Below are 115343 nucleotides of genomic sequence, written 5' to 3' on the forward strand. Positions count from 1 at the left end.
ATCCGTTATCCAACCCGTGAGTACAACTTCTTTCTCTCGCCTTTTGAGGTTTTAAAACACTGCCTAGTAACGTGGTGGCTGTGGCAGCGGGATGGGCTCACACGGTGGCGCTGAAGGCCGATGGCACCGTGGTGGCCTGGGGGTACAATTATTACGGTCAGACGAATGTGCCTGCTGGCCTCGGTGGCGTGGGGGACATCGCGGCTGGAGGGTTGCATACAGTGGCGCTGAAAGGCGATGGCACCGTCGTGGCTTGGGGATACAATACCTACGGCCAAGCGACGGTGCCCTCTGGACTCACTGGCGTGGTAGCTGTGGCGGCAGGATGGGCAGAAACATTAGCGATTAAGGTCGATGGCACTGTGGTAGCCTGGGGCGAGTACTCAGATGTGCCCACTGGACTCAGTGGCGTTTCAGCCATTGCGGCGGGAACCGATTATAAAGCCGCCATTGTCCCTTTGCGCCCATTGGCAGAGCTGGGAACCTCAAGCGCCATCACTTCGGTAAGCGCGATCCTACATGGTAGCATCCAGCCTTACGGGAAGACCACGAGTGCCGCTTTTCAATATAGCACGGATGGTAGCTTCAGCAGCAGCGCATCTATTCCACTCACTCCCGCCGATGGCACAACGCCCCAGAGTTTCAGCGTACCCTTGACTGGTCTGCAGCCCGCCACCACCTATTTCTATCGCATCAGCGCCACCAGCACGAACGGCACGACCATTACGTCGGTTAGGACGTTCATGACTGATCCCACCAATTCGGAGATCACAATCAGCGGGCTGGGGATCGAGATACCTAAAGGCGACACCAGTCCATGGGGAGGAGATGGGACCGAATATGGGCATCTAGGAACGCCTGGCCCCTTCACCGACACCACCTATTCGATCGCGAACGCAGGCCCGGACACGCTGGTGCTCACTGACACGCCCCGGGTGCGTCTCACAGGTCCAAATGCGGCGGATTTCACCGTGACCAGCCAGCCAGCGGCCAGTGTGGCTGCTGGGCAGAGCACGAGCTTCACGGTGCGCTTTCAACCTTTCTCCACCGGGCTGAAGACGGCCACGGTGAGCATCCTGAACAGTGATCCTGACGAGTCGGCTTACACCTTTGCCATCCAGGGCTCCTGCGGCACCGGTGTCATGGATGCACGCTTCAGCGTGGATGGTGTGCAATCCTCTGTTTTCACCACCAGCGGCACACCGAGAAACACGCAGGGGCGGGATGTGGTGGTGCAGCCGGATGGGAAGATCGTGGTGGTGGGCTTTGGGCACAATGGCACGAGCAATGACACGGTGCTGGCCCGGTTCCTGCCGGATGGCACGCCGGATGCCACGTTTGGAACGAACGGGCAGGCGCGCACAGATTTTGGTGCGAATGATGGTTGCTACTCGGTGGGGATTCAGGCGGATGGCAAGATCGTGGTGGGCGGTGAGGCCGACGTGGGGAGCCACTACGATTTCGCGCTCGCCAGATATCTTCCCAACGGCACACTTGACCCCAGCTTTGATGAGGATGGCAAGGTGACCACGGACTGGTTTGCGGGCAATGACTCCGCAGCAGAGTTGCTGATTCAACCGGATGGTAAGATCATCGCCGTCGGCACTGCCGGGACGCCGACAGGCTCTCACTTTGCTTTGGCCCGCTATAATGCGGATGGCAGCATGGACACGAGGTTTGGCACAGGAGGCAAAGTGAACACCGCCATCGGCAGTCTGGGGGCGAATGCGTATGCCGCCGTGCTTCAACTGAATGGCAACATTGTGGTGGGTGGGAGATCGGCACTCCCGGGTGGCGAGTCATTTGCTTTGGCACGCTACACATCCAGCGGTGTGCTTGACAGCAGCTTTGGCGCGAACGGCATCACCACAACAACGCTGGCGAGCGGTGAAGATCGGATTCTCGGCCTGGCCCTGCAGCCGGATGGCCGGATTCTGGCGGTGGGTCGCTCGTTCACCGCAGGAATCAGCTACGACTTTGGCATTGCCCGCTACCTGTCGAATGGATCCCTCGACACGAGCTTCGACGGCGACGGCATGCGAACGGTGGGCTTTGGCCCGTATTCCGACTGGGCGGAGGCGGTGGAAGTGCAGCCGGATGGGAAAATCGTGTTGTCAGGTTTCTACTCGGAAGCCAGTCGGCAAGGCATGGGCATCCTGCGCCTGAACAGCAACGGCAGTTACGATCAAACCTACGGACCAGATGGCATCGTGAAGATTACCCCCGGCCCGACCAACGACCGCCTTCATGGCTCGGCGCTGGATGCGAATGGCAATTTCGTCGGCGCTGGCTTCACGACGGACTCTGGCGGCACCTCGAATCTGGCAGTCGTGCGCGTGCTGGGTGCTTCTGCTCCCGCACTGCCCCTGGTCACCGCTAGCGTGGCTCCGGCTGGTGCGGGGCTGCTCATCAGTGGTCAGGTGCAGCCAGCGGGTGCCAGCACCACGCTCACCGTGGACTACGGCACCACGAACGCTCTCGGCAGCACCGCGACCATCGGGACCTTCACCGGTGGTGGCACGCAGAGCTTTGAAACGACGCTCTACCCCGGCAGCCTCGCAGTCGGCGCGAATTACTACTACCGGGTCACCGCGGCGAGTGTGAATGGCACGACAACCACGGACATTCAAAGCTTCATGGCCCCGCCGCCAGACATCCAGGTGGAGCAGCCGGTGGGTTCGCTGCTGGTAGATGGCGCTTCCAGTGTGAACTTCGGCACCGCCCCGCTGGGCACGCCGGTGACACGGACCTTCCGTGTTACGAACACAGGCAGCTCCACACTGAATGTCACCGCGCTGACCCTGCCCGAGGGGTATGAGCACGTCGGCCCCTTTGCTGCTTATGTCTTGGAACCGAATGCCACGCACAGCTTCGACGTGCGGTTTCTAGCGAACACGGTGCCCGGCACCTTCACAGGACCGATGACTATTGAAAGTAATGATCCAGATGCGGAGGGAAGCTTTGCATTGGGGCTGACGGGGCGGGCAGCGTTGGTTTATCCCGGAGCCATGGCGATCAAGCAGACGATTCCATCGGCCACCAATGGGGTCTATACACTCGATCCGGATGGGCCGGGCGGAGCAGACCCTTTTGATGCTTACTGCGATATGACGACCAACGGCGGAGGTTGGACACTGCTACTGAAGGCTAATGGATCGCAGACGACCTTCCAATACTCGTCGGCGCTATGGACCAACACCACCACCCTCAATGATGGCAGTCCGGGGTTGGATAACACCGAATTCAAATCCCAAGGGTTCTCGACGATTCCCTTCAATGCCCTCATGGTGGGATTAGGGACAAAGCGTTTGCAACTTAATCTGCCCGGCCTCAGCAAAACTTCCCTCCGCGACATGTTCTCCGGTGGCACCCTTGTTGCCAGTAACAGCCGCACAGACTGGCTGGCCCTGACGCCCAGTCCTGGAAACTTCACCTTGATGAGTGCCACCCAGTTCGGCGGTGTGAATGTGACTGCATCCGGCGGGGGGTATCTGAATGTCAGAGTTGGCATGCTGATGAACAACGTGGCGGACATGGTCACTCCTGATGCCTATGTCGGCGTCGGGGCATCTTCTTGGCAAGGTGATCTCACTACGACGGCCGGCGCGTCAAACTACGTCTCTCCTGTGGTCCACTACCCTGATACAAGCTACCTCTTTGTACGGGACACCACGCCCGGAGCCGTGCCGTCCTACGCTGCCGAAGTAGCCAACTCCCCTGCATCTTCGATCACCTCCGATACGGCCATCGTCAACGGTGCCGTGAACCCGAAAGGCATTACCACCAACGTGTGGTTCGAGTATGGCACGACCACGACATACGGCAGCAGCACCAGCAGCCAGGCCGTGGGCTCCGGCACCAGCGCCGTGCCCGTGAGCGCAAACCTCATCGGGCTCTCCCCCGGAACGCTCTACCACTACCGGCTCGTGGCCCAAAACGGTGTCACTACCACCTACGGCGCAGACATGACTTTCACCATGGTTAGCACCAACGCCAACCTCTCCGGGTTGGTCCTGAGCCAGGGGGCCTTGAGTCCGGCATTCAGCAGCGGCACGACCCAGTATGCCGCTCGTGTCCCCGCCAGCACGCTTGACATGACGCTGACCGCGACCGTGGCCGATCCCAACGCCACCTTCACCCTCAACGGCAATGCCGCAGTGTCCAACGTGCCGTCCCCGATCTGGGTTTCCGTCCCAGGGGAGAACATCTTCACCGTGCAGGTCGTGGCACAGGACGGTGTGACGACGAAAAACTATGTCGTGACGGTCACGAAGACAGATCCCATCTTTTCCGGTGGGGATGATTTCAATGACAGCACTCGCGATGCGGCGAAGTGGGCACCTGCGGACATCGCCAGCGGGAATGGCTCCCTGGTCGAGGCCAACGGGCGGCTCGAATACCGGGTGGCGACGCCGGACCTCGTCGAAGGTTTTGACGAGGTCAGACGTGAATGGGTGCTGAATAGCGCTGTCTTTCCCATCCAGGCATTCGATGTCATCGTGGATGTGCATAACAGCGTGGAGCCTGACGCGGACCACAACGCCTGCATCGGCATCACCGTGACCAACCTGGCCAATGCGGAGGACTACCTCACCCTGGAGCTCTTCCGCAGCGGGCCGGAGGGCGACGGTGAGGGGATACTGGCCATCCTAAGTTCGGCTGCCGCACAGGGAGAGGTGCTGCCCCTGACGCAACCCACCGATCACCCGGCGCTCACCGATGCCTGTCTGCGGCTGACCTACGATCCCGGGCCGGGCGTCTTCACCGCCAGCTATGATCCCACCGGACGGAGTGACGGCCTCCAATGGCAGGAGTACGGCACCTTTGGCATCAGCGGCCTGCCCATGACGGCTACACGCCAAACCTCCTGGTCCATGCCCCCCGGGGGCGGGTTCAAGGTCAGCGTGACCGCCTTCTCCGAGGGCCTGAGCATCACCAGTGGACAGGTGCATGCGGATAACTTTCAGACTGGCACTGGCGCTGCGGGGTGGCGTCTGACCACCTTTGGCATCGCAGAGGCCACGGGTGCCGCCGCCGATGACGCGGATCCCGATGGTGACGGCATGGTGAACTTCCTGGAATACGCGGTCGGCCACCACGGAGGCGTGGCTGGCGTGCTGCACACACCGCTTTCCAAGGGCTCGGGGGGAATGCTGGAGTATTTCTATCCCCGGAGCTTCCGGGCGGTGAGTGACGGCATCGTCTTTGATGTGGAATGGAGCGACAGCCTGCTGCCAGGCTCCTGGAGCACGGAGGGTGTGGTCAGCGAATGGCTGTCCACAGCAGGCGGTGCCATGCAGATGCGTGCCCTTGTTCCCTCAGGCACCGGTGGCAGGCGTTTTGTCCGGCTTCGTATCAGCCCGCCGCCGCCCCCGTGAGGGATGGGACACATGAGTTGCGATGGGCAAGACGCGTGCCTGGCCTGATGCAGGCGCATCAAAGCTCCGGTGACCAGACGAAAGGGGCCGAGCCGGGGCGTCACCGGATGATCAGCTTCACCGCGCCCTGACCTTGTCGGTCATCGGCGGAGGACACCAGAACCTGGGCCAGGTGATGGCCGGTGCGCCACGGAGCACCGGTGATCGGCTTCACCTGGAGGAGATAAGCCCCCGTGCCGACATTGCGAAAGGACGTGATGTTGTTACTGAAGGGCGCCTGCTGTCCGGGCACTTCGAAATACTCCATGATCGTGAAGTGATCCTTGGTCAGGTCTGTCACCGGCCAGCCAGCGCTGCTCACCAGCACCAGGATGTTGGCCGGATGGGTGTTTCCATTGGCCGCAGCCCCCGCTGAGGCCTGGCAGGCGAGTGTCAGCGCGGAATTGCCAGGAGCGCTGGCCTTGGGCGCGGCGCCCGGCATGGCTGGCGCTGCCGGTTTGGGCGGGGGAGCTTCATACACAGGCTTCATGACCGGAGTAGGCTCCGCTTTCTTCACGGGAACCGGAGCAGGAGCGGGTTTGGGGGCGGGGGCGGACTTCGCTGGAGCGGCTTTTTTCGGCGGCGAGGCTTTTTTGGCAGGAACCGGCTTTTTGGCTGGCGCTGGCTTCTTTGGGGAAGGCTGCGGCTTTTTCGCTGCGGGCTTTTTGGCAGGTGCCTTTTTGGGAGCAGGTTTCTTGGCCATGGCGTTGGGTCAGAATTGTTTCAATTTCCCTGAGGCTAGCAATAGTTCGGGTGCTCTGTCCAGATTCCTCTTGGTGGAGAGGCCCTCGACCGCGGCGGCCGCTTACTACGGAGAAAGTGTTGAAGTGCCGTCAAAACGGAGGAAAACCGCCCGCGCGGAGATCGATGCCACTGTCCGATGGTTTGCGAGTATCTCTAGCTTCTTTGAATACTCGCATGAACACCATGTGAATAATTTGAATCATGTGCAAAAATTCTGAAAATCGCCGATTGCCAAAACAAGCAACCGTAGATTATAAGGATTGGTTAGAATTTTAGTCTGGCGTGACATTTCACACCCCAATCAGTGCGAATGGCCGCCGAAGGTCTTCAGTTTATCATGAACGCGCACGCCGAAACCGGACTTTTCCTGCCGCGTCTCCTTCGTCCTCAAGGTCGGAAGGGGGGCTCGTCTGCGCGTTCGTGGCTCTCTGTGGTTTCCAGACTGATTGCATTTCCTCAAGTAGGAAGCTGGCCCTGGTTCGGGTCCACGGATGGCATGGATGACCTCATGCCGTGGGGGCGTGGCACTTTGGTGACACGTCCAGGAGCCGGGGGAGGGGGGGATGTGCCGGAATCCGGCCAGCCCGGCCACAGCACGCGCAATCTGCCATTCTATCACGCTCCTGTTTTGCTCCAGGAAGTTCTCGATTTGCTCCAGCCCGCCCCGGGCAAGCTGATCTTTGACGGAACACTCGGGGGCGGCGGTCATTCCGAGGCATTGCTGCAGCACGGTGCTCGCGTGGTGGCCATGGACCAGGACGCGAATGCCCTGAGGCATGCGACGGACCGTTTGAAGCCCTACGCGGCACAGTTTTGCGCCCTGCGCGGCAATTTTCGTCATTTTCCGCAGATCGTTGAAGAAACCGGCGTCTCGGGCTTCGACGGCATGTTGGTGGACATCGGTGTGTCGAGCCATCAACTCGATGAAGCCGTCCGCGGCTTCTCTTTCGCCAAGGATGCGCCGCTGGACATGCGCATGGACACCGACGCTCCACGCACGGCGGCAGACATCGTCAATCAGGAGGATGAGGCGGAACTCACCCGCATCTTCAATGAGTATGGTGAGGAACCCAACGCCCGCCGGATCGCCCGTGCGATCATCAAGGCGCGTGCCTCCCGTCGCATCGAATCCACGCTGCACCTGGCCGAGATCGTCGCCACCGCCTCGCCAAAACGCTCCAAGCGCCATCCGGCCACACTGGTGTTCCAGGCCCTGCGCATCGCGGTGAATGATGAACTCGCCGCGTTGCGCGATTTCCTCGCCGCCGCTCCCCGCTGGTTGAAACCCGGCGGCAGGCTCGCCGTGATCTCCTTCCACTCGCTGGAGGACCGCATCGTCAAACAAACGCTGCAGCACCTTTCCACGCCCTTCCTTGACCGCCCGGAATGGCCGGAGCCGCGCAAGAATCCCGACTGCGTGCTGAAACTCATCACCCGCAAACCGGTCGAAGCCGGCCCGCATGAGATCGAATTGAACCCGCGTGCCCGCAGCGCCCGGCTGCGCGTCGCCGAACGCCTTTCCGCATGAAGCCACGCCAGCGCAACCGCTACCGCAACAGCCTGGGCCTGCCCGCGATCACGGGCATTCTCATTGTCGTGGCCTCGCTTGCCTTCGTGGGCCTCGGCATCGTCGTCAGCAAGAACCGTGTCCGCGCCATCGGCGACGAGCAGCGCAAGGTCGAATCCGAGATGCGCCTGCTGAACGCCGAGATTCTCGCCTTGAACAACAAGATCGAAACGCTGCTCACACGCGATCGCGTCCAGCCGCGCCTCACCGCCGCTGGAACGCTGCTGCGGCCGATCACCAAGCACAGCCTGCTCGTTCTCAAAACGCTGCCGGCTCAGCCTGCGGCGGCAGCAGCGGCCGTTTCCTCGCCTTCCATCGCTCAAACCAACGCCAATCATCCGTGAGCCAGCCTCTCCCGAGCCAGATCCAGCTCCGTCGCGACCGTCCTGTGTGCCGGCGCATGTTTGTGCTGCTCTTTGTGCTGCTGGCGGGCTTTTCGCTCGTCACCTGGAGGCTCGCGGTCATCCACATCAAGGAATCGCCGCGTCTTTCCAGCCTCGCCGCGAAGAAATACCAGCGTCACATCGTCCTGCCGGCGCATCGCGGCGCCATCAAGGACTTCAATGGCGAATACCTCGCCCATGACGAGGACGTCAGCGAGCTCTACACCGACCGCACCCATCTGCGCGAGATCATCACCGTCCGTCATCATCTCGCTGCCGTGCGTGGGATGAAAGCACTGGACCTGCGTGGACAGCTCGACGAGGCGCAGACCATCGCCGCGTATCACGACCACGTCGCCAGGGTGCTCGCGGGCATCCTGCCTCAGCCGGAGGCTGAGATCCGCTCCCAGGTCGCCTCCGACAAGCCGGAGATCGTGCTGGCAAAGCAGATCGACGAGGAAACCGCGAAACAGTGGGCCGTGCTGTTCAAGGCCGAGCACATTTTTGGCATTCACATGCGCCCGACGGTCGCCCGCCGTTTCCCGGCGAAGGACCGCCTTTCGCTCGTGTTGGGGGACACCGACACCAGCAACAAAGGACGCTGGGGCGTCGAAAAGCTCATGGACGCAAGGCTCGCAGGTGTCGCGGGTGAGCAGTTCATCGAGCGCGACAAGTCCGGCAACGAGCTGCCGGCCTATCGAGGCAGCGTCGTCGAACCGCAAAACGGCAGCGATGTGCATCTCACCATCGACATGCAGCTTCAGGACAACGTCGAGGCCATCTGTGAGCGTGCGTGGAAGGCCAACAACGCCCGCCGCGTCGTCATCGTCGTCACCGAACCCGCCACCGGCACCGTCCTGGCGATGGCCGCGCGTCCGCATCGTGACGTCAGCAATCCGGACCTCAGCACCTGGACCAATCACGTGATTGCGGAGCCGTATGAGCCCGGGTCGATCTTCAAGGTCGTCACCCTTGCCGCGGCGCTCGACAATCACAAGGTCACCCCCGGCGAGCGCATCGACTGCGGCCAGATGTTTTATGAGGATCCCGTCCGCAAAGTGAAGCTCAGCGACGACGAACCGCTCGGCATGCAGACCGTCAAAGGCGTGCTCGTCCATTCCTCCAACATCGGCATGTACAAGATCAGCAAGCGTGTCGGCCAGGACCTGATGCTCGATTACACCTCGCGTTTTGGTTTCGGTGCCGTCACCGGCATCGGACTGATGGGAGAAAAGGCCGGCTACGTGAACACCGGCCGCTGGAGCAACACCACCTACTCCCGCATGCCCATCGGCTATGAGGTCTCCGTCACGCCGCTCCAGATGTGCATGGCCTACGGTGCCATCGCCAATGGTGGCGTGCTGATGAAGCCGCGCCTCATCGACCGCGTCGTCAAACCCAATGGCGAGGCCGAAGTCATCCCGCCACAGCCGGTCTGGCAGGCCTGCACCGCGAAGACAGCGGCCTCCCTGCGTGACTTCCTCGAAGGAGTCGTGCTGGAAGGCACCGGGAGCCGTGCGGCCGTCCCGGATGTGCGCGTCGGCGGCAAGACCGGCACCACACGTCGTTATGACCCCGAAAAGAAACGCTACATCGATGGCGCCTACCTCACCTCGTTCGTCGGCATGGCTCCGATCGACAACCCCCAGCTCGTCTGCCTCGTGATGCTCGACGATCCCCAGGCTGAAAGCTCGAAAATGATCCGCGGCGGCCGCGTCGCCGCCCCCATCTTCGCCGAAGTCGTGCGTGAGACGCTGGATCACCTCGCCATCCGCAACCAGCGCCCCATCAAAGTCGCCGCGAAAGGAGGTGCACAATGAAACTGCGTGACATCATCCCGCACCTGGAACGGCCGGCCGTTTCGGGAAGCCTCGACACGGAGGTGACCGGCTTCACCTACGATTCGCGCAAAGCCGGTCCTGGCATCGTTTTCGTCGCCATGCGTGGCTCGAATGCGGACGGCCACAGCTTCATTCCGAAGGCCATCGAACTCGGCGCCGCCGCCATCATCGCCGAACAGGCTCCGGCGGAGGATTGTGCCACGCCGTGGGTTCACGTGCGCCATTCGCGCATCGCCCTGGCCCAGGCGGCCGCGGCTTTGAACGGCCATCCGGCCAAGGTGCTCACCATCGCCGGTGTCACGGGCACGAACGGGAAGACCACCACGGCCTTCCTCATGCATCACCTTTTCAACGCCGCCCAGTTGCGCAGCGGCCTGCTCGGCACCGTGTTCTACGATCTCGGTGGCGAGCAGCACATGCCCGCCACGCACACCACGCCCGAATCGCTCGAGATCCAGGGCCTGCTGGGCCAGATGCGGGACAATGGCTGCCGCGCCTGCGCCATGGAGGTTTCCTCTCATGCGCTCGATCAGGATCGCGTGTTCGGCCTGCCTTTCGCCGCTGCGATCTTCACCAACCTCACGCAGGACCATCTCGATTATCACGGCACGATGGAGAAATACTTCGAGGCCAAGGTGCGGCTGTTTGAAATGTCCGCCGCCCTGCCGCGCTCGTCGCTCATCATCAATGGGGACGACTCCTGGGGCCGCAAGCTGGTGGACCGCTTCCAAAACACCGGCCGCGTCACGCGTTTCGGCTTCGGCGTGCACAATGAGTTCCGCGCCATCAACGTGCGGTACGACTTCACCGGCACCACCTTCGAACTGGAGGCCCGGGGCCGCAGTTTCCTCGTCCGCACGCCTCTGATCGGCGACTTCAATGTGTACAACACGCTCGGCGCGCTCGCAGCCGCTCACGGCGTCGGTTTGAACCTGCGTGAAGCCATCCGTCATATGCAAAACGCCCCGCAGGTGCCCGGACGGCTCGAACGCGTGTCGGAAAACACCCGTTTCCATGTCTTCGTCGATTACGCCCACACGCCGGACGGCATCGTGAACGCCTTGAAGACCGTCCGTGCGCTGCGTCCACGCCGCATCATCACCGTTTTCGGCTGCGGGGGCGACCGCGACCGCATGAAGCGGCCGAAGATGGCTGCTGCGGCCGAGGAAGGCAGCGACATTTGCGTGCTCACGTCCGACAATCCGCGCACCGAGGACCCGGAACAGATCCTGAACGACGCCAAGGCCGGCTTTGCCCGTCCGAAGGGCCATGCCATCATCCCCGACCGTCGCGAGGCCATCCGCGTCGCCTTCGAAGGCGCCCGTGAGGGCGACATCGTCGTCATCGCCGGCAAAGGCCACGAAGATTACCAGGACATCAAGGGCAAGAAGCATCCCTTCGACGACCGCAAGGTCGCCCGCCAGCTCCTGCACGACCTCAAAGCTGCCCGCGCCCAGGAGCGCGAGGAGAAAGCCGCCGAGCGCGAAGCCCAGCGCGGCGGTTTTGGACGCCCACCCCGATTCGACCGCTGATGATCGCCGCTCCAATGACGAATGCCGAATGCCGAATGCCGAATGCCCTCGGCATCTGGCCTGCATTTGTCATTCGTCATTCGTCATTCGTTATTTTTTCATGAAGCCGACCCCGATCCAGACTCTCGCCCAATTCGCCGCAGGCACGCTGCGGGGCGACGGATCGCGCCTGGTCACGAAGGTGAACACCGATTCGCGCAAAATCGCTGATGGCGACGTGTTCGTGGCGCTGGTCGGGGAAAAGTTCGACGCGCATGACTTCATCCCGCAGGTCGCTGCCGCCGGAGCCGCCGTTGTTGTTGTCAGCAAGGTGAACTCCGCCTGGGGCACCCTGCCTTGCGCGGTGATCGAAGTGGGTGACACGCTGGTCGCGCTGCAAAGCATGGCCCGTGGTTATCGCCAGCAGCACAACCCGCTGATCATCGGCCTGACCGGCAGCAACGGCAAAACCTCCACCAAAGACCTCACCGCCATCGTGATGGCGAAGAAGCTCCAGACCCGGGCCACCTTTGGCAATTTGAACAACCACATCGGTGTTCCGCTCACGTTGCTGTCGCTCCGCGATGGCGATGAATGCTGCGTCACCGAGATGGGCATGAATCATCCCGGCGAGATCAAGGTGCTCACCGACATCGCCATTCCCGACGCCGGAATCGTCACGAACGTCGGCATGGCGCACATCGAACACATGGGCACGCAGGATGCGATTGCGTGGGAAAAGGCCACGCTGCCAGCCCAGGTGAAGCGCGGCGGTGTCGTGGTGCTCAATGCCAACGACAAGTACAGCGCTGTGATCGCCCGCCATTGCCAGGGCAGTGTCTCGACGGCCGGAGTCGGCTGTGGGGACGTGGCGGCATCGAATCTGCGCGCTGATGCCACCGGAACCAGTTTCTCGCTCGACTTCAGCGGTGAGAAGATTGAGGCGCGCCTGCCGATTTTGGGCGAACACATGGTTGGAAACGCCGCCTTGGCTGCCTGCATGGGCTGGAGGCAGGGAATTTCACCGGCGGACATCGCCGATGCGCTGAATCAGGCCAAGCTGACCGGCGGTCGGGTCGAACCGAAAGTCGTCAAAGGCGTTCGTTTCATCGATGACTCCTACAACGCGAATCCGGACAGCATGATCGCTGGCTTGCGCACGCTGAGCACGCTGGGAGAGCCTCAAAGCCGCCGCGTGGCTGTGCTGGGCCGCATGGGCGAGCTGGGGCCGATCGCCGAGGCCGAACATCGCCGCGTGGGCGAATTCGCCGGCTCGCTGAAGCTCGACGCCGTCTTCAGCGTCGGCGGCAACGAGGCCGCATGGATCACCGAGGCCTCGAAGGCTTCCTCCTCCGAGCATTTTCCAGATCATGCCGCCTGCGCCGCCCGGCTGCGCGAGTGGCTGCGTGAGGGGGATGTCGTGCTGCTGAAGGGCAGCCGCTCCGCGCGCATGGAGCAGGTTCTCACGCACTTTTCCGCATCATGATGTATTGGCTCTACGAACTCAGGGAATGGATGACCGCTCACGGCTGGATGAGCGATGACGCAGCCCTGTACAAAATCCTCAATCTCTTCAAGTACCACACCTTCCGTGCGGGTGGAGCCGCGATCACCGCCTTCCTGCTCTCTCTTTTTTATGGCGAGCGCCTGATCCGCAAGCTGATCTCCCTCAAGATCGGCCAGCCGATCCGCACGGCCGAGGAAGTGCACAAGCTCTACGAACTGCATGGCAAGAAAGCCGGCACGCCGACCATGGGCGGCATCTTGATCCTCGGCGCGATCGTGGTTTCCACGCTCGTCTGGGCCAAGTGGGACAACATCATGGTCTGGATCGTCTTGCTCACGACGATCGGCCTCGGTGCGCTAGGGTTCCGTGACGATTACCTGAAGATCAGCAAGAAGAACTCCAAGGGCGTGAGCGCACGCACCAAGCTCATCTGGCAGACCTCCGTGGCCGTGGTGGCCGGGTTCCTTTTCGCCTACGCGGTCCCCGGCGACAACGGCCTCACGTTGCGGGCGCTTTACATCCCGTTCGTGAAGGACGCGGTGATCACCGACATGCACGTCTTCGCGGTCGCCTTGTTCGCGCTCATCATCGTCGGCGCGTCGAACGCCGTGAATCTCACGGACGGGCTCGACGGGCTCGCCACCGGCTGCTCGATCACGACCGCCATCGCGTATGCCGCGTTCGGCTACATCTGCGGCAATGCGCGTTATTCTGACTACCTCGGCGTCGCGCACAACAGCCTCGCGAACGAGCTTCCCATCATCGCCATGGCGCTGGCGGGCGCCTGCCTTGGCTTTTTGTGGTTCAATGCGCATCCGGCCCGGATGTTCATGGGGGACACTGGATCGCTGGCCCTCGGCGGATGCATCGCGACGCTCGCCATCGGCTGCAAGCAGGAGATCGTGCTGGCCCTTGTCGGCGGCGTGTTCGTGATGGAGGCCTGCAGCGTCATTCTTCAGGTCTGGAGCTTCAAGAAACGCGGCAAGCGCATTTTCCGCATGGCTCCGATTCATCATCACTTCGAGCTCGGCGGCTGGCATGAGAACCAGGTCATCGTGCGCTTCTGGGTGCTCTCCCTGCTCTTCGCCATGCTCGGCCTCGCCACGCTCAAGATTCGTTAAGTCATGAAATTCGCCTCCCAGCACTTCGCCATTCTCGGTGCCGGCCGCAGCGGCCTCGGCGCCGCCCGGCTGGCGCGTCTGCATGGTGCGGAGGTGACGATCTTCGATGAAGGCGACAAGGCGAAGCCGGTGGAGGATTTCCCGTGCGTGCTGGGCCAGCCGGCGCGCGATCTCGTGGTCAAGCCGGGTGATTTTGATCTCGTCATCATCAGTCCGGGTTTGGATGAGCACTGGCCGCTGCCGAAGAAATTCACCGACGCAGGTGTCCCGCTCGTTGGCGAGACTGAATTCGCCTTCAACCTGACGGACATGCCCATGGCGGCCATCACCGGCACCAATGGCAAGAGCACCTGCACGGAGCTGATCGCGGCGCTGTTCAACGGCTGCGGCATGAAGTCGATCCCCTGCGGCAATCACGGCATGTCCTTGAGCGAAGTCGTCGCCAGCGGCGTGCGCCACGACGTGCTGGCGCTCGAAATCAGCAGCTTCCAGCTCGAAACGATCAAAAACTTCCGCGCCAAGGCCAGTCTGTGGCTCAACTTCGCCCCGGATCACCTCGACCGCTATCCCGGCATGCCGGAATACTTCGCCGCGAAGGCCCGCATCTTCGAAAACGTCACCGCTGACGATGTCGCCATCGTGCGCGCCGGTGAAAACGTCTCCAGCGGCCAGGCGCAGCGTTGGACCTTCAGCGCTTACGGTGCGGAAGCCGACTACACCTATGCTGGCGGCAAGTTTTACCTCCACGGCGGCGAGATCGGCAGCGCCGCCGGTTTGAAGCTGCGCGGCAAGCACAACATGGAGAACGTGCTCGCGGCATTGATGACGGGGCGCGTGTTCGGTCTGGAGTTTTCCGCGATGCTGAAGGCGATGGAAAGCTATGAGCCGCCGCGTCATCGCTGCGAACTGGTGCGGACGCTGCGGGATCGCGAGTATATCAATGATTCCAAGGCCACGAACCTGCACGCGCTGGAGGCCTGCCTGCGCTCGCAGGAGCGTCCGATCGTCCTGATTGCCGGTGGCAAGGACAAGCAGCTCGATTACACGCCTCTGAGGGCCGAATTGAAGGGCCAAGTGCGTGCGATGGTCTTCATCGGTGAGATTGCGCAGCAACTGGAGCAGACCTTCGGCGATCTGCTGCCCTGCAAGCGTGGCAAGGACATGGCGGAGGCTGTTTCCATCGCCACCGAGCTCGCCCAGGCCGGCGATGCGATCATCCTGAGCCCCGGCACCTCCTCTTTCGACATGTACACCGGTTATGCCCAGCGCGGCGATGTGTTCCGCGACGCCGTCAATTCCCTGAACTGATTTTGAAATACAAACTCCCGCCACCCTCACGTCCCATGAAAATGAAGACGACACCCAAGACCAAGGACAAGAAGCTGCTGCTCAATCTCATCGATGGAGAGCGGCATCGTCATCGCGTGGCGCTCGTCACGGAAGAGGGCGAATGGAACCAGCATGAGCCGAACTCCGGCATGGCGCGCATGTTTGTCGTCATGTTGCTGGTTCACGTCGTGCTGATCGGCGGCATCATCATCTACGATTTCATGGGTGAGGATGAGTCTCCGCAGCAGACCGTGACACAGGCCGCCCGTGCCATGACGACCAGCTCCGGCCTGCCGCAGACGGCGCCTGAGATCGTTACCGCGCAGGCGCAAGCCGCGGCGGACACGGTGCAATTCGACAGCTACGAGATGCGGTCGGGCGATTCGCTCAAGAGCATCGCCACGAAGTTCGGCACGACGGAGGAGGAGATCACGCGGCTGAACATGATCGACAAAGGACTGCAAATCGGCCCTGGAACGATGTTGCGCGTGCCGAAACAACCGGTGTTGAGCGCCATCCCGGTGGACCGGCAGACCTTGAAGCCGCAACTGCCCGAACCTGATGCGACGAAGCCGTTGGCGGTGCAGGATCAGCCGCCCACGGTGACGAAGGAACCGAGTGAGGCGGTGAAACCGTCCGAAGCTCCCGCCAGCCTTTCGGCCGCGCTGACTCCGATGTCCCTGCTGACACCCGGCGAGACGCCGCCGGCCACCAGTGCGATCGCCTCGGCCGACATCCCGGCCACCACGGCCGCTCCGAAGGAGGACATCGCCGCCCTGCCGGCACCGACGAGACCTGGTGTTGCTTCCCTGCTGCAATCGGAGGCGCCCGAACACTCCGGGTCGAAGGAAACGCCGAAACGTGCGGAGCCCAAAGCCCTGCCCAAGCCCGCACCGGTGCTGCCGCCGACCCAGATGCTCAAAAAAATCGCCGACACGCCGCCTGCGCCGGTGAAGAAGAGCGAGCCGGCACGGAAGCCGGTGGAAACGCCTTCCAAGTCCGTCGCGAAGGCGACACCGGTGCGCATGCACGCCTTGCAGTCGGGCGAGACGCTCTATCGCTTGTCATCGAAGTATGGCGTCTCCGTGACTGCGATTCAGAAGGCCAACAACATCAAGAATCCCAATGCCATGCGTGAAGGCATGAAGCTGGTGATCCCGGCGAAATAGCAAGGAGCGTAGAGCGAAGGGCAAAGAGACAGGCTCAGGTCCACATCGCTCCAAACCATTTGTGAATCGTCCAACTTCAGACTCTTCGCTCTTTGCCCTTAGCCCTACGCTTTCATGGCCAGACACTCCATCTTCCTGCTCATCCTGGCGGCGGTCTCATTGATCGCTCTCGGCATCACGATGCTGGCGAGCACCACGTTCGAAGTCGCTGGCGAAGGCGCGGAGGATTATGTGACGCTCTGGCGGCAGCTCGTCTGGCTGGGCGTTTCCGTTGCCGGCTGCATGGTGGCGGCATTGATCGACTACAATGTCTGGATGCGCTGGCGCTGGCACATCCTGATCACCGCGGCGGTGCTGCTGGCGCTCTGCTACGCGCCGCTGATCGGCGTGAAGATCAATGGCTCGCGCCGCTGGATCGGCATGCAGGGCTTTGGCATCTCTAGCTTCCGCGTGCAGCCCTCCGAATTCGGCAAGATCGCCCTGATCATCGTGCTGGCGGGCTGGTTTGCCACGCATGAGACGCTCACCCGGACGTTCTGGCGTGGATTCGCCCTGCCGGGTCTGATTTTGATGGGAGTGGTGGGGCTGATCGGCTGCGAGTTCGATCTCGGCAGCGCCCTGCTCACGGCGACTGTGGGCATGGGGGTGATGTTTGTGGCCGGAACGAAGATCCGCTATCTCGTGCTGATCATTCTGGCCTGCGGAGCGGGTTTGTGGGCGGGCGTGAAATACCTGCCGAACCGCTTTGACCGCATCATGGTCACCTTTGACCTCGAAAAGCACAAGGAGGGCCTCGGTTTGCAGCAGTGGGTGTCCAAGCTGGCCTTCGGCTCCGGCGGCGTCGATGGCCGGGGCTTGGGCGAAGGGCGCATGAAGCTGTCCTACCTGCCCGAAGCACACACTGACTTCATTTTCCCGATGGTGGGGGAGGAACTGGGCCTGCGCGGCACGGCGGCCGTCGTCCTGGCCTTCGCGGTGCTGGTGATGAGCGGCTTCATGGTCTCCGCCTATGCGCCCAATCGTTTTGGCAAGCTGCTCGGCGCAGGTCTCACGTTTCTGCTGGGGATGGAAGCACTCTTGAACATGGGGGTGACGACCGCGTTGCTGCCGAACAAGGGCCTCCCGCTGCCCTTCGTGAGCTACGGTGGTTCCAGCCTGGTGGCTGCGATGGTCGCGGTGGGCATCCTGATCAACATCCATCGCCAGGGCGTGCATCTGACCTGGGATCAACTTCCCGTGATCCGCCGGAAGCGCCGCTGGACGCCGCAGTTGTAGGCGGTCTTAGCCCTTGATCATGGACGCTTCGTGGCTTTCCTCAGCTTTGCCGGGGTCGTCCTCCGCCAGGGTCAACGGGACCCGCGAAGTGCTTCCGGTTCAACCCTTTCAGCCTTTTGAATCTCAGTGAAACAGAAAAATCCGAAGTCCGTCCACGTGCTCATTGCGTGTGGCGGCACCGGGGGGCATTTGTTCCCCGGCATCGCCGTGGGTGAGGTGCTCGCCTCACGCGGCCATGACGTCACGCTGCTCATCAGCGAAAAGAAAATCGATTCCCTGGCCGCCTCCGGCCACAAGGAGCTGCGCTTCGAGAAAATGCCGTTCCTGGCCATGCCGAAGCCGTGGTCGCCGAAGATGATCGGCTTTTTGAAAGGACTGTGGCAGGGCACGAAACGCTGCCGCCAGATCATCCGGGATCATGATGTCAAAGTGGTGCTCGGCATGGGCGGCTTCACGTCGTTCGCGCCGCTTTATGCGGGCCGCAAGGAAGGCTGCCGCACCTTGATTCACGAAAGCAATGCGATCCCCGGCAAGGCGAACCGCCTGAACGCCCGCTTCAGCGACATCGTGCTGTGCGGGCTCGAAGCCTGCAAAGAGCACTTCCCGAAACACGGCGATGTGCGTGTCGTCGGCACGCCGATCCGCAGCAGCATGAAGCAGCAGAACGGCGACGACCCGAGGGCGTTTTTCAAGCTGGACAAGGACAGGCGTACGCTGCTCGTCATGGGCGGCAGCCAGGGAGCTCGTGGCGTGAACCGCGCGGTGGGCATGGCGCTCGAGCAATTCGAGAGCATGGGCATCCAGGTGCTGCACATCGCCGGACCGACCGATTACGAGGAGGTGCGTGATGTTTATGCGAAGATCCCGATGCTGAAGCAGCATGTGGCCGCGTTCTGCCATCGCATGGATCTGGCGTATCGCGCAGCGGATGTCGCCGTCGCACGTTCAGGGGCCTCGTCGATGTCGGAGCTGGCTTACTTCGGCGTGCCGAGCCTGCTGGTGCCTTATCCGTATGCCGCTGAGGATCATCAGACGCGGAACGCGGAGATTTTCGACCAGGTGGGTGCTGGTCGCATGATCAAGGAGAGCGATTTGAACGCCGACTCGCTCGCCGACGCCGTGCGGAGCATCGTGAATGACACGCGGAAGGCTGGCGACATGAAGAAGGCGGCGCAGAAGCTCGCGGTGAAGAATTCCGCCGAGAAAATCGCCGACCTGATCGTCAAGGAGGCTGACAAGGCCCAGACCGCGTAAATCCAGCCGATCTTGCCATTTCCTGTGCTTCTGGCCGGACCGGAAGCATCCTTGTTTGAAACACCGGGCGGAACCGCTATGTATCCAGCCCCTCAAACCCCAACCTCACCTCCTATGAATCTCACACGCACGGCTTACGGCACCTGGAGTGGCGGCCGCTTCATGCACTACGGCGAACAACTCTCCGAAGAGCACTACATGCAGCTCATGCGCGATTCGTTTGCCAAGGGTGTGCGCACCTTCGTCACCGCGGATGTGTATGGCGTGGGTCGTGCCGATGCCCTGCTGGGCGAGGCGCTGAAAGGCATCCCGCGTGAGGAATACTGCCTCGTCGGCATCGTGGGCCACGACATTTACGAAGGCATCCGCCAGGGCTCCCGCGGCTACCCGCGCTTCACCGATCCCACGCTGCGCGGGCCGGAGAAGTATTACGACTACCTCAAGATGGCGACGGAAAAGAGCCTCGAACGTTGCCAGACCAGCAAGTTTGATCTCCTGATGCTTCACAACCCGGACAGCATCAGCTACACGAGCGAAAAAGTGTGGGATGCCTTCACCAATATCCGCGATGAAGGCCTCACCGACCGTCTCGGCATTGCTCCCGGACCGGCGAACGGCTTCACGCTCGACATGATCGAGTGCTTCGAGCGCTACGGCGACCGCATGGACTGGGCGATGATCATTTTGAATCCCTTCGAGCCCTGGCCCGGTCAGCACGTGCTCGCCGCGGCGGAGAAGAACAAGGTCGATATCCTCGCCCGCGTCGTCGATTACGGCGGTCTCTTCCACGATGACGTGAAGCCCGGCCACAAATTCCGCGATGGCGATCATCGCACGCACCGCCCCGGCGAGTGGATCGAGCACGGCGTGGAGCGTCTCGAAAAAGTGCGCCCCATCGCGCAGAAGCACGGTTTGAGCATGCTACAGCTCGCCTGCTTGTGGACTTTGGGGAACACAGCCGTGAAAAGTGTCGTCCCCACGCTCATCCAGGAGCACGGCGAAGGTGCGCGCAGCATTGAGAGCAAGCTCGACGACCTCGCCGCACTGCCGGAGCAATGCCTGAGCAAGGAAGAGATCGAAACCATCCGTCAAATCGGCGACAACACCGGCTGCATGGCCCTCAAAGGCGCCAGCCAGCGTCATCCGGGTGACATGGAACCGCGTGCCGACGAATGGGCGATGCGCGATGATCTCATGGCTCTCGCAGGCCGTTTCGGCGTGCAGTGGGCGTGGTGAACTCCTGATTGACGCATCCTGCGGGCGAAACCAGATTCATCCAAACATCCGTTACTCGTTTTGAACCATGACGAAGCTCCTTCCGCCCTCGAATCGCGTCTTGAAAGCCAGGCGCGTGCTTTCCACTCTGCCGCGGAAGACCTTCAACGGCGAACAGGCGGCGGAACAAGTGCGACAGCACCTCGCGGAGGCGAAACGGCACATCTTGCAGAGTGGGCACGGGAACGAGGCGTCCTGACTGACGGGCGGGAATTTGAAATCTGCGCGCTTGTCTCCAACAGCACCAGTGAACATGAGGTGCGGTATCACAAAGACCAAAACCGTGCATGGAAGCGCACATGGGCGGGTTTTTACGGCCAGGTGCCTTGCCCCGATAACGGCCGCCTTGGACGACGAAACGCCACGCCCTCCGAGTACCTGCGGCGCATGGCGCTGCAGATCCGTGTGTTCGCCAGCGACATCCGGTTGGAGGGAGTCTGTGTGTCGGAAAAGCCCAGCATGATCATCGGGCAGCCCGCAGGCGAGCCTTCCTTTATCATCTCCCAAGACTGGCTGGACAGGGTCCGGGACACGACTCCCTCGGACATCGCCGCTTTTCTCAACGACGAAGGCTTTGAACCTGTGACACGCTCGTATTTCGGCTGGTATCGCGACGCGGATGGCACGGTGATCGTTGATGCCAAGGCGGACAATTTCATCACCACCGAGGCGGATATCATCGCGCTCGACCTGCAAATGGCCCAGTTTTCGCGTGAAGAAGCCCTTGCAGCGGGTTTGACATCTCCGCCAGACATGGACGAAGACTCCAGCCTATTCTCTTCATGATCGAATCCGATTTCATCATCGTCGGAACCGGCGCGGGTGGCCTTAGCGCGGCGTTACATGCCTCGGAGCATGGGAACGTGGTGATGATCACGAAAAGAGGCGCGCTCGATTCGAATTCGAACTGGGCGCAGGGCGGCATCGCCTGCGTCACGGCGGAGAACGACTCCATCGAGAAACACGTGAGCGACACGCTGATTGCCGGCGCCGGTTTGTGCAAGGAGAGCGCGGTGCGCACGATCGTGAGCGAGGGGCCGGCCCGCATTGCCGAACTGGTGAAGTGGGGCGTTCATTTTGACCAGCGTGAGTCCGAGAGCGGCCATCTGGAGTTCGATCTGACCAAGGAAGGCGGCCACACCGCCCGTCGTGTGCTGCATGCCGCCGATGCCACCGGGCGCGAGATCACGGAAAAGCTGCTCGCGGCCGTTCGCGCGAAGCCAAACATCACGATTTACGAGAATCATTACGCCATCGACCTCATCACGACGGCGAAACTGGGCCTCGTGTCCGAGGATCGCGTGCTCGGGCTCTACGTGCTCGATGAAACCACGGGTGAGGTGCACACCTTCCGCTCGGATCGTGTCATCCTGGCCACCGGCGGCTGCGGACGCGTTTATTTGTACACGACGAACCCACGGGTGGCGACGGGCGATGGCGTGGCGATGGCCTGGCGGGCCGGAGCGACGATCTCGGACATGGAGTTCATCCAGTTCCATCCGACCTGTCTCTACCATCCGCAGAAGCGCTCGTTTTTGATCACCGAGGCCATGCGTGGTGAAGGAGCGCGTCTGATCGGCAAGGACGGCGAGGAGTTCATGCAGAGTTACGACCCGCGTGGGTCGCTCGCCCCGCGTGACATCGTGGCGCGTGCCATCGACCACGAGATCAAGCGCACCGGCGGTCCCTGCGTGTACCTCGACATCAGCCACAAGCCGGCAGACTTCATCGCACACCACTTCCCGAACATCCAGAAGGCCTGCCTTGAAGTCGGGATCGACATCACGAAAGAGCCGATCCCCGTCGTTCCCGCTGCGCATTATCAGTGCGGTGGTGTTTTGACCGATGTGAACGGCGCCACCAACATCCGCGGCTTGTGCGCGGTGGGTGAAGTCGGCTGCACCGGATTGCATGGTGCGAACCGTCTGGCGAGCAACTCGCTGCTCGAATGCTGTGTCACCGCGTATCGGGCCGTGAATCACCTCCTCAAAAAGATTCCGCCGGGCAAAAAAGCCGAGCAGAGCTACGAACTGCGGCCCTGGCAGGTCAGCGGCGTCGTGGAAAATGACGAACTCGTCGTCATCTACCACAACTGGGATGAGATCCGCCGCCTGATGTGGGACTACGTCTCGATCGTGCGCACCAACAAGCGCCTCCAACGCGCCGCCGCCCGTCTGCGGAACCTCAAACGCGAGGTACAGGAGTTTTACTGGAACAACCGCGTGACGAGCGAGATCCTAGAACTGCGCAACCTCGTTGAAACCGCCTCCCTCATCGTCGAATGCGCCATCCGCCGCCACGAAAGCCGCGGGCTGCATTTCACGCTCGACTACCCGCAGCCGGACGACTCCAGGAGTCCGCAGGACACCACCCTGAGACGCTACTGAAGCCACCGTCGAGGGCGGCTTCGCGGTCGTTTTGAACGGTTGTGCCTCGGCTGTGTCCAGCATCCTCCCCGCAAGGTGGACTGCGAATTACCCATTGCGGGTTCTGCCCTTTACCTGTTACAATTCCCAAAACTTTGCCAACCCCATGCCTGTCGGACATCTTTACTGCCTGATCAGTGTCGCCTCGCTGGCTGCCGCCATGCCGGCTGTCGGCCAGGGGGCGGGTTCGGTCTCCGCTGCGGGTGCTGTGGCCGCGCTGAAGAAGACCGGTGCCAGTCCGGCCGCAAAAACCATCCAGGTCCGGCCGCCGTCTCCCAGCAAGCCCGAGACGACCCGGAACATCAGCATCGCCGTTCCAAGTTTCAGCACGGGAGGGATCCCCAACCTCGGCTACGCGAGGTATCCGTGGAAGCTGGACATCGTGGCCACCGTGTTCTGGGTGGGCGAGGAGCCGACGGAAAACAACCCCACGCCGAACGACAAAAGCTCGTGGGACACCAAGTGGATGGAGAGTTTCGGCGGCTACGACGACCCCGATCCAACCAAGCGCACGGAAGCCTTCACGCCGATCGGTTTCACGCCGAAACAAAACCCGTTCTATGTGGCGCTGCCGTACAACGACTGCATCGACTACAACTCGCACAAGCCTGAGGCGTCAAAAATCATCCCCTGGTTCAAGACCCGCTTCACCCGTTCCGGCCGTACGGTGCTCAAAGGCCAGTGGGTGGCGATCCGTCACGGCAACCGCGTCTGCTACGCCCAGTGGGAGGATTGCGGCCCGTTCGTCACCGACGACCATGAGTACGTCTTTGGCAACTCACGGCCGAAAAACACCAGCAACAACGGCGCGGGCATCGACATCTCCCCCGCCATCCGCGATTACCTGGGCCTGAAAAGCATGTCACGCTGCGACTGGCGCTTTGTGGATGTCAGCGAGGTTCCCGCCGGTCCTTGGCGCACCTTCGGCACGAACAACCACTTCGTTCATCAGCAGAAGGTCGAGAAGGAGCGCGAGCACTCGGCGATCTCCTCCCGTCTGGAGGAACTCCGCCGCATGCGTGACGAGTACTTCCGCCAGAACGGCACTGGCGCTGTGCGTTGACGCTCAGCGGGGTGGAGTTTGAAAGTCCAGCCGCCCGCGCTGGAAGACATGTGGCAGCGTCGCGCCGACGGGTGATGCGAGTTGCGCCGTCGGGCGGGCTTCGATGCTGCGTCCGGCACCCGCTTTGGGCTGGTTCAGGCAGTCCTGCACATAAACGACCGCTTTCAGCGGGGATTTGACCGGCAGCTTCTCCTCCGGCTCTCCGAAGGTGCATTTTTCAAAGACGCAGTTCCGCGTGGCCAGCGCGAAGCTCTCCGGCACGCGGCAGTTGATGAAGCGGCAGTTCTGGATGCTGAGCCAGTCCTTCGTCACCTCCATGCCCGCGTCCTCCTTGAAGACGATGGGGACCAAATCCGCATCGTGCATCGTGCAGCCGTCCAGTTTCATGCCCACGTCACCGATCTTCCAGTTCTGCATGAAGCCACCGGTGATAACGCAGTTGGCGAAATTCCAGCGGCTGCTGAAGTAGGCGGTGAACCAACCCCCTTCTTTGGCAAACGCGCAGTCCTGGAAGAGGCTGTTTTTCGCCTCGAAACTGCCGCCAAGGTCCGCAGTGACCTTCACATCGCGAAAGTGTCCGCCGTCGGTCTTCCACGAGCCTTCGCGCATGTGGAATCGCACATTCTCGATGCGCATGCCGGGCAGGCTGGTCACATCGCACCGCTGCTCGTCGTAATTGGCCTTCGGGTCCTTCTTGCCGGGCGCTCCGATGTCGATCCGGCGCAGCGGACGGTAGGTGCCGGCCGGCAGGGTGAGTTTGCCGGCCCACTCCAGCTTGTGCAGCAGCGGCTCCTTCAGCTCCGGCACGCTCGACACCTCATTTTCGAGCGTTTGAAGGTCCACTTCCTTCAATTGGATGGATTTGATCGTCACGACGTCGTCGAGCCCGAAGATCTCCAGCGGTTTGTTCAGCTTGGAATAGTCGCCGAAGTGCAGGTAGCGTCGTTCGCCGTTCACGTTGAGGCTCTGCATGTGGGGCATGACCCGCCACGTGATGGTGACGAAGGTGTCCTCGGGAATGCGGCCCTTGCCGGCGGCGTGACGTCCACCTGCAAAGTCTGCGTCCATCCGCAGTTCGTCCTGATTGCGCTCCCAGTTGAAGATCACCTGCTTCGCCGTGTAGGCCAGCCGTAGATTGTTCTTCTGCGTCTTGGCCGTGATCGTGAGCACCAGCGGCGGCTGGAAGCTTTCTGCAGTCGTGAAGCGCTCGCCACGGTTGAGCACGAGTTCCTTGCCTCCGGGCAGCAGTTCCCGGGCTTCGTCGAGCACCGTGAGCTTTTGCCGCGCCAGGTTGCGGATGCGTTGCGCAGCCAGACTGGCGTCGTCGCTCTTCCCCGCCTGGGTCCATTCCGCTTCGGTGGCTTTGAGCAACTCTTCGTATTTCAGGAACAGATTGATCACCCCATTGTGGCGGGCGAGTTCGATGGGACGAAGGCTGGTGCGATAGGTGGAACGCAGATTTTTCAGCGACACGGGCAGATCCGCCGCGTCGTCGGGCGGCAGCGGACTTTGAGCAGCCACACGGTCTTTCTCGGCCCGCAGGACGAGGCTCTCGGACTCCTGAGAGGCAGCGGCCAGCGCACGGTCGAGCGCTGCCGCATACTTGGAGTTCAGATCGGCCAGGGCGCTTCGATGAACGGCAAGGACATCGCGCTCCAACGCGGCGTGGAAGCTCGCATCCAGCTCACGCAGACGCTTCGCTCCTTCACTTTCCACGACAGGCTCCGGCATCGGTGCGGGTGTGGTGGGTGCCGTTTGCGTCTTCCCATCCCACTCGATGATGAACGAGCGGCCGGCGGTTTCGAATCCGCTGCCCCAGCCGAGCACCGGGTCGGTGCCGAGCGTCATCTTGAGCACGAAGGTCTTCTCGGGCTCCTGGTCCTTCGGGCCGGAAGCCCAGCGGGTGTATTCAAACGGCTCCCCGGTGATCCAGCGCCACACACCTTTCTCACGAATCGCTCCAATCGTGACCATGCGGGCGGACACCTCCTGCACATACACCGGCATCACACGCTCCAGCCACTCCTGCTCTTCCTGGCTGGTGACGGTAAGCAGGTGGGCACCCAGACTTTCCGCGTGTTTGACCGCAGTGCTGAAGCTCATGCGCTGCTCCACCACCTGATAATGATGTCCGTTGTGGCTCAGCACAGGAAAGTTCGTCAAAGGACTGCCTTTGGGGGCATCGGGAGCGGATTCCACCACGACGGGCATGGGCGGCGGAGGAGTTGGCGGCGGAGAAGGGATCGTCGCCGTTGCGACCGGCTTCGCATCGTTCGAATCCGTCGGCGCGGGCTTGTTTTCGACCGTCGTGACGTCGGACGACGGTTTTTTCGAATCGCCGCTCCGCAGGAAAAAGAATGCCGCGCCGCCCAACACCACGACCGCCGTCATGATGAGGCCCCATGGGGCGCCTTGCTGCGGCGGCGGGGTGAACGGCTGCGGACGCGGGCGCGGCGGCATGCCTGCCTGGCGTTGCGGCTGGGTCCGGGCCTTCGCCACCGGCACGGTGAGGATCTGGTCGAGATCACGCCGGATTTCGCGGGCGCTCTGGTAGCGTTTCGCCACGTCCTGCTCCATGGCCTTGCGCACGATGGCATCGAAGCGCGTGTCGCAGCCCGTCTTCTCGCTCGGCAGCTTGAAAAAGCCGCGCGGGATCTCCCCGGTCAGCATGTTGTAGAGCATCACGCCCACCGCGTAGAGATCAGCACGGCCGTCCACCATCATGTTGGTGATCAAGGCCTCCGGCGCCACGTAATCCGGCGTCCCCATCGTCATCCCACCCTGCGTGAGGCCGCTGGTCTGCGCAGGATCGTGCATCCGTGCCAGGCCGAAGTCGGCCACCTTCACCGCCCCCTCCATGTTGATGAGAACGTTGGCCGGTTTGATGTCCCGGTGGATGACACCGTGCTCGTGCGCGTATGCCAGGGCGTCGCACACATGCGCCGTGACCGCCAGGGCGTGGTCCGGCGTCAGGCGGCCCTGCGCCTGGATCATCTTCGCCACATCCGTGCCGTCGATGTGCTCCATCACAAAGTAAAGCAGGCCGTCGGCGGTCGCGCCGAAGTCATACACGGACACGATCCCCGTGTGGTTCATCTTCGCCATCGTGCGTGCCTCGTTGGTGAAGCGCTCCACGAACTCCGCCTCGTCCTCCGCCGCCTGTGGAGGCAGCACCTTGATGGCCACCAGCCGGTCCAGCGAAGTCTGCCGCGCTTGGTAAACCGCACCCATCCCGCCACACCCCAGCATGGTCCATTCGTCGTACTGCGGCAGCATCGCGTGCAGGTGCTCCGGAGCCGGCGGCACCCAGCGCACCACGCCTCCGGAGGAAGAAGTCTCTTCGCGTTGAGGATTCTCATTCATGACCGGTGAAAAAATGGGGTTCGCTGCAGAACGTATCTGCCGCACGCCCTCTTGGGAATCCTAAAAAACTCAAACCAGGCCGCGTCGCTCCAGCGACTCCTCCATCGCACGGTCGATCAGCATCACCGCGAGGGATTGGGTGGCGTCGTCGAGGAGTTGAGTGGCGGCTTTGAGGGCCTTGGCGTCGTGTTCGGCGGATTCGAGCAGGGATCGCACCAAGGCGGCGGCATTCAGCACGGTTTGTTTCTCCTCGGCGCTGACGACATCGCCAAGCTGGCCAAGCGCGGCATCCACGGCGGGCAGCAGTTCCTCGGCTTTCAGCTTCGCCTCGGTCCAGATGCGCTCGTTCATGTCCTCGAAGGCGAAATCGACGCTCTCGGCGATCATCTGCTCCACGCGTTCATCAGCGACATCGACGGCGGTGCCGCGGATTTCGAGCGTGGTGTCCGTGTTCGTGGCCGTGTCACGGGCCAGCACGTGGAGAATGCCGTCCGCGTCGAGGCTGAACTGCACGCCCACCCGGGCGCTGCCTTTCGGGCCGGCGGGGAAGGGGACTTCAATGCGTCCCAGCTCCCAGTTGTCCTTCGCCAGCTCACGTTCGCCTTGGAGAATGCGGATCAGCATCGAATCCTGGTTGGCGACGGCATTCGTGAACATTTCGCCCGCTTTGGCGGGAATCGTCGTGTTGCGTGGGATGATGATGTTCATCAAACCGCCGAACGTTTCGATCCCGAGCGAGAGCGGCGTGACATCGAGCAGCAAAACCTGGCGCAAGCTGCCGCTGAGGATGCCGGCTTGGATCGTGGCACCCAAGGCAATCGCCTCGTCTGGATTTTGTGAGGTGTTCGGCTCACGACCGAAGATCTCGCGCACGTATTCGCGCACCAGCGGCATGCGGGTGCTGCCACCGACGAGGATGATTTCATCGAGCTGCTCCGGCTTCACGCCGGCGTCGCTCAGGGCGCGCAGACAGTGCAAACGGGTGCGCTCGATCCACGGCCGGGCTAGTTTGTCGAGTTCGCCCCGGCTGATTTCGAGACTGCCGGCGAGTGGAATGTCGATGCGCGTCGTTTCGTCGCTGGAGAGGCGTTTTTTGGCCAGTTCAGCCGCCTCGATGAGTCGGATGTCGTTGGCGGGCAGGTTTAACCGCTCGGCGACGAATTGAGCGAGCAAGCGATCGAGATCATCGCCGCCGAGTTGCGTGTCACCCGCGGTGGAAAGCACCTGGAAGACGCCGTCGCGCATTTCGAGCACGCTGATGTCGAAAGTGCCGCCGCCGAGGTCATAGACAGCGATCTTTTGATGCTCGGAAAGCTTGTCGAGGCCGTAGGCGAGCGCCGCGGCGGTCGGTTCGCTCAAGATGCGAACGACTTCGAGTCCGGCGAGTTCGCCCGCGCGTTTGGTGGCGTTGCGTTGAGCGTCGTTGAAGTAAGCCGGCACGGTGATGGCGGCCTGCGTCACGCCTTGTTCCAGCGCTTGTTCGGCGATGGCCTTCAAGTGCTTCAAGATCTCCGCCGAAACTTCGACAGGCGTCGTCTTCAAATCGCTGAGCACGTAAGGCGGCACCCATCCGCCTTCGCCCGGACGACGGCCGATGAGGCGTTTCACGGAGGTGATGGTGCGTGCGGGGTGCAGCGCCCGTTGCCGTAATGCAGCGGCGCCGACGGTGATCTTGCCATCCTCACCAAACACGACGGCACTCGGTGTGCTGCGATCACCGTTCTCATCGGCCAGCAGGATCGGAAAGCCGCTGTCCACGACGCCGACGAGGGAGTTCGTGGTGCCGAGGTCGATGCCGAGGATCGGTTTCGAGTTCAAAGTGTTTTGAGTTTCAAGTTCGAGGGTTGCTAAACACGGGGCGGCATTCAAAATCAAATCATGGAATCGCTCACCAGCCAGCTTCTCTCCCACGTGCATCTTAACGACGGCCAGATCGCGCAGGCGGCGGCCGGCCTGGTCGATCTTGCGGTCGAGTCGGTGGCGAAGGCGGATTTTCTGCGGGCGCTGGCCCGGAAAGGCGAGACGCCGGCGGAAATCGCGTCGTTTGTGCGGGAGTTTTTGAAGCTGGCCGTCGATCCGTGCCTGGATCGCGCCAAGCTGCCCGGCCCGATGCTCGATGTGGTGGGCACAGGCGGGGACAAGCTGCATCTCTTCAATGTGTCGAGCACGGCGATGTTCATCCTGGCTGCCGGCGGCGTGTGTGTGACGAAACATGGCAACCGCGGCATCACTTCGAAAGCAGGCGGCGCGGATGTGTTGGAGGCGCTGGGCATCAAGATTGACCTTCCGGTGGCCACCGTGGTGCGTGGCATCGAACAAATCGGCCTCGGGTTCTTTTTTGCGCCGCTCTACCATCCGGCCTTCAAGGCGGTGGCCGAGGCGCGGAAGATGCTCGCCGCGGAGGGCCAGCGCTCGATTTTCAACGTGCTGGGACCGCTGCTGAATCCAGGGCGGCCGGATTACCAGCTCATCGGTGTGTTCGATCCGAAGCTGACGCGGGCGTTTGGCGAGATCCTGGTGCAGCTCGGTCGCAAGGGCGCGTGGGTCGTCCACGGCAGCGCCGGAGGCGGCCAGGGCATGGATGAACTCTCCACGCTCGACATGAATGACGTTTGCGAACTCAAGGATGGCGTCTTGAACGAGATGAAGATCGACCCGAGGGCGCTCGGCTTCGGCAAAGCATCGCTGCAGGACCTCGTCGGCGGTGATGCGGGTGAGAACGCGATCATTCTCGAAGGTGTGCTCGCTGGCACGATCAAGGGGGCGAAGCGTGACATCGCCGTGCTGAACGCGGCGGCGGGCTTTGTGATCACCGGCAAGGCGGCGGATCTTCCCGCTGGCAGAGCCCTTGCCGAGGAGTTGCTGAATCGCGGAGCGGCCCATGCGAAGCTGCGGGCGATGCAGGATTTGTGCTGAGCTGCTGGCGTGATTTCCCGCGAGACAGCGCGGCGGGAGGTGTTACGATGCGCGCAAGTTTTTCCGCCGTGCCACTGCCCGCGACCGCCAACGAAGTCCTCGAAACCGTCCAGAAGGTGCCCTCCAGCACGTGGGTGACGTGGGCCACCATCGGCTTCATGTGCTTCGCGGCCGGCATTGCTTTCGTGAAAGGCGTGATGCAGCAGATCATGCGGGTGCTGACGCTGGCCGTGTCCGTGGGCGCGGCTTATTACGTGTTCCGTCATCGCGCCCAGTTCTTTGGAAACACCAATGTCAGCACGGATCACCTGCTGCTGCTGTGCGTCGCGGCCGGGCTGCTGACGTTCTTTCTCTGCAAAGGCGTGCTGTATCTCGTCGCCGGCTTTGGTTTGCTGCGGCTGACAGGCGGCATCGCTGGCTGGAAGGGCATGATGATGAGCTTCCTGCCCTCGGGAGCGTTGCTGTGGATCGCGTCCTTGGTGCTGCGGCTGATGGGCAACCTGGAGGGCATGGAAAGCGCCGCCGACATGGTGAAGAAGGGCGGTGCTTTGGAAAGTCAGGCCAAGTCGATCTGGCACAGCCTCAGCCAACGCATGGACGGGACACCTTTCGGGAAGCTGTCGGCGAAATTCGACCCCTACGACATCAAGGCCACGGCAAACCTGGCCCGGTTGCTCATTCTCTGGCCGGAAGGCAGCATGTGGCAGCGGCTCGCCGCACAAAGTCCCGCCACCGCACAGGCCCTGAACCATCCGCGGCTGGTCGAACTCGGGTATGACAAGGACGTGCAGAATGCCATCGACCGCCAGGACTTCGCGGGCCTGATGCAGATGCGCAAAGTCGAGGACGTGGCGCAGCATCCCGACCTGGCTCCGCTGCTCAGCAGGCTGGAACTCGAGCAGGCGATGGATTCCGTCGTCTATCAGCGCCCGCAGCCGGTGACGCTGCGGTGAAACGGCGGCCTGTGCATCATCACACGATGTCCAGCCCGCTCATCTCGCCCGTGCTCGTCGCGAAGGTCTCATCCTGCATGCCGAGACGATGCAGGGCGCTCAGGTAGAGGTTCGGCAGCGGGTAGTTGTTCTTCTGGTCGAACGCCAGGTGACGCCCATGCCTGAAGCCACCGCCGGCGAAGAGCAGCGGCATGTTCTTGTTGTCGTGGCTGCTCGCATTGCCCAGGTTCGAGGTCAGGACGACCATCGTCTCGTCGAGAAGCTTGTCCGCCTTCAGCTTGCGGATGAAGGAGCCCCACGTGTTCACCACGCCCTGCTCCACCAGGGAGAGCTGCGTCAGCTTCTCCTCGTCCATCCCGTGATGGCTGAGCGTGTGATAGCTCTCATCCACGCCTTCGATGCCGTTCACGTTGTTTCCGGTCACATGCAGTGTGACGAAGCGCGTGCTGTCCGTCGCCAACGCCATGTGGACGATGTCGAGGAAGATGCGGTCCACCTCCACCTCGTTGTCACGCGGGATCTTGGTGGGGGCGGCGAGACTCACTTTGGGCTTCGGCTTGTGCGTCCAGGCCTCGTTCGCGGCGAGGCGTTGCTCCAGTTCGCGCACGCTGGTGAACCAGGCGTCCAGCTTGTCACGATCGCCGGAGCCGACCTCGCGCATGAGCGATTTCGCCTCCGCGCCCACCACATCCATCACGCTGCGGCCACGGCGGATCAGTTCCGCCTGGCGCTCCTGCTCGGCGGGCGTGTCATTCACAAACAGGCGCGTGAACAGGCGCATCGCGTTGTTTTCCGCCGGGATCATCGAGCCGTTCTCCGTGTAGCTCGGGCTGCTCTGGCTGTTTGTATTCAGCACCAGCGAGGGAAAGCGCGTCTCATGCCCCAGATGCTTCGCCATGTATTGGTCGAGTGAGATGGTGTTCCTCGATGTGGCTCCGCGTGAATTCGGGCAGGCTGAAAAGATGCTCCCTTCGGCCGAATGGCCGCCCGAAACCCCGGGATGCGACGAACCGGACACGATGGTGAAGTCGTTCCGGATGTCCTGCAGCGACGTCAGGTAACGCGATGGCTTGTAATCCGTGCCGGCTCCTTCCGGAACCAGGTTCGGATTGTGCAAACCGAGCGCCAGGCTCATGCCGACAAAGCGTTTCGCCTGCCTCGTCTCCCGGGCAGCCGCAAAGGCAGGCGTCATCGCATCGAGCAACGGCAGGCCGAGCGTGATGCCGGCCCCCCGCAGCATGGCGCGGCGGGAAAGGTGTTTTTGAAAGGTAAAGGTGCTCATGGGGGGATAATGCGCCAACGATGGTGATTCATCTGTCTTTCGGCTTTCGCTGCGTATCGCTTTCTCACGCTGAGTGGTTCGTGTTCGCAAGCTGGTAGCGTTGACGAGTTCGTGCTGAAAGGTTTTGCGAGTATGACTGAATGGTTTGCGCCCAATCTGGCTCGAACTGGCCGAGCATTCGAGGTCGATCTTTCGGTTTGGCTTCGAGATAGTCCAGCCAGGTGCCCAGCATTCTAAAAACATCAGATTCAAACGTCGCGGGCGTAAATATGCCTGCCCCCTCCGAAAAGAGGTCACGCAGCAAGTTCAGTGGAAGCCCGGCATCGACTATTCTGAAAAAGATAAAGAATTGCTCTTTCAGCCCGTCGGTTCCTAGAGCGATGAGAATGCGTTTTCCGAGTTGGAAGGCTCCTGCTTCGCCTTTGTCATTCCAAGCATCCCAGATTGCCTCGGCAAACTCCTCAACGGTGACATCCCAATCAAACAAATTCGTGCCTTTGTGAGTAGTTGCATAGTCCCACGCGGATTCGAATGATGAAAGGCGGCAGAGATGGCGTGCAATCTGTCCGTGATTATACGCCAGGCGCTCTGTTAGTGGCTGGCCTTCCCAGGCTTGAAGAGCCTGCTTTTGGTATTTCATCGCCTCAGCAGTCTTGCCTGTGGCCGCAAGGCACCAAGCCATCTGCTCCAGGCTGTCCACGGTCGAAATCGGGTGATTATCGCCAAACGCGAGCGATGCCTCGAACGCCTTCACCGCATCATCAAACTGCTCGGATTCTTTGAGGAGGATGCCTTTCAAGCGACAAGCTCGACAGGCGTCTTTGCGGTCCATCTTCTTCAGAACCTCTTCAATCGGCGCTAGGATGCGCAGAGCAGGTTGTTGCGCGTTCTGCCCCCTGCTGAGCTGAAGCAAAAAGTGCTCTGCCAGCATCCAGGATTTCGCTGTTGTTTCTCGAATGCCTGCATTTGCCCACAGGCAAACTGCTCGGGCGGCCCATTCGGCGGCTTGTTGGATGGTTGGGCCCGCCAATCCATCTAGATGCTGGAACGCAAAATCAGATGCTTCCGTCAATGAAGAGGCGAGGGGATATGCTGAATCGAGTTCGACCAATGCATGAACCCATTCCGAATTTGTGAAGACAGATTGCAAAGCTTCCGCTGACTGGGAAAACCGGGAAAGAGTTCTTTTCCTGTCATCGGCAGAGTGCTGCTTCAGTAGGCTAGCGTGGAAATGATACTTTATGACTGAAGAAACTGGCATTCCAGCTAGTAGCTGGAGCGGCCGTCGCTCGCTTTCTACAGTAATAGCAGCATCTGCCAGATGCTTCGCCTGCTCACATGCCGTCCGAAGTTCCTCATCGGTTTTGAATCTGTCGAAAACCTGCGCGTAAAATGTGGGCATGTCCTGGCCTGTGAATAGCACTTCATCCATCCAAAGCCATTCTCGGCCCAGCCGAACCAAGCTTTCCGCGTCTCGCATGCTCTCAGGCAGCAGCTTCACATCCACGCCGCGTTCGGAGCAGGCGAGTTTAGCCATGAACTCGGCCTCGGCGGGTTTGGCGCTGCCGAGGTAGCCTTCAGCGAAGTGCCACTTGTGGCGGAACTCGATGCTGGTGGCGAGCAGGTCGGCGAGGATGGCTAGTTGGCAGGGCTGGTCAGGATCGACGTAGCGCATGCGGTAGAACTGGACGAAAAGCCGGTCGGTGACTCGGTAGGAGTGCTCCTTGTTGCCAGGGCGGCGCTCATTGACGACGTAGCCGTAGTCCACGAGCCAGCGGAAGGCACGTGAGATGTCATTTTGCCGGGCGTGAACACGGGCGGCGAGTTCGACCTGCGAAGCGGGCTCGCCACCGCGGATGAGAGCGTCAAAGACCTTGCGCGTGTTCGCCGGGAGGCGCTCGATGAGCGAGCGGTAGTAGTCGGACATGCGGTCGAGCGTGGCGGTGAGGTCAGCACTGGCGCTGACGGGGTCCTGCTCGTCGAGAATGGCGGAGGCAAGCACGGCTGCCACGCGGGCGCTGCCACCGGTGAAGCGGCTGTAGGCATCAATGCGGGCGAGCTGGCGCTGCGTGGGCACTTTCCCAATCAACTCGGCACGACGGGTCAGGTAGTGACGGTGGTCCAGCTCGTTCCAGCGCGGCATGGGATGGTGCTCAAACTGCCGGAAGAGCCTTTTTTCATAGGCCTCGTCAAACTCTCCTTCAACCGCCGTGGCGAGGAGCATGATGCGCGGCTCGTTTTCCATGAGCGAACGCAGGCGTGAGGCGCGGACGGGCGAGTCAAAGGCCTGCTGGAGCAGCATGTCGAAGTTTTCGACCCCGATGACGAGCAGCGTGCCGGTGAAAGCCTCGAGCAGGGACTTCAAGGCAGTCTCCCAGGCGGCGGCCTCGTCTTTTTCACTCGTCTGCCAGGCGGGCGAGCTGCCTTTGCTACGCGGTTTGCCGGGGAGCAGCCTCTCCACCTCGCGCAGCCACTCGTGCGGGGCATAGACATTGGGCAGTTCTTCCGGCAGCAGGACAAACGCGGCGCTTTCGGTCATGACCTTAGGCCACATGGCCTGCACGAGGCAGAGGAAGAAGGACTTCCCCGCGCCACGCGGCCCGGTGACGAGCCAGTGGCGGCCTGCCGCTGGCTCCCGGTGCCGCTGGCGGACAAGAAGATAAAAATCATGCAGCAACTCCTCCCGTCCGGTGCTGAGCCGCAGAACGGTTTCCGAGCTCATTTGACGCGGATTGAACCACGGGATGTCCTTGGCGGCGGTCATGGATGGTGGGAGGTTTTTTTCCAAATTCAGCTCACGCCGCGCTCGGCCCGCCACCACTGCCGAAGGAGGTTCAGGCTGAAGAGCCAGCGAAAGTCGGCTCCTTCGAGAATGAAGTTGTCGTATTGCAGCATCTGCACGACCCGGCGGTAGCCTTCGGGCAGCTTTTTGCCGTTCAACCTCGCTCCAGCGGCTGTTTTGGCCCGCGCGATGGTGTCGAGCACTTGCTCGGCGATGGGGAGTTCTTCGCGAGAGTAGTGCTTCGAGAGCCTCTCACGGAATTGCTGGAGGAAGGAGCGGTTGATGGCAGGAAGCACGTCATCGTGCATCAGCGCCTCAAGCGAATCCTGTGGGCGCATTTGCGAGAGGTATTGCGTGGTAATGTTCAAGAACTCGGGAACGAAGTCAGGCAGGATCTGGAGCGTCGATTCGATGTGAGCGGGCTTTGAGGCTGTTTTTCCTTGGAGACGGCTGGCGAGGTATTCCTGCGCTTCCTCTTTGGAAAATGGCCGGATCGGCAGGCGAAAGAGCCCTCCGAGCACGGTATCTGGAATGCCGTGCAGAGTAAGCAGGTTTTCCATGCTGATGGAGCCTGCGATGATCATGCGAAGACCGGCATCGCGGAGCTTGCGCAGGCTGGCGAGCGCTACCGTCAGCTCCACATCTGGCACTCCGGCCCGGATGAGATTTTCGAGGAGGAAAGGTAGCTCGTCGATGCAGAGAACAGGCAGCTTTTCCGCCGGATGCTTTGACAAAACCTGGCCCAGCGCCTCCACGAGCGGCTGCCAGTAGCGCGGCAGGGATTCGGGTGCCTGAAACTCGATCACGGGACCATCCGGGATGCCCACCTTGCCCACATGCTCGCGAAGCCACCCCATGAGCTTGTCCGGGACGCTGCCGAGCGTTTTGAGCAAATCTGTGGTCTCTGCTAGCAGGGATTTGGGCATCTCCCGTAGCAGATCGCGGTAGAAGTCATGCAAGCTCGTGTAGTCCTGAACATTGAGGAATCCGATCTGACCTCCCGCATCGGCATGCCGCACCAGCGCCTCTTTGGCCACCCAGCTCTTGCCAGTGCGACGGATGCCGGTCAGGAGCACGCTTTGGCGGCTCTGCCAGCAGTCGCGAATGAGTGCGAGTTCCTTGTCACGAAAGCGAAAGGATGGGTTGCGGAGCTGGTTGGAAGAGATGGGCATGGCGGAAGTTTTGTAAATTCATATGAATTGCAAATCATATTTATGGCGGGCTGGCTTTGGAAGGGCCTGCCAATGCGAGTCACCCAGTGCCAAGAAGTGGCTACTTCCTTCGAAACACCTCGCTCAACACCACCTCGCGCATGATCGAACGCAGACCGTGGTCGGATGTTGCGGTGTCCGTGACGATCTGGTCGAGCGCGGCGGCATCGCTGAAACGCGGGGCGGCACCGGTTGCATAAGTGACGAAATGCGCGGCAAAGCCACGGGCCAGCTGCGCCTTGCGTGCGCTGTAGAGGCCCTTCCAGACAACGAGGTCGTCGAACGGCGTGCCATCGGGCGTTTTGCCCGATGGATCGACTTTCGCGCCTTTGCCCATGCCGTAGCTGGCGCGCCAGCCGCCGACGGGATCGTAGTTTTCCAGCGCAAAACCCGGCGGGTCGATGGTTTGATGGCAGCTCGCACAGCTTTCGTTGTTGCGATGCTTGTCGAGCTGGTCGCGGATCGACGTCGCCCCGCGAATGTCCGGCTCGATGGCAGGCACACCGGGCGGTGGCGGCGGAATCGCCTCGCCGAGGATGCGTTCGTTGATGAACACCCCGCGCACCACAGGCGAGGTCGTCGTGCCATCCGCCGTGACCTTCAGCACGGCGCCCTGCGTCAGCAGTCCTCCCCGTCGGCTGTCTTTCGGCAGCGACACCTTTTGCAAGCCGGAGCCAGACTCCAGACCCAGCGATTGCAGGGCACTCTCCACATCGACACGAGCTGTCGTTTTGTCCTGTGGCTGCGGTTTGGCCCCCTTCCGCTTCTTGTCCTTTTCCGTTGGTTTCACAGCGTCCGCACGGGCGAAGTAATGCCGCGCCAGACGACCATTCAGGAACGTGAAGCTGGAATCGACGAAGTGGCTGATGCCCAGGTCGCTCCGGATCATTTCGGCGAAGTAAGTCCGTGTCTCTTGCAGCATCGACTGCTGCAGCACGGTGTCGAACGTGCGGAACTGACGTGGGTCAGGGGTCGTGAAGTCGATCTCCTTCAATTTCAGCCACTGATCGGTGAAGCTCGCGATGAAACGCTCCGCTTTTTTGTCTGCCAGCATGCGTTCCACCTGCTTCGTCAGCACCGCCGGCTTGTTCAGCTCGCCCCGGTCCGCCAGCTTCATGAGCTGCCCGTCCGGCATGCTCACCCACAATGCGTAACTCAGCCGCGTGGCGATGGCGTGATCATCGAGCGCGCCAGGAGCTTCGATGAACGTCAGAAAACGCGGTGAGCACAGCATCGCACGATAGCTGGCCCGCAAAGCCTCAGTGAACGAATCCCCCTCGGAGAGCGACTTGCGTCCGATGTCGCGATAGGGAGCCAGATGCTCCTTTGTTTCGGGCCGACGGAACGCACGCCGTGCGAATTCGCCCACCAAACGGTCAAGATCCTCCGCTGTGCCCTTCTTTGGATCGACATCGCCGAAAAGATGACGGCGCACCGTCGCACCATCGGCATAAGGGTGGATGCGCTCCATCAAAATGCCCCGATGCGCGATGCCGCGATAGCCTTCCTTCTCAAGATCGCGGCCGATGAAGCTGACGTTGCCGCCCTTGGCCCCCGTGGGCGCCACCTTGTTCTCCCCATCGTTCGGACGCAGTTCCAGGCGGTGCGTTTCCTGAATCCACGCCTCGAAAACCATGTCCCGCGGCTGCGCGGTCGCCTCGACCAGGCCGATCATGTAGAGCATCGGCGCGTTCGACTCGCACTCACCGGAGCGCAGCGTGCCCCACGCCGCGCCATCGGGTCCGGGATTGATCGCCTGCACGTCCTTCAGCGTGATCCGATACCACCCGCCATCAGGAACACGCGTGGCATTCATGCGCCCGAAGAACTGGAGCCCGATCGGCCATGAGATGCTGCGTCCGCCGCGAAAATCCGGCCCGCGGTAATTGCCGCGGCCGTTTTGTGTCGTGTCCTTGGCAGTGGTGAAGCGTGAGAAAGGCTTGTCGCCCTCCAGGGCGCGCGAGAAGGCGTCGTCCAGCGCCAGATCCGCCACATCCAGGTAGCGGGCCAGTTGATGATGCGAAAGCTGCTGGCCGTCGGAAACCGTCTCAAAGCCATGCGAGGCGCGATCCTCCGGCAGCAGGTCCTTCAGCGGGATGTCGATGCCGAGCAGATCGTGAATCGTGTGCTCATACTCCGTGCGTGTCAGCCTGCGGCTCCGCACGCGGCCATTGGCCGCGATGTCGTCGGCATCCGCCTTGACCAGCGGCGTCTTCAGGGCAGCGAGAAAGCCGTCTTTCTCCGCCTTTTCCGGCTGCGGCTTCTTCTTCGGCGGCATCTCGCCATCGCGCACGCGTTCGAAGACGTGCTGCCAGGTTTTAAGCGAGGCGGCGTCGAGCTTGTCAAAGTGCAAGGCGGTCAAATCGAGGCCGCCCTTCTTCACGTCCGCGTCGTGGCATTCGACGCAGTGCTGATCGAGAAAAGAGGCGAACTTCGGTGGTGTCCCGGCGTGGAGGCATCCGGTGAAAATGGTCAGGATGGCGGACAAGGTCGTGCGCATTCGATGAGGGGTCATGCTTTCCACAAATCTTCACCGTAATTCCATCCTTCGCGAACAGGCTCTTTGATCCAGGAGTCGAATTCGGGGGCGTCTTTGACTTTCATGGCCGCGGCGTCCCATTCGATGGTTTTGCCGCTGCGGATGGCCAGCACGCCGACGTTCACGAGTTCGGTCAAAGGGCACGCGTAATCGAAATGGGAGCCGGCGTGCGGGATATCACCCCGGATGGCAGCAAAAAGCTCGCCAATCGGCTCCCCCGCAACCGAGCGCGGCAGCGGTTTGCGACGCAGCACATCGATGATCGGCGTCATGCGTTCGCGAGGCCAGAGCTGCGGGCTTTGCACACGCATGCCTTCTGAGAAGAGCGTTTCCTTGCTGCCCTTCATGATCATGCCGTTGTCAGGCAGGCCTTTTTCCATGCCCGGCAGCGCCTCGGGCAGCAGGCCGCCCTCATACCAATGAATCTCCACCGGCGGCATCTCGCCACGTGCGGCGAAGTGGAAGATGATGTGCGATTTCGGCGCGGTGTAAGCCTTCAAATTGCCCGGCGTCTGCTCCACCACCTCCACCTTCTCCGGCATGCCGAGCTGCAACGCCCAGAATGGCGCATCAAGGCAGTGGCAGCCGATGTCGCCGAGCCCGCCGCAGCCATAGTTCCACCAGCCGCGCCAGAATTGCGGCAGGTATTGCGCGCTGTATTCCGCGTCGGCCACGGGGCCCTGCCATTGCTTCCAATCGAGACCTTCCGGCACGGGCTCACTTTTGGGAATCTCCGTCGGAAACGTCTGTGCAAACCCCACCTTGCCCGAAGGACGGTCGGTCCAGCAATGCACCTCCTTCACCTCGCCGAGCACACCGGCCTCGAACCACTCCTTCACCAGGCGGATGCCTTCCCAGCAGTGGCCCTGGTTGCCCATCACCGTCTGCACGCCGTGCTTCTTCGCGGCCTTCTGCAGCGTGCGCACCTGCCAGATGTTGTGCGCGAGCGGCTTTTGCACAAAAACGTGCTTCTTCGCCTCCATCGCAGCCATCGCCGCCGCGAAGTGCGTGTGGTCCGGCGTCGAGATGAGCACGGCGTCGATCTCAGAGCCCTTCTTGTCCAGCATCTCGCGGAAGTCGGTGAACTTCGGGATCTTGGGATGCTTCTCCGCGATCACGCCCGCGCTGCGTGTCCCGAGTTTCCGCCAGTCCACATCACAAAAGGCGACGATCTCCTCGTCACGCGCCCCGCTGACCGCACCATTGCCCATCTGCCCGATGCCGACGCAGGCCACGCGGATTTTCTGCTTCGAGTCTTGCGCCCGCAAAACGTTCGGCGCGGCGATGGCGCCCAGGGCGGCGGTTTGGAGGAAATGACGGCGGGTGGACATGGGAAGGCAAAACGCGGCATCGCGTCCCACATTACGTTGAAATGCTCGTTGCTGCCTCACGGCTTCTGGCGACTGCTTCCTGATGCCCCGCAAAAGTCGCATCAACGAGCCTGACATTCCCATTTGTGCTCGGGCGTGATGTCCTCGTAAAGTTTCTCCCGTGACTTCCTTTCGTTCGCCAAAGCATGCTGCCCCTGTTCGATCAACTCGGGCAGGTCGGGGGCTTCCAGCATGGCGTGGAGTGCGGCGGCGCTGATTCGATCATCGTGCACCACCCTTGGGAAACCGTTAAGAGGGCGCAAAACGCGTTGGCACCATTGTCCCGCGCCTGCTCAATGGCCTGCATGCTTTCTTCGGTCCCCAACGAGATGATCCTCGGCTCCGCGGCATGGTGGTCACGCTTTGACCGGCTTTGCTCAAGCCGTCCAGGCTTTCATTCGGACCGGAAGCTCATCTGCTCCGCAGGCACATCCAGCCGGATGCGGGTGCCGTAGCCGAGTCCTTCTGTCCACGGCAGCAGCAGTTCGAGCACGTCCGGCGTCTGGAAATGCGTGGGTTTCGTGTCGGGATGCGGGAAGTAGATCCAGCCGCTCACGGGCGGCGCGTCTTCGCGATGCACCGCGACGTCAAAGAACGAAAATCCTCCGCCGGGTCCTCCGGATGCCATTTCAACTGCCGGAACGTGTGCCGTGCCCTGCCGATCCGATAGCTGAAGGGCGCGATGCTCACGTTCAGCGTGCCTGGATAAAATGCGCCCAGATCCAGCCCCAGCGCCGCGAAATGCGGGAGCTGCATGCGAACGGTGCCGCCGGGATACTTGGGGTTTTCATTCAGACCGGACGCGACGCGGTGGCCTGGGACGATGACGGCGGGGATCATGGGCTGAGTTGGTTGTCCCATGGACGAGGCTTCATCGTTTTGCGAGTGGAGTTCTGATGCCGACCCTGGCGCGGGTTCCGGCTGGGGGTCAGGGGAAAAGAGGGGTGGTCTGGTGCGAGTTTCGCCGCAGGCACCCTCTGGAAGATCACTGAGCGCGTGGACCGGGGCGGGGGAGGAGGTCTGTGGCTGTATTTTCCACGAAAGGCAGGACATTTGGGAATTCAGGCACGGCGAGGGAGCAGGGGTGGATTCGCTGCAAGGCCTTGAGGCTGAATGGATTACCGCGCATCAAGGCATAATTCTGAGATTGCGTGAACTAAGTCACTACTTAGAGCTTGGCTTTGGAGCGGGACTTGCTACAGATGGCCGCCGGTAATTTCTGCTTTTCTGCCCATGTCCCGCATCCGCCTCTTTTCCCGCATGCTTCAACCGCGGTGCTTCCACCTCACGGGACAGCTTTGCGCCCGGGTTTCCTCCTGGCCGCAGAAAGCAGGTTTCCTGCGCCTTTTGATTCCCTCTGTTTGGTCCTGCTGCCTCAATCCTGCTCCTGCCATGAACACTCGTTCCTCCCTCCTGCGCTCAACCCGCGCTCTGCTTAACGCCTTGGTTGCTCGAAGCCGGCTGCTGGTCGTGCTAACTCCAGTTTTGCTGGGAACCCTTTATGCCGGCACAGCCGTTCAGTTCACGGCACCGGGCACTGTCAGGACCAATTTTACCGGGACAGTTGGGTTCACCTTCACGCCGTCTTCGTCAATTACTGTGACACATGTGGGCTTCTGGGACAACGGTGACGACGGATTGGCGGTGAGCCATCAAGTCGGCATTTGGCAAAACACTGGATTAACGCTCCTGGCATCTGAGTCAGTTCCCTCAGGCACCACCGCGCCGCTGACGGGTGGGTTCAGATATGTCGAACTTTCCTCACCTTTGGTGCTGTCTGCGGGGGTGCTCTATCGTATCGGGGCGAGCGTGGAAAGTTCTGATGGCTTTTGTCAGGATCCCACGGGGTTCACATCGGACTCTAAGGTCGGATATGCCAACAGTGCCTATGAAACAGCGCCTTTTGGCTTTCCCGGCAGCAACGCCAATCCCACCATCGGTTTTTTTGGGGTCAACTTTGTATTCGTTGCTTCCCCGACAGTGACAGGCATCACCCCAAACTCCGGTAGCACGGTGGGTGGCACGAGTGTGACAATTAGCGGCACGGAGTTGACTGGTGCGACGGCCGTGAAGTTCGGTGGCACGGATGCCCAGGCATTCACGGTTGACAGCGCCACGCAGATCACGGCTACGACACCTGCCCATGGTGTCGGAGCAGTCAGTGTTCAAGTGACGACGCCCGGCGGCACCAATGCGGCGAACACCCTGTTCACCTACGTGAACTTTGCTCCGACTGACATCGCTCTTTCGTCCTCCAGCATCGCTGAGAACAACGCGCTTGGAGCCACGGTGGGCATGCTGAGCGCCACGGATGCCGATGCTGGCCAGACGCACACCTTCAGCCTCGTGACCGGCACGGGAGACACGGACAACAGCAGTTTCGACATCACCGGCAGCACCCTGACCCTCAATGGCAGCGCCAATTATGAATCCAAGAACAGCTACAGCATCCGGGTGCAGGCCAATGATGGCAATGGCGGAACGTTTCAGAAACAGTTCACGGTAACTGTGACCGACTTGAACGAGGCGCCGGTGATCACCAGCAACGGTGGCGGGGCGGCGGACAGCGTCACTGTGGCTGAGAACACGACTGCAGTGACCACCGTGGTGGCCACGGACCCTGAGGTGCCGGCCACGCAGACGCTGACGTATTCCAAATCGGGAACGGATGCCGCATTCTTCACGATCAACAGCAGCACGGGGGTGCTCAGTTTCACCAGCGCGCCGAACTATGAAAGCCCGTCGGATGCTGGAAACAACAACGTGTACAATGTGACCGTCACGGCGACGGACAACGGCACAGGGACGCTGAGCGATTCACAAGATCTGGCGGTGACGGTGACGAATGTGAACGAGGCACCAAGCTTCGCCAAGGGCGCGGATCAGTTGCTTCCCAGCAATACGAACAGCCTGCAAACGGTGACCAACTGGGCTACGGCCATCGACGACGGCGACAGCACGGTGACTCAGGGGCTGACCTTCAACGTCAGCAACAACAACGCCGGCCTTTTCACGACGGCACCCTCCATCAGCAGCAGCGGCACGCTGACCTACACCCCCAGTGGCACCGCGGGCACGGCGACGGTGACGGTGTCCTTGACTGATGACAACACGATCAACGGCAACCCGGCGCTGACGACCGCGGACCAGACCTTCACCATCACAGTGGAGGTGGTGGCGGACTACACCGTGTCCACGGCGGGCAATGCTGTCGTGATCACTGACAACAGCGGCAACGCGGACACGCTGTCCATCAGCGAACCCAGCGCGGGGAACATCAACTTTGCCGCCACAGGCCGCACCTTCAGTGTCAACGGCGGGCTCAATCTCACGGGTGCCTCGGGCAGCCTTGCCCTCGCCGGTGTGACCAGCATCACGGTCAACGCCGGGGCGGGTGCGGATGCCATCAGTGTGGGTGCCTTCACCGGCACGCTGCCGAGCCTCACTCTGAATGGCGGCATCGGCGACGACACCGTGAATTTCAACGGCGACATTACCTTTGCTTCCGGTGCGAGCCTGGACGTGGACCTGCAGAACGACAATGTCACACCAGGCACGGACGCTGTGATTGTGGCGGCCAATGCGAACGTGATCACCGCCGGCTCGGGCACTGTGGCGGTCAAGGTCAGCAAGAACATCGCGCTGGCCAGCGGGTCGAGCTTTGAAACGGTGGATGGTGGCATCACGCTGGAGGCCAATCAGCAGGGGACGCCAACAAGTGGCGGCTTTGTGGGTGTGGATGTCAGCAACGGCCTGGTCCGTTCGACCGGCACAGGAGTGGTTTCTGTTCTGGGCAAAGGCGGCAGCACAGGGAACGACCAGATCGGTGTACGCGTGCATGCTGGCGGCGACATCATTGGCGGCACGAGCGGCACCCTGACGGTCATCGGTGCTGGTGGCGCTTCGACTGGCACGGGTAACGCGGGTGTCAATGTAAACGGCAGTGGTTCCACGATCACAGCTCTCGGTGCGCATGTGCAGGTCACGGGCACGGGTGGAGGGGGTACATATAGCATGGGACTTGACCTCTATAGCTCGCCCCAAATCACCTCAACGGGAGCGGGCAATCTCACGATCACTGGCAATGGCGGGCTCAACCCTGCTGCTGGTGCGTTCAATCATGGCATCATCATGAGCGCAACCACGTTTGCCTCGACCGGAGGCAACATCAGCGTGACCGGCAACGGTGGTTCTGGTTCAAATGCCAGCGGAGACTTCACCGGGATTCAAATGGACGACAGCACGATTACCTCAAGTGGTAGCGGCTCGGTGACGGTGAATGCCACAGCAGGAACAGCAGCAACGTCGCAAACCACCATTGGCCTGGATATCCGGTTCACCTCACAAATCACCTCCTCTGGAGGCGATGTCAGCGTCACGGGCACGGGTGGCAACACGAGTGGCTCATCGACAGGTGCGGGCGCTGGCGTGCGACTCATCGGCAATGGCACGATCACGGCGGGCGGGACGGGTTCAGTCAGTGTCACCGGCGCGGGTGTGGGGGGCTCTGCCGCTGGCCATGAAGGCATCGTGATCAATGGTTCTGGCTTGAATTCGAATCTGGCGCGCATCGGTGCCGCCAATGGCGCGACGACGTTGACCGCTACCTCGGGCAACAGCGCCAGTCATGCCTTGGTGGTCGGGAGTTCCAACGCCGGGCGTATCACCACTGGCAACAACAATCCGATCATCATCAACGCCGACAGCATTAACTTTGCTGGCTCTGCCATTGTTTCCAGCGGTACGGCCCCGACGACCATCAACACCCGCACAGCAGGCACCTTGATCAACCTCGGCGGCGCTGACGTGCTCTCAGGCAGTCCCCTCACTCTCGGACTTACGGACGCTGAACTGGATACGATCACCGCCAGCACGCTCATCATCGGCAGTGCCAGCAGCGGAAATGTGACCGTGAGCGCGGCCATCAGCCCAGCCAGCTATGCGACTTTGGACATCCAAAAAGGAGTCACCTTCTCCGCTACTGGCGGATTCGCCTCGGATGTGACTTCGATGGCCGTGTTTGAGAAGATGAAGGCCAACGGTGCCGTGGTCATCAACACCAGCGCCACGCTGACGGCGACCGCCCTCGGCGGCTATGTCCCCACCCAGTCGGATTCGTTCACGATCCTCGACAACATCTCCGCCAGCACGACGACGGGTAATTTCAGCGGCAAGTCCGAGGGCACGCTGGTCGCCATCGGTGGCACCAACCGCGCCATCACCTACACCGGGGGCACTGGCAATGATGTGGTGTTCACCTCCCTGGCACCGACGCTCACCACTCCCACCAGCACGGCACTGGCGGCTCTCACGGCCACGCTGGGCGGCAATGTCACGAGTGATGGTGGTGCCGATGTCACCGCACGGGGGGTGGTCTATTCGGTCACCACCACCAATGGCGATCCCCAGATCGGGGGGACGGGAGTCACCACGGTCACAGGGACCGGGACCACGGGCGTGTTCACCGTCGATGTCAGCAGCCTTTCAGCGAGCACCGGCTACACCTATGCCGCCTATGCTACCAATGCGGCAGGCACCAGCTACAGTGCCACAGGCACCTTCACCACGACGGGTGACTTTGCTCCCACGCCGGGTGTCCCGGTCCATTACAGCGATGTGATCGGCGGCTCAGGTCCCGTCAAGATCACGGGAGGTGGCGAACTAGTGCTCAGCGGCGCCAACACCTACACGGGAAACACGCTGGTGCAGAACGGCAAGGTGTCCATCAACTCCGTCGCCCCCGGCTCGGCTCCGCAGCCCCTCGGCCGGTCAACCGACGTGCACCTGGGCGTGGCGGGCGCCTCCTCCGGCACGCTGGTTTACACCGGCGGCGCAGGCACTTTGGACAAGCACATCAGCGCCTTGGGCAATGGCTCTGACACCATCCAGAACTCCGGCAGTGGTCTGCTCACTCTCTCTGGGACGCTCACGAAAACAGGCACCACGCTCACCTTGAAGGGCGGCGCCTCTGGCATCCGGGTGACCGGCGCGATCACGGGCAACACGGGTAGCCGGAACTCCGACCTGGTCATTGACGGTGGCACCACCACGCTGGCCAGCGCAAACACCTACAACGGCCCCACTTACATCATCAACGGCGGCACGCTGAACGCGGACGCGGTGGACGCCCTTCCCACCAGCCCGGCGCGTTCGGACATCCTGATGGACCAGACCGGCACGGGCGGCTCCACGCTGGCCCTCGGCGTCAGCCAGTCGGTATTCTCCCTCACCGGGGCTGCCACCTCCTCCCTGAACCTCAATGCGAACTCGCTGACGGTGGGGGACGCCTCCGGCAGCAGCACCTTTGCCGGCGTGATCAGCGGCGTCGGCGGCAGCCTCATCAAGGATGGGGCCAGTGAGCTGACCCTCACAGGAGCGAACACCTACACTGGTGGTACGACGGTGAGTGCCGGAACGATTGTCCTGGGCAACCAGGACGGCTTCGGCACAGGAACCGTGACCCTCGCCGACGGGGTCACATTCCGCACGGCCAATTTTGAGGGGAACAGCGCGGCGGGAGCTCTTCCGAACGACTTCGTGCTCAGTGGCGGGACGGTGAACGTGGATGTCAGCTTCGCGACCGGCAAGGACATCTGGATCAACACGTCGGTATCAGGGACTGGCGGCCTGTCAGTGTCGGGCTCAGGACGAGATCCTGGATTGATGCTCTCTGGTGCCAAGACTTTCAGTGGCGGCGTCACGATCGGCAGCGACAGCCGGGTGACGATTGATCACAACTCCTCCCTGGGAACGGGCGGCCTGCAAATCAGTGGCGGTACAGGCACCCTGCGAGTGGCTGGCAATGTTTCAGGAGTGGCCAACGACATCTCCGTCGCCAGCGGGGCGATTCTCGGCGCCGTGGTGGACAGCGGCCTGACGGGCGTGCTGTCCGGGGTGATCAGCGGCTCCGGCGGTGGTCTGACCAAGAGCGGCGATGGCACCCTGGCTCTGAGCGGAGCGAACACCTACACGGGAGACACGACGATCAGCGCGGGCACCCTTCAGATCAACAATGGCGGCTCGCTTTCCACCAGCAGCGCGATCATCAACAACGCCACCCTGACCTTCAACCGCAGCACGGACATCACGCAGGGAACGCACTTTGCCAGTGTGATCAGTGGCACCGGTGCGGTGAGGAAGTCTGGCAGCGGCATCCTCGTGCTCACGGGAGCGAACACCTACACGGGCTCCACGATCATCAGTGGAGGCACGCTGCAGATCGGCAATGGCGGCACCACCGGCTCGCTTTCCACCAGCAGTGCGATCACCAACAACGCGACTTTAGTCTTCAATCGCAGCGACACGATCACGCAGGGCGCCGACTTCAACAGTGTCATCGGTGGCAGCGGCGGGACAGTGACGCAGTCGGGCAGCGGTACGTTGGTGTTCAATGGAAACAACACCTACACGGGTGCCACGACAGTGAGCACGGGCGTGTTGAACATCCGGCACGCGAACGCTTTGGGCACGACGGCGGCGGGCACGAGCGTGACCTCTGGGGCTGCGTTGCAGATCCAGGGCGGCATCACCACCGGAGCGGAGGCCTTGACCCTGAACGGCACGGGCGTGAGTACCACCGGTGCTCTGCGCAATATCAGCGGCAACAATGACTTTGCGGGTCTGGTGACGCTGGGCAGCGCGACGCGGATCAACTCGGACTCCTCGGGTGAAACATTGACCCTGAGCAACACGGGCACGATCACCGGTACTTTTGGATTGACCGTTGGTGGCGCAGGAAACACGACGATCGCCAGCATCATTGGAACCGACAGCGGAACCCTGACCAAGGATGGCGCGGGGACGCTGACTCTCACGGCCGCGAACACTTACACGGGAACGACAACGATCAGCGCAGGCACCCTGGCCCTCAGTGGCAGCGGCCGCCTTTCCAACAGTTCCGCTGTCTCGGTTTCTGGCGGCACTTTCGACATCGGCAGCGTGAGCGACACGGTGGGAGCGGTGACCTTGGGTTCAGGCAGCATCACCGGCAGCACGGGGGTGCTGACGGGATCGAGCTACGCCGTGGCCTCCGGCAGTGTGAGCGCGATCCTGGGCGGTTCCGGAGTGGCTCTGACGAAGACGACGGCCAGCACGGTCACGCTCTCCGGAGTGAATACTTACACCGGGGCGACCACCATCAGTGCAGGCACCCTGGCCCTGAGCGGGGCGGGGGCGTTGTCCGACAGCACCGCCGTGAATCTGACCGGAGCGACCGGTGTTTTTGACATCTCCGGCATCACGGCGTCTGGCGAGACCGTCGGCTCACTGGCCGGCGTGGCCTCGTCTTCGGTGGTGATCACCGGGAAGACGCTGACCGCAGGTGGAACGAATGCCAACACGACCTTCGCCGGTGTGATCAGCGGCGTTGGCGGGGCGCTGACGAAAGCGGGGGCCGGCGAGCTCACCCTGAGCGGAGCCAACACCTACTCTGGCAACACGACGATCGATGGTGGGGCGATCTTCATCAACCATGCCACGGCGATCGGTTCCGGAGCCTTGGTGGCCGGTGCAACGGCCCGGATCGACAACACATCGGGGAGCGCCATCACTCTTTCGAACAACAACAACGTGACCCTGAGCGGTGGCAGCCTGACCTTCACCGGTTCCAATAATCTGAGCTTCGGCTCGGGCGTCCTGACCATCAGCGGCAATAACCGCACGATCACCACCGATGGAGGTGTGCTGACCTTTGGTGGCATTGATGCCGCTGGCTCCAGCCCCACGACGCGGAGCCTGACGAAGAGCGGAACGGGCACGCTGGTCATCACCGGTGCGGCTGGTGCCAATTTCCAAGGAGGATTCATCCACGATGACGGAACGCTGATCCTTGGAAACAAGGCGTCTTTGGGCACCGGGGCGCTGACGATGCAGGGAGGCATACTTCAGGCCTCCACCGACCTGGATGGGGCCAATGCGCTCACGGTTTCCGGCTGGAGCCTGGCAGCCAGTTCCAACTTCAGTGGGAACAGCAGCATCACGCTCGGAAACAGTACCGTTGGCATGGGGGCCAGCCGTTCGATTTTCAATGACATCACCGCAGGAAAGGCCCTGACACTGGGTGCCTTCGCGATTTCCAGTGACTCGACTTCGCAAACCCTGACCATCAGCGGGAGCGGGGCGACCACAGTGAATGGAGTCATCAGCAATGGCGGCACCTCGACGGGCAGCGCCCTGACCAAGAACGGAACGGGGGTGCTGACCTTGACGGCCGCCAATACGTATGCCGGTGCGACGACCATCACCGCTGGCACTCTGGCCTTGAGCGGTGCGGGTGCCCTTTCCGACAGCTCTGCGGTGAATTTGAACGGGGCTACAGCGGTGTTTGACATCTCCGGCATCACGGCTGCAAGCGAGTCCGTGGGCTCGCTGGCGGGTGTGGTGAGTTCGTCAGCGGTCCTGGGTGCCAAAACCCTGACCGCAGGCGGCAACGATGGCACCACCAGCTTTGCCGGGGTGATCAGTGGAACTGACGGCAGCCTGACCAAAGCGGGCACCGGAACCTTGACGCTGTCTGTAACGAACACGTTCACAGGCACGACGACGGTGAGCGCCGGAACGCTGTCGATCACCGGCAGCATCAATAACTCGGCCACCATTGCGGTGAATGGGGGCCTGCTTTCGACCAACGGTGCCAACAAACTGGCCGATACGGCGGCGGTGACGGTGTCAGGTGGTACTCTCACGGTGGGTGGGGCGGACACGGTTGGAACGCTGACAACCAGTGGCAGCGGCAGCACGATCGGCGGTTCGGCCACGTTGACGGCATTGACTTATGCCCTGGGTGGCACCGGCACGACCGTAACGGGCAACCTGGGAGCGGGAACGATCAACAGCAGCGGCACAGTGGCGCTGAACGGAACGGCGGCGGCGGCGACGGTGAACGTCACCGCTGGAGCGCTGACGCTGGGAGCCAGCAGCGCGATCAACAGCGCCACGGTCGTGGCCATCAGCGGTGGCAGCCTGACTCTGGGAGCCTCCAACCAGATCGGCGACGCGGCGGTGACGGTTTCCAGCACGGGCACCCTGGCCTTGGGAACCAACAGTGACACGGTCGCCTCGGTCAGCCTGACCGGGACAGGCAGCATCACCGGCAGCACCGGGGTGCTGACCAGCACGGCGGCCTACGACATGCAGGCAGGCAGCGTGAGCGCGATTTTGGGCGGCACGGCCGGGCTGAACAAGACCACGACAGGGACAGTGACCCTGAGCGGAGCGAACACCTACACCGGCACGACCCAGATCAGCGCGGGAACGCTGGCCTTGAGCGGGTCGGGTGCCCTCTCCAACAGTTCATCCGTGATCGTAACCGGCGGCACCTTCGACATCGGCTCGGTGAGTGACACGGTGGCCGGGGTGCAACTGGCATCCGGCAGCATCACCGGCACCAGCGGGGTGCTGACGAGCAGCAGCACCTACGATGTGCGTTCTGGCGATGTCAGCGCGATCCTGGGCGGCACGGTGGGACTGACCAAGACAACGACCGGTACGGTGACCCTGACGGGGGCCAACAACTACACAGGTCTGTCCGCTGTGAGCGCGGGCATTCTGAACATCCGGCATGCAACGGCTTTGGGCACCACCGCAGGCGGCACCTCGGTGAGCAATGGAGCCACCTTGCAGCTGCAGGGCGGCATCACCGTGGGAGCGGAAGCCCTGACCCTCAATGGCGGTGCCGCGAGCGGCGAGACGGGAGCCCTTGTGAATGTGAGCGGAACCAACACCTATGGTGGAGCGATCACCGTGGCGGCCAGCAGCTCGATCTCGGCAGCGACTGGATCGGAGCTCAACCTGACGGGCGGTGTGGTCAAGAATGGCACCACAGCGACCTTCAACGGCGGCGGCACCATCAACGTGGGTACGGTCGGCATCAGTGGAGCCTCGGCGAACTCGGACCTGATCATTGATGGTGTCACGGTGAATCTGAATGTGGCCAACACCTACAATGGGCCGACAATCATCCGCAACAGCGGCACGCTCAAGGCCAACGTGGTCAACGCATTGCCCACGGCCAACGGGCGCACGGCGGTCACCTTCGACGGCTCGGGGACATCGGTGCTGACGCTGGGCGCGGCGCAGTCGGTGGCGTCGTTGACCTCCGCTGGGGTAGCGACGATCACACTGGACACCAACACGCTCACGGTGGGAACCTCGGCTGGCAGCACGACCTTTGCTGGGACTATTGGCGGCACGGGCGGCCTCACGAAAGATGGAGCGAGCACGCTGGTGCTCAGCGGCAGCAACACTTACACGGGCTTGACGGACGTGCAGGCCGGGACGCTCAGCTTTGGTGCCAGCGATGTCATCGCTGACACCGCCAGCGTGAGGGTTTCGGGCGGCGCCCTGGCCGTCAGCACGTTCAGCGACACTGTGGCAGGCGTCCAATTGACGTCCGGCAGCATCACGGGGAGCAGTGGCGTGCTGACCAGCACCAGCGCCTATGACATGCAGGCTGGCAGCGTGAGTGCGATCCTGAGCGGGGCGGTGGGGCTTACAAAGACCACGACAGGCACGGTGACCCTCACTGGAGCCAACCTCTACACCGGGCTCACGACTGTGTCCGCAGGGATCCTCAACATTCAAAACGCCAGTGCCCTGGGAACGGTGGCGGCCGGGACCAGTGTGGCTTCAGGAGCCGCATTGGAACTCCAAGGCGGTATCACGACTTTGGCCGAAGCACTGACCTTGAACGGCACCGGCGTCAGCAATGGCGGCGCACTGCGCAATATCGGCGGGAATAACGATTTCGCCGGTCTGGTGACCCTGGGCGGAGCGGCGCGGGTCAACTCGGATGCTGGGACGCTGACCTTGAGCAATACAGGAGCGATCACCGGTTCTGGACTTGGATTGACAGTCGGAGGTGCGGGCAACACAACGATTAACAGCATCATCGGCACAGGCACAGGTTCATTGACCAAGGATGGCTCTGGAACACTGACTTTGACTGGTGCAAACACCTTCACAGGTGCAACCGCGATCAATGCCGGGACGTTGCAAGTGAGCGGATCGCTCGCTGCTGGCAGCAACGTGGCTGTAGCCACGGGAGGCACCCTGACGGGTGCCGGCACGGTGAACGGAAACGCGACCTTGACGGGCAATGGGGTGATCAACCTCACCAATCCAGGTGTGATCAGCGGCACCTTGGGAGTGACCGGAGGCAACTGGAACGGAGCTGGTAGTGTGACCGGTGTTGTCACCTCCAGCAGCGGCACCTTCAACATTGGCAGCGGGGCGAATTTGACCGCGACCAGCGGACTGAACGTCACCGGGGGCACCATCGCGAGCGGCAGTGGCACTAGTACCATCACGGGCAGTGTGAACTACACGAGCGCCAGTTCCAGCACCTTCAACGGTGTGATTGCTGGCAGCGGCAAGACGGTGACCATGAACAACGGCTCAGGCAGCCTGACGCTCGGTGGCAGCAACACCTATACTGGATTGACGGACGTCCAGGCTGGGACGTTGGCCTTCGGTGCCAGCAATGTCATTGCTGATACAGCCAGCGTGAAGGTCTCTGGCGGCACCCTGGCCATCGGAACACGCAGCGACACAGTGGCTGGCGTGCAATTGACCGCCGGCAGTATCACCGGAAGCAGTGGTGTCCTCACCAGTACCAGCACCTACGATGTCCAGGCCGGCAGCATCAGCGCAATCTTGGGTGGAACAGTTGGCCTGACCAAGACCACGGCGGGCACGGTCATCCTCTCAGGCACCAACACCTACACAGGGGCCACGCTCTTGAGTGCGGGCAGCCTGGTGGTCAATGGCAGCATCGGCAGCAGCAGCCTGACGACCATCGAAAGCGGTGCCACTCTGCTCGGCACGGGGACGGTCGGAGCGATCCAGCTCAACAGCGGCGGGGCGATCAATGCCGGCGGTGTTTCCTCGGCAGGCACTTTGAACACCGGCAGCATTGCCATTGTGGACGGCCAGTTGGTGTTCAACCTTGGCGGCACAGGCAGCTACGACAGCTTGAACACGACCGGGACAATCGATCTGACCGCAGGCGGCACAGGTGCACAACTGGTTCTTAACGCGATCAGTGCTTATACGGCCACGCTTAACAACGCGTTTACTCTTGTGACCAACGATTTTGCTGACAGCATCAGCGGGGCGTTTGCCAAGGGAACGTTCGGCGGCACGAAGGTGATCACCCTGAGTGGTGTGGACTATGTGGAGAATGTTCTGGGCTCAAATTATTACGGGCGCATCAACTATGCGGGCAGCTCCGCCACGCCAGCCAACCTCAGTGCTTCTGGCAATGACTTGGTGCTCAAAGTGGTGACACCGGAGATCACCATCACAGAGTCTGGCAACAACCAGACGGACGGCGGGACCTACAACTTTGGTGATGTGGACAAAGTCGTGCCAGCCGTCCCTCTCACCAAGACATTCACCATCAAGAATGACGGCGAGGTGGATCTTCTGGACATCTACGTGAACGACCCGACCGGAGCCCATGCCGGCGACTATTCGGTCAATCGCACTGGAACAGCGACCTTCCTGCCTCCAGGAGCGAGCACCACTTTCACCGTTACTTTCGACCCGAGCCGGATCGGAACGCGCACTGCTGCCATCACGATCGACAGCACCGATCTGGATGAAAACCCGTTCAATCTGGCGCTTACAGGTGTTGGATCGATCGCGCGTGATCTCAGTGAGCCTTGGACGGTGCTCTATGGGGGCGTCGATGCTCCTGCCACACGGCGTGACGGCGTGGCCATGGCGGTGGCCATCCAGCGCAGCACGACAAGGGACGAGGCGCTGGCTGTCTTCGCCACCGGCTATACGACCAATGCAAACGGCGACCGTGACATCTACACGGCCAAATATGACCCGGTGACTGGGGCGAAGTTGTGGGACCAGATCTTTGCTGGAGCGGCTGGCGGTGCTGACGAGGCGGCTGCCATAGCGGTGGATGCCAATGGGGACGTGGTAATCACAGGGTTTACGACCGTCGGCACCAGCAATACTGACGTATATATCGCGAAGTACTCCGGGGTAAACGGGGTGGCCCTCTGGGAGGACACATATGCCGGGAGCGGAGGTAGCTTTGACGAAGGCAACAGCATCGCCGTGCATTCGAGCGGCCGTGTTTTGGTAACGGGTTATGGCAGGACGTCCACCACCGGAGCAGACATGTATGTGGCAGGATACTCCCCGGCGGGCGGGCTTTTGTTCGAACGGTTGATTGATGGAGGCAGCAACGGAGACGATGTGGCTCGTAGCATCGCCGTGGACAGCGCGGGCGATGCCGCTATCGCCGGTTATGCTCGCGGATCTGGAAAAGACTTCAGAATCTACAAGGTCAACGGCTTCACAGGGGCCACTTCCTGGCAATGGAACGTCAATGGCAGCACCAACACCGATGACGAGGCTTTTTCCGTGGCATTCGACTCAACCGGTCAGGTGGCTGCCACCGGCACGGTCCGCAGCACGAATTATGATCTTTACACAGTCAAACTCACCGCCGCAGGCGGGCTTGTATGGCAGAAACAATGGAACAGTTCGTTCAATTCGTCGGATGCGGGGTATGACATCGCCGTGGATTCCTCTGGCAACGTGATCGTGGGTGGGACCAGCTATCGTGCCGCCAGCATCATGGACGGTTATGTCGTTAAGTATGCGGCTGCGAATGGAGCTTTGGTCTGGGATCGCCGTTTTAATGGATCAGTGTCAAACCAGGATGTCATCAACTCAGTCGATCTCGACGGCCTCGACAACGTGATCGCGACGGGATTTTCGTTCAATGCCATTCCGAACTCCGATGTTCTGACAGCCAAGATGTTCGCCTCCGATGGCGGGCTCGTTTGGGAGAAGCGCTACAACAGCGCTGCTAGTGGCTGGGACAACGGAGTGTCAGTGGCTGTCTCTACCGATGGAAACGTGTTTGTGGGAGGTTATGCAGGCAGTTCGAGCGGCACATCCGACTTCCTCGTCAAAAACTATCAGGCCTTGGTTCCCCCGGTCCAAAATGCTCAGACCATCGCGTTTGCTAATCCCGGCGGTCCCCGGGTGGCTGGATCAGACCTGCCGCTATCTGCCTCCGCCTCCAGTGGCCTTGCCGTGAGGTTCTCGGTGGTAAGCGGACCCGCGACACTCAACGATGGCAACAACACCTTGAGTTTCACAGGAACGGGCCCAGTGACCATCCGGGCCAGCCAGCAAGGCAATAGCACATGGGCCAAGGCGACGCCTGTGGACCAGTCATTCACCGTCATCAAGAGCAGCCAGACCATTGACTTTGCCCTTCCCTCCACCGTCCCTTACACGACCAGCACGGTGGTCCTCTCTGGGGCGGCCACGAGCAATCTGGCGGTCACCTATGCGATCGTGAGCGGCCCTGGCACGATTACAGGAGACGTGCTGTCGTTCACCGGCAGCGGAGTGGTGACAGTGAGCGCGAATCAGGCCGGGGATGCCCGCTTCAACGCCGCCACCGAGGTGCAGCGAAGCATCAATGCTTCCAATACAGCTCCAGTGATCATTCCTGCTGGCGTCCAGCAAGGGTGGCTTTTGTCTTATGCTGGAAGTGGAGCTGGCGAGGGCCGAGCCGTGGCACTGGAGGTTTCTGGGAGCAGCGCTGTGGCGTCATTTGTTGCTGGCTACACTACAGTGGGTGGCAACAAGGACATTTACCTTATGAAGTTCAATAATGATGGAACTGCAGCATGGGGGGCGCCAACGATCGTCCCTGGTTCAGGCGGCGGCGATGACGAAGCTGTGGCCGTCGCAGTTGATGCCTCTGGGAATGTGTACATCAGCGGCTATGTCACCATGGGATCCGGCAACACAGATGTCTATGTGGCCAAATTCAATGGTGGCACAGGTGCGAATGTGTGGACGCGCACCTTCGCCGGAAGCGCTGGAGGTGCCGATGCGGCAGTGGGGCTTGCGCTTGATGGTGCAAGTAACGTGATTGTCGGGGGCTACACTCGCAGCATCGCGGGCACTGGCAATGATTTCTTCGCCGCCAAGCTCTCACAAGCGGCCGGCACCACTGTCTGGACGGCCACACACAACAGCAGTGGAGCAGTCTCGGATGTGCCCAATGCCGTCGCCGTCGGCGGCAGTGGGGACGTGGCACTTGCCGGAATCGCGGGTAGCGATGCGTGGACTCTTCTCCTTCATTCGAGCACGGGGGGCATCAAATGGCAACGTCGCTATGATGCGCAGAGCAAGCCTGATGCCGTTCGGGGCGTGGTGGTGGATGCTAACAACGATGTGATCATCACCGCCTACAGCCAGGCTGCCAACTACAACATCTACACTGCGAAATACTCGCGGGTGGATGGTGATATCATTTGGGAGCAGACATACAATAGCAGCTTCAACAGCTCCGATGCGCCTTGGGCGGCAGTCCTTGACTCCAATGGCGATATCATTGTCGCCGGGACCTCTTATAGTGCCGCAAGCACGCCAGACAGCATTACTTTGAAATACAACGGTGCCTCTGGGAGCCTGGTCTGGCAGCAGCGTTACAATGGTCCTGCTAGCAAGGCCGACGAACATTTCGCGGTCGCCGTGGACGCCAATGACAATCCGGTCGTAACCGGATATTCGCTCAATAGCGACAACACTTCCGACATCTACACAGCAAAGCTCGCGAGTGGTACTGGTATGCCGATGTGGGAAACTCGCTTCAATGGAGCTGCGAACAAAAGTGACTATGGACGGGCGGTGGCTGCCGATCCGACTGGCCGAGCTTGGGTGGCAGGCTACCAGACCAATGCGTCCAATATCAAAGAGTTGCTCCATGTTAAATACCAGCCCGTCGGCGCGCCTCCGCCTCCGCTTCCGTTCCTGGCGGACGAGGACTCTGCTATGACCGCGCCTCCTCCGCCTCCGGGGCTTCAGATGTTCATGGAAGTCGAGCAGGGCGACGCAGCACAGTTCTCGGCTGGATATTTCGATGCTGAAGGTAACAACACCGTCGGATTCAGCGCCGTGTTGGATGGCCTGCCGGCAGGGGTGGTGGAGTCCGACGCGTCCGCAGGAGCCTTCGAGTGGGAACATGATACCAGCACCCTTGCTCCAGGCCCTCACGAGTTGGTAATCACGGCAACTGACTCGGCGGGTGCCAGTGCCAGCGTAAACGTCCAGATCAACGTCACGTCCAATCTCGCTGATCGAGCATGGCGCTTTGCCCACTTTGGCACCACCGCGGCAGGTGGTATTGCAGATTTCGGAGCCGACCCGGACGGCGACGGTCTGGACAACCTCGGTGAATTTGCGTTTGGACTGAACCCCCTCCAGGCTGCTGATGCTCGCCAGACCTCCCGCGTGTCGGTCGCAGACGCAGAGGGCGGGCTCCGCGCCATCTTCCGCCGTCGCAAAGATTATTCTTCGGCGGGCCTGACCTATGTGACGCAATTCTCCAGTGATCTCTCCAATTGGTTCAACAGCACGGCCATCCCGCAAGTGCTGGCCGATGACGGAACGATTGAGGAGGTGTCACTGACCTTCCCGGTCCTGCCCAATGGGCAGCAAGGCAGGTTCTTCCGCGTCGTGGTGGATTCGGAATCGTCACCGGCGCAATAATCCAGGATTCGCGCCCGGGCCATTGCGGCTCGGGCGAGGCAGTCGCTGACGTTCAACTCAGCGATTGTGTGACGGTCCGAGCACCATTGTTAGCTGTTGCACCGGCAGTTCTCTCATCCCACGATCTGCCTGATCACCTTGCACGGCTCCACGCCGGTGAGTTTGAAGTCGAGGCCAGCGGCACGGAAGGACAGCCTTTCGTGGTCCATGCCGAGCTGATGCAGGATCGTGGCGTGGATGTCGGCCACGTGGACTTCGTCTTCGATGATGTTGAAGCCCATTTCGTCGGTCGCGCCCATCGTGACGCCGCCTTTGATGCCGCCGCCGGCCATCCACATGGTGAAGGCCTGCGGATGGTGATCGCGGCCCATGCTGCGGCCGAGCGACACGCTGGCCTCGACCATCGGCGTGCGGCCAAATTCGCCGCCCCACACGACAAGCGTGCTGTCGAGCAGACCGCGTTGCTTGAGGTCTTTGACGAGCGCGGCGCTGGCCTGGTCGGTGTTCTTGCAGTTGTTGCGCACGTTGCCTTCCACGTTGCTGTGCGCGTCCCAGCCTTCGTTGTAGATGTTGATGAAGCGCACGCCGCGCTCGACCATGCGACGTGCGAGCAGGCAGGCGCGGGCAAAGGACGGCACCTTCGGATCGCAGCCATACATTTTCAGCGTGGCCTCGTCTTCCTTCGTGAGGTCCATCAGCTCTGGCGCGGAGGTTTGCAGGCGATAGGCCATCTCGTAGTTCGCGATGCGTGTGGCCGTCTCGCCATCGCCATCGAGCTTCAGTCGGCGGTGATTGAGCGAGTTGATGAGCTCGATGGTATCCTTCTGCGTGCCGGGTGTGATGCCTTCCGGCGTGCTCACATTCAAAATGGGATCGCCGGTGTTGCGGAAGCGCGTGCCGGAATACACGCTCGGCAGGAAACCGCTGCTCCAGCACGCCGCGCCGCCGCTGATGCCGCTGCCGGTGCTCATCACGACAAAGCTCGGCAGATCCCGCGTCTCCGCGCCGAGGCCGTAAGTGATCCACGAGCCCATGCTGGGCCTGCCGGGCTGCGAAAAGCCCGTGTTCATGTAAATCTGCGCCGGAGCGTGGTTGAACTGTGTCGTGCGGCAGGACTTCACGATGGCGATGTCGTCCACGATGGTCGCCAGATGCGGCAGCACCTCGGAAAGCTCCGCGCCGCACTGCCCATGCTTCGCGAACTTGAAGCGCGGCCCCAACACCGCCGCGTCCGGCCGGATGAAGGCATAACGCTGCCCGCCGATCACCGAAGGCGGCAGCGGCTTGCCTTCATACTTCGTCAGCATCGGCTTGTGATCGAACATCTCGAGCTGCGACGGCGCGCCGGCCATGAACATGTGGATGACCGCCTTCGCCTTCGGCTGAAAATGCGACGACGCGGCCACATTCGGGCTCTTCGCCGCTCCATAAGCCGATTCCGCCAGCAACGAAGCCAGCGCGATCTTGCCCGTGCCGACGGCGCAATCCTGGAAGAAGTGTCTGCGGGTGATGTTGGGGGTGTTCATGGGGTTTGAAATGTTGATTTGAACCAGTGCTCCATCGATTCGCGCCGTTCAGTCGATACGTTAGACCATCTTGTTTCGGGCCCGAGACGCAACGAGCCTGCAATGGTCATGATATGGCTAAACCATTCGGGATATGTCCACTCTCTGGGCACTGGTGAATGAAGCCTTCTCAGTTTGGGATTCCAATGCACATCAGCTGCCTCCCGATAAATCATCGGAAAGGACTGTGATCGTGGGCACAAGTAGAGCTTCCCCTCCTCATCAATTCCCACTTCATCTATGATGTCAGTCTCCATGGCAGTTACGGGTGAGTGATCGCCTCATCGAGATTCAACACCGCACGGCACACCGACGTCCACAGCGCTTCGCCGTCGAGTTTGTTGGCGCGTTGTTTGGCGAGGAAGGTTTTGAGCATGGTCAGCTCATCGGCGGCGGGCGGGCGGGTGAGGCAGCGGCGAAAGGTGTTGGTGAGGCGGGAGTCGTCGTCGGGGGATTCGGCGATGACGGCTTTGGCCATGGCTTGGGCGGCTTCCATGAACATCTGGTCGTTGAGTAGCGTGAGGGCTTGCAGCGGGCTGTTGGAGACATCGCGACGGGCAAGACAGGCCTCGCCGGTGGGCGCGTCGAAGGTGGTGGCCATGGCGAAGGGGGCGGTGCGCTTCGTGAAGGTGTAGAGGCTGCGACGGTAGCGGTCCTCGCCCTCGCTGGTCTTCCATTCCACTTTGCCGTAAGTGCCCTCGGTGGTGACGCTGGCTGGCTGCGGCGGATACACGCCCGGGCCGCCCATTTTGAGTGAGAGCACGCCGGCGGCTTTGAGCGCGGAATCGCGGATGATTTCGGCATCGAGGCGGAAGCGTGGGGCGATGACGTAGAGCGAGTTTTCCAACTCGCTGTTTTCTGAACGAGTTGGAAAACTCGTTCTACGGCTGGCCTGCTTATACGTCTGCGACATCACGATGAGCTTGTGCAGCTTTTTGAGGCTCCAGCCTTGCTTCACAAACTCCACGGCGAGCCAGTCGAGCAGCTCAGGATGGCTCGGCGCCTCGCTTTGATAACCAAAGTCCTCCAAGCTCTTAACAAGGCCGCGTCCAAAAAAGGCCTGCCACTGGCGGTTCACGGTGACACGGGCGGTGAGCGGGTTTTCGGGGCTGAAAAGCCACTTCGCGAAGGTGAGTCGGTTGGCAGGCGCGTTCTTCGGCAGCGAGGGCAGGAAGGCGGGCACAGCAGGTGGCACGATTTCCTTCGGCTGGAGGTATTCGCCGCGATGGTAGCGATTCGTGGGACGCGGATTCGACGCCGGACGCTCCTTCAATGCCAGCGTGGCCTGTCCACGCGGCATCTGACGACGCGCAGCAAGCAAAGGCGCGGCAGCTTGCTTCATCTCGGGAGCAGTTTCGAGAAAACGCATCAGCACTTCTGACTTCTGACCTCTGACTTCTGACTTCTGCTCCGCGAGTGCATTCTCGACTTCCAACGGATGCCCGGTGGCCTCAGCGTGATCGCTAGTGGTCACGGAGAGGCGGAAATGACCAAGCGGGCAGGCGAAGTGCTTCTCGAAGAGCATTTTCAAATCGAAGCCATTCGTGAGATCGACCGGCTTCTCGAAATGAAACACCGCGGCGTGGCTTTGACCGTAACCGCCGAGCACCTGCCAGCCGCTGCTCATCTCGGCGTCGAGCGTGGCCATGGCGTTGTTGGTCTTTTTCGCGGCGGCTTTGCGTGCGGCTTTCTTCGTCGGCTTCGCAGCGGCGGCGGCATCGTTGATCTTGTCTTCCTCTTCTTCGTTGGTGGCCTCGGCGTTCGTGATCTTCACGCGCTGTCCGTTTTGGAAGGCCTGCAGCTCGCTGAGGAAGAATCCGCCGATGGGGCCTTCGTAGTAAGTGAGTCCGGGGCCGTCGTTCGGCAGGCTGGGATGGCTGGCGACCTCAAGTTTGATGGCGGTGACGCCTTTGATCGGCGCTTTGAAGCTCAAATCATAGACATCGCTCTTCGAGATGTCGCCACTGCCGAGGATGAAGCCGTCGGGCTGCTGCTCGAGATGTGGCATGGTGGTCTTCATGGCCGTGGGGCGGATGATTTGCCAGTTCGAGGCCCGTTTCGACTCGCCTTCGATCCAGCCGGCAAAACGGCTCTGCATCGCCGCCTCGCCTCCGGGGAACCTTTTCGGCAAATCGGCCTCCAGCTTTGCGATGCGCTCCGCGTGGGCTTTTTGCTGCGCTTCGATGTCGGGCGTCGGGATGTGGTAGGTCGGCTCGTCGGCGTTGTTGAGCAGCGCCATGACGCTGTAGTAGTCGGTGTGCAGGATGGGATCGTATTTGTGCGTGTGGCACTGGCAGCAGTTCAGCGTGAGGCCCATCCACGCCGTACCAGTGACGCCGACGCGATCGACCATGGCGTAAAAGCGGTATTCATTCGGATCGATGCCGCCTTCCTCGTTCAGCATCGTGTTTCGATGAAAGCCGGTCGCGATGATGTCCTCCGCCGTGGCATTTGGGAGCATGTCTCCGGCGAGCTGCTTGATGCTGAACTGGTCGAAGGGCATGTCGTCATTCAGCGCCTTCACCACCCAGTCACGGTAAGGCCAGATCTGACGCGGCCGATCTTTCTCAAACCCATTCGTGTCGGCGTAGCGTGCGAGATCCAGCCAGCGACGCGCCCAGCGTTCGCCGTATGGTTTGGAGGCGAGGAGGGTATCGACGAGCTTTTCGTAGGCTTGACCGGATTGACCGGATTGACTTTGGACGAAGGCGTCGGCTTCGGCGGGTGTGGGGGGGAGGCCCGTGAGGTCGAGATAGAGGCGGCGGACGAGGGTGTAGGGGTCGGCTTCGGGGGAAGGTTTGAGACCTTCTTTTTCGAGACGCTCACGAATGAAATGATCGATGCTGGCCTTCGGGTCCTTCGAAGGCTGTGGCGGTGAGTAGGCCCAATGCGCCTCATACTTGGCCCCTTCGGCAATCCATTGCTTCAGGATGCTCTTCTCCTTGTCGGAGAGCACCTTCTTCGTGTGCGGCGGCGGCATGATCTCGTCCTCGTCGGTGGAGAGGATGCGTTTCACGACCTCGCTGGCGCCCGGTTTGCCGGGAATGATGGCGATCTCGCCGGATTTGCCCGCGCCGTGGGCGGAGGCCTGCAAATCAAGGCGCAGCTTGCCTTTGCGGGCCTTGTCATCCATGCCGTGGCAGGTGAAGCACTGCTGCGCGAGCACCGGACGCACGTCCCGATTGAAATCGAGGGCAGTGGCGGTGCTGGCGAGCAGAAAAAGAAGGAAGGGGGGCTTCATCGCGGAATAAACGAACGACGAAGGCAGATTTCGCCAGTTGAACCGGGGAGAGGCCAACATGACAAGCCGGGGGCACGATCCGACAATCTCGGACGATCACCGACGACGGCGACGCAGGAGGGCGATCAGGCCGAAAAGGACCAGCGTGGCCCGGCCCGGTTCCGGCACCACGACGACAATGCCATGGCTGAAGAACAGGCTGGTGTCATAGAGCAGATCCGGCAGGCTCAGGTCCGGCAGCCCGAGGTCGCCCACGAGGCCATCACCCCGTCCCATGCCGCCGGTGCTGAAGCCGTTGGGGTTCACGCTGGACCAGTCGAGCAGATTGAAGACATCACCAAAGACCGGCTGGTAATCAGCGCCATTGTCATTGGTGAAGCTGATGATGCCACCGCTGTTCATGGTGAAGGAGCCGGTCACGACGACGCGGTCGTGATTGCCGCCCGTCTGCGTGTCGTAGGCGTCGCCCTGGGTGGTGATCCAGGTGTCGAAATCGCCGGTCCCGAGGTGGAGGAGGAAATTGGCGGAGTCGTTGTAGTCAGCACCGTTGGTGGCACCCATCTGGAGGGTGAGTCGGGTGACTCCCGTCGCATCACCTGCCAGTTCGAGATTGCCGTTCACGGTGAAGGTGCCGATTGCATCGCCCGCAGTGGCGACGGAGGCAGGGTCGGAGGACATGCCGGGGCTGAGGAAGCCGGGGGAGCCACTCGTGCCGATGATGAATGTTCCAGAGCCCGTGGCCACGGTGCCGGCACCACTGACGGGGCCGTTGAAGGTGAAGTCGCCAGCGTTGGAGGCGGAGAAATCGAGCGTGCCGGCCGCCGCGACCTCGATCCAGCTCGTGGAGGAGATGTCCGTGTCGCCAGCGAGGGCGAGTGTGCCTTCGGCGATGGTCGTCTTGCCGGTGTAAGTGGTGTTTGGATTGTCGAGTGTCACCGTTCCGGGGCCTTCCTTGCGAATGTTGAGCGTGTCGCCGGGGTCTGCGGTGGTGATGGGGCCGGAGATGAGCACACCGCCGCCCGCGTCGTTGGAGGACGAGATCAGGGTCAGCTCGCGGATGTTGTCCACGCCCGGAAGCGTGAGGTGCTGCAGGGTGATCGCTCCTGCGAACTCGGTGGTGCCGCTGGTGAAGGTGCCGCCGATGTAGGTGGCTCCGCTGCCGTTGGTGTCGTTGATGTCGATGTCGGTGCTGATGTAGAGATCCGGGACGGCGGCGATGAGGCCGACATCCGGGCCGGCATCATCGGCCAGCCAGTAAACAGGATCCGTGCCGTCGCCATTGACGGTGGTGACGTCCGTCGTGGCCACAAAGAAACGGCCGCCAGCGTGCGTGGCACCGTGTGTGACGAGGATGCTGGTGCCGTAGAGCATTTCCGTGGTCTCATCGAAATCGGCCGCGCGCACGAGGTTCATGTGCGTGCCGGTGGGATCGAGGCTGACGATCTCGTAAACGCCATTGCGCTCGGGGTTGTTCCCCTCGGACATGACGAGGATGCGCCTGCCGATGTCGGCGGTGGTGATGACGACACCGTCCACGATGGTGGACACGTTCAAGAAGGCCCCGTTGCCGGCACCGCCAGCACCATTGCTCGCTTCATTGAAGCTGCCGCCCGCCGCCGCAGTGATCAGAGACCGTGTGGTGGCCAAATAGGCATCCGTGCCGAGCTCGCGGCGTGTGTCGCCCAGTTCCACGATGGTGGTGGAGAGGGCACCTGAATCAAAGAGGCTGAGCGTGCCATGACGCACGATCGTGCCGCCGTCGATGCCCGGACCCGCCGCCCAGGAGCCTCCGGAGCCATAGGTGTTGGCCACGTGCAGCTCCACGGTGCCCGCGCCGATCTTGATCAGCGGCAAACTGCCGAAACCGATGTCCATGATCATGTCACCAAAGCGGAAGACCGAGTCCCCTTCCGCCTGGAGGAACACATTCGTGGCGATGTCCTGATAGAGCGAAACCGTGCCGCCCGTGGCGAAGCCGTAGGTGCCCGAGGTGGCACGAGTGCCGATGACGGTGATGCCCTCGTCGTTGCCGTCGAAGTTGTTCATCACCACGGGATTGACCACGGCGTCGGCCGTGCCATCCAGCAGCAGTTCCACGCGGCCATCGACGGGGTTGATGGAGACGAAGGGAATGCCGCCGAGGTTGATCACATTGAAGGCATCACCAAACGCGGTGTTGCTGCCGCCGATCAGGGTGCCCTGGAGGACGCCGATGTTCGGCGTGACGAAGGTGTTGGCACCGGACAGACGTTGCGAGCCGGAGCCGATCTTGAAGACACCGCCGGCACCGGCGCCAGGATCGCCAAAGGCATCGGTCGTGGTGATGATGCCGGCGAAGTCGGCGTCGTCGGTGTCATCGCCGCCCAGATTGAAGATCGAGTTCTCGATGTTCACCGTGGCGCCACTGCCGCCGGAGAGCGATCCGATGGTCACATTGAAGCCGGTGCCCGCATTGTCCCAGAAAGGGCTCAGTTTCGCCCCGTCAGCGACGATGAAGCGGGAATAAGGGGAGAACGGGTTGTTCGAACCCGCGTAGAGGGTGCCTTGCTGGACAAGCGTCGTGCCGTGGTAGTTGCTGAACGTGTCGAAGGTCTCGCCACCGCCCGTGCTGGCACCGAAGACGGTCTCGCCAGCGCCGGTTTTGACGACGTTGAGCAGTCCCTGATTGTACAAGGTGCCGCCAAAGGTGAGTCCGTCCGCCATGCCGACGCCAATGTCCTGGAAGTTCACGCCGGACTGCGTGCCGGAGTCAAAAGTGACTGTCACATCGGTGAACGCGGCGTTTTCGATCTTCGCCGTGGGCGCCAGGCCGGTGGCGCCGACGAACAGAAAGTTCTGCGTGAAGGTCTTGTTGATGCCCGCGAGCTGCAGGTGGCCCTGGGAGGCGAATTTCACCAGGTTGTCGTTCAGCGCATACACATTGCCGAGGCGGAGGATGGCGATGCGGTCCACATCGTCAGCGCCGTTGGTGTTGCTGTTGTTGGTGATGAGGAGATCGCCGGTCCAGGAGCGGTTGTCGCCATTGAGGCCGAAGATGGCGTTGATCACAAAGTCATCCATCGCGCCGGTGATGCTGCCGTTGGCCGAGTTGGCATTGCCGCCCTGCGGGACGTTGGTGGAGATGTTGCCGGTGCCGGTGATGACGCCGTTGAAGTTGATGAACACCGTCTCGGCATTGGTCGGAGCACCGACGGAGCGCGTGTCGTTGCGAATGTTCGAGGCGGTGGTGCTGTTGCTGTCACGCACGTCGTCCTGGTAGAAGAATTCGACGTTGTCATGGAGCGTGAGGTCGCCGTTGTAGTTCACCACGTCAGCGTGGGCCAGGTAGCGTGCGCCGATGCGCTTGAGCTGCGTGCCCGCGCCGGCGTCATGGCGCACGATGATGTCCTGCGTGATGTTCGAGACATCACGGTAGCCGCCTTCATCGCGGAAGAGCAACTGCACGGCGGTGTTGCCGGTGACGAACTCGCCTGCCAGCTCCGCTTCGAGATTGTGGCCGAGGATGATCGGCAGCGTGCCCACGCCGAGCGGATTGCCCGCGCTGAAGACGTCCACCGCGCCCTCGCTGATGATCAACTGGCCGGTCCATTCCGGATTGCTCTCGCGGATGCCCATGTAGCCGGCCCCGGCCTTCGTGATGCCGCCGTCGCCGGTGATGTAGCCGCCGGCGTCGTTGAAATAGACGGTGTCGCGGTTGTAGATGACCGTGGTGCCGGCCAGAGTCGCGGCCGTCTGGGTTCCATCGAGTGTTCCGGGGTTGCCGAGGCTGTCGAACTGCATGATGCCGCGGAAGTAGGTGTTGAAGTCATGCGGGTTCTCCGTGGTGTTCTCCGGTGCCAGGTCCAGGATGCTGCCGCCCTGGAAGGTGAACCACTCCTGGAAGACAAAGTTCTGGTTCGAGTTGTTCGCCACCGTGCCTGGATGCAACGCGAGCGTCGCGCCGCTGTGGACGGTGGTGCCGTCGAGAAAGGCGCTGTTGGAGCCGAACGGCGTCACGGTGGCAGCCGCCTGGGCCAGCGGCTCCCATTTCAGGGTGCCGGCGATCACGTCGGTGAGGCCGTTGTAGCTGTTGTTGACGCCGCGAAGGATCAAGGTGCCGTCGCCGGTCTTGTCGATGCGGCCCACGGCGGGATTCGCGGCATAACCGACGATCACATTGGCCTCGGAGACGATCACGCCGCCGTAAGTCAGCGTGGTTCCGGCGGCCACGTTGATCTCCCCGCCATTGCCGCCCAGCATGATGCCGCGATTCGCATCCAGCGACATGTCCGCCGTGGTCTGGAGCGTGCCGCCGTTGATGTGAATGCCGTCCGCCACGGGCGAACCGGAGGCCGTGCCGAGATTGGCATCTGCGGAGATGCTCAAGGTGCCGCCGTTCAGGAAGGTGCGGCCGGTGTAGGTGTTGATACCCGAGAGAACGAGCTCGCCGGAACCGGTTTTGACCAGTGCATTGCCCGCGCTGCTGCCTGCATGGTCAGCGATGGCCGAGGCGATGGTCAGGGTGCTGCCACCATGCTGATGCACGATCAAATCCGCGTCCGCGCCGGCGCTGAGAGCACCGCCCGTGATGGTTTTGGCCGATGCGGCGTTCAAAACGAGCGAGCTGACCATGATGCCGCCGCTGGTGATCTCCAATCCGCCCGCATCCACGGTGATGGTGCCTGCGGCATCCGCGTCAAAGTGGAGCGTGTTGACGACCGCGCCCGCACCGGTTGTTCCCGTAAAGCCGAGCAGCTCGCTGATGTCGTTGCCATTGGTCCATGTCGCGGCGGTGTCGTTGTTCTCGCGTGAGGCACCGGAGAAGGCGGTGAGATCGCCGGTCGTGGTCATGGCAAAGTCCAGCGCGTTCAGTGTGTAGGTGGCTGAGGCGGCGTTGTAGCTGTAGCTGTCGCCATAAGTCGCCCAGGCGATGGCGGTGCCATCCGCAGGAGCACCGGTGCCCAGCAGGCTCAGCACCGAGACGCCGCCGTTGCCGTTTTCGACGAAGTTCACCGTGCCGCCGGACATGCGGTTCAGGGCGATGGTGGCCGAGCCGATGTTCATCGTGGTGGTGCGGCCAGCCTTGGAGGTGACGATGACATCCGTGCCGCCGGGGGCGATGAGCGTCTGCGCGGCAGGAAAGGCGGCATTCGCCACGACCGCCGCGCCGGTGTAGTTCGCGGTTTCGTCCTGGATCGAGCTGGCGCCATCCATTTCGATGCCGCCGCCAGCCAGGGTGATCATCGCACCGGTGTCAAAGCGCCGGCCGGTGGCGTTTCCGTAGTTGGTGAGGCGCAGCAGGCCTCCGGACATGTTGAGCTGCTCGACATCGCCATTCTGGGCGGCTCCGTTCACGTCGTTCTGGCCGTTGAAGTTCACGACGCCGCGTCCGATCTTGGTGAACGAGGTGTGGGAGTCCGAATCGGTGTCGTCCAGGCGGAAATTCAGCTCCATCGTGCCGCCGCCGGCCTGATAGACGGTGAGATCGCGCACAAACGCGTTCGCGGCATTCGATCCATTGAACACGACACGGTCCGTGCCGTCGCCAAAGGTCACCGTGCCGGAGCTGTTCGTGCCGGCCAGCATGTCATTGCCGAGCTGGTTGTAATCGTTCGTGCCATCACCGCCGATGTCGATGCGGCTGATGTTCAGCGCCTGTCCCGGCTTTGTCAGGATGACTGCGGCGTTCCACAGGTTGCTGTTGCCGCCGATGCGGAGGCCGCTCTGGCCGTTCGCGGCGTTCATGTTCGCCGCCGCCTGCGGTGTCCAGAAGTTGCCCTCACCTTCGTAGCGCAGGATGCCGTTTTCGACGAAGATCAGGCCCGCGGCATCCCACTGCTGCCGTGCATTGACCACGGCCTGGTCGCTGCCGCGGATGAAGAAGCGCAGGAGCTGGTTCTCGTTGTCGCTGGTGACCGGCGTGGCGATGGCGCCGTTCGCGTTGTCATGCACCTGGCCGTTGATGTTGATCACGCCACCGGCCGAATTGATGCCGTTGGTGGCGATGAGACGCGCGTCGTTCAGCGAGGTGTCGGTGTTGATCGGATTGGCTAGCTCGTTGCCATAGATGTCGCCATTCAGGTTCAGAGTGGCGAGGGCGTTCGTGCCGATGTACGAGGTGAAGACCCAGTTTCCGGTGTTGTCCACGTTGTCGATGATGATGTCGCCGCCCCAGGTGTTGTTGGCGTTGTTGCTGTAGAGGATCGTGCGCGAGGCGTCGTTGATGCCGACAAAGAGGTCCGGCGGGGCGCCACCGGAGGCGGAATCGACCACGTTGGTGCCCAGTTCGAGGTAGAGCTGGCCGGAGCCTTCGATCCTGACGAGCGGTGAATCCCCCAGCGCATGCTGGTCGCGGATGTCGAGGATCCCCTCGGCGATCGTTGTGATGCCGGTGTAGGTGTTGCTGTTGTCGAGGTAGATCGTCTGCACGCCGGCCTTCGTCAGACCGCCGCTGCCGGCGATCGTGGAGCGGATCAGGGCGCTGTTGCCGCTCTCATTCACCAGCAGGGCCTCACGCGTGCCGAAATCCAGCACCCCGCCGGCGATGTACTGGTTGCTGCCCGGACTGGTGCCGGAGATGTCACGGCCGAACAGGATCATGCCCGAGCCGTGTGTGTCGATGCCGATGCCATTCGTCGCGCCCGAGGAGTCGCCCAGATACAAGGTCACATCGGCATTCAGCACGAGCACGGAGCCCAGCTCGTTGGTGTTGTTGCTGTTCACCGTCGAGGTCGGCGTGTTGGTGCCGAAACGCAGGGAATTCATCGCCACGTTGACCGTGATGCGGTTGGGATTGTCGCCGAACCAGTTCACGTCGCCATCGGGATCGCCAGCACGGTCCACGTTGTAGTTGAGCATGAAATTCTGGTCCACGCCGTAGAGCACGGTGTAGTCGCCATCGACGAGGCCTTTGACCGGCAGCGCGGAGCTGAGCAGATGCTCGGTGTTGAAGTCCAGCGGCCGCAATTCGTTGGGAGAACTGCTGTCGAAGGTCATGAACTGGTCGGCGATGTTGTTCACCCCGCCGAAGGCACCGAGGACGATGGAACGCGTGGTGGTGCCGTTTCCAGTGCCGCTGCCATATTGCACCGCGCTGGCCCCGCCGTCGGCGAAAAGGAGGCGTGCGGTGGTGCCGAGAGCACCGGCGATGTTGTCGATGACCTGGAACTGCGTGATGGCGCCGGCCTGACGGGTGTAACTGGCGAATGTCAGGGTCGTCAGCTGCGGTGTGCTGTCATCCAGGTCGAAATTCACCTTTCCGGAGCCGGTTTCCTGAAGCAGGGCTCCGAGAGTTTCGCTTACCGCAGTGCTGCTGTTGCCGATCAGGCGCAGGCGGGCGTTGGCGCGCAGTTGGAGGTCGGTGCTGTTGCCGAGGCGGCCAATGCCATCCGTGCTTTGATCCAGGACATCAGTCGAATTGTCGAGATACAGGCTGCCATCACGGCTCAGCACGAGCGCATTCGCGGCGGAGAGCGCTCCGTTGGCCCCGGTGAGCACGAGTCCGCCCTGTGAATTCACGGACTGCGTGCCAGGACCTGCACGTTGAACGTAAATGTCGCCGGAAATGGGATTGTTCGCGGTCAGGATCAATGCGCCGACGTTCACCTTGCTGAATCCGCCCGTGCCACCCAGCGTGCCGGAGATCACGTGCTCCTCAGGCTGGGTACGGTTGCTGGTGCTGACGTCGTTTACGTCGATCAGGTTCGTCTCGGCCGCTCCGGTGAAGTTGATGTCGCCGCTCCAGATTTCCTGACCGGTGCCGACGGTCACGAGAGTGCCGAGGTCGCTGACCAGCCAGCCGCCGTTGATGTTCAGCGTGGCCGTCTGGGTCGATTCGGTGTTCACGAGGAACAGGCGAGGAAACACGCGGAAGCCGGTGCCGCCGGTGGTGACCAAACCATCGCCGAGATTGATGGTGGAGGCGCTGATGATGTGCGAGTCCGGCGTGCCTGCGATGCCATCCACGCGGAACTCGCCGTTGAGGATGTCGATGGTGCTGACGTTGTTGATCCGTGTGGGATCGCCGTTGAAGCGCACGCTGCCAGTGCCCACGGTGCGGATCGTGCCCGGCCCGTTGATCACCGCCATGTTGGAGTCGATCGTGACCGTGGAGGTGTTGGAGAACTGCAGCACTCCGCCGTTGAGGTTCACGGTGCCGGTGGAGTCCCCGATGACCGAGGCCGCGTCCACCGTCTGTCCATTGAGATCGACGGTGCCGCCGGTGACCGGATTCAGCGTGTAACCCGTGCCGATGGAGACGCCGGTGCCGACGCGGATGGTGCCGCTGCTGGCTGTCAGGGTGCCGGTGCCGTCCGCATCCTGCGCCAGGGTCAGGATGCCGCCGCCTGCCTGATTGAGGCTGGCAGTGTCGCCCATGCTCGCATTGAAGTCGTAGTCTCCGGTCTGCACGACGGTCAGCGTGTTGTCACCCAGCACACGGCTGGTCGCGCCATTGCCGATGAGCTGCAGAATGGTGTCGCTGTTGTCCACATCGAGCCAGGCTCCGGCTTCGAGCGTGATGGAGATGCTGTCGTCGATGGCGTTGGTGGCGCCGATGAGCAATTGAGCGCCGTCGATGACATGCAGCATGCCACCGGCGCTGTCGGAGGTCACTTTTGCCAGCCGCAGATCGCCCAGGCCCGGATCGCCATCGACCACGTCGGCGTAACCGATGGTGAGCGTCAGTCCGTGAAGCTCCACGTCTTCCAGGATGTTGAAGTAATGGCCGGTGGAGGCCGCGAAGGTGCCGCCAGCGCCTCCGGGCTTCAATTCGATGAAACCACGTGAGGTGGCGTCGAGATTGCGGTCATACGCGTCGTTGATGACCAGGCCGCCGTCGAGGGAGAGGATGGGCGTGCCTGCGACGCTCGGATTTGCCGCATTGGCGTTGGTTCCCCATTCGTAGATGCCTGTGCCGTCAAAGTAGGTGGTGAGGGTGGGTTCCGCCGCCGTGCCGAAATTGTCCGCGTAGATCTTCACGACCGCGAGATTTTGTCCGCTGATCAGCCCGTTCGATGGCAGCACCTGCGAACCAGTCCAGCCCGTCGCGTTGGAGATCTGGATGATCGAGCGCTCTTCAAACGTGAGCGTGCCGGTTCCGGTCAATCCATTCAAGTCCTGGGCCAGGAAGCGACCGCGTGACCGCACGGTGACCGCACCGTTGAACGCGTCAGCCGCCGCCAGCGTGCGCGCGGTATTGGCGGTGCTCACCGTGCTGCTGTAAAACTGCTGCAAGGTGCCGCCATCGAGCACTTCGATGCTGGCGATGCCGTTGCCACTGCCCATCGCGTTGGCCTGGGAGACTTCCAGCGTTCCGCCCGGCTCCACCAGGAAGGTGAGGGGGCTGCCGTTGGTGGTGTCGCCAAAGACGGACAAATCGTCCTCGAGCCGCACGATTCCACCGGTCACATGCGCCCGCAGCGCTCCGGGTGCCGAGCCGATGATGACCGGGCCGTTGCCATTGGTGACTCCGGCGGTGTTGTTGCCGAGTTGCAGCGTGTAGGCGCTTTGTCCCTCACCGTTTTGATTGGGGGCCAGCATGCCGTGCAGCTCAAAGTCGAATCCGTTCACCGTGATCGTGCCCAGCTCCCAGGCGCGCGTGTTGCGGTCCGTGCCGATGCCCTTCCACGGGGTTCCGATGCCGATGGTGACGCCGGAGTTGTCGTTCTGTGTCGCCGCATCGCCAAAGTAGAACTGCATGTCGTTGGGCAGGTTCTGAATGGTGCGACTGCCGACACCCATGTCCGTCGAGTTGTTCCCGTGCAGAATGGTCGCACCGGGCTCCAGATGCACCTCGCCACCGGCGCTGACCGCTCCAGCCACGTAAGTGAGGCTGTTCAGGCCGCCGCCGGTCGCGGACACGCCGCCGATGGAGCTGTTCCCGTCGATGGTGAAACGATCGCCCGGCGTGTCGAAGGCCACAGCCGAGCTGTCGAGGTAGATGCTGCCGCCTTCAAACGCGGAGAAGCCCTGCGTCGAGGATGTGGCACCCATGCGCCGCAGGATGAGGATGCCGCGTGTCACGAAAACCGGGCCGGAGCCGAAGTAGGTCTGGTTGCTGTTGAAGCCGGTATAGACGTTTCCAGCGCCGTTGATGTAAGTGCCGCCGGAGTAGGTGTTGTTCGCGGTGCTGTAGAGCACCAGGCTGCCGCTCTGCGTCTTCACCAGCGCGGTGGGCATGTCGCCATCCACGATGACGGAGTTGAGATAGAGGTTCGATTGCGCGTTGTGCACATACAACGCGCCGCCGTTGGCCGTGATGGTCGCGTTGCCGCCGCTCTCAGGCTGGATGTACTTCGTGTAGTTGCCCAGCGTCAGCAAACCGCCGGTGTCGATGGTCAGCGTGGTGCCGTCGAGCTGCTCGATGGTCGAATTGTTCGCCGTGACAGTCAGTTTGAGCGCGTTGAGCGTCGTGTTGCCGATGGTGGTGGTCGTCCCGGCCAGATCGAGGTCCACGTTGTCCGTGGGACCGGCGGTGGTGATGTCGGTGGAGGTATAATCCGCCACCCTCACGCCGAATTCAGCGTCGTAGTTCGCGAAGTTGACCAGGTTCACCAGCGCCCAGCCGCCGAGGATGCCGTCGTTCACCGGTTCGGGCAGATTCCCGAAGAGGATGCGTGGATTGTGACCGGGGCTGCCCAGCGTTCCGGTGGAAGTCGTCCAGTCAAAGCTGATCGTCGCATCCGGCGACCGCAGCAGATCGCCGAAGTAGAGCACCGTGTCGGCGCTGCTGCTGGTGCGGTTGATGTAGATGCGCGAGGTGCCGCGGTCGAGGTTGAGGGAGCTGAAGTTCTGCTGCCACACGCCGTTGCCTGCGCCGTTGTTGGAGGCGAAGTAGAGACGCCCGCCCTCCAGATGCAGCGGCGCGGCCTCATTGATGATCGAATACGAAGGCGTCGAGCCGAGCGAGTCGTAACGGAGCTGCAGGTCACCGCCGGAGCGCACCGTGTAGCTGCTGGCGTTGAGAATGGGGACGTTGTTCACCTGTCCGCGGTCGGTTTCAGGCCGCAACTGCACCACGCCGCTGTCCACGATGAACGCGCCGGTGAATCCCGAGCTGTCGCCATCCAGTCGCAGTTCGCCGAAGCCCGTCTTGGTCAGTGTCGTGGAGCCGCTGATCGTGCCGCCGAGCCGCATGGAGCCGAAGGTGGAGGCGGAGCGGGTCACATCCAGCGTGCCGCCGCCATCGCCCACCGTGATGTCGCGTGTGGAGTAGAAGTTGTTTCCCAGCGCCCGCAGCGTCCCGCCATCGAGGATGATGTCACCGCCGCCGGTGCCGAGGCTTTGATCCTTGTACACCTCCACCACACCGGCGTTGATGGTGGTGTCGCCGCTGTAGCTGTTCGACGTGCCGAGGTTCAGCGTGCCATTGCCGGTTTTGAGCAAGCCCGACGTCCCTGCGAGGGTGGAGTCGATGCGTGCGAAGTTCAGGCCGGTCACATCGATCGTGGCGCTGCCGCCGAGCGTCAGCGTGCCGCCGCTGAGCAGGTAGCCGCTGCTTTGAAACACGAGTGATCCCGCGTTCAACGCTCCTGCGAGAACGACGTTCCCGGCGGTGCCGGAAAAAACGGCGGTGTCGTTCACTGAATCTGGCCAGGCAGTGTTTGCAGACACGCCATCCCACCACTGCGGTGACACCACGTCCCAGGTGCCGGAGCCACCGAGTCCCGTGCCGTCGGTGGCATTGCCGGCCGCCGTGGCATCGGCATCCCAATAGAACGTGGCGGCGCTTGATCGTGTGACGCTCATTCCGGTGAGTATGAGCAGCAAGCAAACGGCGTGGTGGATGCGAAGCTGCGAAGGCTGGGTGTGGATGGTCGGCGTCATCATGGTTCCTGGTGGTTTGTATCCCCGTTGTGCGGGGAGGCGTTGTGATGCCCCCGAGACTAGCGAACCCACCTCTCCAAAATCCATGCGGCGAACCTGCAACGTGTTCCGGCCTCTGGCGCATCGCCGCCTACGCCATCCGCCACCGTGATAGGCCATTGGCGTATCCCTTAAACAGGGTTGGCTGATTGTGCGCGCGGGCGTGTCTCGCCACTGTCTGCCCCGTCCGGGTTCCCGGCTTCCCATGCTTCAGACTCACACATCGCAGGCGGTCATGAAACCGTCCTCAAAGAAACCCGCGAGACCGGGGGCGCGGAGGATGGAGCCCGCCTCGCACGTCAGGCTTTCGTCCGCTGAACTCGAAGCCGCCAGCGCCCTTCCGGCGCTCGTCGCCGTGCTGGATGCGGAGCGCCGCTACCGCTACTGCAATCCGGCCTTTCGTGTCTGGTTCGGGCTGGATCCGCAAAGCCTCGTGGGCCGCCGTTTCGAAGAGGTGGCGGGTGAGGCGGTGCATGAGGTCGTCAGACCGCATGTGGAGGCGGTGCTGGCGGGCCGTGAGGTGAGTTTTGAAGCGTTGTTTGTCTATCGCCATGGCCCGGCACGCCAGGTGAACGTCCATTACACACCGCAGCATGACGGCGCCGGCCGTGTCATCGGCTATGTGTCGCTGACAGTCGATGTGTCGCGTCAACGTGAGGCCGAAATGAGCCTCCGCCGCCTCACAGCGGAGCTGGAGGCGAAGGTGGACAAGCGCACGCACGAGCTGCACCAGACCATCGAGGCCCTGCAGGCCACCGTGCAGGGTGCGCCTGACACGGTGCTCGTCCTCGACGCCTCCGGCTGCATCATCAATGCCAATCCACCGGCCCGTCGCCTCTTCGGCCTGGCGCCGGAACGCATCCTCGGCCAGTCGCTCAGCGCCTTCCTGCCAGCCTCCGATGTGGAGGACTTCAGCGAGTTTTTTGAGGAGGCCAAACGTAGCTCGCCTGACATCCGTTCCACCGAGCCGCGCCAGTCTTTGCTCCGCCATGCCAGCGGCTCGCTCATTCCCATCGAGGTGGCCATCGGTGTCAGCCCGCGGCTGGATCACTTCACCGCCTTCATCCGTGACATCACCCGCCGTCGCAATCTGGAGGCGGAACTCATGCGCGTGGCCGTGGATGAGCGGCGTCACATCGCGCAGGATCTGCACGACAGCCTCTGCCAGGAGATCAGCGCGGTGCATTTCGCCGTCGTGGCCCTCGCCCGGCGGCTCGCGGAAGCCGGATCCGCCGAGGCCGGCACGACGCGGAAGATCGGCCACATGATCGAGGAGACCCTCGATCACGCGCGTCACATCGCCCACGGCCTCGGTCCGGTGATGGAGGAGGGGGATGACCTCGTGCGGGCGCTGCGGCGGCTCGCCCGCACCACGGAGGACCTTTGCAAAATGCCCTGCGGCATCGTTTCCAGCGGTCACTTCGCCGATGTGGACCGCGATGTGGGCACGCAGCTCTATTACATCACGCAGGAGGCGCTCAACAACGTGCTGCGCCATGCGCAGGCCAGCCGCATGGACATCCGCCTCACGCGTGATGGCGGTGATGTGGTGCTGTGCATCACTGACAACGGCCGCGGCTGCCATCCGTGCGGAGAATCGTCCGGCCGCGGCCTGCGTTTCATGCGTTATCGTGCTGCCGCGCTGAATGGCAGCTTGCGCTTGCGGAACCGGCCCTCAGGCGGCACAGAGCTCGAGTGCCGTGTGCCGGTGGAGGCGTCGTGAACCGCGTCCCGGGCACGTGGTTCCCGGATGCCGTCATGAATCCCCGCCAATCCAACTGCATTCGTGTCCTGCTCGTGGATGACCACCCGTTTCTGCGGCAGGGCGTGGCCTTGAGCCTGCACTCCGCGGCCGACATCCAGGTCTGCGGTGAGGCGCCCGACTCCGCCACCGCCATCCGTCTTGAGGAAGAACTGCAGCCGGATGTCGTCCTGACCGATCTCACGCTGCCGGACAAGAGCGGCCTGGAGCTCATCCACATCCTGCACGAACGCCGGCCGGAGGTGAAGATCCTCGTCCTCTCCATGCACGAGGAGGACATCTACGCCGAGCGTTGCCTCCGCGCCGGTGCCAAAGGCTACCTGATGAAGAGCAAGGCGCCCGAGCTGCTCGTCGCCGCCGTCCGCGAAGTCGCTGCCGGACGCATCTATGTCAGCGGAAACCTCGCCCAGCGCCTGCTTCAAATCCTCACGCAGCCCGCCACCGCCGAATCCGACCGGCCGGACGGGCTCAAAGAACTGAGCGCACGCGAGTTTGAGGTCTTCGAGCTCATCGGCCGTGGCAAAACGGCGAAGGAGATCGCCCACATGCTGGGAATCAGCTCGAAGACGGTCGATGTGCATCGCGGACGCATCCGCGAGAAGCTGAACATCCAGACGAATCCGGATCTGATTCACCACGCGGTCCGCTGGGTGCAGGCGCATGAGGGTGGTGGTGCCATCGGGCCTCAATAGCCGCCGGTGCCGATCTTGCCGGACGACTCGCCGCTTTCACCGGCAGCCTCGCGCTTGCGATAATCATCCATCATCGCTGCGGTGGCCGTGGCACCGCAGCGGGTGCCACCGAGATCGCGCACCTTGATGAGGCCGTCGAGATCACGCACGCCACCGGCGGCTTTCACCTGCACTTTGGGCGAGCAGCTTGCCCGCATGAGCGCGAGGTCGTGCTCAGTGGCTCCTTTGTAATTGTAGCTGCCATCGGGCTGCTTCACGAAGCCGTAGCCGGTGCTCGTCTTCACCCAATCGGCCCCGGCGCGCTCGCAGATTTCGCACAGCTTGCGTTTGAAGTCATCGCTGCTGAGGCCAGCGCCACCATTGGTGAGGTAGTCGTTCTCAAAGATCACCTTCACCTTCGCGCCATGCTCGTGCGCCTCATCGCAGACGGCTTTCACATCCGCTTCGACGTAGCCCCAGTCGCCACCCATGGCCTTGCCGATGTTGATGACCATGTCGATCTCGTTGGCGCCGTCCTTGCAGGCGAGTTCGGTCTCGTAGCGCTTCGACTCGGTGGTGCTGTTGCCATGGGGGAAGCCGATCACGCAGCCGACCAGCACGCCGGAGCCGCGCAGCCACTCGACGGCCTGCTTCACGGCGTAGGGTTTGATGCAGACCGAGGCCACCTGATACTTTGCGGCCAGCTCGCAGCCGGCTTTGAGGTCCGCGTCCGTCATCGTGGGATGCAGGAGGCTGTGGTCGATCATCTTGGCGAGGTCGGAGTAGCTGTATTTCATGGTGTCTGGATTGGCTTAGCCAGTTTCTAAATTGGCTAAGCCACTTGTCAAAGCCGGAATTGGCTCCAAGATCGCCGCGCATGGCCGTTCGCGCCTCCTTTCACCAGCAGCTCATCGAAAAACTGCGCAAACTGCTGCGCGGCCGCCAGTTCGCGCCCGGGGCGCGTTTCCTGACTGAGCGGGAGATCGCCGAGCGCTTCAAAACCAGCCGCCCGACCGCGAACAAGGCCCTCAGCTGCCTCGTTTCGGCCGGATTGCTGGATATTCGTCAAGGTGCAGGCACCTTCGTGCGCGAGAGCGTGCTGGACTACGATCTGCAGCGTCTCGTTAGCTTCACGGACAAGGCGCTCGCTGCCGGAAAGGAGCCGGGAACGAAAGTGGTGACGCTTGAACAGGTTTCTGCTCCTGAAATGGCTGCGGCGATGCATCTGAAGCCTGATGAGCCGCTGTGGCTGCTGGAGCGTGTGCGCCTCGCCGATGGCCAGCCGGTCATTTTTGAGCGCAGGCATGTGGCGGCGTCGCTTTGCCCGCGATTGACGAAAACTGAGGCCAAGGGCTCGCTGTATGCGTTCTGGACGCAGAAGTGCGGCCTAAGCATTGCTGGAGCCAGCGAGGTGATCCGTGCGGTGAATGCAAACAAGGTCCAGGCGACACATCTTGGCCTCCGTGAAGGTGTTGCGTGCCTCCAAGTCGTCGCCACCGGCCATCTGGCCGATGGGAAAGTGCTCTGGCACGAAGAGACGCTCTACCGCAGCGACGTGTATGAGTTTCGCAACCAGCTCGGTGGACTCACGACTCCGAAACCGGCCGTCGGCGCGATGCGCTGAGGCTCACAGGCTCGCAAACACCTCGCGCACGTGCTCCGCACTTTGCTGATGCGCCTTCACGGCGTCCATCGTGTGGGGTGTGCCGTTTTCGACGGCTTGTTCGAGGACGAGGTGCGGTTTGAGGCTGTGCTGCTTCAGCCACGTAGCGAGTCGGGTGTAGTCGATGTCGCCCTGGCCGGTGAAGACTTCCGTCCACACGCCGCCCGTGGACTGGCGTAGGTGCAGCTCGGCGATTCGAGTGCCGTAGTGCTCCAGCGTGTCAAACAGTGCCACTTGCGAGTCGCCGCAGCCGCGAAAGACCCAATGGGCGTCGAGGCAGAACTTCACGTGCTCGGGATTCGTGGCGGTGAGCATGTGGTGAAACTCGCGCGCGCCGTGGCGCAGCTCGATGTCGTGATTGTGATAGGCGAGCGTGATGCCGAGCTTGCGCAGTTCGCCGCCGAGTTGATCGAGCGCGTGGGCCTGCGTGATGAGTTGCGCGTCGGTTTTGTTCTCCGCGCCGCCCCATTTGATGGGCGAGGGGTTGGTGACGATGATCTTGCAGCCGATCTCGGCCGCTTGGCGGACGATGGCGAGGATGGTGGAGAGATTGGCGGCCACCTGCGCCTCGTCGTGCAGCAAACTGCCGACGTAGAGCGAACGCATTTCGAGGCCGTGGGCCTTCAGTCGCGCACCGAGGCCATTGAACTCGTCCGGCGAGCCGACAGCGGGCTCGTAACCGGTGATGCCGCTCGAAGCGATGGCGGCGAGTGCTTCATCGCTGTGGAGTTTGAAGCTCTGGCCGTCGCGTTTGGCAAAAGTGCCCCACGGATAGGTGTTGGTGGCGATGTGCATGGCGGAAGGAGTGGCCGCGTGTGCGCTGGCGGCCGCGGTGGTGGTCAGGGCGATGAAGTGACGACGGTTCATGCTATTCGAGACGGAGTTCGGGACTGGAGACGGTGAGCGTGGAGCCGTTTTCGGTCTGCGCATGCACGGTGATGACATTCAGCGTCTTCACATCGCCTGCGACAGTGGTTTCGCCGCTGTAGGTCGCGCTGCTGGTTCGCTGCATCGGCGTGGAAGACCACGTGTCGAACTCCATCTGGATGCTGTAGTCGGGATGGCGGTTCACGGACCACCAGAGCGCGTTCGCCTGTGGTTCGGTGCCATCGGGAAAGGTGACGGTCACCGCGAGACGATGCGTCTCCTTGTTCCACTGCGTGGTCACCTTCGGCGGTGCGATCATGCGGCGCGTGCCGAAGAAGTGATGCGTGGCGAAGGCGTAGAGGTTTTCATCGACCTCAGGCAGTCCGCCGACGGATTTGACAAAGCCGGCCTCCTTCGCGCCGCCGTGTTGGCCTCCGGGCACGATGTAAACGGGCAGCTGCGGGAAGCGGCGGCCGAGTTCGACGAGTCCGGGACTGACGTTGTCGTTCGAGCCTTGGTTGTAGAAGATCTCGGTGCCGCGCTGCTTGAGTACGTCGAGGTAATTCGTGGTGCGGCAGGCTTCCCACGCGGCGTTGCAGGCGGTTTTCATCTCTGCATCGCTCCAGCCGGCATCGCGGGCCATCTTCACGGTGATGCGCTCATCGGAGCGTGCCTTTTGACGAATGAGCAGCTTCTCCTTGCCCACGGGATCGGTCATGGCGGCGATGAAGGCGTCGTTCATCTGCGTGATCTCCGGCGGCATCATGCCTTCCACGTACGGGCCGCCTGGACTTTCAATCACGGGCGCGACGACGGGCATGATGGCGGTGAAACGATCATCCGCGATGCCAGCGGCCGCGGTGGCGACGCCGCGCTTCGATCCGCCGGTGGCGAGCACATTCTTCGGCTGAAACACGTCCTTCTCTGCGATGGCGGTGGTCAGCGCGCGCATGTCGCTGATGCCCCAGATCCATGCGGGCGTGTAGCGTGTGTCCTTCGTCTGAATGAAATGCTCCTCCATCATGAGGTGGAGTTTTCCGATCGGTTCCATCGCATCAATCGGCACCATGCCGATGAAGACGAGGCCGACGCCGTGCTCCTTGAGCAAACGCAGCTTCGCGCCGGTCGCGGCGGCCGGTTTGGGCTGCAATCCGGTGTTTTCGACGAGCACATTCGTGCAGACACCAGTCACGGGCGCGAGCAGCGTCACCGGCAGCCGCACCTTCATGCCGGGCCACCATTCGCAGACGGTGATCTCGACGAGTTTTTGCCGGATCGACGCGTCTTTCGGGTTCGCGTGCCAGTCCATGATGACCTTTGGCTCCAGCGTCGAGGTGTCGCGGATCGACGCCATGTCGAACTTGCCGATGGTGATGTCCGCGTGCGCGTAAACGACAGACAGGATGATGGCGGCAAAAAGGGCGGCTGGTTTCATGCGTTCTTCAAACGAGCCCGTCACGCCGGATTGCACCAAAAAAACCGGCCTTGCGGACGCAAAGTCACGCAAGGCCGGAGGGAGCGACTTGGAAGCGGTGAATTAATTGCCGAGCACGGAGGCGACGTTGCCGACGATGTCCTTGCCGGGCTTCAGCGTCTTCGCGCCGGGCGTCCACTTCGCCGGGCAGGCCTCGCTCGGGTTCGCCATGAGATGGACGTTGGCTTCCATCTTGCGCACGAGTTCGGAGGCATCGCGGCCGACATTGTAGAAGTTCACCTCGGAGGAGACCAGCTTGCCTTCCGGATTGATGATGAAGGTGCCGCGCAGCGCGAGGCCGGTGCCGCTGTCATACACGCCGAAGAGACGGCTCACCGTGCCGGTCGGATCGGCGGCGAGGGTGTACTTCACGTTCTTGAGCAGGCCTTCCGTGTTGCGCCAGACCATGTGCGCGAACTTGGTGTCGGTCGAGACGGCGATCACATGCGCTCCGAGTTCGGCGAGCTTGTCCTGCTGGTCGGCCAGATCGGCCAGCTCCGTGGGGCAGACGAAGGTGAAGTCGGCAGGGTAGAACACGAGGATCGTCCACTTGCCGGCCTTCTTGATGTCGGCGAGCGACACCTTGCCGAAGTCGCCGTGCGTGGGCTCGTAGGTTTCCATTTCAAAGTCGGGCACGATCGCGCCGACAGATGTGAGGGGGGCGGTTTCCATGAGTTTGCGTGTGTTTGGGTTTCGAACAGGCGCTGCCAAGAACGCCGGGGGCGCGATCTTTGACGCTCAAAACTTCGCGGGTCAAACGCAAAGGCTGGTGGGCGGGGACGTCATTTGATCTGAGTGGGAAGGAAACATCCGAGGACACATTCCGGATTGCGCACGCATACCTGCAGGTGGTTTTGATGGCGCAAGTCGCCGCCTTCATAAATCGGCTCTCCTTCGGCGAAGTAGCCGATCACGGTGTCGTAGGGTGGCTTTCCGTCGATCTCACGGAGATAGTGGAGGTGTTCCATGACCCGATGATCGAGCGCACGTCGCTTCCCTTGATTCTTCGGAAACTCTTCCAGCCGGCCTTGGGATGCATAGGTCTCTTTCAAGTCCTGGTAGGCTGCCGCGACAGCTTCCACAGACTCGCGCTGGCTCAAGTTCAGGCACCGGCCCAGATCGACGATGACCCCCACCACGGCAGGAGATTTCAACCGAGGACGGCGTTCGCGGCCCCATTCGACGCCTCGCTGCAAGTCGTTCACCCAAAGATAGCGACCTTCACCCAGCCAGTCATAGCCGTTCCGGCTGGGTTCCAATGCCGCCTCTCCAAGAGCAAGTCGCCGGGCTGTCTCAAGCTCACAGCCATGAAATCCAAGAATCAGGCCATGCGGCATCATTGAGTCACTTTGCGTTCTTTTTCATCAATGCGTGCTTGTCCGTGCCTTTCCTGATTTTTGCACTCCCGTAGATGCCAAGCTTTCTCAGATAATTAGCATGCTGCTCGGGATGCGCGCGCAACTGGTCTCCTGCCCTCCGAATCGTGGCGAGCTCGGAAGCGGCTTCCTCAGATGAAATGCGAGGCAAGAGCAACAACATGACGGGATACTGCCACGCTGGCAGAGCGAATGCACCTCTTATTTTCCCACGTCAGCAGCACGCTCACTTGTTCCTGAAAACCTCGCTCTGCACCACGGCGTGGAGGAGATCCCGCATGCCGTGGCCTTTGGCCTTCGAGGCGGTGAGGATGTGGTCGAGTTCGGCGCGGTCGGAGAAGCCCATGGGGCGGCCGGTGGCGAAGACGAGGAGCTTTTCGATGATGCAGCGGGCGACGCGGTCCTGATCGGCAACGAGGAGCTTTTGCAGCTCGGCAAAGCTGGCGAACTCCCGGCCATCCGGGAGCTCTCCGGCAGCATCCACGGGCGGGCCGAGGCGGTAGCGGACTTTGCGGCCTTCGATCTTGAGGCTCACCTGATCACCCTTGTCGATACTGCGGAAACGGTCGCGCCAGCCGCCAATGACGTCGTAGTTTTCGAGCGCAAAGCCGGGCGCGTCGATGACCTTGTGGCAGCCGTTGCAACTCTCCGTGTTGCGATGCTTGTCAAGCAGTTCGCGCAGCGTGGTGGCGCCGCGGATGTCGGGCTCGACGCCGGGAACACCTGGCGGTGGCGGCGGCGGCTCCAGGCCGAGGATGCGATCCATCACGAAGATCCCACGCACGACGGGCGAGGTGTTGGTGCCGTTGGCGCTGACTTTCATCACGCTGGCCTGGGTCAAAACGCCGCCGCGATGGCTGTCGGCCGGCAGCTTCACTTTGCGCAGTTCCATTCCAGCCACGCCGGGGATGCCGTAGTGGCGGGCGAGGCGTGCATCGAGCATCGCGAAGTCACTTTGGACGATGTTGGCGGCGCTGAGGTTGTTTTGAATGAGCTCCGTGAAGAATCCACGTGTCTCGCGCAGCATGGAGTCGAGCAGCAGTTCGTCGTATTCGGGATAGAGCTGCTTGTCGGGCGTGGTGAACTCGATCTCGCGCAGGTTCAGCCAGCCGTCGGTGAAATCGGTGACGAAACGCTCCAGCGTGTCCGCTTTGAGCAAGCGTTCCGTTTGCGCGCGAAGAACGGCGGGCTGTGTGAGCTTCGCGGCGAGCAGTTCCGCGTCCGGTGTGCCGCGGGTGAGGAAGTAGCTGAGGCGTGAGGCGATCTGGAGGTCGTCCAGCCTGCCCGCAGGCTCCTTCAAATACAGAAACTCAGGCGAGCACAGCACGGCGATGGCTGCGGTGCGCATGGCGGCGAGGAAATCCTTCCCTTCGGCGAATTCGGCATCGAAGAGCTTCACAAATGGCTCCACCTCAGATGCCGTGACCGGACGACGAAACGCGGCCTGGGCGAACGGCGGCAGCAGTTTGCGTGCATCAGCAGTGGGATCGGCGCTGTCGGCGGTGAAAACGGGCTTGTAACCGGCCTTGCCACGCATCCAGGGCTTGTCGGGCATCAATTCGCGCAGCTTGGCGTCGCCGAGGAGCATCTTCTGGCCTCGTGGCGGCCATGCGTCGATGAAGGGGCCTGCCAGCTCGACGGACAGGAGGGCGAGTCCTTCGCCGGGATAGTTGGCGGGGCCGTCTTTGACCGGCGAATGCCCGTCCGGGCCATTGAGACCCTGCGGACTGATCCAGATGCCTTTGTTCGCGTCGAGGTGCAGCGTGATCTCGACCGTGCCGGCTTTGTCGGCGGGCAGCTCGTGAAAGCTGTGCGTGACGTTGTCCGCGTTGCGGAAATTGAAGCTGCCGGTGATGAGGGCGAAGACGGCGGGCTCCTCGATTTGATAGCCGTAGCCGGTGACACGCAGCTTGTAGGTTCCGGCGGCCTTTGCGCGCAGATTCGGAATCACCGTGCTGGGGAAGCCGCCGTTGTTGAAAACGACGATCGCGCCGTCGTCGCGCTTCAACCAGTGCTTGCCGATGTTGTCCTTGTTGCGGTCGCTTTCGAGCGTGGCGGTCTGCGTGGTTTTTTCGGGTTTCGCATCCGCATAGAGCGCGGTGTTGAGCGCCGTCTCGGCGACTTCCATGTAGCGCTGCATCTGGATGCCGGAAATGGAGAGCGCCTCGCCGATGTTGTCGAAACCGAGCGCACGGCCGTCCTCAGGCAGCGCGTCGATGATGTTCACCTTCACACCGAGGAGGTCGTTGATCGTGTTTTGATACTCGCGGCGGTTCAGACGGCGCAGCACGGTGCCCTTCTGCGCGTTCGACTTCACCACGAGATCGGCGCCGAGAGCGCCCATGAAATCCTGTACCGCATCCTGCGACGGCTGCTTCTTTTTCGGTGGCGGCATCTCGCCCGCAGCCACGCGGTCAAAGACGCGCACCCATTTCTTCAGCGCGGCGGCGTCCGAGCCATCCGTGGGCAGGGCCGCGAGATCGAGGCCGCCTTTCTTCATCTCCGCGTCATGGCAGTCCATGCAGTTCTGGTCGAGAAACGGCTGGATGGCCGGAATGGCGGCGAAAGTCACCGGTGGGAACAGGAAGATGAGCCAAAGGCGGTGCATGGGCTGGGCTTCAACGTCTGAGCGGCGATGAATCTGACGCAAACTCTCTGGTGCGTCCGACTCACAGTTCCCGCAGCTTCAATCCTGCGGCATCAGAACACGCGCCACGCCTTCTCATCCAGTTCCTGCTTGAGCGCGTCATCGTTTACGCGGCGGAGCAGGGCGTAGTAGCTGTAGGGGTATTTGAAGGCGTGGCCGATATCGACCTGCTTGTCGCCGCGCTTCTGCCAGTATTCCGTGCTGTTCGGCCGGAGCGGGGAGCGCTTGTGCGCGGGACGCGGCGCGTCATCGGGGCCAGGGCCGTTGCGGGTGATGGTCACGTATTTGCGGAAGGCCTCGCGGCAGCTTTCGGCCCATTCGGCATCGCCCATTTCGGCGAGTTCCACGAGCGCCTGGCCGAAGGTGAGCATGTGGCCGGAAAAGCCCTGACCGTGGGCGTTCCATTGATCAATCGCGGTGCTCGCTTCGCGCAGCACAAAGGTCGCGGCGGCGGCGGTGTCCTTGAATGGCGGTGGATTGACGGCCTCATTGATGGGAACGTCATCGCGCCAGGGTTTGATGGCGCGGATGAGCTTGCACACGCCATCGATGCGCTGCGGGGTGGCCAGTTCCGGCATCAGGCGGAAGCCACGGATGGCGTGCATGGCAAAGATCGCGTTGTGCCCCACCTCGCGCAGCGATCCATGAGCCTCCATCAGCGCCTCGCCGATCTTTTTGACCTGCGATGGGTCCGCGTCTTCCTGAGGAAAGGCCGCGCACAGCGGCGTCTTCGCCCAGTTCAGGTCAAACATCTGCTCGATGCGTGCATGAGCGGCTTCAGGCAGGTGATTCTCCTCGCACATCAGATGCGCGGCGACCAAGGCGGCCGCGCGATGGCCATCGGTGAAGTAATTCATCGTGTGCGCCCGGGCGAGCCCGTTGAGGCCGAGCACGATGAGCCGTTTCGCCGCCGGATCGCGTTCCGGCGTGCCGGTTTTGTCCGTGCCGAGGAGGCTGCCTGCCATCAGGCCACAGAGGCCCGAGGATGCCTGCCAGGCGAACTGCCTTCGATTGAGTGATGTTTTCATGGTGGTACAAGTGGTGTGAGGATACGGCCGCGGTCATCCTCATCGTTTCACGAACTCCTCCTCGCTCACCTTGCCGTCGTTGTTCTTGTCGAAGTTTTTGAAGCGTTGCGGGGCATTTTCCTTCTGCGCGAGGCCATTGGTGTATTCCTCCAGCGATAGAAAGCCGTCGCTGTTCTTGTCCCAGCGTTTGAAGGCGGCGGTGTAGTCGGTTCCGGGCTTTGAGGGCGTTTTGAGAGCTGGAGCGCGAGGGCGGCGGGCCGTGGGTGCCGGCGGATCACTTTGTTCGGGCAGGGTGGCTTTCCAGTTCTTGATGGCCGCGACCATCTTCGCGGTGCGATCGGGTTCGCTGGTGGCGAGATCGTGCTGCTGGCTGCGATCCTTGGTCAGATCGTAGAGTTCGACCTGCTTTTCATCGCGCGACATGACGAGGGTATGGAAGCCATCGCGCATGGAGAGCTGCGGCCAGTCGTGATCATGGGAATTCGGGCCACGCCATTCCCAGAAGAGCGGTTGAGGACGTGTGAAGGCCTCGCCTTGGAATGCGGCGAGCACGTTGACGCCGTCGGGCTGATAGTTCGCAGGCATCGACACGCCGGTCGCGGCCAGCAGCGTCGGCAGCATGTCCACTCCGGCGATGACGCTGGTCTTGTCCACGCGGCCTGCGGGCACATGACCGGGCCAGCGCACGAGGAAGGGCACGTTCACGCCGCCCATGTAGAGGCTGCGCTTGCGCCCGCGCAGCCCGCCGGTGTCGCCAACGCTGAAATAAAACTTCTGCCCTGGCTCCGGCATCGAATTCTCCGGCCCGTTGTCGCTGGAGAAGAGGACGAGGGTGTTGTCGGCGATTTTCAACTCGTCCAGCAGCGCCAGCATGCGGCCGATCTGTTTGTCGGCACGAGTCACGGCGGAATAGTAGGTGCGCTGCGGCTCGGCGGTGTCGGGATACTCCTTTTTGTCCTCATCCGTGGCGGAAACGAGGTGATGCGTCTCATGCAGCCACAGGTTCACGTAAAATGGCTTGTCCTTGGCTTTGCGGATGAAATTGAGCGCATGATCCGTGGCCGCGATGGTCATGAATGACGCGGCGTGCTTGTCATGCGCATCGCCGGAGATTTTTTCGACGCTGCTGCCTTCAAAAACGCCCGCGCCGGGTCCAGTCCACGCACGGGCCTCATCGTAACCGTATTCGGCGGGCAGTGGCGGGCTCGTGTCCTTGCCCTGGCCGGAAAGATGCCATTTCCCGAAGTGCCCTGTCGCGTAACCCGCCTCTTTGAAGATACGCGAGAGCAGGGGCGCCTTCGGATCGAGCCAGTCCGGCATCTGCCGCGCCTCATTTTCCGCATGACTGGCGAAATGCTGATGCACACGATGCCTTGCCGGATACTGCCCGGTCACGATGGCGGTGCGGCTCGGTGAGCAGACCGGATTGCACACGACGAAGTGATGAAAATCGGTGCCCTCCTTCGCGATGCGGTCGAGGTTCGGCGTCTTCAGGTGCGGGTGGCCGTGGCAGGCCAGATCACCCCAGCCCCAGTCGTCGGCGTAGATGAAGAGGACGTTCGGCCTCTCTGCGGCGGAGAGCGCATGAACGAGGGAAAAGCCAAGGAGGCAAAGGAAGCGGCGCATGGCGCGGGTAAACGCGGGTGAGGGCGGCTTTTTGCGCGCGATCCCACAGGCGGCCGCCGCACCCGGATCTGGCGGGAATCGATAGCCCGGGCAGGGGAGGCCGTTTGCCCCGTGAAAAAGCAGGCTTTCCCTATTTGCACTCGCGTCGATTGGGCGCATTCTGCGAGCCCCCTCCCCGTAAAAAAGCCCCAATGAGTGCCTCACTCCCCTACCGCGCCAACGCGGACTTCCTCGAGTCGAAATACCTCGACTGGAAAAAAGACCCTGACTCCGTCGAGCCGCTGTGGTCGTCATTTTTTGAAGGATTCGAGCTCGGCATGGCAAAACTGGCCGCCCAGCCGGCCAAAGGAGGCAGCGCTGACAGTTCCGTGGCGCTGTCCGAGAAAACGCTGAGCTTCCGCATGCGGGTGACGAACGCGCTGCAGCATTTCCGCTCCCTGGGCCACACCGCCGCGCATCTGGACCCGCTCAGCACGCAGGGACCGGAGGTGGCCTCGCTCACCGTGGCCGGGCTGGGCTTCACCGATGACGAGCTGGAGGAGGAGGTGCAGACGCACATGTATCGCGGCGGACAGCCGATGAAGCTGAAGACGATGCTGGCGGAACTGCGCGCGATTTACTGCGGGAAGACGGGTTTTGAGTTCATGCACATCCACAATCCGGAGGTGCGCACCTGGCTGCTGGACCGCGTGGAGGTCACTGAAGTGGCAAAACCGGGCGCCAAGGAGCACATCGACGCGCTGCGCTGGCTGCTGGAGGCGGAGACCTTCGAGCGCTTCCTGCACCGCCGGTTCGTGGGGCAGAAGCGCTTCTCCGTGGAAGGTGGAGAGAGCATGCTGGTGGCGCTGGAGACGATCCTCGAAGGCATGCCGGCCTACGGCGGCAAGGAGATCATCATGGGCATGGCCCACCGCGGCCGCCTGAGCGTGCTGGCGAATTTCCTGCGCAAGCCGCTGGAGTATCTCTTCTACGAGTTCAGCGAGAACTACGTGCCGAACATGGTCGCCGGGGACGGCGACGTGAAATACCACCTGGGCTTTGAAACCATGCGCGAGACCAGCGGCGGACACCATGTGGGTGTGATGCTCGCCCCGAATCCGAGCCATCTGGAGGCTGTCGATCCGGTGGTTGAAGGCATGGCCCGTGCACGCCAGCGCGCGCTGGGCGACACGGCCGAGCGGAGAAAGGTGATTCCCGTGCTGATCCACGGCGATGCCGCTTTTGCCGGCCAGGGGCTCGTCGCCGAGGTGCTGAATCTCTCGCAACTCCCCGGTTACCGCACCGGCGGCACCATCCATGTGATCGTGAACAACCAGATCGGTTTCACCACGCAGCCGGCGGATGCCCGCAGCTCCGATTACTGCACGGATGTGGCGAAGATGATCGAGGCCCCCGTGTTTCACGTGAACGGCGACAGCCCGATGGAGGTGATGCGTGCCGCGAAGCTGGCGCTCGAATTCCGCCAGACCTTCGGGCGCGATGTCATCCTGGACATCGTCTGCTACCGCCGTCACGGCCACAATGAGACCGACGAGCCCGGTTTCACGCAGCCGAACATGGCGCGTGCCATCGGCCAGCATCCGTCCACCGCCACGCTGTTCCGCCTGGATCTTGCCAGCCAGGGCATCCTGGACGAGGCCGGCTCAGCCGCGTTGCAGAAGGAGCTGGAAGACGAGCTGGAGCAAGGGGTGCAGACTCTGGCGGACAAGGACAAGTCCGCGAATGGCGGCAATCCTTTCGAAGGCAGCATGGCGGAGCCTCAGGCGGCTTACGATTACCATCCGGTCAAAACCGGAGTCGAGTTCCCCAGCCTCAAGGCGGTGGGCCAGCGGCTGCTGGAGACGCCGGAGGGCTTCAATCTGCATCCCACGATCGCCAAACGCTTCCTCGCGGCCCGCAAAAAGGCCATCGAAGCAGGAGAAGGCATCGACTGGGCCTACGCCGAATCGCTGGCCTTCGGCACACTGCTCACGGAAGGCCACGGGGTGCGTCTCAGCGGTCAGGACGTGCGTCGTGGCACGTTCAGCCATCGCCACAGTGTGTTCTATGACTCACAAACACGTGAGCGCTACATCCCGCTGAACAACCTGGAGGCCGAGCAGGGCCGCTACTGCGTTTACAACTCGCTTTTGTCCGAGGCCGCCGTGCTCGGGTTCGACTACGGCTACTCGCTGCTCGCGAGCAACCTGCTCGTCTGCTGGGAGGCTCAATTTGGCGACTTCGTGAACGGAGCGCAGGTCATCATCGACCAGTTCATCGCCTCCGCCGAGAGCAAATGGCAGCGGCCGTGCCACATCACGCTGCTGCTGCCGCACGGCTATGAAGGGCAGGGGCCCGAGCATTCCAGCGCCCGCCTGGAGCGATTCCTGCAGCTCTGCGCCGGCGGCAACATGCAGGTGTGCAATTTCACCACGCCCGCGCAGTACTTCCACGCCCTGCGCCGCCAGATCAAACGCGGCACGCGCAAGCCGCTCGTCGTGATGACGCCGAAGAGCCTCCTGCGCCATCCGAAGTGCGTCAGCAAGCTCAGCGACATGGCGGAAGGCACCACATTCCGCGAGGTGCTGGACGACGAGCACCTGCTGGGACCGGCGGAGCGGGTCACGCGCCTCATTTTGTGCTCCGGCAAGGTTTATTATGACCTGCTTGAGTTCCGCGAGGAGCACAAGATCAAGAACGCCGCCATCATCCGCATCGAGCAGCTTTACCCGCTGAACTACGAGATGCTGAAGGAGATCGTCTCCAAGTATCCGCGGGCGCAGAAGAAATGGATCTGGTGCCAGGAGGAGCCACGCAACATGGGTGCCTTCTACTACATCCGCCCGCGCCTCGAAGAGCTCAGCAATCACAAGCTGCGCTACGCCGGCCGCGAGCGCTCCTCCAGCCCCGCCGCAGGCTCCAAGGCCATCCATGTTCTTGAGCAGGAGAAACTGGTCGAGGACGCCTTCAGCGTGTAATCTGACCCGTCATGAAACAGAAACTCACGTTCACCTATTGGCGCGATGGCGACTGGTGGCTCGGCTATTTGGACGAGTTTCCTGACCATTGGACACAGGGCGAGTCTTTGGAGGAGCTGAAGGTGATGCTCGCAGACCTCTACAAGGACCTCACCAGCGGCGAGATCGCGGGGATCCGTCATCGGGGTGAGATGGAGCTCGAACTGGCATGAAACGGCTCGACCTTATCCGCAGACTCGAAGACATGGGTTGTTATCTCGTCAGGCATGGAGGCAATCACGACTGGTATCGCAATCCGGTCACGAATGTTGCGGATGCCATTCCGAGACACCGCGAAATCAACGAGCATCTCGCCCGCAAGATCATCAAGAAGCTTTCCAACGACTAAACTCCCCCACGACCATGGCTGACATCAAAATCCCCGCACTCGGCGAATCCGTCACTGGAGGCCAGATCGCCAAATGGCACTTCAAAAACGGCGACTTCGTCAAAGTCGGCGACATCCTCCTGACGCTCGAAACCGACAAAGTGGCCGCTGAAGTCACCGCCGAGGCCGCCGGCACGCTCAGCATCGCCAAACAGCCCGGCGACGATGTCGTCATCGGCGACGTCGTCGGCCAAATCGCCGAAGGAGCCGCTCCCGCCGTCGAAAAAGCCCCCGAAGCGCCCAAACCGGCTCCTGCCGCCGCTTCCGAGCCAAAACCGGAAGCGAAGCCCACCAACATCACCGAGTTTAAAGTCGTTCCGAAGCCCGAACCGACTCCAGAACCCGCCGCGAAGCCCGCGCCTTCCCCTGAAGGCCGCATCACGCGGAAGAAGATGACCCCGCTGCGCAAAAAGATCGCCGACCAGCTCGTCAGCGCCCAGCGCACCGCCGCGATCCTGACCACCTTCAACGAGTGCGACATGTCCAACGTCATGGCGCTGCGTTCCAAGCTCCAGGATGCCTTTGTCGCCAAAAACGGCGTCAAACTCGGCTTCATGAGCTTCTTCATCAAAGCCGTGGTCGAAGCCCTCAAAGCCGTCCCGCAGATCAACGTCCGCGTCGAAGGCGATGAAATCGTCCATCAGCACTACTACGACATCGGCGTCGCCGTCGGCACCGAGCGCGGCCTCATCGTCCCCGTCCTGCGCGATGCCGATCAGAAGTCCTTCGCCGAACTCGAGCAGGACATCCTCGGCTACGCCAAAAAAGCCAAGGACGGCAAACTTCAGGTCTCCGACCTTACGGGCGGTGTCTTCACCATCAGCAACGGTGGCGTTTACGGTTCTCTGCTGAGCACCCCGATCATCAACCCGCCTCAGAGCGGCATCCTCGGCATGCACAGCATCCAGCAACGCCCGATCGCCGTCGATGGTCAGGTCGTCATCCGCCCGATGATGAACCTCGCCCTCAGCTACGACCACCGCGTCGTCGATGGCAAGGAAGCCGTGACCTTCCTGATTCGCGTGAAGGAGTGCATCGAGAATCCCGCACGCATGCTCGTGGGAGCGTGACTTTCGTCCTGGACGCGTCGATTTTGGCTGAACAAAGCAGTTGCAGTGCGTTCTCATTCACGCACTGAAAAGACACGTCATGACGCCGACTTCCCTCCACACGACTTCACCCGCCGAGGCGCATGCGCCGAAAGGCTGGGGTGTGTGGCTGCGGAACAAGTTCCTGGCAGGTCTGGCGCTGGCCCTTCCGCTGATCATCACTTTCTGGATCCTCTACTCGATCTACGACCTCATGCACGGCTGGAGCAAGCCGGTGCTGGCGCAGATCGTGAGCCTGGTGAACGAACTGTCCGACCAGCCGCTGCTCGACATTGATGATCCGAAGCTGGAGAACCTCACCAATTTCATCGGCTTCCTGTTCTCGCTGCTGGTGATCCTGGGGCTGGGATTCATGGCCACCAACGTGATCGGAGTGCACTTCGTCACGGCGGTGGACAAGCTGCTGCTGCGCATCCCGCTCGTGGCGGTGATCTACCGGCCGCTCAAGCAGGTGATCGACGCTTTCCGTGGCCTCGGGGCGACGAAGCAGAATTTCAAGCGTGTGGTCTTTGTGGATTATCCAGTCACGGGCATGCGCATGATCGGTTTCGCCACGGGCCAGTATTGTGATCCGCACAGTGGAAAGGCGCAGACTTGCGTGCTGCTGCCGACCGCCCCGAGTCCCATGACGGGAATTCTGCTGGTGGTGGACTCCGAAAAAGTCAGCGATGCACCGATCACCATCGAGGAGGCGATGAAGATGATCATTTCCGGCGGCCTGGTGGTGCCGGTGAATGCCGTGCCACCGCTGAATCAAAAGATGATCGCTCCTCCCTTGCCCGAATCGCTGCCGGTTCCGGAGCCGGAGCCCGAACTTCCGGCGGGACTGCCACGGGCGGAGGATTTCGACGCGGGAGACACGGAAATCCTGGCCCAAGCGCTCGACATCAAGAGCGGCAAGCGCTGGCTTCGGGCGCTTCCCTGGAAAAAACGCTGACTCACGGTGACGATCGACTGGCAGACCTGGCAGCCTGGCGTCCGAGCGACGCTGATGTTCATCATCGATGAGGCAAAGCGTGAGGTATTGCTCATCCGCAAGAAGCGTGGCCTCGGTGCTGGCAAGATCAACGGCCCCGGGGGCAAGATCGACCCTGGGGAGACCTCTCTCGAATGCGCGGTGCGAGAGACCCAGGAAGAACTGGGTGTCACCGCCTTGGATCCAGTTCATCATGGCGAGTTATGGTTCCAGTTCGTGGACGGTTTGCGGATGCATGTGGATGTCTGGATCGCCACCCGGCACGAAGGGGAGCCTGTGGAGACGCCCGAGGCGCTGCCCCTGTGGACCTCCCTGGACGAGCTGCCTTTTGACCAGATGTGGGCGGATGATGAGCACTGGCTGGCGCAGACGCTCGTGGATCGTCGGCGTTTCATCGGCCGTTTCGTCTTCGACAACGACACGATGCTGTCGCACGAGCTCGAATGGCGCTGACGCGCCATTTTTTGGATTCCAGACGCGGCGTGATCTGCCTATGATCGTGGCATGAAAATCTCCGCGTTGCCCCTTGCCGTCATGTCGCTAGCCGCCGCCACCGCGTTCGCGGTGGAGCCGCCCAACATCGTGCTCGTGATGGCGGATGATCAGGGCTGGGGAGACATGGGTTACAATGGCCATCCGCATGTGAAGACGCCGAACTTCGACGCGATGGCGAAAGAAGGGCTGCGATTTGACCAGTTTCACGCCGCGGCACCGGTCTGCTCTCCCACACGCGGCAGCGTGATGACCGGGCGGACGCCGAACCGGTTTGGCTGCTTCTCCTGGGGGCACACGCTGCGCCCGCAGGAGATCACCATCGCCGAGGCATTGAAAACCGCCGGATATGCGACCGGTCACTTCGGCAAATGGCATTTGGGCTCGGTGCAGAAGGCCAGTCCGGTCAGCCCGGGAGCCAGCGGCTTCGACGAGTGGGTGTCGTCGCCGAATTTCTTCGATCTCGATCCGGTGCTGAGCGTGCAGGGCAGGGCAGAAGCATTCAAAGGCGACAGTTCGGACGTGACCGTCGGGCATGCGCTGAAGTTCATCCGCCGCTGCGCTGAAACGAAACAGCGTTTCTTTGCGGTGGTCTGGTTCGGCTCGCCGCATGACCCTCATCAGGCGCTGGAGGCCGACAGGGCACCGTATGCGGGCCTCCCGGAGAAGCAGCAGAACTTTTATGGTGAGATCACCGCCATGGACCGTGCGTTTGGACGGCTGCGATCCGCTCTGAAGGAACTGAATGTCAGCGAGGAAACTCTCCTGTGGTATTGCAGCGACAACGGAGCGTTGCCCAAAGTCGGCTCCACAGGCGGGCGGCGGGGGTTCAAAGGGCAGGTTTATGAGGGAGGTCTCGCGGTGCCGTCGCTGTTGGAGTGGCCGGCGGTTTTCAACGAACCCAAGGTCGTCAAGGCACCGTGTGTCACCTCTGACATCTATCCCACGGTGCTCGGCATCGCGGGAGTGACCATGGAAAATCAGCCGCCGCTGGATGGGATCGATCTCATGCCTTTGCTGACTGGACAGACGTCGCGTCGCACCAAGCCGATCGGGTTCTGGGATGCGGGTGTCAAAGGCATCAGCACACCATCCAAGGCATGGATGGATGAACTGCTGGCCGCACAACACCGGGGTGAGGAGCCTGAAGATCCGGCTCGAATCCGACCCGACGCGGGAAAAATGGGATCTCCACAGTCACTCACTGAGTTTCCAGGACACGCCGCCTGGCTCGACTGGCCTTGGAAGTTGCACCGCATTGAGAATCGACGCACCCACGATGTCACCTGGGAACTGTACAACCTCGCCACCGACCCCGATGAAAGCACTGTTCTTCTGGCGGAGCAGCCCGAGCGTGTGCCGGAAATGCAGGGGAATCTCGAAAAGTGGCTGGAAAACGTGGTCCAGAGCCTGAGTGGCGAGGACTACGCCGACGCTGATTCTTCAAAAAAATGAGGCAGCGGACCTGTCGCGCGCCCCAGGTCGGATGGATTGCATGAATGTTCAGGTCAAAATGGCTTCTTTTGACTCCCTGCTTGCCACCTTCCTCATTGGTGCTAATAAACAGCCGCAATTGAAGAGTCAGATTGGTAAACTTTTGAAATTCTGAATAGATCAGTGTTTCTAAAATTTTAAAATCTTACATTTAATTCTAAAAAATATCTTGCGGCAGTGAGGTGTTACGTGATACTATAACTTTAATTGCGGGTATAGCTTAATGGTAAAGTTCCAGCCTTCCACGCTGGCCATGTGGGTTCGATTCCCACTACCCGCTCTGATCACGCATAAAACCTTCAAAAAACTGTAAATTCACTGCCGCTTATGAAAGCTGTATTTGCATCTCGCATCGCGATCGCAGGCATGTTCTCGTTCGCAGTTCTTACCCCGGTTTTCGCCCAATCAGCGGGCGGTTGCGCTGAAATCTCCAGCGATGTGAGTGCTGCTGTCGCCAAAGATCCATCGAAGGTGCTGATGGTGGTGGAAGACGCTTTGGTGATCAATGAAAGTTGTGCGGCAGACATTGTGAAAGCCGCCATTGTGGCCTCAAAGGCCGATGCCGGGCTCGCCAGCCAGATCGTTCAAACCGCCGTCTCAGTGGCACCTAAGATGGCTGGCGTGATCAACGACGCCGCAGGTTCTGTCGTCCCTGGTCTGGCCGCTGTTACACCAGTCGATGACACACCGCGCCCAGTCACGGCGTCTGAGAAAAACCCGGTGAATGTTAAGAATCCGGTTTTGCCCCCGGCCCCCGTTGAGGAAGACTTCTTCGTCCCTTCTTCCATTCGCGGTGTGTTCCTGATCCAGCCACCTGCTTCCGGCCCGCTGCCCTGCCGTTGCGACACCAATCCCGTGTCTCCTTCGACCTCGATTCCCTGACGAGGCATCCACCGACGGCATTGACCCCCTAATTCCCCACCTCGGACCCTTTTCGCCATGCGCTTTTCACTCGCTATGCTGATTCTGGCAGCTGGACTGCTCAGCCCAGTGGTTGCGCGTGCTCAGGGATTGGTGGCCATTCAGAATTACTCCGCAGACTTTAGAACGGAACAACCGCTCACCTTCTCTTTCACGGGTCAGAGCGGTTACGACATGCTGAAATACCGCGTCAATTCGCCGCTGGTTCAGGACATCGAGTCCTGGTATGTCCAAGGAGGATTTGGTGCCGCCTATACGCGCCCGGACCGCACAACGCCGTTCAGCTTCAACCTCGACACGAGCGTCATTCACTACATCGACGGAGTGCCGCGTTTCGGCGGAACGTTCTATAACGCACGTGGGTCGGCGAGCTTCGAACACCGCTTCTCCGAGCGCCTGAAGATCAGCAACAACTTCTATCTGACCTACGGCGTCGATCCCGGCACGGCCTATGGCTATGGCGCGTCCACCACGCTTTGGAACGGGCAGTACCTCTATGGCTACAATAACTTCAATGTCAGCTACGCCTGGACGCCCCGGCTTTCGACCACCACTTCGTACACCATTGATGGCATCGGATATCAGGATGACTTGGTGGCCGATCCTGAAGATCGGTACACCCATCTCTTTGCCCAGCAGGTCTCCTATGCGCTCAACAAGCGCACCAGCCTGACGGCGGAATATCGATATCGCATGGCGACCTATGTCACGCGTGCGGACAAGAACTTCACCTCTCAGTTTGCGCTTCTCGGCGTCGATCACGCATGGAGCGAGCGCACGTCCGGTTCCTTCCGGGCTGGTGCTGAGTTCTACGATTCCGATCGTGTGAACCAGACTGCCCCTTACGCAGAAGCGGCGGTCAGCTATGCGGTGGATCGCCAGACCATGGTGCGCTGGTTTGCCGCGCTCGGCTTCAACGGGGCTGAACTCGCCGCCTTCAACAGCCGCTACGGTCTGAACACTGGGCTGCAGCTTCACCATCAGGTCACCAAGCGCTTCAGCGTCAACACCAGCGCCTCCTACGCTTACAGTGAGTTCGACAACGGCGGAACGGGCGATGTGACCGAGCATTCGGGCCTGATCTCCGCAGGAATCGGGTATCAGCTTCTCGAAAACCTCAATCTGAACGCCAGCTACTCATTCTCCACGCTTCAGTCCACCGATGCTCTGCGCGAGTTCGACCGCCACCGGGTCTCGCTTGGTGCCACCGCCTCCTTCTAGTCAATCTCTCACAGCCAGACACCAATCCGCCGGCGGGCAGTTTCGGACACCACGAACTCCCGCTGGCGGCGTTTCAAGACCCGTTTGTTAAGCTTTCCAAAAATCTAACGCCAATGCCGGCATGAACGAGACAGGATCAGAACTCCAAAAGCATGCGATGGACACCTGGCAGGTGGTCAAAAACCGTCTCGGCCTCATTTCCCTCTGTTTCATCCTCATCTTCGCCGCCGCAGCGGTCCTCACCTACATCATGCCACGCAAATATCGCGGGCATGTTGAAATGACGATTGAGCGCATCACTCAGGACATCAACGTGTTCGACCGCAACCGTGGCGACAGCCTGGCTTTCACCCAGGAATACATCAAGACCCAGTTCGAGACGATCACCAAGCCCACCACGCTGTATCCTGTCATCGAGAAACTCGATCTCACGAAGCGTTGGGAGTTGCCCAGCCGTCAGGCAGCCCTGGCCCGGTTGCGGGCGAACTTGGAAACGCAGTCCATGCTGCGCTCTGACTTCGTCATCATCGACTACTACGACCAGGACTCCCAGCTCGCGGCCACGATCGCCAATGAGATTGCGAAGAGCTACATGGCCCAGCGCAACAACATCGAGGTTGAAAGAAAACAAAAGGCCCTCACCGTGCTGGAACAAAAAATCTCCGATCAGGAAAAACTGCGCGAACAGGCGCAAATCCGCGCTCAGGAGGCCAAGCGCAAGGCAGGCATCGTCGGTGAATGGTTCATGGGGGGAGGCAGCTCACTGAATCCTGGCAGCGATCTTCGCACCTCTGAGGAGAGCATCCAGATGTCACGCGAGCAGTTGCTCATGCAGTCAGACCAGGACATCCTCACGCTTCAGGCCGAGATCGATCAGGTCGGCAAACTCAGCGCTGACGAACTGATCGCACGTGCCTCGGGGCTGAAACTCGAAAATCCGTCACTGATCGCCAATACGGCGAAATACAACGAACTTTTGGTGCAGCGTGAGGGATTTCTGAATGCCGGCATGGGCCGCCGTCATCCTCAAATTGAAAGCCTCACCAGCCAGATCGACACGTTGAAAAAACAAATTGTCGATGAGGCGCAGGCGCATGTTCAGGGCCTCCAAAATCGCCTTGATGCCGCGAAAAAGAAACACGAGTCGCTCGTGGAATACACTGGCAAAGCCAAAGACGAGATCCTGGGCATGCAAACGCTCTACAACGAGTACAAGAGCGCCAAGGACGAGGTGGCTCAGCTTGACAACATTATCGTCAACTTGAGCTCCAGAAACCTTGAGGAAAAGGTCGGCATCGAACTCCAGAAATCACCCGCCACTATCTACGCCGAGGCGGAGCCCGAAGGGAAACCCGCCAAGCCCAACGTTCCGCTGCATCTGGCCCTCGGCGGCGTGCTGGGTCTCATGTTCGGCCTCGGCCTCGCCTTCTTCCTCGAGTACATGGACACCACCGTGAAGAGCCTCGATGACGTTGAGCGCTTCCTTGGAGTCCCCGTTCTCGCCGTTGTGCCAAAGAACGTCGGCGTGCTGCACCGCTCCAGCGGCTTCAATCCCGATGCCGAGGCGTATCGCATCCTGCGCACGAACATCGAATTCAACCGCAAGTCTCCTGATGCCAACTGCCTCACTGTCGTCAGCGGTGGTGCTGGCGAAGGCAAGTCCACGACGATGGTGAACCTCGCCTACGTCTGTGCCCAGGGAGGTTACAACGTGCTGCTCATCGATGCCGACCTGCGTCGTCCCAGCATGCACACGCACTTCGACGTCAGCCACACCACGGGGCTGACAAATTACCTCACCACCGACATCCGGCTGGAGGACGTCGTGTTGCGCACCCAGGTGGAAAATCTGTTCTTCCTGCCCAGCGGCCTGCTTCCGGCGGACAGCGCCGGATTGCTCAACTCCCAACGCATGGTGGATCTCATCGCCGACGTGAAGAGCCGCTTCGACCTCGTGCTCATCGATTCGCCGCCAATCCTCGGTGTCAGCGACGCTTCGGTGCTCGCCAACGAGGCTGACATGACCATGATCGTCGTGCAGCACCGGAAACTGCCACGCCACATGCTCATGCGGGTGAAGCAGACCGTGGACAATGTGGGTGGCAAGGTCATCGGCGTCGTTCTCAACAACGTCGATCTGCAGAGCGACGCGCAGTATCAATACTACACGAGCTACTACACCTATTACTCGCCCACCAATTCGCCGAATGGCAGCAGTGGCAAGTCACGCCGCCGCAAGGTGAAGGCGGAGAGCACGGCTCCGGCCCTTGCCGGAACCCGGCCCATGGCACGCGCCGAGGGCGATGATGTCTTTTGACCCCGAACCAGCCAACTCACATGAACTTGCGAAAAATCCTCCTCGCCATCGCCGCCTTCGGACTCCTCGTGGCCGCTGCACGTGCGCAAAACGGCGAACTGGCCCTCAAGGCCAACGACCGCGTCACCCTGTCCATCGGCGGCATTCCCGACAGCGAAGTCGCCCAGATCCGGGGCATCTACACCGTCAGCGACAACGGCACCATCAACCTCCTTTACATAGGAGAGGTCCGTGCCGCCGGCATGAAGCCTTCCTCCCTCCAGCGCAGCATTGAGCAGACCTACATCGCCCGTGAGATTTACACCCGGCCGACCGTCACCGTCTCCATTGATGGCGACGCTGCCACGGCCCGCATGGTGTATGTGATCAGCGGTTGTGCCAAAAACGGCCCCGTGCCCTACAGCCCCGGAATGACGATCCTGAAAGCCATCGGTGTCGCCGGCGGCTTCACTCCGTTCGCCAAACCCAGCCGCACCAAGCTCATCCGCAACGGCACCACCTCCGAGATCAATTTGAAGGACATCAGCGCCGACCCGCGTCGCGACGTCCCCCTCCAGCCGGAGGACCAGATCATCGTTCCAGAGTAAACCCGGGACCACGGACGTCTTCGCCCTCCGAACACTCCACCGCGTTGATTTATGTCCCTGATCATGAAAGCGTGCCTTGGGCTGCTTCTCCTCGCGCTGCCAGCTTTCGCGGAGAACACAGAACTGCCTCTCAAAGCCGGTGATCGGGTTGCCTTGTCGATCGGCGGGATCCTGGAGAGCGATGCGGCGCAAATCAGCAGAGTTTACAGCATCAGCGACAGCGGAACGATCAACCTCGTGCACGTTGGCGAGGTCAAAGCAGCCGGCTTGAAGCCTTCAGCCCTCCAGCGGGCCGTTCAGGACGCCTACATCAAGAGCGAGATCTACACCAGACCTGTCGTCAACGTGACCATTGACGGCGGCAACACCCCTGACCGCATGGTGTATGTGGTGAGTGGCTGCCGCAAGAACGGTCCCGTCGCCTACAACGCCGGCATGACGATCATGAAAGCCATCAGCGTCGCTGGAGGACTCAATGAATTTGCCCGGCCTAAGAACACGAAGCTCATTCGGGCTGGCAAAACCCTCGAACTGGACCTTCGAAACGTCACATCAGACACCGCGAAGGACATCAAGCTGGAGCCTGAGGATCAGATCCTCATTTCCGAGTAGGAGAGGAATGGCCCGGGTTGTCTCTGGAGCCTGCTTTCGCTCAGCCTTGTGAACGGTCACAGCCCCAGATCCGTTACCGCGCCATGGCTGGCGTCGCAGGTGAGCTTCGCATACTTCGCCAGCACACCGCGAGTGTAGCGCGGTTTCGGCTGCTTCCAGGCCTTGAGGCGGGTTTTGAGCTCCTTGTCAGGAATGCCCAGCGTGATGCTGCGCTTCACCGCGTCGATGGTGATCGGGTCGCCGTTCTTGATGACGGCGATCGGGCCGCCGACAAACGCCTCCGGCGTGACATGGCCGACCACGAAACCGTGGCTGCCGCCGCTGAAACGTCCGTCGGTGATGAAGGCGACATCCTTGCCCAGTCCTTTGCCCATGATGGCGCTGGTGGGGGAAAGCATCTCGCGCATGCCGGGTCCGCCTTTCGGGCCTTCCATGCGCACGACGATGACGTGGCCCTTCTTGACCTTGTCGTTCAGGATGGCCTGCAGCGCGGTCTCTTCAGACTCGAACACGATGGCCTTGCCGCTGAATTTGGTGCCCTCTTTACCGGTGATTTTGCCGACGGCGCCTCCGGGGCAAAGATTGCCTTTGAAGATGACGAGGTGGCTGTCTTTTTTGATCGGATCAGCGAGCGGGCGCACAATCGTCTGGCTCTTCGGCCACACGATCTTGGAGTTCCGCATGTTTTCCTTCATCGTCTTGCCGGTGACGGTCAGGCAGTCGCCGTGCATGAGGCCTTCCTCGACCAGCAGGCGCATCAGCGGCACGGTGCCGCCGATCTTCACCAGGTCGTTCATGAAATATTTCCCGCTTGGGCGCAGATCGGCCAGCACCGGCGTCTTCTTGCCGATGCGGACGAAGTCCTCGATCCCAAGCTTCACGCCTGCGCTGTGAGCGGCGGCGATCAGGTGCAGCACGGCGTTCGTGGAGCCACCGAGCGTGATGATCAGCGTGATGGCGTTCTCAAAAGCCTCCTTCGTCATGATGTCGCGCGGCGTGATGCCGCGTTTGATCATGTTCATCACAGCAGCGCCGGCGTCAAAGCAGTCAATCAGCTTCTCATTCGAAACTGCCGCCTGCGCACCGCTGTTGGGAAGGCTCATGCCCATGGCTTCTATGGCGCTGGCCATCGTGTTGGCCGTGTACATGCCGCCACAGGAACCTTCACCCGGGATGGAGTGCTCTTCGATATCGACGAGCTGCTTGTCAGAGATCTGGCAGTTCGCGTGTTTGCCGATGGCTTCGAAGACGGTGACGATGTCCGCATCCTTCTTCTCCGGTCCGACGCAGCCAGGAAGGATCGTGCCGCCGTAAACAAACACGCTCGGACGATTCATGCGCCCCATGGCCATGATGCAGCCGGGCATGTTCTTGTCACAGCCGCCAATGGCGACGTAGCCGTCCATGCCTTCGCAGCCGACGACCGTTTCAATCGAGTCGGCGATGACCTCGCGGGAAACGAGTGAGTACTTCATCCCCTCCGTGCCCATCGAGATGCCATCGGAGATGGTGATGGTGTTGAAAATCACCGACTTGCCGCCGGCGGCATCGACCCCTTTGGCCGCTTCCTTCGCGAGGCGGTCGATGTGCATGTTGCAGGGCGTGACCATGCTCCAGGTGCTGGCGATGCCGATCTTGTTCTTCTTGAAGTCCTCGCGCTTAAAACCCACCGCGTGCAGCATGGCACGGCTGGCGGCGCGTTCCACGCCATCGACAACGACGGCGCTGTGTTTGCGATGCAGGGAGGGCTTGGAAGCGGCTTTCTTGGACATGGCTTGGGGAGGATGGGCGCGCAAAGTGCCAGACACGATCCCGCACGCAAGCAGCCTTTGCGGCAAAGGACGTGCTCTCAGCGCAGACTTTGGCGCCACCCTTCCAGCATCTGTTTCGCCTTCACGTCGATGGGATCGTCCAGGCTGACGCCGGCAGACTTCACACACCAGTCCAGGAACTCGCGTATGGCAGCACGATCGACGCCTGGCGTGGCGAGGGTGGTGTTGACCTGCGCCTCCACACGATCTCGAAACAGGCCTTTTTCAGAAGCGTGGTGAACGCTCCACGCGATCAGCATCCGTGTGATGGTGGTGGGATCGGGCTCATTCCACACGGCGAGTATTTGCCGGGGCAGATGGAAACGGCCGGTCACCGCATGTGCCTGTCCGCCTGCTGTCCTGGCCTCTCTCCCTTCGACGTCCGTGCCATCAAAAGTGGCCACGCGTTCCAGTTCAGACGCGGTGTCACGCAGATTGAGCACGTATATGGCGGCAAAGACGGGGTTCAGCGCCGAATTGGTGTGGTGAAGCTGCTTCACCAGCAGGGTGCGGCATTCGTCCAGGTGCTGGCCGTTGTTGCTGCCCGAGACCAGGCGGCAAAGATAGTCGTTGGCATCCAGATTCAGGGCGATTTCCTTCTGATGGAAGGCATTGAAGGCCTCCCAATGCCGGATCGCTCCGTCGCGTTTTGTCAGCGCCTCTGCCGCCATTCGGCCAGTGCCGGCGAACTCGCCTGCTTGATCCTTCATTTCTTTGAGCAGCGCCTTTTCGATGCGGGGATCGCGATGTCGCATCGGATCATCGGGCGGCACCAGCTTGTCGATCACCGTTCGTTTGCCCTGGTCGCCGGTCTTGGGGTCGGCTAGTACGGCGACCAAGTGGTCCACGTCCGTTTCGATGCCTACAACAGGTGGCGCGATGACCGCGCAGGCTTCACGAGCCTTTCCTTTCATCTGGGGGAGCAGTCGCGTGGCAGCGTTGATATCCGCGTCGCAAAGTTCCTCGAACAAAGCCACTGCTGTGGGCACTTCATCGGCAGATGTCAGCTTGAGCAGGTCTGTGGAAAGAACATCGACGTAGGCTCCCAGGTCCAGCTCCCGCAGGCGACGCATGGCCCACGCAGCCTCCGGTCCGTGTGCCAGCGCCCACGTCTTCAGAGCAGCCACGTCGTCACGTGCGGCGAGTTTTCGGCGGACGACGGGCAGCGTGTTGCGCAGCATGAAGGAAAGGTCGTCCTCAAGTTCCTGGCGCAATTCGTGAGCACGCAATTCATCGTCGAGCCGCTCTTGCGCCAGCTTCTGTGCGCGTATTTCAACGTCTGATGGCTGTTTGGGTCTGGCTGCGGTCGTATTGACGTCGCCAGCTCCACCAAAAGGATCGTCGGCTCCGGTAAACGTGTCCGGCAAGGACGGAAGAGGTCGTGGGCCGGCGGCCTTGACGCGCCTTTCCAACTCGCGCAGTTCGTTCTCCGTCCTGGACGGCGGGTGCATCCGGGTTTCAAGCTTTGTCGCCACATCTGCGATCGGCACACCGGTCTCCGCGGCCGCTTCAAGCGCGAGGGCAATAAAAGCAGGCTTGAGGGCAGGCGGATGGTCCAACCGTTCCAAAAAGCGCTCCAGGATCACGCGGACCTCCTGTCTGCGCTTTTCCGTTGTGGTCGGGTCGGGCGGTGCGTCCTGCCACCCTCGCAATACGGGCATGGCATGATGCAGAAAGTCACGGCTGCCGCCCCAGCGCGATGGAAGCTCTTTTTCAATCAGCAGACAGGCAAAGTTCAGCGCCGTCTCTTTGTTGTAGTCGGCGTTCCAGCGCAGGCAGACATCGTTCGAGAACACCGTGCCGTCCAAGTCCACCAGCGCCTTGCCACCTGCGGACGGCTGGAGCTTGAGCTGGGCGAAACCATCGGCGGTGGACATGGACATGCCCGATCCGCCTTGGTCTTTGCGCCGGTCACGGCTGCGCACTCGGTCCAGCCACCAGACGGTGTGCGCGAGATGCCGGGCGTCCGCATCCTTCAGCTCGTGCCAGCTAAAGTCGTAGTACACGCCATCCCGGAGTGCATTGTGAGTGGCGGCACCATTGGTCGCCGTGCGTGCACAGGCCATCCAGGAGTCGCCAGGATGAAAGGAAATGAAGATTGCCCACTGGCGGGCATTGTAGCAGCCGGATGAGCTGTGACTGAGATGGAGCGTTCCCGTTTCCGGAGGTTGCCGCCCGTCGCGATCGTCCACAGCGAGTTGAAAAAACGAGCGGTGCCTGTCTGAGCGATTGATTTCCACCAGCTTCAACGCGGCCGCCTGAGGTGCCATGTCCCAGAAACCTTCCGGAACGCGATCACGTGACTGATGCTCGCGGGCATGATCGTGAAAATTCTGCCCCGGCCCCATGAACGCGAACAGCTCTGCATGGCTCAGCCCTTTGCGTGACTGCTTCACATACGGCCGGGCCGGCGGAGGTGGTGGCACAGGTCCGTAGGCTGGCTCTGCGTCCGCCAAAGGAGATGGCTGGACCACCACTGGGTAGGCAAGCCCGCCATCGGAATGCATTTTCTCCAGGGCGTCGCTCCATTGCAGCAGGTCGTCCTGCAGACGCGCAAAGTGGCTGCCCTTGCCGCCATCGGGACCAATGAATCGCTTCCTGGCGGCATCCCATTCATAAACCGCGCCGGGCTTTTCAGGTGTGCCGGTGCTCGGAAAGAGCACCACCTGCCAGGTGCCATTGGTCCCCGCTCGAATGTCCCACGACCAGCGGTTCTCAGCCGTGTCAGCGTCTCTGGCGTGCCAGTTCAGCACCACGGTCAGCAGCGTTCTCGGTTTCAGCTCTGCTGTTTGAATCGTGAGAACCTCGACCTTGTCATGGCCGCCGGACACCCCTGTGTTGCAGGTGTCCAGCATCTCCACCAAACCGTCACCGTTGACGTCGAGGAGGTAACCGTCGGTGATCATGTTGTCCCCGTCGAAGGGGGTGAAGCTTCTGCCATCCGGGTGGAAGCCGTCCAAGGACTGGTCCACCAGACGAGGCGGCCCCTTGCCGCCCGTGCTGAATGATGAAGGCCGCTCTTGGAACAGCTCGTCAGGCCTCATGATCTCGTAGTCGTCAGGTGAGATCAATTCTGACGACCTCCAGTCGGGGTCATGGGACACGATATACAGCGGCGGTGCCGAACCGCGTTGAGGACACACGGTCACCCGGAGGTTGGCGTGTTGTTCGGCGAACTCCTCAAAGCTCTGTTCCTTCGCCCCGTTTTCCATTTCATACAGCGCACGCATGCGGGTGGCTGGATCGAGCAGTTTTCGGACAAGCGCGCTCTCAGTCCTCGCTGTCGTGCATGACAGCAGCATCGCCACGGCGATGCTGCATAGTGAGATGGACGCCAGTCGCATTCGGGCATGATGCCTCGCCAGCCGAACGGCAGTCAAGACGGATGTGGCTGCCAGTCGAGGCTCGCTGTCTGCCAAGATCGGCGTGGTTTTACGGTTTTAGTGAACGATTCTCTTCACCCAACCATGGTGACGCGCGCCCGAGTTTTCTTCCTGCTGGTCTGCTTCCATTTCCCATCGCTTTTCGCTGCGGAACCGGTGCAGCTCGACTTCAACCTGTACATGGAGGGGAAGTACATCTATGAGCGCAATTGCATCGTCTGCCACGGCCAGCGTGGCGATGGGAATGGCGAGATGAGCCCGACTTTGAAGCCGAAACCGCGTTCGTTCCGCGAGGGCATGTTCAAATTCCGCACCACACCGCTCGGTGCCCTGCCCACGGATGACGATCTGCGCCGCACCATCCGCCACGGGCTCACCGGCACGGCGATGGGCATGTTCACCCAGCTCACAGACGGGGAAGTCGATGCCGTCATCACCTACGTGAAGTCATTCTCCCGCCGCTGGCGGAAAGCGGAGAGCTACGCCCAGCCGCTGACGTTCTCCGCCGCGCCTGAGTGGTTCAAAGCACCCGATCAGGTGAAAACACACGCCACGGCGGGTGCGAAGCTCTTCGCCGGAAACTGTGCCGCCTGTCATGGCGAGAAGGCGGATGGCAAAGGCGCGGCCGCTGTGGCCCTGAAGGACATCTGGGGCCTGCCAGCCGCGCCTGCGGACCTGCGCCAGCCGCATCTGCGCTGCGGCGACGGGCCGGATGATCTCTTCCGCGTGCTGGCCACCGGTCTGAACGGCACGGCGATGGTCAGCTTTGAAAAAACACTCACCGAGCAGCAACGCTGGGACATCATCGCCCACATCCTCAGCATCCGCCTCCCGGCGGTTCCGGTGCTTGGCGGTGCGGAGTGAGCCGGCCTCGGAGATCGAAAATCAGGCGCAATCGTCCTGCTGTGTGCCTCGTTCAGGCTGCATGACAAAAATCACTCCCGCGCTTCGGACGGTCGCGTTCTGCCTGCTCGGTGGCGTGTCTTTGGCCGCGGCAGACGAGCGAAAGCCGAACGTCCTCTTCATCGCCATCGACGATCTGTCGAACGCGCTCGGTTGTTATGGCGATCCGGTGGCCAAAACGCCTCATATGGACCGTCTCGCGGCCTCGGGCGTGCGGTTTGACCGTGCCTACAATCAGATCCCGCTCTGCAATCCCAGCCGCGCGTCGTTGATGACCGGCCGCAGACCGGATGCCACGCAGGTGTACGACCTCGACCGCCATTTCCGTGCGGCGTTGCCGGATGTGGTCACGCTGCCGCAGCTTTTCAAAAACAACGGCTGGTTCACCGCCCGCGTCGGGAAGATCTACCACTACGACGTGCCCAAAGGCATCGGCACCGACGGGCTCGATGACCAACCGTCATGGCAGGTCGTCGTGAATCCAAAAGGCCGCGATGTGGTGGACGAAGACAAGATCACCAACCCGACGCCCGCGAAGCCCGTCAGCGCCGCTCTGAGCTGGCTCGCCGCCGATGGTGCCGACGAGGAGCAAACCGACGGCATGATCGCCAGCGAGGCCATCAAGCTCCTCAAACAGCATCGCGACGAGCCGTTCTTCCTCGGTGTCGGTTTCTTCCGCCCGCACACACCTTTCGTCGCGCCGAAGAAGTACTTCGACATGCATCCGCTTGAAGCGATGCGCCTGCCTTATGCGCCGCCTGATGATCGTGCGGACATTCCCGTGCCCGCGTTTGCACATAACAACCCGATTCCAAACTACGGACTCGACGAACTCACCTGCCGCAGGGCGATGCAGGCCTACCATGCCTGCGTTTCGTTCGTGGACGCGCAGGTGGGTCGTCTGCTCGATGCGCTGGACCGCCTCAAACTCGCCGACCGCACCATCATCGTGCTATGGAGCGATCACGGCTATCATCTCGGCGAGCACAACGGCATCTGGCAGAAGCGCACGCTGTTTGAAGAAGGTGCGCGGGCTCCGCTCATCATCCGTGCGCCAGCGGCGAAGGGAAATGGCCGGGAATGCCCCCGCGTTGTCGAGTTCGTGGACATTTTTCCCACTGTCGCCGGATTCGCCGCGCTGCCGCTCCCAGCCGGACTGCATGGCCGCAGCCTGGTCCCGCTGCTGAACGACCCGCTGATGGAATGGGACGGCGCCGCCATCACCCAGATTCTGCGTCCCGCCGACGACCGGCTGCCGCAGCAGGTCATGGGCCGCAGCATCCGCACCGAACGCTGGCGCTACACCGAGTGGAACGGCGGAACCGACGGCATCGAGCTCTACGACCACCGCGACGACCCGCATGAGTTCCGCAATCGTGCCCAAAACCCGGACCCCGAGGCAGAAGCCGCCATGAAACGGCTTCACGCTCAGTTTCGAGATCGCGCCTCGCCAAATCCTCCGGCATCTCCGGTCAACCCGAAGCGCTTGTAATGCCGTTCAAAGTCCAATCCAGATCCATCATGATTGTTCGAGTCATCCTCAGCCTCCTTGCCATGGCCTCCGCATCCTTTGGTGGTCAGCGTCCTCGTCTCGCCATCCTGACTGACATTGGCGGCGATCCGGATGACCAGCAGTCGATGGTGCGACTCATGGTGTATGCGAACGAGTTCGACATCGAACTGTTGCTGGCGAGCGCGGCTGGAACGCCGGGCGAGTTGAAGGAGGCGGTGACGAAGGCGGAGCTGATCCGCGAGATCATCGGCGGTTATGAGAAGGTGCTGCCAAATCTCAAGAAACATGCGGTCGGATGGCCGGAAGCGGAGGCGTTGCGCAAGTGCGTGAAGTCCGGCAATCCTCATCGTGGCCGCGAAAACATCGGTGAAGGCCACGACAGCGAAGGTTCGCGTGAACTGGTGCGGCTGATCGACGCAGGAACGGCGGAGCGGCCTCTGAATGTGGCGATCTGGGGTGGCCAGACGGATTTTGCGCAGGCTCTGTGGCGGGTGAAGAAGGATCGCGGCCTGGATGGCCTGGCGACATTCGCGAAGAGGGTGCGCGTGTATGACATCAATGATCAGGATCGCATCGCCGACTGGATGCGCGTCGAGTTTCCCGGGCTGAACTACATCCTGGCGAAGGCGCCGGAGGGGCGAGACAAACGCGAGGGCACCTATCGCGGCGTTTATCTCACTGGCGATGAATCCCTGACCGGCGCAGCGTGGATCGAGGCGAATGTGAAGTCGCGAGGGCCGCTGGGGACCTTGTATCCGATGAAAACGTCCACCGCGCCGAATCCGAATCGCTGCATGAAGGAGGGCGACACGCCGTCGTGGTTCTTCTTTCTCCCGCTCGGAGGCAACGATCCGGCTGATCCGACGAAACCCGGCTGGGGCGGCCAGTTCCGGCGGGAAGCCGACGGCTGGTGGCGTGATCTGCCGGCGAAGGAAGGTTTTGACCCGCGTAGCACGGTGACGCGCTGGCGTGGTGATTTTCAGGCCGACTTCGCGAAGCGCATGACTTGGTGTGTGGAATGAGTCATCGATGATCATGATCCGATTGCTGCTGATTCTCCTCACCACCTCGTTGTCCGCCCAGGACGCGCTCACCGGCCAATGGTCGCTCGATCTGCCCAAGGATGAGAAAGGCTGGCTCTCCGTCGAGCAGGACAAGGTCGAACTCATGTGGGGCGTCGGTTCGGCGAGGCCGCTGGACTCGTTCGAGCGGCAAAACGGCACGCTGAGCTTCGACAAGGCCATCAAACGACCGCTCGCGCCGAAGGAGGAGCCTGCGGTGAAGTATCGCATCACGATGACGGCGGAAGGCGAAGCAATGCGTGGATCAATGCAGCCTGAAAACGGCCTCGCAGTCGTCTTTTCCGGCAAAAAGCAGCCACCGATGCCTCCGCCGCCTGATTTGTCGAAGGTCGTGTTTGGCGAACCCATCACGCTCTTCAACGGACGTGATCTCACGGGCTGGCGTGTCAGCAATCCGGCCAAAAAGAACGGCTGGAGCGCGCGTGACGGCTTTTTGACCAACGACACACCGAAGACGGACTTCAGCGCCTATGGCGAGCACACGAACCTGCGCACCGAGGCCGAGTTTGAGGACTTCCAGCTTCACATTGAGTATCGCCTGCCGCCCGAGACCGGTGGGAACAGCGGCATCTACCTGCGCGGCATGTATGAAGTGCAGGTGACGCATCGCGACAGCAAGATGCAGGGCATCAACGGTCCTGGTGCGGTCTTTGGCCGCATCACACCGACGCACAACGCGGGCAAACCGGCAGGCGAGTGGGATGTGCTCGACATCACGCTTGTAGATCGTCACGTCACCGTCGTGCTCAATGGCGACAAGGTCATCGACAACCAGCCTGTTCCCGGCTGCACCGGCGGCGCGTTGAAGAGTGATGTCACCCAACCCGGCCCCATCTACTTGCAAGGCGACCACACCAGCGTGCAATATCGCAACCTCATTCTTCGTCCCGCCCGCCAGCCATGAAATCTCTTCTCTGCCTTCTCCTTCTCTCTGCGGTGTCATCTTTTGCCGCCGATGTTGAAGCACTCAAGAAACTCGGCGCGAAGGTCACGGAAACCGGTGGTGTCGTCACGCAGGTGCAGGTGAAGTGCGATGCGTTCACCGAGGCGGATTTCAAAACGCTCGGAAGCTTCACGACGATCAAGGATCTCTCGATCAGCGGCAAAACGATCACCGACAGCACGATCGCGTTGCTCACCGGGCTCACGGAGCTCGAACGACTCAGCACCGACGGCATCCAGCTCACCGACGCGGGCTACAAGCACTTTGCCGCGTTTCAGAAGCTCAAGACGCTCGCGTTTTTCCATCCCGCGTTTCGCTCGAAGGACTTCACCGGCAGCGGATTGATTGAATTGAAGGCACTGCCAAAGCTGGAGAATCTGACCTTCGCCGGATCGACGGCCGGGGATGTCGCGCTGGAGGCCATCGGGCAGCTCACGCAGTTGAAAGGGTTCCGCACCTGGCACACGGCGCAGACACAGGCGGGCAATGCGCATCTCGCAAAGCTGTCTCTGACCTCGCTCCGCATGGGCCAGCGTTTGCCCGAATGGGGCAAGGATTCGCCCGCGAGCTTCGATGAATCGACGATGGAGGTGATCGCGCAGATCAAGACGCTCGAATCCCTCGAACTCACCGAGGCGCGTCTCAGCGCGAAGATCATTCCGCAGCTCAAATCGCTGCCGAAGCTGACCAAACTCAAGATCGAGACCGTGGACATCTTTGAAGCCGATGTGGAGGCGATCAAGGCGGCGCTGCCGAACTGCAAAGTCGATTTCAAACCGATGACCGAGGCCGAGAAGGAGGCCCTTCTTGCGAAGAAGCTGCGGCTTTGATCAGGCTGGTAGTCTGACGTTCGCGATCAAGGTGGTGCCGCCTGTGGGCTTGCTTTGGATCGTGAGACTGCCACCGAGGCGTTTCATGCGCTCCTTCATGCCCTGGACGCCGAAGTGGCCCTGCTGAATGCCAGGAACGGTGTCGGGATCGAAGCCGCGGCCGTCATCATGGATGGCCAGGGTGACGACGGTGTCCTGACAGGAGAGTTTCAGGGTGATGTGCTTCGGCTGGGCGTGCTTCAGGGCATTGGTGATGGCCTCCTGGGCGATGAGCAGCAGGTTCCCGGCGATGTCGTCGGGGACGTGCGGCAGCGAGCATTCGCCTGCGACCGTGATCCGGGTGGCGATGCCGAGAGAGCGGTCGTCGGCGATGCGTTGGAGCGCGGCGGCGAGGCTGCCGCCTTCGAGCAGGTGCGTGCGGAGGTTGAAAACGCTGCGCTGCACATCCTCGCGGCTGCGGGCGAGGAGCTGGCGTGCGAGATCGAGGTGATAGGCGCTTTTTTCCGGCTGCCCGACACGCAGATCATCCGCGGCCTCGAGCTGCATGGCCATGCCGGTGAGGGTTTGGGCCATCGTGTCATGCAGATCGGCGGCGAGACGCGTGCGCTCGCGTTGAACGGCTAGAAACTCGACCTCCGCATCGCGTCGTGCGCGGGTTTCCTCGGCAAGCTGGCGGCTGCGGACGTTGACGAGATGGCGCAGCACGCGCACCCAAATCAAAGCGAGCAGCAGAATGACCAGCGTGATGCCGAGGGCGATGGCGAGGCGGCGCACGTTCCACCACGGTGCCGCGGCGATGACACGCACATCACCGGCATTGCGCAGCAGGAGTTCGATCGCGGTGGGGCTGAATCCCTTGTCCGGCACGAGGCGCTCGCGCTGGAAAGTCGTGCGGCAGACGCCGGTGATGGACAGTTCGGCTCCGGTCAGGAGCGCATCGAGCGTGCCATGGGGGTGTGCCTCCGGCAGGCTGGCGCGGATGAGTTCGCCATCGCACTCGAAGAACAGGTGGACGGGGTTCCCGGCCACATGCTGGAGGCTGATCATGCGGCCGCGCAGCGTGACGAGGCGGCCGTCGTAGTCCTCGACATACGAGCCGCTGCGGCCGAGGCGCACGCCGCGGATTTGCGCCAGGGTGGCCGGCGCTGGTGGCGGCGGTGTGCCGGATGACTTCACCCGCAGCAGCGCCTCCTCCATTTCAGCGTAGTAGTGGGGCGTGGCGATGAACCCTGCCGCCTCAATGACGGAACCCAGCGCGAAGGCGTCTTCCTGCCGTGTCTGCACACGGACACCGCGACTGCCATGCTGCAGGTAGAGAAACCGGCCGGGCTCGATGTAGGTGAGCACACCCGTGATGCGCCGCAGATGCAGCGGATCGAACGAGGCGTGGAAGCCGGAGATTTTTTCCAGCGGCACCAGCGGCGCGGAGAATGGATCGGCGATGCCGGGTTTGAGGATCGCGATGTCGGAGGAGTCGGTGGACTGGATGCGCACGCCGACGAGTTCGCCGCGGGAGTTGAAGCTGGGGCCGCAGACGCCGGTGACTTTCACCTCGGCGTCGAGGTAGCGTTCAGGCCGGGTGTCTGTGCCAAGATCGAAGTGCCAGAAGAAGGCGCGGCCGCCGAGGGTGGAAAGGGTGAATTGGAGCACGGGTTCGTCGCGGTAGGTTCTGGCCCTCTCGACGACTTGCACGACTCCGGAGAGCGAGACGCGCTGGCTGTCGTGAAATCCGGTGTTCAGCTCCGCCAGAGTCACGGGAACGGCGGGCGGCAGCGCACGCCGGCCGATGATGCGGGCGCGTTGCGGCCAGATGGTGGAGGCAAAGTGCCCCAGGCCGCTCACACCGGTGATTTCGATGACATCGCCCACGTTCATGGCAGGAAGCGGCTGCTGGAGGAACTTCAGCTTCACATCCTCGTTGGTCGAAACCCACACCCCGGCATCATCGTGCACGACGAAACCGTTCCCGCCGGCGTCGATCCGGGTCACCACGCCCGTCACTTCCACGGGAATGGCCGTGGCGGCCTCCTCGCGGGTGAGCAGGCGGATTTCGGAGCAACTGCGCAGGACCTGCGGGGCCGTCTGGGCCACGACCGGACCGCAAAAGCCCAGGATGGCGCAGACGATGACGCGGGGTGACATGCGCGGCGAGCCTAGAGTGCGCGGCTGTGGGTGGCAAGGAGCAGCCATATCGCCGGATCGGGCAATGGAAGGCGCCGCGGTTTGATGGTATCACAGCGAACTCATGCCTCCGCGAACTGCCATCCGAATCATGCTGGTGGACGATCATTCCATCGTCCGCATGGGACTGGTGACGCTGCTTTCGAGCGAGCAGGATCTGCTCGTCGTGGCCGAGGCGGATGACGGGATGCAGGCGGTGAAACTGCACGCCGAGGCGCGGCCGGATGTGACGCTGCTGGATCTGCGGATGCCGGGCGGCATCGACGGCATAGAGACGCTGAAACGAGTTCGCGAGCAATCCCCCGAGGCGAAGGTGATCGTGCTGACGACCTCGGAGTTCGACGAGGACGTTCTGAGGTCGGTGGAGGGCGGTGCGGCGGGTTATTTGTCGAAAAACGTGAGCCGTGCCGACTTGGCGGCGGCGATTCGTCAGGTGCACGGCGGTGGGAGCTGCCTGCCCGCGCGGCTGGCGCAGCGCATGGATGAGTGGGCACAGCGGCGGCAGCTCACGGGGCGCGAGCTCGAGGTGCTGGAGTTCATGCGCCGGGGGCTTTCGAACCGGGACATCGGAAGGGCGCTGGAAATCAGCGAGCACACGGCCAAGGCCCACGTCTGCGCCATTTTGGGCAAGCTGGGCGCGGCAGACCGGGCCGAGGCGGTGAACATCGCCTTCGAACGCGGGCTGGTGCGGGCATAGCCAGATCGGGTAATAGCCGTTTCGGGCAAAAATGGTCAGGATGGCCGGATGCGCGCTTCCAACCTCACGCGGGTGCACTCGTTTCGTGCCCTTTTCCGGCTTCGGATCCTCGGCCTGCTGCTGTGCTGTGCCGATGCCGGAGCGGCGACGCTGGTCTGGAACGGCGGAGGCGGTGACGATCTGTGGTCCACGGCGGCGAACTGGTCCGGAACCGCGTTCACGGCCGGTGATGTGCTGCAGTTTGGCGGCAGCACGCGGCTGGCACCGGTGAACGATCTGGCGGCGGACACGATCATCGGAGGCATCACGTTTCTGAACGACACGAATCCGAATGTCTCGGCCTTCACGCTCAGCGGAAACCGCGTCACGCTGGGCGGTGACATCGCGACCAGCGCGGGAGCCGGTCCCACCTTCAACGCGACGATCACCGACACGATCGGGTTGGATCTTCTGCTCAATGCCACGCGAACGATCACCGTGGCCAACAGCGGTGACAAGACACACAACCTGACGATCAGCGGCAGCGTCAGTGACGGCGGTCTTGGCCACGGATTGACCATCGCGGGCGGAGCCCGGCTGACGCTGGCAGGCGCGAACACTTACAGCGGCGGCACCACGCTCGGCGGCACGGCGGTGGTGGTGCTCAGTCATGCGAATGCCTTGCCCGGCGGCATCGGCGCGGCGGGCGGCCTGAGCGGGCTGACCTTCGCAGGCGGCATCCTCGGCCTTGGCGCGGGCGATTTCACCCGTGGCCTCGGCACGGGCGCGGATCAGGTGCAGTGGACGGGAGCGGGCGGTTTTGCCGCTTTCGGCGCGGATCGTGGGGTAAACATCGGCGGTGCCGGAGAGACGATGGTGTGGGGCGCGGGCGGCTTCGTGCCTGCGGGCAGCGCCCTGCTGTTCGGCTATGGGAACGGCAGCGACACGCAGGATTCCTCGCACACGGTCGATTTCCAGAACCCGATCGATCTGAACGGCGGCACGCGGACCATCACTGTGAACGATGGCAACTCGGGCACCACATCGCTGATCGATGCCGCGCTGAGCGGAGGCGTCATCAGCGGCACAGGCACCGGCTCACTGATCAAAAACGGCTCCGGCACGCTGAGCCTCACCGCCGCAGGCACCTACACCGGCCAGACTTTTGTGAATGGCGGCGTCTTGGTGCTGAATCATGTGAACGCGCTGCCCGGCGGCGTCGCAGTCACGGGCGGCACCAGCAATCTGCGCATCGGCGGCGGTGGTGTGGCGGGCCTCGGCACGGGGAATCTGACTCGGGCGCTCGGC

General features: G+C 61.9%; 68 protein-coding genes and 1 tRNA gene (1 of these 69 running past the window's edge). 43 read left to right on the plus strand and 26 right to left on the minus strand.

Annotated elements, in window-relative coordinates:
- Nucleotides 1–653: 653 nt before the first annotated feature.
- Complete coding sequence (locus IAE77_RS13385; RefSeq protein ID WP_294227282.1) at nt 654–5378, plus strand: choice-of-anchor D domain-containing protein; 4725 nt, start codon at nt 654–656, stop codon at nt 5376–5378.
- 100 nt (nt 5379–5478) lie between these two features.
- On the opposite strand, the gene IAE77_RS13390 is transcribed toward IAE77_RS13385, so the two are convergent.
- Nucleotides 5479–5907, minus strand: a complete 429-nt coding sequence (locus tag IAE77_RS13390) for a hypothetical protein (protein ID WP_294227284.1) — start codon at nt 5905–5907, stop codon at nt 5479–5481.
- Here IAE77_RS13390 and IAE77_RS13395 point away from each other — a divergent pair.
- The 16 genes from IAE77_RS13395 to IAE77_RS13470 all read left to right on the plus strand — a co-directional run bounded on the left by IAE77_RS13395 (nt 5906) and on the right by IAE77_RS13470 (nt 23882).
- Nucleotides 5906–6379 carry a hypothetical protein gene (locus IAE77_RS13395; protein WP_294227286.1) on the plus strand — a complete coding sequence of 158 codons (474 nt, stop codon included), beginning with the start codon at nt 5906–5908 and terminating at the stop codon, nt 6377–6379. The two genes, IAE77_RS13390 and IAE77_RS13395, sit on opposite strands and share 2 nt — an antisense overlap.
- A 278-nt stretch (nt 6380–6657) precedes the next feature.
- Entirely contained in the window at nt 6658–7689 is a 1032-nt protein-coding gene (rsmH, locus tag IAE77_RS13400; RefSeq protein WP_294227288.1) for a 16S rRNA (cytosine(1402)-N(4))-methyltransferase RsmH, read from the plus strand.
- A complete protein-coding gene (locus tag IAE77_RS13405) occupies nt 7686–8072 on the plus strand; it encodes a hypothetical protein (protein ID WP_294227290.1) in 387 nt (128 codons plus the stop codon). Before rsmH ends, IAE77_RS13405 begins: the two co-directional genes overlap by 4 nt.
- Entirely contained in the window at nt 8069–9931 is a 1863-nt protein-coding gene (locus IAE77_RS13410) for a penicillin-binding protein 2 (RefSeq protein WP_294227292.1), read from the plus strand. Before IAE77_RS13405 ends, IAE77_RS13410 begins: the two co-directional genes overlap by 4 nt.
- On the plus strand, nt 9928–11484 hold the full coding sequence (locus tag IAE77_RS13415) for a UDP-N-acetylmuramoyl-L-alanyl-D-glutamate--2,6-diaminopimelate ligase (RefSeq protein ID WP_294227294.1): 1557 nt from the start codon (nt 9928–9930) through the stop codon (nt 11482–11484). The genes IAE77_RS13410 and IAE77_RS13415 overlap by 4 nt, the downstream gene beginning before the upstream one ends.
- 100 nt (nt 11485–11584) lie before the next feature.
- Nucleotides 11585–12949 carry a UDP-N-acetylmuramoyl-tripeptide--D-alanyl-D-alanine ligase gene (murF, locus tag IAE77_RS13420; RefSeq protein WP_294227296.1) on the plus strand — a complete coding sequence of 455 codons (1365 nt, stop codon included), beginning with the start codon at nt 11585–11587 and terminating at the stop codon, nt 12947–12949.
- Between the two features lie 47 nt (nt 12950–12996).
- On the plus strand, nt 12997–14091 hold the full coding sequence (gene mraY, locus IAE77_RS13425) for a phospho-N-acetylmuramoyl-pentapeptide-transferase (protein WP_345780982.1): 1095 nt from the start codon (nt 12997–12999) through the stop codon (nt 14089–14091).
- 3 nt (nt 14092–14094) lie between these two features.
- A complete protein-coding gene (gene murD, locus IAE77_RS13430; protein ID WP_294227299.1) occupies nt 14095–15399 on the plus strand; it encodes a UDP-N-acetylmuramoyl-L-alanine--D-glutamate ligase in 1305 nt (434 codons plus the stop codon).
- A 35-nt stretch (nt 15400–15434) separates the two neighbouring features.
- On the plus strand, nt 15435–16589 hold the full coding sequence (locus IAE77_RS13435; protein WP_294227301.1) for a LysM peptidoglycan-binding domain-containing protein: 1155 nt from the start codon (nt 15435–15437) through the stop codon (nt 16587–16589).
- Nucleotides 16590–16703: 114 nt separating this feature from the next.
- Entirely contained in the window at nt 16704–17864 is a 1161-nt protein-coding gene (locus IAE77_RS13440) for a putative peptidoglycan glycosyltransferase FtsW (protein WP_294227303.1), read from the plus strand.
- Between the two features lie 126 nt (nt 17865–17990).
- Nucleotides 17991–19118: an undecaprenyldiphospho-muramoylpentapeptide beta-N-acetylglucosaminyltransferase gene (murG, locus tag IAE77_RS13445; protein ID WP_294227305.1), complete on the plus strand. Its 1128-nt coding sequence runs from the start codon at nt 17991–17993 to the stop codon at nt 19116–19118.
- 114 nt (nt 19119–19232) lie between these two features.
- Nucleotides 19233–20354, plus strand: coding sequence for an aldo/keto reductase (locus IAE77_RS13450; protein WP_294227308.1), 1122 nt, complete (start codon nt 19233–19235; stop codon nt 20352–20354).
- A 67-nt stretch (nt 20355–20421) separates the two neighbouring features.
- Entirely contained in the window at nt 20422–20592 is a 171-nt protein-coding gene (locus tag IAE77_RS13455; protein ID WP_294227310.1) for a hypothetical protein, read from the plus strand.
- Nucleotides 20593–20780: 188 nt separating this feature from the next.
- On the plus strand, nt 20781–21179 hold the full coding sequence (locus IAE77_RS13460) for a hypothetical protein (RefSeq protein WP_294227312.1): 399 nt from the start codon (nt 20781–20783) through the stop codon (nt 21177–21179).
- Entirely contained in the window at nt 21176–22780 is a 1605-nt protein-coding gene (gene nadB / locus IAE77_RS13465) for an L-aspartate oxidase (protein ID WP_294227314.1), read from the plus strand. Before IAE77_RS13460 ends, nadB begins: the two co-directional genes overlap by 4 nt.
- 145 nt (nt 22781–22925) lie before the next feature.
- Nucleotides 22926–23882: a hypothetical protein gene (locus IAE77_RS13470; protein WP_294227316.1), complete on the plus strand. Its 957-nt coding sequence runs from the start codon at nt 22926–22928 to the stop codon at nt 23880–23882.
- Nucleotides 23883–23885: 3 nt separating this feature from the next.
- Here the strand turns inward: IAE77_RS13470 and IAE77_RS13475 are convergent, their stop codons facing one another.
- Nucleotides 23886–27245 carry a protein kinase gene (locus IAE77_RS13475; protein WP_294227318.1) on the minus strand — a complete coding sequence of 1120 codons (3360 nt, stop codon included), beginning with the start codon at nt 27243–27245 and terminating at the stop codon, nt 23886–23888.
- A 69-nt stretch (nt 27246–27314) separates the two neighbouring features.
- Nucleotides 27315–29063, minus strand: coding sequence for an Hsp70 family protein (locus tag IAE77_RS13480; protein WP_294227320.1), 1749 nt, complete (start codon nt 29061–29063; stop codon nt 27315–27317).
- A 60-nt stretch (nt 29064–29123) separates the two neighbouring features.
- On the opposite strand from IAE77_RS13480, the gene trpD reads away from it, so the two are divergent.
- Together trpD and IAE77_RS13490 are read left to right on the plus strand one after the other, a co-directional pair.
- On the plus strand, nt 29124–30161 hold the full coding sequence (gene trpD, locus IAE77_RS13485; RefSeq protein WP_294227323.1) for an anthranilate phosphoribosyltransferase: 1038 nt from the start codon (nt 29124–29126) through the stop codon (nt 30159–30161).
- A gap of 68 nt (nt 30162–30229) precedes the next feature.
- Nucleotides 30230–31114, plus strand: a complete 885-nt coding sequence (locus IAE77_RS13490; RefSeq protein WP_294227325.1) for a hypothetical protein — start codon at nt 30230–30232, stop codon at nt 31112–31114.
- A 19-nt stretch (nt 31115–31133) separates the two neighbouring features.
- Here IAE77_RS13490 and IAE77_RS13495 read toward each other — a convergent pair whose 3' ends face one another.
- The 8 genes from IAE77_RS13495 to IAE77_RS13530 form a co-directional block, all read right to left on the minus strand.
- Nucleotides 31134–32396, minus strand: coding sequence for a DUF1552 domain-containing protein (locus IAE77_RS13495; RefSeq protein ID WP_294227328.1), 1263 nt, complete (start codon nt 32394–32396; stop codon nt 31134–31136).
- Between the two features lie 64 nt (nt 32397–32460).
- Entirely contained in the window at nt 32461–34698 is a 2238-nt protein-coding gene (locus tag IAE77_RS13500) for a tetratricopeptide repeat protein (protein ID WP_294227330.1), read from the minus strand.
- Between the two features lie 488 nt (nt 34699–35186).
- Complete coding sequence (locus IAE77_RS13505) at nt 35187–36350, minus strand: AAA family ATPase (protein ID WP_294227332.1); 1164 nt, start codon at nt 36348–36350, stop codon at nt 35187–35189.
- A gap of 100 nt (nt 36351–36450) precedes the next feature.
- Entirely contained in the window at nt 36451–38904 is a 2454-nt protein-coding gene (locus IAE77_RS13510; protein ID WP_294227334.1) for a DUF1592 domain-containing protein, read from the minus strand.
- A complete protein-coding gene (locus IAE77_RS13515) occupies nt 38901–40259 on the minus strand; it encodes a Gfo/Idh/MocA family oxidoreductase (RefSeq protein ID WP_294227336.1) in 1359 nt (452 codons plus the stop codon). The genes IAE77_RS13510 and IAE77_RS13515 overlap by 4 nt, the downstream gene beginning before the upstream one ends.
- Nucleotides 40260–40360: 101 nt before the next feature.
- A complete protein-coding gene (locus IAE77_RS13520) occupies nt 40361–40492 on the minus strand; it encodes a hypothetical protein (protein ID WP_294227338.1) in 132 nt (43 codons plus the stop codon).
- Nucleotides 40493–40692: 200 nt separating this feature from the next.
- On the minus strand, nt 40693–40854 hold the full coding sequence (locus IAE77_RS13525) for a hypothetical protein (protein WP_294227339.1): 162 nt from the start codon (nt 40852–40854) through the stop codon (nt 40693–40695).
- Nucleotides 40851–41138 (minus strand): hypothetical protein, encoded by a 288-nt coding sequence (locus IAE77_RS13530; protein WP_294227342.1) that lies wholly within the window; start codon nt 41136–41138, stop codon nt 40851–40853. The genes IAE77_RS13525 and IAE77_RS13530 overlap by 4 nt, the downstream gene beginning before the upstream one ends.
- A 1140-nt stretch (nt 41139–42278) precedes the next feature.
- On the opposite strand from IAE77_RS13530, the gene IAE77_RS13535 reads away from it, so the two are divergent.
- Nucleotides 42279–57836, plus strand: coding sequence for an autotransporter-associated beta strand repeat-containing protein (locus IAE77_RS13535; protein ID WP_294227344.1), 15558 nt, complete (start codon nt 42279–42281; stop codon nt 57834–57836).
- Between the two features lie 113 nt (nt 57837–57949).
- Here IAE77_RS13535 and IAE77_RS13540 read toward each other — a convergent pair whose 3' ends face one another.
- The 3 genes from IAE77_RS13540 to IAE77_RS13550 all read right to left on the minus strand — a co-directional run bounded on the left by IAE77_RS13540 (nt 57950) and on the right by IAE77_RS13550 (nt 74450).
- Nucleotides 57950–59362, minus strand: coding sequence for a DUF1501 domain-containing protein (locus IAE77_RS13540; protein WP_294227346.1), 1413 nt, complete (start codon nt 59360–59362; stop codon nt 57950–57952).
- Nucleotides 59363–59663: 301 nt separating this feature from the next.
- On the minus strand, nt 59664–62702 hold the full coding sequence (locus IAE77_RS13545) for a PSD1 and planctomycete cytochrome C domain-containing protein (RefSeq protein ID WP_294227347.1): 3039 nt from the start codon (nt 62700–62702) through the stop codon (nt 59664–59666).
- A 36-nt stretch (nt 62703–62738) separates the two neighbouring features.
- Nucleotides 62739–74450, minus strand: a complete 11712-nt coding sequence (locus IAE77_RS13550; RefSeq protein ID WP_294227349.1) for an autotransporter-associated beta strand repeat-containing protein — start codon at nt 74448–74450, stop codon at nt 62739–62741.
- A 271-nt stretch (nt 74451–74721) separates the two neighbouring features.
- Between IAE77_RS13550 and IAE77_RS13555 the strand changes: the two genes are divergently transcribed.
- Complete coding sequence (locus IAE77_RS13555; RefSeq protein WP_294227351.1) at nt 74722–76209, plus strand: PAS domain-containing protein; 1488 nt, start codon at nt 74722–74724, stop codon at nt 76207–76209.
- Between the two features lie 35 nt (nt 76210–76244).
- Nucleotides 76245–76940, plus strand: a complete 696-nt coding sequence (locus IAE77_RS13560) for a response regulator transcription factor (protein ID WP_294227353.1) — start codon at nt 76245–76247, stop codon at nt 76938–76940.
- Here the strand turns inward: IAE77_RS13560 and deoC are convergent.
- Nucleotides 76934–77716 (minus strand): deoxyribose-phosphate aldolase, encoded by a 783-nt coding sequence (gene deoC / locus IAE77_RS13565; protein ID WP_294227355.1) that lies wholly within the window; start codon nt 77714–77716, stop codon nt 76934–76936. The two genes, IAE77_RS13560 and deoC, sit on opposite strands and share 7 nt — an antisense overlap.
- Nucleotides 77717–77796: 80 nt before the next feature.
- On the opposite strand from deoC, the gene IAE77_RS13570 reads away from it, so the two are divergent.
- Nucleotides 77797–78543 carry a GntR family transcriptional regulator gene (locus IAE77_RS13570; RefSeq protein WP_294227356.1) on the plus strand — a complete coding sequence of 249 codons (747 nt, stop codon included), beginning with the start codon at nt 77797–77799 and terminating at the stop codon, nt 78541–78543.
- A 3-nt stretch (nt 78544–78546) separates the two neighbouring features.
- Here IAE77_RS13570 and IAE77_RS13575 read toward each other — a convergent pair whose 3' ends face one another.
- The 8 genes from IAE77_RS13575 to IAE77_RS13610 all read right to left on the minus strand — a co-directional run bounded on the left by IAE77_RS13575 (nt 78547) and on the right by IAE77_RS13610 (nt 87600).
- Nucleotides 78547–79449: a sugar phosphate isomerase/epimerase gene (locus IAE77_RS13575; protein ID WP_294227358.1), complete on the minus strand. Its 903-nt coding sequence runs from the start codon at nt 79447–79449 to the stop codon at nt 78547–78549.
- A gap of 1 nt (nt 79450) precedes the next feature.
- Entirely contained in the window at nt 79451–80884 is a 1434-nt protein-coding gene (locus IAE77_RS13580; RefSeq protein WP_294227361.1) for a PhoPQ-activated protein PqaA family protein, read from the minus strand.
- 102 nt (nt 80885–80986) lie between these two features.
- Nucleotides 80987–81595: a redoxin domain-containing protein gene (locus IAE77_RS13585; RefSeq protein ID WP_294227363.1), complete on the minus strand. Its 609-nt coding sequence runs from the start codon at nt 81593–81595 to the stop codon at nt 80987–80989.
- A 110-nt stretch (nt 81596–81705) separates the two neighbouring features.
- On the minus strand, nt 81706–82263 hold the full coding sequence (locus IAE77_RS13590) for a hypothetical protein (RefSeq protein ID WP_294227365.1): 558 nt from the start codon (nt 82261–82263) through the stop codon (nt 81706–81708).
- Nucleotides 82264–82267: 4 nt separating this feature from the next.
- Complete coding sequence (locus tag IAE77_RS13595; protein ID WP_294227368.1) at nt 82268–82462, minus strand: hypothetical protein; 195 nt, start codon at nt 82460–82462, stop codon at nt 82268–82270.
- A 63-nt stretch (nt 82463–82525) separates the two neighbouring features.
- Nucleotides 82526–84907 (minus strand): DUF1592 domain-containing protein, encoded by a 2382-nt coding sequence (locus IAE77_RS13600; protein WP_294227370.1) that lies wholly within the window; start codon nt 84905–84907, stop codon nt 82526–82528.
- A gap of 92 nt (nt 84908–84999) precedes the next feature.
- Nucleotides 85000–85974 (minus strand): hypothetical protein, encoded by a 975-nt coding sequence (locus tag IAE77_RS13605; RefSeq protein WP_294227383.1) that lies wholly within the window; start codon nt 85972–85974, stop codon nt 85000–85002.
- A 39-nt stretch (nt 85975–86013) separates the two neighbouring features.
- A complete protein-coding gene (locus tag IAE77_RS13610; protein ID WP_294227385.1) occupies nt 86014–87600 on the minus strand; it encodes a sulfatase-like hydrolase/transferase in 1587 nt (528 codons plus the stop codon).
- Between the two features lie 191 nt (nt 87601–87791).
- Between IAE77_RS13610 and IAE77_RS13615 the strand changes: the two genes are divergently transcribed.
- From IAE77_RS13615 to IAE77_RS13675, 13 genes are all read left to right on the plus strand, one after another.
- A complete protein-coding gene (locus tag IAE77_RS13615) occupies nt 87792–90557 on the plus strand; it encodes a 2-oxoglutarate dehydrogenase E1 component (protein ID WP_294227387.1) in 2766 nt (921 codons plus the stop codon).
- An 11-nt stretch (nt 90558–90568) separates the two neighbouring features.
- Nucleotides 90569–90769 carry a hypothetical protein gene (locus IAE77_RS13620; RefSeq protein ID WP_294227388.1) on the plus strand — a complete coding sequence of 67 codons (201 nt, stop codon included), beginning with the start codon at nt 90569–90571 and terminating at the stop codon, nt 90767–90769.
- Nucleotides 90766–90945 carry a type II toxin-antitoxin system HicA family toxin gene (locus IAE77_RS13625; protein WP_294227389.1) on the plus strand — a complete coding sequence of 60 codons (180 nt, stop codon included), beginning with the start codon at nt 90766–90768 and terminating at the stop codon, nt 90943–90945. The genes IAE77_RS13620 and IAE77_RS13625 overlap by 4 nt, the downstream gene beginning before the upstream one ends.
- 14 nt (nt 90946–90959) lie before the next feature.
- Nucleotides 90960–92054, plus strand: coding sequence for a dihydrolipoyllysine-residue succinyltransferase (gene sucB / locus IAE77_RS13630; protein ID WP_294227391.1), 1095 nt, complete (start codon nt 90960–90962; stop codon nt 92052–92054).
- Between the two features lie 79 nt (nt 92055–92133).
- Nucleotides 92134–93030 carry a DUF502 domain-containing protein gene (locus IAE77_RS13635; protein ID WP_294227393.1) on the plus strand — a complete coding sequence of 299 codons (897 nt, stop codon included), beginning with the start codon at nt 92134–92136 and terminating at the stop codon, nt 93028–93030.
- 54 nt (nt 93031–93084) lie between these two features.
- The gene (locus IAE77_RS13640; RefSeq protein ID WP_294227395.1) at nt 93085–93522 is read left to right on the plus strand and encodes an 8-oxo-dGTP diphosphatase; all 438 of its coding nucleotides are present in this window, start codon (nt 93085–93087) and stop codon (nt 93520–93522) included.
- Nucleotides 93523–93603: 81 nt separating this feature from the next.
- Nucleotides 93604–95016, plus strand: coding sequence for a sulfatase-like hydrolase/transferase (locus IAE77_RS13645; protein WP_294227397.1), 1413 nt, complete (start codon nt 93604–93606; stop codon nt 95014–95016).
- Between the two features lie 248 nt (nt 95017–95264).
- Nucleotides 95265–95335: transfer RNA gene (locus IAE77_RS13650), tRNA-Gly, on the plus strand.
- 47 nt (nt 95336–95382) lie between these two features.
- Nucleotides 95383–95937, plus strand: coding sequence for a hypothetical protein (locus tag IAE77_RS13655; protein WP_294227399.1), 555 nt, complete (start codon nt 95383–95385; stop codon nt 95935–95937).
- 57 nt (nt 95938–95994) lie between these two features.
- Entirely contained in the window at nt 95995–97197 is a 1203-nt protein-coding gene (locus tag IAE77_RS13660; protein ID WP_294227401.1) for an outer membrane beta-barrel protein, read from the plus strand.
- Between the two features lie 121 nt (nt 97198–97318).
- Entirely contained in the window at nt 97319–99514 is a 2196-nt protein-coding gene (locus IAE77_RS13665) for a polysaccharide biosynthesis tyrosine autokinase (protein ID WP_294227404.1), read from the plus strand.
- A 20-nt stretch (nt 99515–99534) separates the two neighbouring features.
- Nucleotides 99535–100101 (plus strand): polysaccharide biosynthesis/export family protein, encoded by a 567-nt coding sequence (locus IAE77_RS13670; protein WP_294227406.1) that lies wholly within the window; start codon nt 99535–99537, stop codon nt 100099–100101.
- 63 nt (nt 100102–100164) lie between these two features.
- The gene (locus IAE77_RS13675) at nt 100165–100713 is read left to right on the plus strand and encodes a polysaccharide biosynthesis/export family protein (protein ID WP_294227408.1); all 549 of its coding nucleotides are present in this window, start codon (nt 100165–100167) and stop codon (nt 100711–100713) included.
- 56 nt (nt 100714–100769) lie between these two features.
- Here IAE77_RS13675 and ilvD read toward each other — a convergent pair whose 3' ends face one another.
- Entirely contained in the window at nt 100770–102485 is a 1716-nt protein-coding gene (gene ilvD / locus IAE77_RS13680; protein ID WP_294227410.1) for a dihydroxy-acid dehydratase, read from the minus strand.
- A 77-nt stretch (nt 102486–102562) separates the two neighbouring features.
- Entirely contained in the window at nt 102563–105754 is a 3192-nt protein-coding gene (locus IAE77_RS13685; protein ID WP_294227412.1) for a hypothetical protein, read from the minus strand.
- A 237-nt stretch (nt 105755–105991) separates the two neighbouring features.
- On the opposite strand from IAE77_RS13685, the gene IAE77_RS13690 reads away from it, so the two are divergent.
- The 5 genes from IAE77_RS13690 (at nt 105992) to IAE77_RS13710 (ending at nt 111178) form a co-directional block, all read left to right on the plus strand.
- Nucleotides 105992–106771 carry a cytochrome c gene (locus IAE77_RS13690; RefSeq protein WP_294227414.1) on the plus strand — a complete coding sequence of 260 codons (780 nt, stop codon included), beginning with the start codon at nt 105992–105994 and terminating at the stop codon, nt 106769–106771.
- A 61-nt stretch (nt 106772–106832) separates the two neighbouring features.
- Nucleotides 106833–108302, plus strand: a complete 1470-nt coding sequence (locus tag IAE77_RS13695; protein WP_294227416.1) for a sulfatase — start codon at nt 106833–106835, stop codon at nt 108300–108302.
- 62 nt (nt 108303–108364) lie between these two features.
- Nucleotides 108365–109345 (plus strand): DUF1593 domain-containing protein, encoded by a 981-nt coding sequence (locus tag IAE77_RS13700; RefSeq protein ID WP_294227419.1) that lies wholly within the window; start codon nt 108365–108367, stop codon nt 109343–109345.
- 13 nt (nt 109346–109358) lie between these two features.
- The gene (locus IAE77_RS13705) at nt 109359–110309 is read left to right on the plus strand and encodes a DUF1080 domain-containing protein (RefSeq protein WP_294227421.1); all 951 of its coding nucleotides are present in this window, start codon (nt 109359–109361) and stop codon (nt 110307–110309) included.
- Complete coding sequence (locus tag IAE77_RS13710) at nt 110306–111178, plus strand: hypothetical protein (protein ID WP_294227423.1); 873 nt, start codon at nt 110306–110308, stop codon at nt 111176–111178. The genes IAE77_RS13705 and IAE77_RS13710 overlap by 4 nt, the downstream gene beginning before the upstream one ends.
- Here IAE77_RS13710 and IAE77_RS13715 read toward each other — a convergent pair whose 3' ends face one another.
- On the minus strand, nt 111179–113320 hold the full coding sequence (locus IAE77_RS13715) for a sensor histidine kinase (protein WP_294227425.1): 2142 nt from the start codon (nt 113318–113320) through the stop codon (nt 111179–111181).
- Between the two features lie 130 nt (nt 113321–113450).
- Between IAE77_RS13715 and IAE77_RS13720 the strand changes: the two genes are divergently transcribed.
- The gene (locus tag IAE77_RS13720) at nt 113451–114056 is read left to right on the plus strand and encodes a response regulator transcription factor (RefSeq protein WP_294227426.1); all 606 of its coding nucleotides are present in this window, start codon (nt 113451–113453) and stop codon (nt 114054–114056) included.
- Between the two features lie 48 nt (nt 114057–114104).
- On the plus strand, nt 114105–115343 hold the 5' end (the start) of the coding sequence (locus IAE77_RS13725) for an autotransporter-associated beta strand repeat-containing protein (protein WP_294227428.1). Its footprint extends 3924 nt past the window's final position; 1239 of the gene's 5163 nt are visible here — the first part of the coding sequence; its start codon is at nt 114105–114107; its stop codon lies beyond the right edge, outside the window.

Origin of the sequence: Prosthecobacter sp., assembly GCF_014879935.1 — a bacterium.
Taxonomy (GTDB): domain Bacteria; phylum Verrucomicrobiota; class Verrucomicrobiia; order Verrucomicrobiales; family Verrucomicrobiaceae; genus Prosthecobacter.

Excerpts from the sequence above, each read along its gene's own strand:
- IAE77_RS13500 (WP_294227330.1), bottom strand. The coding sequence starts at position 34,698 with ATGCTGCTCCAGCAGGCCTTTGACTCGCCCGTCCGCGCCTCACGCCTG.
- IAE77_RS13540 (WP_294227346.1), bottom strand. The coding sequence starts at position 59,362 with ATGAACACCCCCAACATCACCCGCAGACACTTCTTCCAGGATTGCGCC.
- IAE77_RS13710 (WP_294227423.1), top strand. The coding sequence starts at position 110,306 with ATGAAATCTCTTCTCTGCCTTCTCCTTCTCTCTGCGGTGTCATCTTTT.
- IAE77_RS13530 (WP_294227342.1), bottom strand. The coding sequence starts at position 41,138 with ATGATCCCCGCCGTCATCGTCCCAGGCCACCGCGTCGCGTCCGGTCTG.
- IAE77_RS13475 (WP_294227318.1), bottom strand. The coding sequence starts at position 27,245 with ATGAATGAGAATCCTCAACGCGAAGAGACTTCTTCCTCCGGAGGCGTG.
- IAE77_RS13495 (WP_294227328.1), bottom strand. The coding sequence starts at position 32,396 with ATGAGCACCTTTACCTTTCAAAAACACCTTTCCCGCCGCGCCATGCTG.
- IAE77_RS13395 (WP_294227286.1), top strand. The coding sequence starts at position 5,906 with ATGACCGGAGTAGGCTCCGCTTTCTTCACGGGAACCGGAGCAGGAGCG.
- IAE77_RS13390 (WP_294227284.1), bottom strand. The coding sequence starts at position 5,907 with ATGAAGCCTGTGTATGAAGCTCCCCCGCCCAAACCGGCAGCGCCAGCC.
- IAE77_RS13635 (WP_294227393.1), top strand. The coding sequence starts at position 92,134 with ATGACGCCGACTTCCCTCCACACGACTTCACCCGCCGAGGCGCATGCG.
- IAE77_RS13640 (WP_294227395.1), top strand. The coding sequence starts at position 93,085 with ATGTTCATCATCGATGAGGCAAAGCGTGAGGTATTGCTCATCCGCAAG.
- IAE77_RS13505 (WP_294227332.1), bottom strand. The coding sequence starts at position 36,350 with ATGCCCATCTCTTCCAACCAGCTCCGCAACCCATCCTTTCGCTTTCGT.
- IAE77_RS13720 (WP_294227426.1), top strand. The coding sequence starts at position 113,451 with ATGCTGGTGGACGATCATTCCATCGTCCGCATGGGACTGGTGACGCTG.
- IAE77_RS13685 (WP_294227412.1), bottom strand. The coding sequence starts at position 105,754 with ATGCGTGCGCTGTATGAAATGGAAAACGGGGCGAAGGAACAGAGCTTT.
- IAE77_RS13690 (WP_294227414.1), top strand. The coding sequence starts at position 105,992 with ATGGTGACGCGCGCCCGAGTTTTCTTCCTGCTGGTCTGCTTCCATTTC.
- IAE77_RS13610 (WP_294227385.1), bottom strand. The coding sequence starts at position 87,600 with ATGCGCCGCTTCCTTTGCCTCCTTGGCTTTTCCCTCGTTCATGCGCTC.
- IAE77_RS13615 (WP_294227387.1), top strand. The coding sequence starts at position 87,792 with ATGAGTGCCTCACTCCCCTACCGCGCCAACGCGGACTTCCTCGAGTCG.
- IAE77_RS13520 (WP_294227338.1), bottom strand. The coding sequence starts at position 40,492 with ATGCTGGAAGCCCCCGACCTGCCCGAGTTGATCGAACAGGGGCAGCAT.
- IAE77_RS13575 (WP_294227358.1), bottom strand. The coding sequence starts at position 79,449 with ATGAACCGTCGTCACTTCATCGCCCTGACCACCACCGCGGCCGCCAGC.
- IAE77_RS13460 (WP_294227312.1), top strand. The coding sequence starts at position 20,781 with ATGGCGCTGCAGATCCGTGTGTTCGCCAGCGACATCCGGTTGGAGGGA.
- IAE77_RS13715 (WP_294227425.1), bottom strand. The coding sequence starts at position 113,320 with ATGTCACCCCGCGTCATCGTCTGCGCCATCCTGGGCTTTTGCGGTCCG.
- IAE77_RS13695 (WP_294227416.1), top strand. The coding sequence starts at position 106,833 with ATGACAAAAATCACTCCCGCGCTTCGGACGGTCGCGTTCTGCCTGCTC.
- IAE77_RS13580 (WP_294227361.1), bottom strand. The coding sequence starts at position 80,884 with ATGAAACCAGCCGCCCTTTTTGCCGCCATCATCCTGTCTGTCGTTTAC.
- IAE77_RS13660 (WP_294227401.1), top strand. The coding sequence starts at position 95,995 with ATGCGCTTTTCACTCGCTATGCTGATTCTGGCAGCTGGACTGCTCAGC.
- IAE77_RS13620 (WP_294227388.1), top strand. The coding sequence starts at position 90,569 with ATGAAACAGAAACTCACGTTCACCTATTGGCGCGATGGCGACTGGTGG.
- murD (WP_294227299.1), top strand. The coding sequence starts at position 14,095 with ATGAAATTCGCCTCCCAGCACTTCGCCATTCTCGGTGCCGGCCGCAGC.
- IAE77_RS13705 (WP_294227421.1), top strand. The coding sequence starts at position 109,359 with ATGATCCGATTGCTGCTGATTCTCCTCACCACCTCGTTGTCCGCCCAG.
- IAE77_RS13515 (WP_294227336.1), bottom strand. The coding sequence starts at position 40,259 with ATGTCCACCCGCCGTCATTTCCTCCAAACCGCCGCCCTGGGCGCCATC.
- nadB (WP_294227314.1), top strand. The coding sequence starts at position 21,176 with ATGATCGAATCCGATTTCATCATCGTCGGAACCGGCGCGGGTGGCCTT.
- IAE77_RS13405 (WP_294227290.1), top strand. The coding sequence starts at position 7,686 with ATGAAGCCACGCCAGCGCAACCGCTACCGCAACAGCCTGGGCCTGCCC.
- trpD (WP_294227323.1), top strand. The coding sequence starts at position 29,124 with ATGGAATCGCTCACCAGCCAGCTTCTCTCCCACGTGCATCTTAACGAC.
- IAE77_RS13570 (WP_294227356.1), top strand. The coding sequence starts at position 77,797 with ATGGCCGTTCGCGCCTCCTTTCACCAGCAGCTCATCGAAAAACTGCGC.
- IAE77_RS13435 (WP_294227301.1), top strand. The coding sequence starts at position 15,435 with ATGAAAATGAAGACGACACCCAAGACCAAGGACAAGAAGCTGCTGCTC.
- IAE77_RS13585 (WP_294227363.1), bottom strand. The coding sequence starts at position 81,595 with ATGGAAACCGCCCCCCTCACATCTGTCGGCGCGATCGTGCCCGACTTT.
- IAE77_RS13665 (WP_294227404.1), top strand. The coding sequence starts at position 97,319 with ATGAACGAGACAGGATCAGAACTCCAAAAGCATGCGATGGACACCTGG.
- IAE77_RS13455 (WP_294227310.1), top strand. The coding sequence starts at position 20,422 with ATGACGAAGCTCCTTCCGCCCTCGAATCGCGTCTTGAAAGCCAGGCGC.
- IAE77_RS13450 (WP_294227308.1), top strand. The coding sequence starts at position 19,233 with ATGAATCTCACACGCACGGCTTACGGCACCTGGAGTGGCGGCCGCTTC.
- IAE77_RS13415 (WP_294227294.1), top strand. The coding sequence starts at position 9,928 with ATGAAACTGCGTGACATCATCCCGCACCTGGAACGGCCGGCCGTTTCG.
- IAE77_RS13555 (WP_294227351.1), top strand. The coding sequence starts at position 74,722 with ATGAAACCGTCCTCAAAGAAACCCGCGAGACCGGGGGCGCGGAGGATG.
- sucB (WP_294227391.1), top strand. The coding sequence starts at position 90,960 with ATGGCTGACATCAAAATCCCCGCACTCGGCGAATCCGTCACTGGAGGC.
- IAE77_RS13600 (WP_294227370.1), bottom strand. The coding sequence starts at position 84,907 with ATGCACCGCCTTTGGCTCATCTTCCTGTTCCCACCGGTGACTTTCGCC.
- IAE77_RS13550 (WP_294227349.1), bottom strand. The coding sequence starts at position 74,450 with ATGATGACGCCGACCATCCACACCCAGCCTTCGCAGCTTCGCATCCAC.
- IAE77_RS13625 (WP_294227389.1), top strand. The coding sequence starts at position 90,766 with ATGAAACGGCTCGACCTTATCCGCAGACTCGAAGACATGGGTTGTTAT.
- IAE77_RS13590 (WP_294227365.1), bottom strand. The coding sequence starts at position 82,263 with ATGATGCCGCATGGCCTGATTCTTGGATTTCATGGCTGTGAGCTTGAG.
- IAE77_RS13700 (WP_294227419.1), top strand. The coding sequence starts at position 108,365 with ATGGCCTCCGCATCCTTTGGTGGTCAGCGTCCTCGTCTCGCCATCCTG.
- IAE77_RS13440 (WP_294227303.1), top strand. The coding sequence starts at position 16,704 with ATGGCCAGACACTCCATCTTCCTGCTCATCCTGGCGGCGGTCTCATTG.
- IAE77_RS13510 (WP_294227334.1), bottom strand. The coding sequence starts at position 38,904 with ATGACCCCTCATCGAATGCGCACGACCTTGTCCGCCATCCTGACCATT.
- ilvD (WP_294227410.1), bottom strand. The coding sequence starts at position 102,485 with ATGTCCAAGAAAGCCGCTTCCAAGCCCTCCCTGCATCGCAAACACAGC.
- IAE77_RS13655 (WP_294227399.1), top strand. The coding sequence starts at position 95,383 with ATGAAAGCTGTATTTGCATCTCGCATCGCGATCGCAGGCATGTTCTCG.
- IAE77_RS13545 (WP_294227347.1), bottom strand. The coding sequence starts at position 62,702 with ATGTTGGCCTCTCCCCGGTTCAACTGGCGAAATCTGCCTTCGTCGTTC.
- murF (WP_294227296.1), top strand. The coding sequence starts at position 11,585 with ATGAAGCCGACCCCGATCCAGACTCTCGCCCAATTCGCCGCAGGCACG.
- IAE77_RS13605 (WP_294227383.1), bottom strand. The coding sequence starts at position 85,974 with ATGAAAACATCACTCAATCGAAGGCAGTTCGCCTGGCAGGCATCCTCG.
- IAE77_RS13645 (WP_294227397.1), top strand. The coding sequence starts at position 93,604 with ATGTCGCTAGCCGCCGCCACCGCGTTCGCGGTGGAGCCGCCCAACATC.
- IAE77_RS13470 (WP_294227316.1), top strand. The coding sequence starts at position 22,926 with ATGCCTGTCGGACATCTTTACTGCCTGATCAGTGTCGCCTCGCTGGCT.
- IAE77_RS13670 (WP_294227406.1), top strand. The coding sequence starts at position 99,535 with ATGAACTTGCGAAAAATCCTCCTCGCCATCGCCGCCTTCGGACTCCTC.
- IAE77_RS13560 (WP_294227353.1), top strand. The coding sequence starts at position 76,245 with ATGAATCCCCGCCAATCCAACTGCATTCGTGTCCTGCTCGTGGATGAC.
- mraY (WP_345780982.1), top strand. The coding sequence starts at position 12,997 with ATGAGCGATGACGCAGCCCTGTACAAAATCCTCAATCTCTTCAAGTAC.
- rsmH (WP_294227288.1), top strand. The coding sequence starts at position 6,658 with ATGGATGACCTCATGCCGTGGGGGCGTGGCACTTTGGTGACACGTCCA.
- deoC (WP_294227355.1), bottom strand. The coding sequence starts at position 77,716 with ATGAAATACAGCTACTCCGACCTCGCCAAGATGATCGACCACAGCCTC.
- IAE77_RS13595 (WP_294227368.1), bottom strand. The coding sequence starts at position 82,462 with ATGTTGTTGCTCTTGCCTCGCATTTCATCTGAGGAAGCCGCTTCCGAG.
- IAE77_RS13675 (WP_294227408.1), top strand. The coding sequence starts at position 100,165 with ATGAAAGCGTGCCTTGGGCTGCTTCTCCTCGCGCTGCCAGCTTTCGCG.